This window comes from Levilactobacillus sp. FUA 3915 (genome assembly GCF_044053135.1).
In the GTDB taxonomy this organism is placed as follows: domain Bacteria; phylum Bacillota; class Bacilli; order Lactobacillales; family Lactobacillaceae; genus Levilactobacillus; species Levilactobacillus lanxiensis.
Map to the genome: position 1 here is coordinate 2,940,369 of NZ_CP168704.1, position 90,567 is coordinate 3,030,935.

Sequence of the window (90,567 nt, forward strand, 5' to 3'; positions counted from 1 at the left end):
CGAGTAGTCTCTTAACGGTCGACCTGGGTCAGCAGTACATCGACTTCTTTGCCTATCTGCGGCGGGCCCTGTTGCACGATCCTAGCAGCATTTTCTACTCCTTTGCGAACGGCTTAGGTGGCGAAATGCTGGGGACCTGGTCGTACTACCTGCTCAGTCCGCTGAACTGGCTGTTACTGCTGTGTCCCGGCGCCTCGCTCACGACTGGGGTCTTCCTCCTGACCGTGATCAAATACGGGCTGGCCGGCCTGACCTTCGGCTGGTTACTGCTCAAGACGACCAACCAATCCGGTTTTAAACTGGTGACGTTGGCCACCGCCTACGCCTTGATGGGCTGGTCGATCGCCAACCAACTCAACATCATGTGGCTAGATGCGGCGTACCTGTTGCCACTGATTTTCTACGGCCTGTATCTGTTGATGCACACCGGCAAGTGGCGCACCTACGTGGTCTGGTTAACCCTCATGCTGGTCGTGAACTACTACATGGCCTACATGATCTGTCTCTTCTTGATTTTGGCATTCGTTTGGTTTGCCGTTGACCACTTTACCAACTGGCGACACTTCTGGGGTCAAACCGTTAAGTTTGCGTTAACCTCCGCTGTGAGTGGCCTGTTGGCGGCATTCGTGTTGCTGCCAACCTGGTGGTCCCTGTCGCAAAGCAAGGCCCAGTACACGGTCACGACCTTTAAGTGGAAGTTCGAATTTTTCCCACCGAAGATGATTGCCAAGTTCTTCATGGGTGCCTTCAACTTTGACCAAATGCCAGATGGGACCGCCAACCTCTTCATCGGCGCGCTGGCCTTACTCGGAAGTATTTTCTTCTTCGCGGACAAACGTATCAAGCTGCGCAGCCGGATTACCGCCGGCATCATCACCCTCTTCTTGGCACTGTCCCTCTGTGTTCAGCCCCTCGACCTATTGTGGCACGCGGGCCAGTTCCCCGTTTGGTACCCGTACCGCTTCTCATTTGTCGTCAGTTTCTGGCTGATTTGGTTGGCCGCGCAAACGCTGACAGACGATTTCGAACCCGGCTGGTTAGCCATTGCCGTCGCCACACTGATTATCGTGGCCGGCACCGCCTACGTGGCCTTGAACCTCAAGTCCTTTAAGTTCTTACAAATGAATCAAGTGCTCCTCGGCCTGTTCTTTGCCGTCTTGGCCCTAGGCCTAACGACGCTACCCGTCAAGCACCACTGGATCTACCCGCTGGCCTTTTTCGTCATCGGGATAACCGAGGTCTCGGCCAACGCCTTCATGTCGTTAAATAACATTAGCTACGTCTCTCAAGGCGAATACGGCAACTACACCAACGAGCTCCAGCGATTGGTCAACCGCGTGCAGAAGAAAGATCAGGGCGTCTACCGTATCGGCAAGACCTTCCTGCGGACCAAGGGTGATGCCTTTCAAACGGGTTATGCCGGCGGGGGTGTCTTCTCATCCGTCCTGCCAAAAGCCACGCCGACCTTCTACGGCAACATTGGAAGTCCGGATGGCGATGGCTTCGTTGAGTACAGCAACGGGACGCTGGTCACCGATTCCCTATTGAACATGAAATACTACTTCCAGCAAAAACAATTGTCCGGCGCTTTGAGTGGGACCAGCATGTTACCGGCGTCCACCAACAAGGCCGACCTGGCGGATTACCAGGCCGTGGGTCAAGACCAATGGGCCACGACCTATCGGAATCAGTATGCCCTGCCATTGGGCTACGCCGCCAATCAACAGATTTTAACGTTGAAGAATAAGACGGCCGACCCGGCACAGTACCAGTCTAACTGGCTGGCAGCGTTGACCGGCAAAGCCACGGACCAACACCTGTACACGGCGGAAAATTTTGACCAAGTGACGTTCCAAAACATCGCCCAACAGTCGAAGATTACCGGCGCCGTTTTACAACGGAAAAACCTATTGAAGCCGGCGAAAATTACGCTGACGTTTACCCCAACCACTAACGACGCGTACTACCTGACGTTTGGCTCCACGGTCAACTCGGATAACGCGACGTTCATCCTGAATGGTAAGACGCTGGATCAGTACAAGACCTACCGAAACACCATCATGGTCAGTGCCGCCGACCACGCCAAGGGCAAGAAACAAACGTTGACGATTCAGCTGAAGAAGGGCTCATTATGGCTGGATAACTTCACGCTGTATCAACTGAATACGGCGAAGTTCCAACGCGCCGTCACGCAGCTGAAGACGCAACCCTGGCACCTAACGAAACACAGCAGTCGCTATTTCCGTGGCACCATCACGACTAAGACGGCCGGTCAGGTCCTGAACACCTCTGTGCCGTACTCCACCGGTTGGCACGCCACCGTTAGCGGCAAGCGCGTCAAGACGTACAAGACGGTCGGCATGTTCACCGCCGTTAAGCTGCCTAAGGGGCAGAGCACCGTGACACTGTCCTACTGGCCACCGTTGTTGAATGCCGGGTTGCTGGTTAGTCTGGTGACGTTGCTGGGGCTGACAGGCGGCTGGTACCTCACCCACCGTCGTCGCGGTTAAGCTAGTCTTTCGGACGCCTCCGGACTAGTGAAAATGGGCCGTGACGCTGTGGGCGCACGTCTGAAGCCTGAGAAACGGTCTTCAGACTTACTTTGAGCCGAAACCCACGTCTCAAAGATAGCAGTTGTCTAAGCGGTAAACCGCTAAGGCAACTCCCACGGCTGAGCCCATTTTCACCAGTCCTGCGGCTCACACTTGCTTAACCCCAACGGATTGCTTGATTAATTGGCTTCACACTGATTAGGTAAAGCACCTCTGACTAATCATCAGAACTAATTATCCACGCTCAAACACCTCATTTAAACGTCCATGATTCAGTCCCAGTGACTAAACCATGGACGTTTTCTATATGGCGTCGTTACAGTTGATTTTTATCCTCTTCACCACCCCTGCGACTCATAATGGCTTAGTCCAACGAGTTGCCCGATGGCTACTGCTTATGCCAAATACCCCCGACCAAGTCCTAGCGACTTAATCGGGGGTATTTTTCTGTCTATTTATCCGGCTCTCACAATTTACCCGCAAACGAAAAAATCCGCCTGACCTTAAGTTGGTCAAACGAATTTGTTAGCGACTTACTTATCAAGTTCACCATTGTCGTCGTAGATGTATACGGGGCCATCTGTCTTGGCATCGTAATCGATGGTCAAATCATAACCGACGAAGAACCATTGGTCCCCTTCAGTGATGTAATAGGTCACATCGTCCTTCTTTTCCGCAACAATTGGGTGGCGGGGATGATCGTCTGGGGTCATGCCGAGTGAAAAGCCTTCGTGAACGGGCGTCTTGCCGTAAACTTTACCAAAGAAGCGAACGCCATGGCCAGTCATCCCCATGCCTTCACGGAACCATTTGCTTGCTGCATCAGTCACATTAATTTTCATTTTGATAGACTCCTCTTTGACAGACTGTGAATCCGTTTTCATAACCATTTATACCACGCCAAGCGGGTTCTTGGCAAGTATCCTTTCACTAACTGCATTATACACAATTAAATTGTAGTCTTCAATCTAACTGCTTAAAAGTAAGCAAAAAGGCGTCCCGACCGTGGTCGAGGCACCCTTTAAATTTCAGAACTATTTGAAAAAGTCGCGAAAACTTTTTTCTTATTCGACTGCCAGAATCTGAACGGTCATGTCGCCACCTGGGGTATCGAAAGTAACTTTTTCCCCGTTCCGGTGGCCTAACAGGCCCTTAGCGATCGGTGAGTCATTGGAGATTTTCCCAGACATGGGGTCAGCTTCAGCGGCACCCACGATGGTGTATTCTTCGGGTTCTTCATCAGGTAATTCCTTGAAGGTCACCTTTTTACCCACGGTGATTTCATCCTTGTCGCTACCATCGTTGTCGATGATTTGGGCGTATTGCAGCATGCGTTCAACGGTGCTGACCCGCGTTTCTAGCATACTTTGTTCGTCCTTGGCTGACTCGTATTCAGAGTTTTCTGAAAGGTCTCCGTAAGAACGCGCAATTTTAATCCGGTCAATAACTTTCGGCCGTTGAACCATCTTTAAGTCTTCGAGTTCGGCTTGGAGTTTTTCCTTACCTTCCTCAGTCATTGGATACATTTTATCTTGTGCCACACTGGCCACCCCTTTTAGCAAATTATAGTCTTGCGGTTCACCCACAAGTTGAAGTTTATTTTGATTGATAGAAAAGGTTAGCCGTTTTTACCAGCTAACCTGTCCTATTCTATATGGTTGTATCTGGATTGTCAAAAACTTGGTCATTGCCACTCGCTTCGAGGATTGCCCGAATCTTCGTGACTAACAGGTCGATAGCGACTTGGTTCTCGCCACCTTCAGGCACAATCAGGTCGGCGTAACGCTTGGTTGGTTCAACGAATTGATGGTAAGTTGGCTTAACCGTTGCCAAGTATTGTTGGATAACTGATTCCAGTGACCGGCCCCGTTCGTTCATATCCCGTTGGATACGACGAATGATCCGAATGTCATCGTCCGTATCAACGAAGACCTTGATGTCCATCAGGTCCCGCAGCCGTTCGTCATCGAGGATTAAAATCCCTTCCAAGATGATGACGTCCCGTGGTTCCTGGTGAATCGTTTCCTTGCTCCGCGTGGACAACGTGTAGTCGTAAACGGGCTTCTCAATGGGTTCGTAGTTCAACAATTGCTTCAATTGTGAAATCAAGAGGTCGGTGTCGAAGGCTAAGGGGTGGTCGTAGTTCACGGCAGCCCGCTCTTCCATCGTCATGTCATCTTGATTGTTGTAGTACGAATCTTGTTGCAAAATCATGATTGAATGCCCAATCAATTGATTGAAAATTGCCCGACTTACGGTCGTTTTGCCACTACCGGAACCCCCGGTAACCCCAATGATAATCGGTCGTTTCTTGTTTGCCAACACTGTCGCCATCCTTTTATTTATTATCGCTTGCTAGTGAACTTGTCTTTTCTTGATGCTGTGCATAAGTCTGGGAGAAGTAAACCTTCCCCGTCTTGGTATTCGCGATGAAGTAGTAGTACCCCTTCTTCTGGTCCTTCGGGTGTAAGACTGCTTTGATCGATGACGTGCTAGGGTTTGCAAATGGCCCTGGCCCGTAACCCGTGTGAATGTACAGGTTATACGGTGACTTCACCTTCAGGTCCTTGTAAGTCAGCGTCGACTTCGTGGTCTTCAAGGCATATTGCACGGAAATGTCAGATTGTAAGGCCATCCCCGCCTTGATACGGTTGAGGAAGACCCCGGCAATCTTGTCCCGGTCGGACTGTGTGACCCCTTCGCGTTCAACCAAGGAGGCTAACGTCAAGGTTTCTTGCACCGTGCGTTTTTCCTTCTTGATGGTGGCGTAACTACCTTGCAGGTTCTGATCCGTCTTCGCAACCATTTCGGTCACCAATTGTTTCAGGGTCATCTTCTTGCCGGCTTGATAGGTTGCGGGGGCTAAATAACCCTCTAACCGGTACCGCACCTTTTTGGCCGACTTGGCGGAGCTCAGAAGTTGCGGATATTTCGCCGCTAATTCATTGAAGAACGTTGGGCTCTGCATCAAATTCATAAATTCTTTTTTGGTGAAATCCGTCTGAATCGGAATCTCAGCCGCAATCTGGTCGACCGTTTCGCCTTCACGAACTAGCACCTTCCCAGACGTACTCTGAATTGGTTCCGCCGAACCACCCTTCTGTAACTGCGTCGCAATTTGCTTCAGGGTCATGGACGGTTTCAACTGGTAATACCCAGCCTGGAAATTCGTAAACTTATTCGATTTCACGTAGTAGTTAAAGACCATACCGCTCTTAACCACTTTTTTGTCTTGCAGGATCTGCCCAATCTTATTGGACGTTGCCCCCATCGGCACGTGAACCTGAACCACATTGTTATTGCTAGTGTCCATGGGTTTCAAAGCCGTCTGGAAGTAATGATAGCCAAAGAACCCAATGACGACTGCCAAAAGCACTAGCAGACTTGCCACGCCGATCATGATACGCCGGCCAAACGACCGTTTCTTCCCCGATTCTTGTCGCGACGGGGTAGGATTTGTGCCATTATCCAACTTATTTCCTCCGTTCTATGCCATAGTCTTCTCTATTATACAGAAATTCCGGCCCAGCGGAAACCTGAAAAGCAGATTTTGAAGAAATGTAACAAAGAGTGCGGAGCGAGGCGCTTAGACTCTGAGCATTAACGTCGACTAAGTGATGACCCCGGGCTTGGGTCATTACTTAGTCGGGGTTAAGCGCAGGAGTCTGGCTCGCGGAGCACGTTTCAGAGGTCGCAAGTTTCCGAATCTAAAAGCGAAGAACCTGTCAAACGACCTAAATCAGTCTGAATCAGTGACGTTGCCCCGGGCTTGGGTCATTGCTTAGTCCGGGTTAAGCGCAGGAGTCTGGCTTGCGGAGCACGTTTCAGAGGACGTATGTTTCCGAATCTAAAAGCGAAGAACCTGTCAAATGACCTAACAATCTAACTATCTAACAATCAATTCAAACATAAAATCAAACCGACGCCCCCACTTCAACGTCCTCACAATCCACCCAAACCAGCAGCGCATCTTTTTTGGCCCCAACTAGTGTCAGCCGCAGGGCTGGGAAAGCTGGGCCGGTCGTGGGAGTGACCAGAGGCGCGCCAAGATGCCCGGCTGTGTCGATGGCCTTGGCTGGGGTCCTTTCCCAGCCTAGCCCATGGGACAACCTTTGAGACCGCCCCTCAGGCTCAAAGTTGAGGTGGAAGCCCGCCCTTTGGCTGGAACCGGCCCCACAGCAGGGCATCTTGAGCGCGCCGCCGGGAACGGACGCGACCAGGCCCGGTTTTCACCAGCCCGGAGGCACAAACAACCAGTTTGACCGCGCAAAAAAAACGCGCTAGCCATCCCGAAGGAGAGCTAGCGCGTTTCATGAAATCATTAACGAATTTCAGCGCCCAAGTCGTCTTGCAGCCGCTTCTCAACCTTTTCAAAGGCCTGAGTCACGACATCATCGACTAAGGTTTCGTGCTTGTCTTGGAACGTCAACGTGTAAGCCAAAGACTTCTTGCCCTTTGGCACCTTGACGCCATCGTAAACGTCAAACAGCTTGACGGATTGTAAGAACGCCCCGCCCCGCTTTTCGATCAATTCAACGATTTGGTCGTTGGTCACGTCGTTGTCGACCAGCATGGCCACGTCACGCGTGATGGCTGGGTAACGTGAGATCACGTCGTATTGGTTTTCCTGCTTAGGCATATCAATGATGGCCTGCAGGTTCAATTCGAAGACGTAAGTGGCCCCAATCTTGAATTTCTTGGCAATCGTTGGGTGAATCTGCCCCATGAACCCGATCCGGTGACCGTGAACTAAAATGTCCGCTGTCCGGCCTGGGTGCATTTCTGGCATGTCCGTGTTGGCCACATAAGTCACGTCACCGTTCACAGCCATATCCTTGAGGTAAGCTGCGACGATTCCCTTAACTTGGTAGAAGTCAACGGGGTGGGCAGGGGCATCCCAAGCGGTTGGCAACAGCGTCCCGGTAATGGCACCGGCGATGTGTTCCTGTTCGCTAGGACGCTCCGTCCCGTCCTCACGGTAGAAGACCCGTCCTTGTTCGTACAAGGCCACGTCCTTCACCTTCCGGGCACTGTTGTAGGCGATATCGTCCAACAGACCGGTGATGACGTTCATCCGCAACACGGCGTGGTCCACGCTCATTGGCCAAGCCAACTTGGTGACCTCACTTGGTTGCATCAGGAACATCTTAGCCTTGTCTTCCGTCGTCAACGCGTAGGAAATGGCTTGGTTCAACCCTAAGCCCTCTAAGGAGTGGCGAGTTGCCCGCATCAATTTCTGTGACGTCGTCAGTTCGCCCATGGTCATGCGACCCGTTGGTAACGTGGCTGGCAATTCGTCGTAGCCGTAGATCCGCGCGATTTCTTCCAGCAAGTCAGCTGGAATGTGAATATCGTTGCGACGAACGGGTACCGTGACCGTCAGCTTTTCACCGTCGGCAGTCACGTCACAGCCCAGCGTTTCCAAAATGTGGGTGACCTTGGCTTGATCCAAGTCGGTCCCCAACACAGCGTTCACGCGGCTCATGGTAATGTCGATTACGGCTGGTGCAGGCACGTTGTCGGCAGCAACGACCGTCCCCGTTTGGACAGTCCCACCGGCCAATTCGTCCATCATCTGAGCAGCAGCGTCTAAGGCGTCTTGCAAGCCAGTCCGGTTCACACCACGTTCGAAGCGTTGTGACGCATCCGTGTGTAAGTTATGCCGTTGCGCAGCCTTACGGATGTGGTCGTGTTCAAACACGGCGGCTTCGATGGCAACCGTGGTCGTGCCATCAGCAATGGCCGTGTCCAGGCCACCCATGACACCGGCTAAGGCGATTGGGGCCTTGTCGTCAGCAATCACAATATCGTTGACGTCTAAGTCGTGTTCGCCTTCGTCCAGGGTCGTCAGCTTTTCGCCGGCCTTAGCGTTCCGGACGTAAACGTCTTCACCCGCAAATTTATCGTAGTCAAAGGCATGTAGGGGTTGACCATATTTCAACATGATGTAGTTGGTGATATCCACCACGTTGTTGATTGGCCGGTAACCGGCGTTCCAGAGACGAATTTGCAGCCACATGGGACTTGGGGCTAATTTAACTTGCTTGACCAAGCGCATCTTGTATTGGGGAGCCAAGGACTCATCCACGTGAATGCTTAATTGGTCCGCAATCGGTTCACCGGCTTCTTTAACGGCTGGTTGATCGAACTTAACGGGCAGGTCATAGATGGCTGACAGGTCATGTAACGTCCCGTACAGGCTCAACATGTCCCCCCGGTTAGGCGTCACGTCCAAGTCGATCAGACTGTCGTTCATCCCCAAGTAATCGTAAACGTCGTCGCCAGGCTTGGCATCGGCCGGCAGCACGTAAATGCCATCCGCGTATTCCTTAGGCACAACAGCTTCGGGGAAGCCAATTTCTTGTAAGGAGCAGATCATCCCGGCAGAAGGAATGCCGCGCATCTTGGACTTTTTGATCTTAACGTTGCCGGCAATGCGTGAACCAGGCAGGGCCACGATGACCATCTGACCTTCCGCAATGTTAGGCGCGCCACACACGATTTGTAAGGGGGCGTCTTCACCGACGTCCACTTGGCAAACGTGTAAGTGATCGGAGTCCGGGTGAGCTTCAATGCTCAGGACGTGGCCGACAACGATTTTCTTTAAACCGTCGCTAGGCTTAACAACGCCGTCTACTTCAACGGACGTCCGTTCAATTTTTTCCGCCAAGTCAGCAGGCTTAACGTTTAAATCCAGGTATTCTTTAATCCAGTTGTATGAAATCTTCATGGTTGGCGGTTATCCTTTCTTCGTGAATTGGTTGAGGAAGCGAACATCATTGAGGTAGAAGTTCCGGATGTCATCCACCCCGTACTTCAACATGGCGAACCGGTCAGGACCGACCCCAAAGGCAAAGCCGCCGTAAACATCGGCATCAACGCCCGCCATCTTCAAGACGTTCGGGTGCACCATACCGGCACCTAAAACTTCGATCCAGCCCGTATTCTTGCAGACCTTGCAGCCCTTACCGCCACAGTTAAAGCAGGTAATGTCGGCTTCAACGGAAGGTTCCGTGAATGGGAAGTAGCTGGGCCGTAACCGCACATCAAATTTGTCACCAAATAATTCGTGGGCCAGAACTTGTAACGTCCCCTTTAAGTCAGCCATGGTAATGTGCTTGTCGATAACCAAGCCTTCCACCTGATGGAATTGGTGGGAGTGGGTCGGGTCATCGGTATCGCGCCGGTAAACCACCCCTGGGGAGATCATCTTCAAGGGGCCCTTGCTGAAGTCATGCGTTTCCAGCGTCCGGGCTTGCATTGGCGAGGTCTGTGTCCGCATCAAGATTTCCTTCGTGATGTAGAAAGTATCTTGCATGTCACGGGCTGGGTGATTCTTTGGCAAGTTCATCATTTCAAAGTTGTACTTGTCTTCTTCGACTTCGGGACCGCTCAGGACTTGGTAACCCATGCCCAAGAAGAGGTCTTCGATTTGGTCGATGATTTGTTGGATCACGTGGGGTTCACCCTTGGCAACCGGCGTCCCTGGTAAGGTCACGTCGATGGCTTCGTTTGCCAATTTGGCATTCAAAACCGCGTTTTCCAGTTCTTCACGCCGCTTAGCTAAAGCCGCCGTCAAGTCATCCCGGATTTCATTGGCAAATGCCCCAACCTTAGGCCGTTCTTCAGCATCTAAGTCGCGCATCCCCCGTAAAACCTCGGTGATGGGGCCTTTTTTACCCAGTAACGATACCCGGACCTGGTTCACGTCTTTCAGATCGCCAGATTTTTTAATTTCCGCGAGACCGCGTTCGTGCAGTTCGTTTAATTTATCCTTTAACGACATACGTCATCCTCCATTTTCTTTGGTCAAAGCGCCACAATTCTTGGGCAAACAAAAAAGCCCCGCCCCCATAACTAGGGACGAAGCTTCGCGGTACCACCCTGATTCAGCTAAAAGTTTAGACTCTTAGCCACACTCAGAAGTGATAACGGTCATTCACCGGAAAATCATTCATCGTGTCGCCACGAATCCCGATTACAACTCAAGAACTGAATTCACCCAGTAATTTGAAGTTTGCTTCCAATCTAGGCAAACTCTTCCTGACAAATTGCACCGGCTACTGCTTTTCTATCATCGTTTTTAATTATTACGCTATCTTAGCCTAGCGGATTTTGTCGCAACTGTCAACTATTTCTGGTCGGCTTCCGTTGGACAATACCACTTGTCAGACCACGCGTGAACCGCGGCCATAATGTCTTTGAACTCTTCGCCCTTGTCCGTCAATTCGTATTCGATCAACGCGTTGTCGGGGAACGTGCGACGAACAATCACGCCGTTAGTTTCCAATTCCTTCAAGCGTTCCACCAGAACCCGATCACTACAACGGGGAATGTTGCGGGCTAAGTCACGGAAGCGTTGCGGTCCCTCATGAAGGAGGACATCGATAATTAATCCGTTCCACTTCTTACCTAAAAAAGAAAAGGTTTGTTCAAATCGCGGGCAAAGCTCAAAGTCTACCGTTGGTTCGTCCTGCGCCTTTGATGACATCATTTGCATCCTTATCCTGCCTCCCATCCATGTTTCCCTGAAACTAGGCGTTAGGCGTTACTTTGTTCATTAAGGCTTCCACTCGCTTACGGGCTGGCCCACAGAATTCGTGAACGGCTTCGTAATCATCTACTAGGGAAACAATCGCACTTTCCCGGTATTTAGGCATAGCGAGCGTTGCGCCCCACATGTGCTTCAAGATAATATCCTTTTCCATGGGGCTCAGGTCCGTTAATTTTTCAGCGTTCCGCAAAGCCACTCGTGGATGGATAAACGCGTGCGACCCTAGATTGAACTTCGTCGTGCGCCAATCATAATAAAATAAATCATGTAACAAACCACCCCGTGCGGTGGCCCGGGTGTTTAAGCCAAGTTTCTTTGCAATCAGGTAACTGTTATACGACACTGAAATACAGTGGGACAAGCGGTCAGAGTGATGGTGTTGCGTGTAATTCGCCAGGCGTTGAACCGGCTCCTTTGCCAACAGATCAGAAACTAAAGCCAGGTACTCGGGGTCATCACGCCAAGTCAGTTTGGTCATAGAATGCTTCCTTTTCATTTAAAATTATGATTTTCAGTCTTCTTAACCCTATATCTTACTTACTTTTCACCAAATTGCAACCATCTTGCTTGGATTTCACCCGGGTTAAGCCTTTCTTTACCTTTATCCCTTGTGTCAGACCTGTAAAATTGGGTGCCTGATTTGCGTTCCCGGCGGTGGGCTCAAGGTAGTCTGCTGTGGGGAACGGCTCCAGCCTGTGGACCGGGCTTCCGCCTCGCCTTTGAGCCTGAAAAACGGTCTCAAAGGGCGTCCCGTGCTCTAAACTGAGAAACCCACTCAGTTTAGAGCACCGACACAGCTGCCTACCTTGGCCCACCTCTGGTCACTGACATTGGCCACGCCATTTTTACAGGCCTGACGATGGTGTTTGGTTTTATCAACTGATTTAGATGTATCTTTTTTAGAATGTTTAAGTGTCTCAAAACAAGGCACTGCCATTCAATTTAATAAACATTAATCAGACACAACAATAGTGCATCGAAAGAAGAACCATCCATAGTGGCTTAGAAAACTAAACCAGTCGTAAAAATACCAAGATACGAGAACGTGACCAGACACTACAATTCGTTGTACAAGGCCCGTCGACATGTCCGCCGACAATCACAGGTTGAACCCGTGTCAGCCGCAGGGCTGGGAAAACTGGGCCGGTCGTGGGAGTGACCAGAGGCGAGCCAAGGTGCCCGGCTGTGTCGATGGCCTTGGCTGGGGTCCTTTCCCAGCCTAGCCCATGGGACAACCTTTGAGACCGCTTTTCAGGCTCAAAGTTGAGGTGGAAGCCCGCTCTTCGGCTGGAACCGGCCCCACAGCAGGGCACCTTGAGCTCGCCGCCGGGAACGGACGCGACCAGGCCCAGTTTTCACCAGCCCGGAGGCGATGGCAACGACAAAGTTCAACCCCTTATTGGACCAGGCGGAACATGACGACGCCGGCTGCCACCGCCACGTTCAACGACTCTGCCTGCCCCTTAATCGGAATGTACAGGTTCCGCGTCGTCATTTGCTGAAGGTCGGGCGCCATGCCGTTCCCTTCGTTACCCATGACAATGGCCCCAGCAGTCAGCTGTGGCACGTCCCGGTAGCTCTTAGCATTCCGGTCCAGGTTCGTCCCGTAGACGGGCAGGTGCCGGCCGGTAAAGGTACTGATCCAGTCGTGCAGGTCGGCTTCGACCAGTTGAATGTGGAACTGACTTCCCTGCATGGACCGGAGCACCTTTGGCAAGAACCGGCTGGCGGTCCCTTTCCCAAAGACCACACCGGTCAGGCCAGCGGCGTCTGCTGTGCGGACCATCGTGCCAATGTTCCCAGGGTCCTGAACGTAATCCAGAAATAGCCAAACCCCCTCAGCCGTGCTGGGGTCACCCACCGTATCCTTGGGAAGTGGCACCGTCGCGAAAATCCCTTGTGGCGTACCCGTATCCCCAATCGTTTGGGCAATGCTGTCGGTCAGCTCGTAGGTGGCCACGTTGGCTGGCAGTTCCGCCGCGTGTTCGGCCAATTGGTCGGCCGTTCCCATAATGGCAGTCAGTTCATGTTTGGCCTTGATGGCTTCCTGAACCAAATGCCAACTTTCTAATAGGTAAGATTGCGTTGCTTTACGACCTTTTTTTGTGTTTAAGGCCCGCCACTGCTTGACCTTTTTGTTCTGTCCCGACGTAATTTTTTCAGTCAACTTGATTACTCCCATTCTTTGATCACCTGTTTACCGCTAATCCGTCTGACCACTCACCGTTTATGATGAGCCATCGGACCCGCGTCCGGTATGCTTTCTTTTTTCTAATTTTACCATACCACTGGGCAGGTCCGACCACGCGCGGTATGATTAAGCTAAAAAATAAAGGAGACTTTCGATGATTACCCAAGAACTCTTAGTCAGCGGTCGCGTCCAAGGCGTGGGCTTTCGTTACTCGGCCAGCAAACTTGCCCAACACCTCGGCGTGACCGGGACCGTGCAGAACCTTCCCAACGGCCAGGTGGCCATCGTGGCGAGTGCGGACGCCGACGTGTTAGCGGACTTTGGCCAGCAATTACGCACCAATCTCTCCCCCTGGATTCAGGTCAGCCAGCTCAAGATTACCGACCGTGTGCCCCAACATTTTACGACGTTTCGGATTATTATTTGAAAATGCCCGCTAAATCAAGTAAGATGTTTGATGTTAACGGCATTTTGCCGCTGGGGGCGTCCGCGCTCTACATGTTTAATTTAAAAGGGGTTCAAAACATAAAATGAAAATCTCCAAGAAAGTCTCTGTCACCACCGCTCTAGCTGCGATGGCACTAGTGCTTAGTGGGTGTGTGCAGACGAAAAACGGGAAGCCATACGGCCTCGTTTACGATTACCTAGCCATTCCTGGACAACACGTTATGAATTGGTTAGCCAACTTCTTCGGCGGCAGCTACGGTTGGGCGATTATTATCCTGACCGTGATCGTGCGAATGGTTCTGTTACCAGTCATGGTGAAGCAAATGCGCGGCGCCACGGTTCAACAGGAAAAAATCTCAATGATCCGGCCACAAATGACCGCCTTGCAAAAGCAACAAAAGGCTGCCAAGACCCCAGAAGAACAACAGGCTGCCAGCCAGGCCATGATGGCCCTCTACCGGAACAACGGTATCAGTATGACCGGTGGGATCGGTTGCTTGCCGCTGTTGATTCAAATGCCCGTCTTCGCTGCTCTGTATGCGGCCATTCGGTATTCACCAGAATTACAGAGTGCTGTCTTCTTGAACATCCCCTTGGGGAAGGCTAGCTGGATCTTAGCCTTACTGTCCTTCCTCTCCTACCTGTTGCAAGGGTATCTGTCCTTGCTGGGGATGCCGGAAGAACAGAAGAAACAGATGCGCTTCACCCTGCTGCTGTCCCCCGTCATGATCTTATTCTTCACGATGAGTTCACCAGCCGGATTAGGCCTGTACTTCTTCGTCGGTGGGTTGTTCGCCTGCCTGCAAACGCTGATCATCAACTTCTACCGGCCACGGATTCGTAAAGAAATCCAAGCCAAAATGAAGGATCGGCCAGCTCCCGTCGTTGAACCGGTCGTCGCAAAACCTGTGACCCCGGCTGCTAAACAAGCAACGGCTAAAAAGACCAGCCAAAAGAACCGGAATCGTAATGCTGGAAAACAACAACATCATTAAAAATAACGGCTAATGTGTAAAGGCGTCGACTGAATTTCTCAGCCGACGCCTTTTTCTGTGCCCTTATTTAGTTGTTATCGGCAAAATGCTTAGCTATCCCGTTTACGTGTGCTTTTTGATGCCATTTCTAAGTATTCTACCAACTTGGTCCACGACCCATGAAACGGCTCAAAAAGTGGATTTGCCTTCATTTGCTAGTAACAAAAAGCGTTATTTAAGCATCCCCGTTTAACTCATCATCAGTTCCTGGCGAATGCCACTTGGCACCGTTTCCCGGTCAACCTTCCCCCAAGATTCCACGTTTTGTCCCTTGGTGCTGATCTTCAGAAATTTGTTAGGCTTCAACTTCCACTGAGAATCAAAAGCCAATGTCCGTGACTGTCCCTGGGCATTGTAGGTCACCAAGTGGTAAGTGTACTCGTCCTCACCACCCCCACCGATAAAATGCCGAATGGGCTTAGCGTTGGTTGAAGCGTACACGTCTTCAGTCTTGACCAACGGATTCACATTATCCGCCGCCATGGCCAGTTCGGAATGCTTATTCTTGGTCAAGTTTGGCAACAGGAAGGCCCCTACACCTAAGAGTACGACGATGCTAGCAACAAGCACAAAAAACTTACTGATAAATTTCATTCTAAAATCCCCCTATATTGGTTAATTACTCAAGTAACTAACTAGTTACCATAGCATAACTGAACCAGCGAGGCCTGTCAATCATAAGTTGTTTTTTCTAGCTAATTGTATTCAGCAAAAAGGACACCCTCAGCATTTTCAACTGAAGGTGTCCCTTTAAAATCGCTTATTTTTCATCTGAAGCATCCGGTGCATCTGGCTTATCGGCCTGACTATCGTCAACCAATAACGCTGACTTGATCCCCGGAATCTCATCGTTAGCTGCTTGAACCCGTTCCTTCTTGTCGGTCAGAATCTGCGCATCCTCATCCGATAAGATTGGCAGGGAGACCCGGAAGACCGAGCCCTGACCTAGCGCACTCTCGATGGTAATCTTCCCGTGGTACGCCTCAATCAAGCGCTTGGCAATGGCTAAACCTAACCCATTGCCCCCCTTGGTCCGCGAACGGGCCTTGTCGACACGGTAGAAGCGGTTGAAGACACGGTCACGGTTCTCCTGGGAGATTCCCTCACCAAAGTCTTGAACGGCCACCTCGAGGTTCCTAGTGTCGCTCTCGTAGCTCATATGAACTTCCTTGCGCTTCTGCGAGTACTTCACGGCATTGTCCATCAGGATGATGAGGATCTGTTCCAAATGATTCCGATAGATTTGCGCTTGCACTGGCCGATGCACATCGTTATCCAAAATAAACACATAATCCGGATGAATCATCTTAAAGTTGTCAAAGACTTGTTCAACAACTTCACTGACGTCTGAAACCTCATTGGGGTAATTGACCTCAATCTGTTCGGCCCGTTGCAGATCCAACATTTCTTGGACCAGACTCTTCATCCGTTTCGTTTCCTGTAAGGATGCCTTGATGGACTCGTTCAAGACCTCCGGATCATCCTTGCCCCACCGGTCCAGCATCTCCATGTGACCCTGAATAATGGCCACGGGCGTCCGCAATTCATGGGAAACATCTTCCACGAACTGCTGCTGCTGATCCATGTAGCGCTGGGTGGTATCGAGCATGTCGTTAAACAAACTACCCAAGTCACTCAGCTCATCTTGGTGGTGTAGCTCTGGGACCCGCCGATCGGTCTGGGGATCCTCACGCATGGCATGAATGGTCTCCCGAATTTCCTCGACTGGTCGCAACAGGAAGGTCGCTAGGCTGTAGCTTAGAACGGCAGCGGCTAAGACCGCCATCATCCCCAGAACCACTTCGACCTGCAGTAGCTTGACCTGGGTGGCGCGATAGTCCCGTAAATTATCGGTGACCTGCACGTATCCCAGAATCTTGTTGCCCTGCTTCGCCCGAATGGGTGCCGAACCAACCAAATTTTTATGACCGCTGATGACCCGCGTCGCAATCCGTTCCTTATTGCTCTTCGCAAATTTAATTGGACTGTTCCGCGTGGCAAACAGTGGCTGGCCCTGATAATCATAGACCGTCACCGTTTGGCTGTCGCGGGCAAGACTCGTGATTACCGCATTGTTATAGGCACCAGCCGGCTTCTTGGCCTCAGACATCACGGTCCGTGGCCGCAACAACTGGTTGACCTGGTTACCCGTCAACGGCTGTTTCTGGTTATTCAACTTCTCAACCACAACGTTCAACGTATCTGACACGTGGGTCTTTTCCTGGCGCATCAGAACCGTCATAAAACTGTTAAAGATAAGGAAAACAATCACCGCAAAGATGACCAGTACCCCAAAGGCCGTGGTTAGCGCCCACTCCCACTTCAGGGAGAAACGAAAACCGGGCTTCTTCGGTTGGGTATCGTCATGATCGGTGGCCGTCTCCGTTAGTTCTGGCGATTTCACGAACGCATCACGTACCCTGTCCCCCGGACCGTCTGGATGTAGCTCTTCTGGCCGGCGACATCAATTTTATTTCGCAGGTAACGCACGTAAACGTCCACCACGTTGGTTTCAACTTCGGACTCGTAACCCCAAACCTTGGTTAACAGGACGTCCCGGGCCAAAACGACGTTGATGTTTTCCATTAAGGCCAACAGCAATTCGTATTCCCGCTTGGTCAGGTTGATGACCTCATCGCCACGACGCACGATGCGGTTTTCCTTTTCAATCGTCAAGTCCTTGAACTTAACGGTCGTTTGCTTGGTGTTCTTTTGCTCGCCTTCCAGGTGAATCCGCCGTAACAGCGCCCGCACCCGTGCAAGTAATTCTTCAATGGCAAATGGCTTCACGATGTAGTCGTCGGCCCCATGGTCTAACCCGGAAACTCGGTCGATCACGGAATCACGCGCCGTCATCATGATGATTGGCGTACTCTTCACTTCGCGTACCCGGCGGGCAACTTCGATCCCGTTCAATTCAGGCAGCATGAGGTCCAGCAAAATGACATCGAAGTCCTGTGACAGTGCAGCTTCTAATCCGGTCCGACCGTTAAATTGCACGTTGGTTTCGTAACCTTCATGCTTTAATTCCAATTCAACAAAGCGGGCAAGATTTTTTTCATCTTCAATAATTAAAATTCGACTCATTGCGCTCTAACTCCTCTGGCTATTTCACGGCAGCCGCTGCAATCAAACCCATACTACCAGCGGCCGTCCGATAATCATTTCAACATTTAATTTTATCATATTTTCTCATAATTGTATGCAAAAGCACGCCGCTTCTCACATTTAGTTATTTCTTTACTTTCTAAACCGGGAAAAAATCCTTCACTTGCAAACAACAACCGGTTGCATTCGATAGTTAAGTTTGCTTTTGAAAACGGTTAAGTAGTTTGCTTCACATTGTTGATTACTGTATTCTTCTATTGTAGCCTTGATTTAACGCTAATTAATTAATGTCTTGATTAAATCTTAATAATTTTTGTGCAAATTTTCACTTGCAACTCAGCACTTTTGCAGTATACTAGCTCTTGTAGATAAAAAGAAAGAGGAGTTGTTTTCATGAAAGCAGCAGTTATTCGCGATTCAGTAGACGGTTACGTTGATATTAAAGATGTTACTCTTCGTCCCATCACCCATGGGGAAGCCTTAGTTAAGATGGAATATTGTGGTCTTTGCCACACCGACTTACACGTGGCTGCCGGTGACTTCGGTAAGCAACCTGGCCGGATCATTGGGCACGAAGGTGTTGGTAAAGTTATCCAAGTTGCTGACGACGTTGAAAACTTGAAGATTGGCGACCGCGTTTCCGTTGCCTGGTTCTTCAAGGGTTGTGGCCACTGTGAATATTGCTTGACCGGCCGCGAAACACTTTGCCGTAATGTTAAGAACTCCGGGTTCACCGTTGATGGTGCCATGGCTGAAGAATGTATCGTTGATGCCAACTACGCCGTTAAGGTTCCAGAAGGCTTGGACCCCGTTGAAGCTACTTCATTAACTTGTGCCGGTGTAACCATGTACAAGGCTTTGAAGGTCGGCGAAACGAAGCCTGGCCAATGGGTTGAAGTTGTTGGTGCCGGTGGTTTAGGTAACCTGGCTATCCAATACGCCCACAACGTCTTCGGTGCCCACGTGGTCGCCGTTGATGGTAACCCTGACAAGTTGGCTGCTGCTAAGGCTAACGGTGCCGAAGTGCTGATCAACCGGCATGACGGTGATGTTGCTGAACAAATCCAAGCTAAGGTCGGCGGTGTCGATAACGCCCAAGTTACGGCCGTTAACAAGGATGCCTTCACCCAATCCGTTAACGCTTTGAAGCCAGATGGTAAGCTGGTTGCCGTTGCCTTACCACAAGGTGACATGGAATTAAACATCGCCAAGACGGTGTTAGACGGTATCTCTGTTCGTGGTTCCTTAGTTGGGACTCGTCAAGACTTAGCCGAAACATTCCAATTCGGTGCAGAAGGCAAGGTTCACCCAATCGTGAAGACTCGTCGTCTGGACGAAGTTAACGACATCATCGACGAAATGAAGAACAACCAAATCGTTGGCCGGATGGTCGTTGATTTTACTAAATAAGGGTTCAAACTTTAATACTTCCGAAAGCCGCTCCCGTGAAGAGCGGCTTTTTTGTGTTTTCAGAGAGGCTTAGATGGTCGGTCCCCACTCCGTCAACTAGGATCCCTGTCATTATCGGCAACAATTGTCTCAAATTCGAAACTAATCTGCGCCCATAATCCCCCCGGTATTAATAAATGTCTGCGTTAGCCAGTCCAGTCGCACTTACCAACACAACACAACACAACACAAGCCCGCCATCGTCATCACCCATCAGTTCCATCTCCCTGCACCAGCCGCAATCAGTGATAAGGCGGATCAACGGTCTAAACCAGTGTTAGCCACAGGGCTGGGAAAACTGGGCCGGTCGCGGGAGTGACCAGAGGCGAGCCAAGGTGCCCGGCTGTGTCAGTGGGCTAGGCTGGGGTATTTACCCAGCCTAGCCCACGGGGCAATATTTGAGACCGCACCTTAGGCTCAAAGTTGAGGCGGAAGCCCGCTTCTCAGGCTGGAACCGGCCCCATAGCAGGGCGCCTTGAGCTCACCGCCGGGAACGGACGCGACCAGGCCCAGTTTTCACCAGCCCGGAGGCACCGATTTAGTCAGTTATTCCTGATAAAGCAGGGATAGTGCCCGCAAATCCGCCGCCGACAGCGTTTCATGCTGCTGGTCCAGCGGATACATGATTGACTGACGACTCTCACTATGGGCCAATCCCAGCGCATGCCCAATCTCATGAATGGCCACAGACACGCGAATTCTAAGCTCCGGATGCGCCAGATTGAGGCCGGCCTTGGCCCGATTAACGGTGAACGCTTGCCACCCACTACGGTGTTTTACGGTCGGGCCGCCCTCACCCAATTCAACGAAATCCCCCGCCTGCTTGGACGTGTCTCGTTGATAGGTGAAAAAGGTTAAGCCATTTTGGCGTTTCCCCGGCATCCCCGGGACCAAACGCACCAGCCCCGTTCGATTAAACACCCCCACGGCTTCCTCGAAAATGGGCCGGATATTGGCCGTCACGTGTCGGTCAAAATGATAATAGTACGTGGGCGCCAGCGGATACGTCGCCGCCACCAGACTCAACGGAGTTTGCGCGTGCTTGGAACTTGGGAGTGGCCCTTCCATCTGATTGACTAACCGATCCAACCGACTGACGGACCTGATGTGGGGCGCCAAGGCCCCCGGCCACAAGATACATAACAGACTCACCAGCACCCCGACCCACAGTAGCCGCCACTTTAACATGGTTGTTGCCTCCTTTAGTTTCTATCGTTCTTAGTGTAGACAGTCCGGTGCTCGCTGACGAGTATTTTGCAAATTGGGGCGCAGAAAATAACGGCCTACCAATTAAAATTGACCAGCATCACTAAGATTAAGCGACTAATCGCTGTACTGACGGGGCTGTTAGGTATTCCAACGTTTTAGTCCTGTAATCGAGCAATTACTGGGTGTCCATGTTTACGTCCATGGACTACTTCAAAATAAAATCCAACCAACAAAAAAGTAGTCCCACCACCAAAGAATTGGTCGTGAAACTACTACATGTATAGAGCTAACTTGATACGCATACGTTTCAACAGTACGGGCTAAAGGTGTGTCGCCGCAGGGCTGGTGAAAATGGGCTCAGCCGTGGGAGTTGCCTTAGCGGTTTCCCCGCTTAGGCAACTGCTATCTTTGAGACGCGCTTCTCAGCGGCTCAAAGTAAGTCTGAAGACCGCTTCTCAGGCTTCAGACGCGCGCCCACAGCACCACGGCCCATTTCCAGCCCGGAGGCATGCCTTTAACCATTAAGCTTTCTGGTAAAGGTGCCGCAATGTCTTTAAATCGCCCGCTGACAAATGCGTCGTCCCTTGGTCGATCGGATACATGACCGAGTTGTGACTGTGACTGTGATCCAAACCGACCGCGTGACCGATCTCATGAATGGCAACCGAGAGCCGCACACTTTGCGGATATTTCAGATTCATCCCCGCCCGCGCGTGGTTGGCCGTGTAACCCTGAAAACCAGTGACTTCCTCAATTTCCGGACCCCCTTTGCCCAGTTCCAAGTACGTGCTCTGATCTTCCGGCATCTCCTTGCTGTAGGCAAAGAAGGCAATCTCGTTCTGATGCGCAGTGGCGTCCCCCGCCACCAAATTCACGATGCCCGTTTCATTATAGACGGCGACGGCCTTTTCAAAGGTCCGCACCATCTTATCCGGGACTTCATTGCCAAAGCGGTAATAATAGGTCTTGCTTAACGTTTGCGGCTTAACAATTGATTCAACGGGCGTGGCACGCTTAGACTCCTCGCGCCCCACCATGGGCAACTGAACGCCCAGCCGACTAGTGGCCTGAGCAACTGTGATCTCTGACATCGCAACAAATTTAGGAAATTTTCCCCAGACACTGACTAGCATGACGCTCCCCAAGAGTAAAACTGCTAGCAGGCCCCAAAGCTTCCGCATATTCTCGCTCCTATCCAACTGACTAGTGCCAGTCTACCGAGAAACACGAAACACCGCCACCAATCCAGACTAAGATGACCGGAATCCAAGACTTTCTTAAACTATTGACGGGGATACATTAGGTTTCTAATCTATTTTTCATTATGTAAACGGTGTTATTAAGGAATTTATAGCTCGCTGTATTAAATTTCTCTAATTTAGTTCACACCAAAAGCCCACAACAAGCCATCTTGCCGTGGGCCTTTTCACATGCTAACCATTTCTTAAAATTCTACTAAGTTATCCTGGGCGGTGACCAGCAATCCCATGATTTTGAGCTGATGCTGCTGTTTAAACGCCGCAAATGCCCGTTCACCCATGGCCACCGCCGTCGTTGCCAACGTATCGGCCGCAATCAGGCTTGGTGCCAACACGGTAGCTTGATTCAGGCTGGGGTCACCTTCCTGACACTGAATGGGCCCGCCAATCGTGCTGCCGCCTCGCATCGACGTTGCCATTGCCCCATTTTTGATGCGGTACCGCTTGATGACGTGACTCATGTCGCTCGGGGACTCGACCCCCACGTTCCAGACAAACTCGCTGCGCGTGGTCACGCCCATCTGCACGTCGCCCCCGCCGTTGATTGCGGCCGCGACCAGACTTTGGTCCTGTAGTAGCGGCCGCAAATACGTTTCAAATGCCTGAAAGAGCATCCACCCCTTCAGGAGTCCGCGCGGATCAAACGTCCCCGCGTAAAAGGGATCGAAGGCGTTGGCCGTATCCGCCTGTGCCTTGAGTGCCAGCTGGTAAACCGCCTGCAATTCCGGGCTAAACGCGGACGGCGCCAGTTCACCGCGCTGAAACTGACAAAGTTCCGAATCCGTGCGGTCGCGGGAAAAGCATAAGTTCAATCGCATAAAATATCGAGAAAGATTCGTGATCAATTGCTGAAACGTTGACTCGGACAGATAGCCAAACCGGGGCATGACCAACCGGACATCGATTGGCGCCGTTCCCGTGTCAATTTGAATGGTTAATAATTTGCTCACTTGGCCCGCCCCCCAGTCGTGTACAGTAGCGTGACGGGCACCCGATCATTGGTCACCGCCGTCGCCGATGATTTTGCTTCCCTGAGCAGCGTCACCCCATCCACCAAAACGGCCACCACCAGCAAACCAGTTAACACCCCACGTAAAAACCGTTCCATGTGTGTCACCTCACTCTTTATTTCGAGTATACCCACAAATGTCCCGCACTCGTCACGGGAACGCCGAGTAGGTTAAGTGACCGCTAAAAGCGCGCCGTTGTGCAAAAAAATAGCCCGGGACAAAATCCCAGACTACGACATTAAACTAGCTATCAGTCCAAAACCACCTGCTGAATCGTCTTCAACACGCCATCGTGTTCGTTGTCGACGGTCGTCACGTGTTGCGCCGCCGCCTGAATCGTGGCGTCGGCATTGGCCATCGCAAAGCCGCTCCCGGCAAATTGTAACAACGGCACGTCGTTCACGCCGTCGCCAAAGGCCATGATGTTGGCTGCCGTGAGCCCCTGTTGTTGCGCCAACCATTGAATCGCCGGCAACTTACCCACGTTAGCCGCCACAATATCGATGACCCCGTAGCCGCTGTCATGGGCGTGTAACCGGCCGTCAAAGTAGGTGTTGAGTCGGTCAACCAATTCGGCCGCCTGGTCTGGCGCCGTCGACACACTAATTTTCTTGATCCGATCATCCACGGTGGCCAAACTCTCAACCTGTTGCAAATTATCGTAGTAGGCTTCGGCCGCGTCAATCAGCTGTTGTGGGGCCCCGAGTTCCGTGTAGGATGCTCGTTCCCCGGTTAGAATCACGTAGATATGCCGCAAAAAGTCCTGATGCCGATCCACGCTGACAAACTGGTCAACGTCCGTTGCTGATAAACTACCATCAAAAATTTGTTGACCGTCCCGATAGATAGACGCACCATTTTCAGCGACCATGATCAGATTAGGGGCTAAACTGTCCGCAAAGAGGTCCCGCAGATGGGCGTATTCATTCCCTGAAGCCAGGACCAAGGTAATCTGCCGTGCGCGCAACGCGTCCAACACCTCGCACATCAGTGGCTGATTGTAACTCTGGTCAGCATGTAACAGCGTGCCATTCAGGTCCGTCGCGATTAATTTAATTGCCAAAATTTCACTCCTCAAAAATAACTGTGTGCAGTCATTATACGCGTCCACCCGGGTAAAACACAAAAGGAAATCCGAATCGTTTGATCCTAAACCACAGCGCGTTATTTTGACAGTCACCACGGCCGCCTGATTAGGCTACCCGACCTGCTGTTGATTTTGACTCGCTAGCAAGACCAAAGCCGCGAGAAAACTTAATCCGGAAATCGCCGTAATAATGAGCAACTGCGTCACGTAGCTCGTTGTAAAGGGGTGCAGCCCACTGGTCAGCGCCACCACGACCGAAATGCCGACCGACTGGCCAAACTGATGAACCGTGTTGACCACTCCGGAAGCGGCACCGGCAATTTCAGCATCGGTATTTGCTACCCCTTCGACCGTTAGCGGACTCAACACTAGGCCCTGACCAACCCCAAAGATCATCATCGGTAGCGCAAAGGCAATCCAATAACCCCGATTCAGCCCCAAGATGACCGTGAGCGAAACACCCAAAGTAACCAACACGACGGCAAGCACAATCAACCGTGCATTGCCTATCTTACTGGATAGCCGTGACACCTGAAGTGCCCCAAAGAATTGTGGAATCGTCACGGGCAGGAAGGCTAACCCGGTCAGTAACGGTGAAAAGCCATAGATATGTTGTAACGCTTGCGTGGTGACAAAAAAATAAGCAAACGCGGCCCCGATAAAGAAGAAGCGAGCAACGTAGGCACTGTTCCGTCGTCGGTCAGAAAATAACCGTAACGGCATAATGGGATTCTTGACTGCCCCCTCGGCATAGACGAACAGTCCCAGCGCCATCACGGCAATGACAAATGCCAACCGCTGGTGCACCGTCCCATCGATGCTGTAAACCAGGGCCGACAACCCTAACACTGATAAAAAGGTGCCGACAATGTCCAGACGAGTTGTTCGCTGGCTTTCACGGCTCTCCACAAAGAATAACGTCAGTACAAACAGCAGCACCCCCACTGGAACGTTTAAGAAGAAGCCGACTCGCCAGGAAAAGGTACTCGTGATCACGCCACCCAGCACCATCCCAAAGCTTGCGCCAATCCCCGCGGTTGTTCCATAGGCAGCAATGGCCCGCGATCGCATCTTCCCCTGATAATTATCCAGGAGTAGTGCCAACGTGGTCGGTGCCAGAATAGCTGAACCCACGCCCTGAAAAGCGCGCATGGCAATAATCATCGGACCAGTCGTCGCCAAGCCGACCATTAATGAACCAACTGAGAACAATAGCAAGCCAATTAAAAATACCCGCCTACGACCGTACACGTCACCAATCCGTCCGCCAAACAATTGAAAGCCCCCAAATGTGAGGGTGTAGGCGCTGCTGATCCACGCCAGCGTCTGTGAATCCAAGTGCAGGTCCGCCGCTATCTTCACGGTACTCGTAAATACAATTGAATTGTCTAAGAGAATCATAAAATAACTTAATAAAATAATCGGTAAAACAATGCCAAATTTTTCTTTATTCCCTGCCATAACAAGCCTCATCTTTGCTTAAAATAACCTCATCCCGATTGGTTTCTTTTGAGGTGAATGAGTCCATCATAGCGAGCACTGGCCGGCTTGAAAATTACCAGTTAGGCATGCTAGTATACTTGTCACGCATACTAGTGTGTCTCCGTCCGGTACACCGGCTCCAATCCAGCCGCAAACAGGACGAAAAAAAGCGCCTGGAAAACTTCCAGACGCGCGATTATTTTCAACTTAATCAAAGGATCAGCCATTTTCAGACACAAAAAAACTCCCAGAAGCCGCGGACTTCGTGGGAGTTTCTCTAAACTAATAAAAATTAGTTGTTTGCGTTCTTAACCGCAACGACCTGACGGCCATCGTAGAAACCGCAACTTGGGCAAACCATGTGTGACTTACGTAATTCACCACAGTTAGGGCAAGCAGTTAAATTAGGCGTGGTTAACTTGATGTGACCACGACGCATAGCTTTTTTCGTCTTAGACGTTTTCCGTGCTGGTACAGCCAAAGAAAACACCTCCTTTAAATAAATTATATCCACTAGTGAAAAAATTTTTAAGGCTTACAAAGGCGATTATTGATCATCCTGATCAGGGAAGAAATCTTTTAACTTTGCAAGACGTGGATCAACTGATTGATTTTCCTTCTCCACCTTAGCCAGGTCAGCCTCGGAAACGACTTCCCAGTCGTCACCAGTTGGCATCTGTTCACCCTGCTTTTCAGCGTCAGAAAGAATGTGCATCGGAATCTGTAAAATAATGTTATCCCCGATGGCTTTATCGAAATCGATTTCGTCATCTTTAACCACCATCACAACGTCGGTCTTCTCAAACCGTTGCGTTGCGGCGGGGTCGGAAACATAAAATTCCGTCATGTTGAAGTCAACGGGTAGGTCAACCGGTGCTAAAGACCGGCTGGATGGGACCGTTAAGTCCGCCGTAACCCGTGCATCAACGACAACGTCACCATCCACAACGGACACAATGCCCTTGGCGTGGACGGGACTTAAATCTAGGACATCATCGCTAAAGCGGTCCATCAAGTCCGCCTTCAAATCCAGCGTTTCATCGAACGCTAGCGGATCATTCCGGTGATTCTTGCGGAGCTCGGTCAACGACCATTTCATCGCAATCCCTCCAATGCAACGTGATAAATTATACCTGTCAAAAAATAAGATGTCAAGGTAATTTCCTTGATAGTCATTTAGAATCCGCTTTTTTTACCGGAATTCGGCCATAATCCTGGTCGATTCCGGTCATCAGGGTGCGGACAGCCCCCAGCCGGTCGTCCAAAGCGCCCGGCCCCTGTTGCCAATCCCGGTCAGCCCGGCTAACCAGAGGTAGTGTGACCTGCTTCTTGATCTGATGCAGATACCGCTGGCCCTGCGCCGAGTACCCCAGTACCCGCAGATATTGCGGCTGGACCGCTATTTCAGCTGGCTTAGCCTGCAATAAGATGTAGGCCGACTGGCGCTGTAAACGCGTGTAGGTGTAACGCTTGGTCTTCACCGCGTGCATAAACGCCGCAAAGCCCGGACTCGTCAATGCCGCCCGCTTCAACCGATACTCGACACCCTCAGTGATCTGGTAACACTGACGCAGGTCCGCCACATCCCCACTAACCAGCTGATAACGCAGTGCCGGCCAGAAGTCGGTCCAGCTGGTCAGCTGAGCCCGTTTGAGCAGATCCAGGGTCGTTGACGGAACAACCGGTTCCACCGCCGTCCAGTCGCCTGTCAGGGCCGCTGAGCGGATAGCTGTGGCGCTCGCGTAAGCCGCCCCGGCAGCAATGGTCGGCTCGTTGTGCTGGCTCCCACGGCGGGCCAACGGCAGGAGCGTTAACGGCCGCCCCTGTCGTTCGTTAGCCAGCGCATAGAAGAACCCCAGGATATCATTGGCCGCGTTCAGGGTAATCCCCGTTTGCTCCCGCAGATACCCTTGAAATAGTGAGGCGTAGGTTTGGTCAAAGCGTTTGAACGTCGTCGGGTCAGTCGGTAAATGCGCCATCAGACGGGCATAATCCATGTCCGGGTGCTCGGTGCCAAAGGCCAGCCAGTGACACTGTAACGCGGACAACAGGCGGACACCCCCCGCCGCAAATAAATGCGCCGGTTGTAGGGCTGTAGCGCTTGGCAGTTCCACCACCAAGTCCACACCCCCGTCTAAGGCCGCCTGCGTGCGCTGCCACTTGTCCATCAAGGCTGGTTCGCCCCGTTGGACCCAGTTGCCGCTCATTGCCGCTACGACTACGTCAGCCCCCGTCTGGGCCTTCGCCTGCGCAATCTGGTAGGCGTGCCCATTATGAAAAGGATTATATTCCGCAATGATTCCCACTGCCTGTAACGCCATTGCTAAGCCTCCCGCGTCACCTCAAAGAACCAACGCGTGGTGTCAGAGGTGGGTTCACTGTTCCCAAAGTCTGCGCTGACCCGTTTAACCGTCAACCCAGCCTTGGCCAAAGCCTGCTGGTAATCGGGTAAGTCATAGGTCCGCTCATGATGAAGCTCGGTCACCTTCCGATACTCCCCGGTCGTTTCGTTCTTGGTAAAGAAGGCCAGGTCGTGTTCGGCAGCGTGTTCTTCGTCCTCGATACCATAGCTGGTCCAGACGAAGGCCCGGGTCTCATCGACGTAATTATACATGTAGCCTGGGTAGACGTCATCCGTTTGGTGTGGGGTAATCACATCAAATAGGAATTGACCGCCCACAGCCAAGTGGTCATGCACTTGGGTAAACGCCTGTGTCACGGCGTCCAAGTCCGTTAAATAACAGAAGGAATCCGCGAAGCACGTTACCGTTTGGTACTGGCCAATCTCACTGAGATCCAGCATGTTGCCCGCCATCAAGGGCAGGCTCACGTCGGCCTCAGCAGCGTGCTTAGCCGCCAGCGCCAGCATGTCTTCACTGAGGTCCAGTCCACTGACCTGGTAGCCCTGTTGCGCCAATAGGACGCCTAATCGGCCGCTCCCACAAGCAAGGTCCAAGAGTTCCCCACTCGTTGGGGCTACCCGTTCAGCGACAAAATCCAGCCATTGGTCGTACATGGCTGGATCAAATAATTCGTCGTAAAGCTCCGCAAAGGATTGATAGATCATGCTTCAACCCATTGACCCAGATCAACTTCTGGGGCGTCTGACCAGAGCTTTTCTAAGTTGTAGTGACTCCGTTGTTCTTTTTGGAAAACGTGCACAACCACGTCGCCTAAGTCAATCAGAATCCAGTCGGCATTGTTCCGGCCTTCAACATCCTTGACGGTCACATCGTTGGCACCCATTTGATCAATGATCTCATCGGCAATGGCTTGGACCTGACGACTGGAGTTGGCTTCCATAATCAGGAAGTAATCCGCCATCAGACTCACCTTGTTCATATCTAAGGCAGTCATATCCTCTGCCCGCTTGTTTTCTGCAGCCTTAACCGCAATTTCTAAAATTTGTTTGCTTTCCATGCATTTTCTCCTCTCAAACGTTCGGATAACGTGGCACCCACGCATTGTAGGTGTCAATGGACTTGGGGTAGACCGGTTTCCCGTTTTCTACCAAGTATGCCAAGGTATGTTTTGCCTGAAAGGCCACCGCCTTAGCCAAGTTCTTATCCGCTAACTGCCGTGCCTCATCGACCCCGGGGAAATCTCTAGCCGGTTCAATGTAATCCGCCGTATAGATGATCTGCTCCAATGGTGACATATAAATGGCCCCAGTGGTATGGTGCCGCACAGCGTTTAAAATGTCTTCATCATAGATACCCAATTCATGCTTGATCAGCTCAGCACCAACCACCCCATGCCAAATCGCATTGCCGTAATCCAGCAAAATGGGATTCAGGTGGTACTGCTTGATGGCCGCAATAAAATCCTCATCGGGTCGTTGCTTGGCGTAATCGTGGACCAGACCAGCAATGCTAGCCTTTTCCACATCAACGTCGTTCATTTGGGCCAAGGCAATGGCCGTTTGTTCCACCCGCTGAACGTGTTTAAAGCGTTTTGGTTTGAGCTGTTTTTCAATTTTCGCCAGCAACTCGTCACGAGTGCCCGCGAAAAGGTGTTCCGTGTAGGTTAGTTCAGTCACGATATAATAAATGCTCCTTTATATAGAGATCGACCATGGTTGGCACCAGGTAGCGCACGGATTGTCCGCGGCGAACCTGTTCCCGCACCATCGTTGAACTAATGCCAATTTGAGGAACGTCGACCCACAGGACGGGGTACGGCGACTCGCGATTAAATCCCTGACGACAGACGCCCACAAACTGAACTAGTTTCGTCAGTTCATCGATTCGGTACCACTTCGGTAAGTAAGCGACCATGTCGCCCCCAATAATAAAGTAATACTGATTCTCCGGATGAGCTTGCGTCAGCTGGACCATGGTATCGTACGTATAGCTCCGACCACCCCGTTCAACCTCGGTCAACTCTAGGTCGAACCGTGGATTGTCCTTGATGGCCGCTTGCACCATGGCGACCCGGTCTTTCGCCGGAATCGTCAGCTTCCGATCAACGTGTGGCGGCTCAGCATCGGGCATGAATAACACTTTATCCAGCCCCAGTTGGGTCGCCACTTGGTCCGCAATCACCAGGTGTCCAAGATGGGGCGGATTAAACGTCCCCCCCAGAATCCCGATGCGCCGTTTCTTAGCCGTCGCTGCCATCTCAGTAGCGACCTGCGTACTCGTTCGTTCTAGGATTTTTACCACGACTGCCAGACCTCCCTACATGTTTTCCACGATTGGTGAAATCTTTTGGTTTTCTTCTTCAGTCGCGACCCGGTACAAGACCAGGACCCGGCCGATGGTTTGGACCACTTGAATGTCCGTATTGTCTTCGATGAAGGCCTTGGTCTCCTCAACCGACACGTCGGCACTCTGTTGTAAATTGATTTTGATCAGTTCCCGGTTTTCCAGGGCGCCGGTCAGTTGTTCCAACCAGGCCTGGGTCAAGCCGTTCTTCCCCACTGAAAAGAGTGGGCGCATAGCGTGGGCGTGAGCCCGTAAGTAGCGTTTTTGTTTCCCTCGTAGCAAATTGTCGTCCTCCATATTTTTAAATCATCGCGCGGCGAATCAAGACGCCGACGCCAGCGGGTGCCCAACCGGTCACGTTAATGCCAGCGGGTACCGTAATCCAACCGAGGCCTTCAAAGACCAAATCACTCTTCACCGTGGTCTTAAATTCATGGGCAACCAGTGGTGGGAAGTCATCTTTATTGTCAGCGTGTGGTGGGGTTAAGAGCTCACCCAATTGGCGCGCATAAAAGTCATCGGCATTCTCCAGCTTCGTGCGGTGAATGTATAAGTTGTTTTCAAAGTAAGCCGTGAACCCATTCTTAGGGCCCTTGGTGTAGTCAAACCGGGCAATTCCGCCTAAGAACAACGTTTGTTGATCATTCAGCTGGTAGTTCTTCGGTTTGATTGGCTTTTGTGGTGTCACAATCTTGAGGTCTTTACCATCCAAGAAGTGTGCCATCTGTTGGTTTTGAATGATACCGGGGGTGTCAACTAGAACGTGTTCGTCATCCAGGGGCAATTCAATCTTATCCAACGTCGTCCCAGGGAAACGAGACGTCGTAATCAAGTCTTGGACCCCGGTGTTCTGCCGAATAATTTGGTTGATCAACGTTGATTTCCCAACGTTGGTGACCCCAACCACGTACACGTCGCGGTCGCCACGGTACTTGTTGATCAGTTGCAGTAACCCATCAACGGATTGGTTGGTCTTGGCACTTAACAGCGTCACGTCGATTGGCCGTAAGCCCTCTTCGTTGGCCCGTTGCCGCAACCAGTCACGTAACTTGCTCCGCTTCAGTGAGCGGGGTAACAGGTCTTCCTTGTTGCCGACCAGTAAGACGGGGTTACTCCCGACGAACCGGTGCAGACCAGGAATCACACTACCGTTAAAGTCGAAGATATCCACAACGTAAACAATTAAAGCGTTGGCGTCTTGAATTTGCGTTAAAAGGTTTAAGAAATCATCGTCCGTCAGACCGACAGGCACGATTTCGTTGTAATGCCGTAACCGGAAACACCGTTGGCAATAGACTTCTTCCTTCTCAATCCCTTTATCTAACGCCGATTGGGGGGTGTACCCCGGCGCCGTCTTGTCCGTTGTCTGAACCACCGCGCCACAGCCAATGCAGTGCAACGGTTCACCATCGATTAATACCGGTTCAATGTGTTTTTCGTTCATTAAGATCCTCCTGCCAAGTTAATTCTGGGTAGCTGCGGTGCAAGCGCCACATCACTACCTTTTCCAATAACCGATTACCCTTCGTGATCCAGGCATCCGATTTCAAAATGGGTTTGACTAAGACACTCCGCACGCCGCTATGATGCGCCGCCCAGACGTCCGTCAACAACTGATCACCTACCATGACCACCTCATCGCGACGTAAATGCCAGCGACGAAGCGCCCGGTTCAACCCCAGGGCGAATGGTTTTAACGCCCGGTGAATGTAGGGTAAGTTAAACGGTGCCACGGCACGGTCGACCCGTGCGCGACTATTGTTCGACACCACAATGACCTGAATCCCGGCCAATTCTAGCAAATTGAGCCAGTGATGCAATTCGGGTGTCCCATCCGGATTATTCCACGCAATCAGCGTGTTATCCAGGTCAGTCAGGACCACCTTGATGCCGTTTGCCCGTAAATCCGCCGGCGTTAAATCATATATGTTCGTAACCATCCACGTGGGCTTGAATCCAGAAACCATGCGGGTGACTGCCCCCCTTCGTTCGTTTGCCAGTAATGGCATGTCTAGCTTTTTATTATACGCAATTTTCACCAATTTTACCACCATCAAGGGCTATCAATGGTAGCTAATAAAAAAGACCTCGCTTGAACAGCGAAGTCCTTTGAAATGACTGAATTAAGCAGCCAAAGCTTCTTTAGCTTGGTCAGCTAAAGCTGTGAATGCAGCAGCATCGTTCACTGCTAAATCAGCTAACATCTTACGGTTAACGTCGATGTTGGCTAACTTCAAACCGTGCATCAACTTGCTGTAGCTCAGACCGTTCATCCGGGCTGCGGCGTTGATCCGGGCAATCCAAAGCTTCCGGAAGTTACGCTTAGTGGCTTTACGGTCACGGAAGGCGTATTGACGGCCCTTCATGACTTGGTCCTTAGCTACCTTAAATAAACGGTGCTTTGAACCACGGTAACCCTTAGCTAACTTTAAAACCTTTTTGCGACGTGCGCGTGTAACAGTACCGCCTTTAACTCGTGGCATAATCTTTTCCTCCTAAATCAATTCAAACATTATGTCGACATTTCGTCGACCCGAAAAATATGTGACTAACTTACTTGATTACTTTTGCAGTAATTGACGGTAAGTGTTGATAGTCGTTTCGTTCATCATCCGGGTACCACGAAGGTTCCGGCGTTGCTTCTTGGTCTTACCGTGGAAACGGTGAGACGTGTATGCATTGGCACTCTTGATACCGCCCTTGGCAGTTACTTTGAAACGCTTAGCTGCGGCGCGGTTAGTCTTCATCTTTGGCATAATACGAAATATCCTCCTTAAATCGGTAGCTGGGCTACCCAATCAATTACTTATTCTCTGCGATGGGCGAAAGCATTAAGAACATGCTCCGACCGTCCATCTTAGGCCGTTGTTCAACCGTGGCGACATCAGAAGTTTCCTGAGCCATCCGGTTGAGCACCTCACGACCAATGTCTTTATGAGTAATAGCCCGGCCCTTAAACCGAATTGAGACCCGAACTTTTTCACCCTTAGCCAAGAACTTTTTAGCGTTCTTCAGCTTGGTGTTAAAGTCGTTGGTATCAATGGTAGGACTTAACCGTACTTCTTTGACACTGACCACTTTTTGCTTTTTACGAGCTTCGCGTTGCTTTTTTTGCAACTCGAAACGGTATTTCCCGTAGTCCATGATGCGGGCTACTGGTGGCTTAGCTTTCGGTGCAACCAAAACTAAATCGAGGTTTGCGTCTTCGGCGATCTGTAAAGCATCGTGTTTGGACTTAATACCCAATTGTTCACCATCATCGGCAATCAATCGAACTTCGCGTGCGCGAATACCCTCGTTGACAATCGTGTCGTTTGCTATGGTAATCCACCTCCAAATTAATCTCGAGAACTGCAGAAATCTCACTCACAAAAAATGCGGGAACCTTTGATCACAATCAAACGGCTCCCGCATGAAATCCAATCAAAAGATTGAACTAACGTGCATATCCAGCCCAGCAGCGTCAGCCACAGGGCGAGAAGCGGAAGCCTCTGCTTAATTTCTCAACTTAACCATCATACCAGCTACCCGGTTACCTGTCAACGGGTCTTCCCCATTTTTTCAGACAACCGGCAGAAATATCACTGAGACGGTCTAGCCATCTAATTAGCTGACTTGGCCCCGGTGCCCAGGACCTGGTCACTGTGATCCAACCGATTAATCACAAAGGTCAGCACCACAATCAGAAAACCAATCACGTAAACCCAGTGCAATCCATTATACAGGATATGCCGCAGGGCTGGCAATAACTTTTCTGGCAGTTGGCTCGCCGTCTGGGGATTGATCAACCGGTTCATCATCGCCATGCTGGTTCCGGCATAGTGCGCCAGTCCCCGTTGCATCCCCGTGTTCAAGATAATCCCAAAGACGGAGACCATCAGCGTTTGCCCAATCGTCCGCCCCAGCGTGTTAAATGAGGTCGCCACCCCCCACGTTTTCAGCGGAGACCAACCGTTGGGACGTCAGGGTCGTCGTAGTCATCGCTATCCCAAAGCCGAAACCGTTAATGGCCGTGATGATGAAGAACCAGCCAAATGACGCCTGTAAGGGCAATAAGGCCAACGCCAGGCCGGCCACTAGAATAAATGACAGGCTGAAGTACAGGATTCGCCGTGGCGTCCAGCGTGCCAGGAAGTAACTCGTCGCAAAGGCACCGACGACCCACATCAGTGAGTTGGGCGTCAACGCCAACCCAGCGACCGAAGCAGAGACGCCGTGAATTCCCTGGCCCCAGGTTGGCACATAGACGGTCAAGGCCATCAGGTAGCCGTTGATCAGCGCCGCAATCGCATTTTGGACAATGAAGGGCCGATTCTTAAAGAGTTCCAGTGAAATGATCGGGTCGACCGCGCGCTGCTCGCGACGAATGAACAGGACTAAACTGACGGCGCTCACGACCAGTCCAGCCGCGAAGAGGCCCCAGTGAATCGGCTGGCTACTGAGCACCTGAAAACTCAGCATCAACGTGAGCAGACACAGCATCAACCAGAAGCTCCCCAGGTAGTCGATACTGGCCGCGTGCTGGCGCTTGGGTTCGTGTAAATATAATTGAAATAAGATCATGGTCAACAACCCAATCGGGACGTTAATGAAGAAAATCCAGTGCCAGCTGAGCTTATCAATGATAATCCCACCCAGTAAGGGCGCCAGGACCGCCGCGATTCCCCAGGCGGAGTTGGTAATACCCAAGATTTTGGCCCGCTTTTCCAGCGAATAAATATCGGCAATAATGGTCATGGACACCGGCAGTAAGGCCCCGATTCCCTGAATGGCGCGCCAGAAAATCAGTACCGGCATCGTCTGGGACAAGCCGCTCATGGCCGAGCCCACGATAAACACGGCTAGACCGAACTGCATGACGGGTTTACGACCAATCACATCGGCCAGCTTGCCATAAATGGGGGTCACCATGGCCGTTGCCAATAAGTAAATCGAAAAGACCCAGTTCATCAGGGCCACCCCATGCAGGCTCCCCACAATGGTTGGCAGCGCCGTCGACACGATAGTCCCCTCCACCGCGCTCACGAACGTCGCCACGTAAATGGCAATTGTGACAGCGAGCACGTTGGTCTTTGACTGTGACATCTCAAACATCTTCCTTCTAAAGCACAAGTTCTTCAAGCCAGCGCTAGCAATTCACTAACCGGCTGACTTTTAACCCGCTTAGATTTTAGTCTACCACTCTAACCACTTCCTCGACAGGCCTCGCATAACCGCTGCAACACGCCAAACATAGTCTGGGGCAAGCCCCCAGGCTCTATTTGTGTACCCACTTATATGGCCGAAACGTGCGACAAAAGGCAGCCGGTTCCGCTTAAAACTGCTAACCGCCTTTTGTCCCACTCTCCAAACAAAAACGGGGCCGTCATTAGCGACGACCCCGTTCCTTCTATTCTCTGGTTGTTGACCAGAAACGTTTAAATTTAGTTTTCTTCGCGACTGTATGAAGCGATGTCGCCGAGGATTTCCTTGACGAAGGCATCACTGCTCATGGAGTTGCTGTCGTCTTCCCCGTACTTCCGGACAGAGACAGTGCCATTAGCCATTTCGTCTTCACCAACAACCAACGTGTATGGAATCTTGTGCGTTTGGGCATCCCGAATCAGGTAACCCATCTTTTCACCACGCTTGTCGACGTTGACCCGCACATCAGCAGCCTTTAATTCAGCAGCTAACTTGTCGGCGTAAGCACCATGCTTTTCTTCGGAAACAGGAATGATGGTGACTTGCTTAGGGGCTAACCAGGTTGGGAAGGCACCCTTGTAGATTTCAGTCAGGTAAGCGGTGAACCGTTCCATGGTTGAAACCAGGCCACGGTGAATCATAACTGGACGGTGTTCTTCACCATCGGCACCGACGTAGTGTAAGTCGAAGCGTTCTGGCAACATGAAGTCCAATTGGATGGTTGAGAGCGTTTCTTCGTTCCCAAGGGCCGTCTTGGTTTGGACGTCCAACTTAGGACCGTAGAAGGCAGCTTCCCCTTCGGCTTCAACGTAAGGCAAGCCAAGGTCATCCATGGCACCCTTCAACATCTTTTGGGCGTTGTTCCACATTTCATCATCGTCGAAGTACTTTTCCGTGTTCTTAGGGTCACGGTAGCTCAGACGGAACGTGTAGTCCTTGATGTCAAAGTCTTTGTAAACCTTAACCATCAAGTCCAGGATGCTCTTGAATTCATCTTGGATTTGTTCTGGGGCAACGAACGTGTGACCATCGTTCAAGGTCATTTCACGAACCCGTTGCAGACCACTCAGGGCACCGGACTTTTCGTAACGGTGCATCATCCCTAATTCAGCGATCCGTAATGGGAGTTCACGGTAAGAACGGATGTGGTGGTTGTAAATTTGAATATGGCTTGGGCAGTTCATTGGCCGTAATTCAAGTTGTTCGCCATCACCCATGTCCATTGGTGGGAACATGTCTTCACGGTAGTGGGCCCAGTGACCGGATTGCTTGTACAGATCCAGGTTGGCCAGAACTGGCGTGTAAACGTGTTGGTAACCGTTAGCAACTTCCTTGTCGATGATGTAACGTTCGATGGTCCGACGAATCGTGGCACCGTTTGGCATCCAGTATGGTAAACCGGCACCGACCTTAGGGTCAACGAAGAACAAGTCCAGTTGGTTCCCAATGACACGGTGGTCACGTTCGCGGGCTTCTTGGCGCTTGGCCAAGTCAGCATCTAAGTCAGCTTGCTTGTAGAAGGCCGTCCCGTAAATCCGTTGGAGCATTGGGTTTGAGGACTTGCCTTGCCAGTAAGCACCGGCAACGGAGAGCAACTTGAACTTCTTTACGTCGCCCGTGTTGGCTAATTGGGCACCGTCGCTGAGGACTTGGTAATCACCAATCTTCAGGAACGAAACGGCGTCGCCATCAACGGCATTGATCAATTCAGTGGTGTAAGGGTCATCCTTGGCAGTGGCTAAGGCATCGGCCTTGCTCAAAGAAATCCGTTCGATGTCTGACTTGTCGCTCACTAACTTTTCAACGATCACAGACAAAGCGTCCAGTTCATCAACGCTCACTTGTTGGTCGTCCTTGTCGGTGTCGACAAAGAACCCGTCTTCATCGGCGCTCACTTCACCCAAACGAATGGCTGGGAATTGCTTCTTCAACGCGATCCGGACTAAGGCTGCGGTCGTGTTCCGCAGAACGCTCAAGCCTTCGTCGCTATCCTTGGTGACGATTTCGATGGCACCGTCGCCTGACAATGGGGTCAAGTAGTCGACCAGTTTGCCGTTTAACTTACCGGCAACGGCCTTCTTAGCTAAGCTGATAGAAATGGATTTCGCAACGTCAGCGGGCGTCGTGCCTTCTGGGAAGTCCTTAGACTTGCCATCGGGGAATTTGATTGAAATATCTGCCATAATGATGATCTCCCTTATTGAAATTTGGGTAAATTACGCAAAAAGTCCCCAGCACCTGCAATAGGCACTGGGGACGTCAATAACGTGGTTCCACCCGATATTTTTCACGAGACTGGTCCCGTGAACTCTAATCGTCGATAACGGAACGGACCGGCCGAAAATTTCCTTTCGACAGCTTGTGGAAAGCGGTAATGTTAACGGTCGCTAAGTCGGCTTCCAAGCAAGGCCAACTCTTCCTGTGAACGATCCCATCAACACCATGTCTTTCGTCATAGCTCTTTGGTTTCAAAGACTATTAAACACTTGCCAGCGAAAGTTGTCAAGGCCCCGCCGGAAAAAAGAGTGGGACAAAGGACGGTTTGCCGGCGAGCATTAAGGCTGATAACCGAATCATCCCGGGCTTGGATGGTTTGGTCATCAGTTTTAAGCGGAACCGGCTGTCCTTTGGCGCACGTTTCAGCCAGAGAAAAATTAACCGCAAGTTAAAAAGGCAGGACCACCGCCCTACCTCAAAAAATTATTTATTGTGGTCGCCGGTTCACACCGACCATCGTGATCTCCCGGGCCAGGAAACGAATCCGTTGCATCAGCCGTTGGGCCTTCAAGGGTTCGTCATCCCCGCGCGTGGAGATGCGCAAGTGTTCCTTCTCCAACTGCTCCATCGAGAAGTTTGAGCTAAAGAACGTCGGTAACTCTTCTTGCATCCGGTATTCCAAAATCACTCCGAGAATATCATCACGGACCCAAGCAGACATCGCGTCCGCCCCGATGTCATCGATCATTAAGACCGGTGACTTCTTGAGGGCGTCTAGTTTTTCCGCGACCCCATTTTGGGCAATCGCGTTCTTCATTTCCACCGCAAAACTGGGGAAGTGAACTAACGTGGTGGAGAACCCATCCGTCGCGAGTTGATTGGCAATGGCGGCCAGCAAGTAGGTCTTGCCCACGCCAAAGCTCCCCTGCAAGTACAGGGCCTGGTGCCGTCGGTTGGGACTGGCTTCGTAAGCGTCGACAAAGTCTAACGCCGCCATCAAGGCTTCGGCCCGATCAGAATCCTGATCAAAGTTTTTAAAGTCAGCCTCACGAATACTCTTCGGCATGGCAATCGACTTCACCCGTTGCCACAATTGTTGTTGGGCTTGCTTCTCCTGGGTCGCCTTGGTTGGCACGTAGGCCACGTCAATCAGATGGTTGGACACGATGAGCTGGGGTTCATATCCCGCCGCAAAGGTCGTGCCCCCATTCGCTAACTTTTCCCGTTCGCTGACAAATTCGTAGAGTTTGGCCGCTGAACGCGTCATCACGTCTTCCGCCAGCTCCTCCTTGTGGGCCTGGTAAAAGGCCGTCACGGTTGGATCATCGTAGACTTTGGCCATCAGTTGACGGTAGTTATCGTTTAAATGCCGTTGATTCATCAGATGTTGCATGGTTTTACTTAAATCTTCCATCAGTTAATCCTCCTTCCCATCCGCGGTGCGTTCCTGAAGCCGCGCAATGCGCTCTTGTAATTTCTGTTGTTGGGCCGGTGACAGCTTGGCCTGCGTCGTTTGTGACTGGGCCTCAGCCGGTTTCTTTGCCCAGTCCGGTAGTGTCTCCTTGACCGTAGGCTGACGGTTACGCGACCGTCGCGGCTTGCTGGCCGTCTGCTGGTGCTCGCGAATTTCCTTAATGGCCGCCTGGGGCGTTTGAATTTTCTTCATACTCCAGTCATTGGCAATCGAATCCATGAGGGCCTTAGACAGCGTTGGCTTGTCCGAATCCACCAGCATGTGGTAGATCAGCACGTTTAACACCGACTGTGGAAACAGCTGACGACTGACCTGGTCGCGGATGATGCGCTGCTCACCGTCCGTGATGTAGCCGCCGCGCTTTTGCTTGATTGCCTGTAAAAAAACTGCGGGCACCGTGGTATTCGCCACCTTGATCAACGCCTGTTCGGCGGAACTCAGGTGCTGATCCGTCGGTGCCTGGGCCAATGTCGCGGCAGAGGGCGTCTGTTCGCTAGCCGCCGGTTGGGCGCGGTGTTGTTGGCCAAAACTCTGAGCAATCACCCGTTTGAACTGTTCGGGGTCAAATTGATTCGTTGCCAAATCCGTTGCTTCACCCACGTACCGGGCCATGGTGACCTCATCCAGGCCGTACGTCGCGTGCTCCGTCAATAATAGCTGACGTTGGCTCCGTAATGCCCGGGTGTCAATGAATGAGTGCTCTAAAATGTCGCCTAATAATTTAAAATCAAAGTCCTCATGGTTGGTCCCTTGCAACGCTGGTGCGCCGGCGTCAACCGGCAACTCATCGCGCGTCGCCGTGATGGCGGCTGGGAGTTGCTTGAGCTCTTGCCCATCCACGTGAAAGACGTCCAGAAAGTTCTTGGTAATATCCACTTCATCCGCAGAATCAGTGGTCTGCGGCGTGTTGTGGGTAACCAGGGACCGATAAACCTCTTCCCCGACCACGCCCAACAGCTGAACGCTCAACAGATCATCGCGAAAGAAGTCTGCCGGCTGAAGTGGGGCCCGCAGCTCATAAATGAAGCTGGTCAACTCATTGGCCGTCTTCACCTTAGTCGTCAGTAACCCCGCAGCCTCCAGGCGTAACCGGGCCTCATAGAAATGGGCCAGGTCCATCCCCAGCAGTCCCAGCAGGGTGGCGTGACGCTTGTACGTCGCCCGTTCGGGGAGCCAAAAAAGGGCCGAGTAAAGCCCCGCGGCACTCGGTCCAATGATTGGCTGATAAAGCTGGGTCAACGTCTGCCAACTTTGATCCGTCAAGCGGTCCGCTAGCCGCACCAGGAATCCCGTTCGCGGTTTTAATTGATGCCAGGAATCCTCCATGCGTTATTTCCCCTCACTTTGCCCCTGGTCCCCTGAATCTGGGTCAGAGTCCTGTTGGGCCTTTTGCTTATCCTTATCGAGCATGTCCTTCAACTCGTTGAAGAACACCCCGGTATCCTTGAATTGCCGGTAAACGCTGGCAAAGCGGATATAAGCGATTTCATCCACATCTACGAGCCGGTTCATCACGTATTCCCCAATTAATTGACTGGAAATTTCGTTGACGCCCAGCGCGCGAATTTTATTTTCAACTTCATCCACGATATTGGTCATGACGTCCATCCCCACTGGTCGTTTCTCAGCGGAGCGGATGATGCCTCGTAGAATTTTCTCCCGGTTAAATTCCTCCCGGGTCCCGTTTTTCTTAATTACCAACAGTGGCGTCACTTCGACGCGCTCAAACGTCGTGAACCGAAAACCACAGTTCTCGCACTCACGACGCCGGCGAATCACGCGGCCGTCGTCGGTGGGCCGACTGTCGACGACCCGCGATCCATTATGATGACAGTGTGGACACTGCATTATTGGTCACCTCGTTTTAAATGGTTACTCTTGCCAAATTTATTGGCGTCAAGCCATTTTACCACTTGTTGGCGCGTTTGGGCAATCGTGCCCCCGTTGTCAATAACCACCGTGGCCTGCGCAATCTTCCGGTCGATGGGCCATTGCCGGTCCATCCGGGCCTGGGCATCGGCCGTCGATAACCCATCACGGGCCATTAGTCGTTGCCGCTGGGTCGTGGCATCGGTCGCCACGACCATCACGTGATCGACCAAGTGAATCAGGTAACCGACCTCAAAGAACGTGGGCGCATCAATGAGAACCACGGGCACCCGCTGCGCCTGATAGCCCGCCAATTGTCGCTGAATCTCGTCCTGAATCAAGGGTGTCGTGATGGCCTCGAGACGTGCCAATTCTTCCGGATGAGTAAACACCAACTGGCCCAGCTTTTTCCGGTCCAGTCCGTCTGCGGTCAGGTAGTCTGCCCCAAAGGTCGTGCCAATCTGCTTGAGACCGGCCGACCCCGGTGCGACCACCTGGCGGGCGATGATATCGGCGTCGATGACGGGCAGCTCGGCAGCTCGTAACCAGGCACTCACGGTTGATTTGCCGGTCGCAATGCCCCCGGTCAGTCCCCAGACTTCAGTCATCGGTCAACGCCTCCAATGCTTCCAAAGGCACGGGCTGACAGTGCGGGCAGTAGTGCGTGCCGCGCTGAGCAACCTTGATCTTTACGATTTCCGTGCCGCACCGCTCACAGGGTTCCCCCTCACGCCCGTAGACGTGCAGGTGATTTTGAAATTGCCCCGCCTCGCCAAAGGCCGTCGAGAAGGAGTGTACGGTCGTCCCGTGTCCCTTGATGGCCTGCGCGAGCTCGTCAATAATGTTGCGGCGCAGCGTGGCAAGCTGGTCGGCACTCAGCTCATCGGCTGGTGTCAACGGATTGATTTTTGACAGCCACAAGACCTCATCCACGTAAATGTTGCCCAGACCCGCAATTTTAGACTGGTCCAACAGGAAGGGTTTGACCACCTTGTGAGACTTGCCAAAAATCCGTTGCATATAGGCCAGGGTCAACGTGTCGTCCGTGGGTTCCGGTCCCAGTTTACCCAAGGAGGGCAAGGCCGCCGCCTCGTCTCCAGTTGGGACTAACCGCATCCGACCAAACTTACGGGTGTCGTTGTACCGCAGCTCCCGGCCATCCGTCAGATAGAAGATAACGTGGGTGTGCTTGATCACGGGACTCCCCTTTGGCTGGACATCGTATTTTCCTTCCATCCGCAGGTGTGACACCATAGTCAAGTCGCCACTGAACCGAAACAACAGGTACTTGCCCCGCCGGTCGATGCGTTCAATTTTTCTGCCAATCAATTCCGCCGTAAAGACTTCCGCGTCGGGGGTGACCATCTTGCGGTAGAACACGTCGACATGGTCGATGGTTGCGCCCGCCACCAGGCTGGTCAGCCCGCGCCGAACCGTTTCAACTTCAGGTAATTCTGGCATAACCGTCTCTCCTTTTGCCGCTACTTGGCGTTGTACCAAGTCGGTCCGAAATGACTTTCCACCTTCAACGGAATCTCGAGGTCAACGGCGGAATCCATGACACTTGGCACCAGTTTTTCTAACGTTTCGATCTCATCGGCTGGGGCCTCAAAAATCAATTCATCGTGCACTTGTAAGAGCATCGTGGCTTGTAAGTCCTTGACCGCGTCTTCCATCCGAATCATGGCAATCTTAATGATATCCGCTGCGCTCCCTTGGATTGGCGTGTTCATCGCCGTCCGTTCAGCGAATGACCGTTGGTTAAAGTTGCGGGAGTTAATGTCTGGCAAGTACCGCCGACGATGGGCAATCGTTTCCACGAAGCCCTGTTCCTTAGCCTGCTGAACCATGCGATCCATGTAAGCCTTAACGCCAGGGTATTCTTCAAAGTAGGTGTCAATAAAGTTCTTGGCTTGCTTCCGGGTGATACCAATGTTTTGGGACAACCCAAAGTCACTGATCCCGTAAACGATTCCGAAGTTGACCGCCTTGGCCTGCCGCCGAATATTTGGCGTGACCTCTTCGTCGGGCCCCATCTTAAAGATCCGCCGGGCGGTCGCCGCGTGAATGTCTTCACCTTCACGGAAGGCTTCCTGCATGTTGGCGTCATGACTCATGTGTGCCAAGACCCGCAGTTCAATTTGTGAGTAGTCAGACGAGAAAATCTGCCAGCCCGGATGACGCGGAACAAAGGCCTTCCGAATCGCGCGACCCTCTTCGTTTCGCACCGGAATGTTTTGTAAGTTCGGGTCCACGGAGGACAGCCGCCCGGTCTGCGTCAGCGTCTGCAGGTAACGGGTGTGGACCTTGTGGTCGTCGGGATGAATCACCTTGAGCAGGCCCTCAACGTAGGTGGACTGAATCTTAGAGATCTTGCGGTATTTCAAAATATTCTCCGCAATTGGCGCTTCTGCGGCGAGCTTTTCCAGGACCCCGACCGCCGTCGAGTATCCCGTCTTGGTCTTTTTAATCGGCGGCAAGCCCATCTTTTCAAACAGAATGTGGCCCAGTTGCTTAGGCGAGCCAATGTTAAACTCTTCACCGGCCTCGTTGTAAATGGTCTGTTCAATCTCAGCGAGTTGTTCGGTAAACTTGCTACCCATGGCTTCCAGTTCACTGGCTTCGACCGTGATCCCAGCAATTTCCATCCGGGCCAGGACAAAGGCCATTGGCAATTCAATCTCGCGATAAAGTTGCGTCTGTTCGTTGGTATCCAAGTCCTTGATAAGTTCGGGACGGAGGTTCTCGATAGCCCGTACCTTACGTGCCAGATGTGAGAAGAAGTCCACGTCATCGGCCGGAATAGCTTCCTTGGCGCCCTTGCCGTAGACATCCTCATCCGTCGCCACCTGGTGATAGCCGTGTTCCATGGCCACGCGCCCCAGGTCGTTGCTGTTGTCATAGGTATTCAACAGGTACGAGGCAATCAGGAGGTCACAATCGACCCCGGCCAGCGTAATGTTCAACCGGTTCAAGGCCACGTAGGTCCGTTTGGCGTCAAAGACCTGCTTAGCCACGTCCGCAGATTCCAGCAAGCCCTTGAGTGGGGCCTGTTGCAGGAGGCTCACGTCACGGCTCACGTACCAGTGGTCCTCATGACCAATCACAAAGCCCGCCATTTCAGCCAAATGGTAGTTGTCACCCAGCATTTCCAGGTAAAATTCACAGCCATTGGCAAAGGTTGGCAAGGACTCGAGGTTATCAGCCTTCAACACCGTGAAATCGATGTCCTTCAGACCGGGGGTCGCCGTTGGAGTTTCCCCATCGATCTGCATCTTGCTCAGGAATTGGTTAAAGTTCATCCGTTGATAGAATTCGACCAATTTTTCTTGGTCATCGCCTTCATAAACCAGGTTTTCTACTTGCTTTTTAACAGGGGCATCCCGCAGAATCGTCGCCAATTTCTTAGATAATAGGGCTTCTTCGTGGTCGGCCACCAAGTGTTCCTTTAACTTTTTCGCGGTGATCTCGTCAATATGGTCATAGAGATTCTCAATGCTACCGTACTTGCCAATCAGGTCAACGGCACGCTTAGGCCCCACCCCGGTCACGCCAGGATAGTTGTCGGAGTTGTCCCCTTGTAGCCCTTTGATATCAATGATCTGTTCGGGCGTCACGCCCATTTTTTCTTTGACATAGGCGGGGGTGTAGTGCTCAATGTCACTAACCCCTTTTCTAGAAATGGAGACCGTGGTGTGGGCATCGGCCAACTGGGTCAAATCGCGGTCCCCAGTGACGATGGTCGTGGTGAACCCGTTGTCCTCGGCCTGCTTAGCCAGGGTGCCGATGATGTCATCGGCTTCATAGTCGGGCAGCTCGTAAGTCTGAATGCCCCGGGCAGCCAGCAATTCCTTCACATAGGGAAATTGTTCGGAAAGTTCCGGTGCCGTCTTGGCCCGGCCACCCTTGTAGTCGTCATACATTTTGGTCCGAAATGTCTTCTTGCCGGCATCAAACGCCACTAACGCGTGGGTCGGTTTGACCGTGTCCAGCATGGTTTCCAACATCGTATTGAACCCGTAAATGGCGTTGGTGTGCAGGCCTTCGCTGTTGGTGAACTTGCCTAAAGCCGTGTACAACGCGAAGAAGGCCTTAAACGTGACACTGTTACCATCAATTAATAATAATCGTTTTTCCGCCATGTTACGCTCCTTTCGAGCAACGGTCAGCCGCGCTCGAGTATTCTGTGTCTATTTTACCAAACATTAGAGCAAACCCGAAACGAAATCTAGCGAAACTGGTTAGCCGGAGGCGATTACTTTTGGTCAAACTGAATTCTAAATCAGGTAATCGACTATCCATCTCTGAACTAACAATTAACCTAGTATCGAGGTGGGACCTGTCTCTCAGGTTGAAACCATTCCCAAAAGAAATTGCATAATTCCACCTTGAAGCAACCACGAAGAGAGTGAAAATACGTGCGCCATGTCAGTGACCAGAGGCGGGCCAAGCTGGCCACCGGACGACCTGAGAGACTGGTGATCTTCCAGGCTTTCAGGCGAGACGGAAGACCGCTTCTCAGGCTAGAGTCGTTCCCCATAGAAAATTGCATAATTCCACCTCAAAACCACCGCGAAGAGAATGAAAATGCGTGCACCATGTCAGTGACCAGAGGTGGATCAAGGTGCCCGGCTGTGTCGATGGACTTGGCTGGAGTCGTTTTCCAGCCTAGTCCATGGGACAACCTTTGAGACCGCCCCTCAGGCTCAAAGTTGAGGTGGAAGCCCGCCCTTCGGCTGGAACCGGCCCCACAGCAGGGCACCTTGAATCCGCCGCCGGGAACGAAAACGAAGCCACCCCATTTTCACGGCAAAAGAAAAAGCACTGGCTGATTTTCGCCAGTGCTCCCGTCAGTAACCTTAGTCGTTGTTCCCACCAAAGATACCGAAGATTTGTAAGAGTTGTAAGAATAAGTTAACGAAGTCCAAGTACAGTTGTAAGGCCCCGTTGACGGCCAGCCCAGTCGTAGAGACTTGGTCACCGTATTGCAGGTACATCTTTTGCATCCGTTGCGTATCCCAAGCGGTTAAGACCGCGAAGATAATCACGGCAACGAACGAGAAGATTAAGGAAGCCAGTGGCAAACGCAAGAACATGTTCACAACCATCGCCACGATCAACCCAATCAAAGCGCCGGTTGCCTGTGTCCCAATCTTGGTTAAATCGCGCTTGGTGAAGGTTCCGATACCCGCCATGGTAATGAAGATAGCGGCACTAGAAACGAAGGCGGCGGTCATGGTTGCCGGCGTATAGACTAGTGCGTACAAGGAAATCACACCGCCCGTAACGACCGCGTAAACGAACAACCCAACTAAGGCAACAGTTGGCCGTTTCATGGACTGCCCACTAATTACGAATGGCAAGATAAACCAGACAATTAGCGGAATCCAAAGACTTCCACCACGCAGATTACTGAGTTGTGAAGCCATGGGGGTCATCATGAATGCCGTCACAGCAGAGACCAACACGGCCGCACCCATCCAGCCAAACATTTTAGTCATGAAGCTGTTGAGGCCGACCTCAGTGTTTACCGTCGTCCGGGGTTGCTGATCATAGTTGTTCATTGAAACGCTCCTTCTTTTTTCAAATCAATTCCCGGCTTAGTCAACCACCATTGGCCGACTAGTTGCGGGTTATTAGAATACATTTTACCAAATCTAATAGTAAACACAAGTAATGTGTTCAGATTTTAAAGGATACACGCCAATGACTAACCACTACTTACTCGATGACTGACCGGCACCACCCTCGTTGTCAGCCTCACCACTCGCCCAAACCTTGTTGGCGTAGACCGCGTTGAAGAGCAAGGCGATTTGTAAGGCCACCTGTGACAGGTTGGCGCCCAGTGTCCCGACATTGGTGGCGCCCGTCATGATCTGGAAGGTTAAGATTCCCCAGTAAGCGACGTTAACCACGTTGACCACGATCCACAACGACCAGTTTTCCTTGAACTTTAAGATGTAAAGCAGCTGTGCAATCAAACTGACCACGAAGTTCACGGAATCAAAGTAAGGCAATTGTCCGTGTAATAAGGACAGCACCAACCACCCGGCTGCCCAGGCTGCAAAGGCCGCCGCAAAGATCCAGTTCCGGGTCGATTTCTTAAATGACCGCGTGGCCTCATCATGGCCCCACATATACCAGCCGATGGGTTGCGAAATAACATAAATAATATCCATTGCAAACGACCCATACGCGTGACTGATCCAAGCGACGTAAGTCATGGCGACACATTGAATGAAGCCAAAAATAAATGAAATCTTGCGGCCCTTCATCCCGTAGACCAGGCACAAGACGCCCCCAACCCCAGAAATCATCCCGATAATGCTATCTGGAACAATCGCGTAGACCACGACTTGTAACAAAAGCAAAATCGACACATAAATCATTTCAAACTTTTTCCAGTTGGTAAATAACTGGTTGTACCACCAATTGTGCTGCGTTGCTGTATTCACTTGCATTCTCTCCCCAAAATAAATTGGACTCCCCTGAGCCCTTAAGTTATTAGAATACAGGTTCTCAGCCGAAGTGCAACTCATATCTAACTAATGGATTAAGTCCGTTCATCGCCTGTCCCATCAGTGTTTCGGCAACCCACTCATTTCGCTTAGAATTCGTTTACAGTTTTCAATCGCCATAATTTTTCCAATAAAAAAGACGCCAGTCAGCGACATTCCGCCAACCAGCGTCCCATAAATTTAGTTGTTTTTAAGTGATAAATGGCTCAGTAATTCTTCGTAAGACCGTTCGTACTTTTGCACGTCCCCGGCACCCATGAAGACCACAACGGCGTCATGGAAGTCCAGTAATGGCGACATGTTGTCGACAGTTAAGATTTCGCCGCCCTTAACGATCTTGGCAGCTAAATCCTTACTGGAGACCGCGCCGGCAGTTTCCCGGGCAGAACTGAAGATGTTGGTCAAGAAGACCTTGTCGGCCAAGTTAAGACTCTTAGCGAAATCATCCATCAAGGCAATCGTCCGGCTAAACGTATGTGGCTGGAAGACCGCAATGATTTCCTTGTCCGGATACTTTTGCCGAGCAGCATCCAACGTGGCTTTGATTTCAGATGGATGGTGCGCGTAGTCATCAATGATGGTCATGTCAGCTAACTTACGTTCCGTGAACCGACGCTTAACACCCTTGAAGTCGGCCAATTCATGCTTGATTTCATCCATGTTGACCTTTTCAAAGTAGGACACGGCAATGACGGCCAGACTGTTCAGCACGTTGTGTTCGCCGTACAGGTGGATTTCAAAGTTGCCTAAGAATTCATCGCCATGGTAAACGTCAAAGTTCGAACCGGTCGTTGAACGCTTGATGTTCTTGGCTTGGAAATCATCGCGGTCGCTAGTCCCGTAGTAGTAGACTGGCACGTCCGTCTTTAATTTCCGCAGCTCAGGGTCATCGCCCCAGGCAAAGATGCCCTTCTTGACCTGGTTAGCCCAGGTTTCAAAGGCGCTGTAAACATCATCGATACCCGTGTAATAGTCGGGGTGATCGAAGTCAATGTTCGTCATGATGGCGTAGTCTGGCTTAGTTGCCAGGAAGTGACGCCGGTATTCATCGGCTTCGTAAACGAAGAAGCGGGCGTTAGGCGTCCCCTTCCCAGTCCCATCACCAATTAAGAAAGAGGTTGGGGCCACACCGCTTAACACGTGTGACAACAGACCAGTCGTACTGGTCTTCCCATGGGCACCGGCAACACCAATGCTGGTATAGCCTTCGATTAAGTGACCTAAGAATTCATGGTACCGGTAGACGGGTAAGCCCATCTCCCGGGCCTTTTTAATTTCAGGATGATCATCCGTGAAGGAGTTACCGGCAATAATTGTCAGCCCTTCGTGAATGTTAGCTTCATCAAACGCCATGACGTCGATGCCAGCCTGTTCCAGCCCGCGTTGCGTAAACGTGTACTGGGTAATATCTGACCCTTGAACCTTAAAGCCCTTATCGTGCAAAATCAGAGCGAGGGCACTCATCCCTGATCCTTTAATCCCAACAAAGTGGTAAACCGTTGCGTTATCCATCAAATGATCCTCTTTTCTACTCTTTCGGTAAGGCTCCGATACCCCTCACCGGCCGAGTGACTCTCTATTCATTTTAGCATATCCCCCCACCCCTTAAAAGAAGTCGGCGGAGAAAGACGGTGAGGCCTGTTCAAGCTAAGATGAAAATGGTGCACCCTGGTCGTGTGGTTCCGGCAAGTCCTTACCCAAGTCTTCTGGTGTCAGGTAAACTTCACGCGGCTTGGAGCCGTGTTGCGGTGAAACGTAGTGGTGTTGCTCGAGGTCGTCAATCAAATTGGCAGCCCGGTTGTAGCCAATGGAGAAGACCCGTTGGAGCTTAGACGTTGAAACCGATTTTTCTTGCGCAATATATTCAAGCACTTTCGGCAACAATTCGTCTTGGTTCTCCTCGGCCGTTTCGCGTTGGAGCAAGCCCTTGGGTTCAAAGGCGTAGTGTGGTTGACCCTGAGTCCGCACGAAATCAGTGACCCCGTCGACTTCGGATTCCACGAAGGCTCCTTGTAGCCGCATCGGTTGACTGGCCCCGTTGCCCAGGTACAGCATGTCCCCACGACCCAGCAGGTTTTCGGCACCGGCCGTGTCCAAGATGGTCCGTGAGTCGATTTGACTGGAAACCATGAACGCAATCCGCGTTGGAATGTTGTTCTTGATGGTCCCCGTGACAATATCCACACTTGGCCGTTGGGTGGCGACCAGCAAATGAATCCCGGCAGCCCGGGCTTTTTGGGTAATCCGCACGATGTAATCTTGGACTTCACTGGCGGCCATCATCATCAGGTCGGCCAATTCATCAATAATAATCACAATGTACGGCATCTTCAGGCTCGGTTCGTCGTTGGCATCGGCGCGGTCGTTAAACTGCTCGATGTTGCGGACCCCCGCTGCGGCCAGTTTCTCGTACCGTTCGTCCATTTCCGTGACGACCCACTTGAGGGCTGCCGCAGCGGCCTTGGGGTCGGAAATAACTGGCGATAACAGGTGTGGCAACGCGTCGTACGGCGCCATTTCCACGGCCTTCGGGTCAATCAATAAGAGCTTGACCTGGGCTGGCGTGGCCTTGTACAGGATAGACAGCAGCAGGGAGTTGATGAACACACTCTTCCCGGAGCCAGTCGCCCCGGCAATCAAGCCATGTGGCATCTTCCGCAGGTCGGTCACTTGTGGTTTCCCAAAGAGGTCGACCCCGAGGGCCACCGTCAATGGTGACTCACTATTCTTAAAAGCAGCTGAATTTAAAATTTCTGATAACATGACTGGGCGTGACTTCACGTTTGGAATTTCGATACCGACCGTGGTCTTCCCGGGGATTGGCGCTTCGATTCGAATATCCTTAGCGGCCAAGGCCAATTTTAAATCATCGTTTAAGTTCGTAATCTTGTTAACCTTGACGCCCAGTGCCAGACTAATCTGGAACTGCGTCACGGTAGGCCCAACCGTCCAGTCGGTCACGTGGGCATCCACATGAAAGGCACTCAACGTGGCGTCCAGGACCTCGGCTTGGTGTTCGATCCACTCATCCAAGGCTTCTTCATCGGGTACCACCGGCTTTGGCAAGAGTGAGAGATCTGGGAAATGGTAGCCGCGTTCTGGCGTGGCTTCTTCTGCCGGTGCAGGCGTGGCTGCGGGCCGGTCAAAGAGAGCCAGGTTGCGTTGGTCATTTCCCTCCTCTTGCATGATGTCGCCTAGGGAGTGGCCCAACCCGCGCGTTGGCTTGGCCTTAGCCTTAATGACTGGCTTAGCTGGCTGTGGCGTGGCGTTAGCGGTCGATTCAGGTTCAACCGGGGCCGAATTGTCGTCATCCCCAGTAGCCGTTTCTGGTTCCGCAGCCGTCTGATTTGACTCTGGCGTGGCTGCCGCTGCTGATTCTGGTGCCTCGGCCCGCCGCAAAAGTTCCGTCACTTCGGTTGGCTGTGCCGTGGTTGAGGCTTCTGAGGCCATTGACGTTGGCTCTGCAGGCGTTTCAGGCACAGCAGTCTCTTCGGCTGTTGTAGCTGTCTCATCCTCGTCAGCTGGCGTCTCAACAGGCTCAGTTGCTTTGGCAACGTCCTTGACGCTATCAGCTGGGTCCGCCGATGCCGCACTGGTACCGGTTTCGCTGTCACTGACAACGGCATCAGTCGCCTCCCCTACCGGCATGGGCTCATTGTCCACGGGTAAATAGGCCTGGCTAGTGGCCGTATCAGCTGGCTGTTCCGGATAGAAAATCTCAGTTGGTGCGGGTTCCACGACCTCCGTTGGTTCAGTGGTCGTCGAATTGTTCGCCTCCATTGCCACATCCGCCGTCTCGGCTTCACCGGTCACTTGATCAGTTGTGGGCACAGTCTCAGTTGGTGCGGCAGCCACTGTCGTTGTTTCCGCAGCATCAACGGTTTCGGTTTCATTATTATTGTTATCAGCAACTGACTCTGACGCTGCCTCAGATGAGTCTAGCGTGTCAGTCTCTGGGTCGTTTGTCGTTACTTGTGACTCATCCGTTACCGGCGCTTCATCCACGTCTGACGACTCAGTGCTGGTTACTTCATCTGATGTCTCGCTAGTAAGAGGCGTCGATTCATCAACGGCCGTTTCTGCTACAGCCACGGTGGTATCGTCAGTTGGTGTTGTTTCGTCTACAGTAGCAGCGATTAAATCAGCTGGTTCAGTGCTCAGTGCAGCGGCACTGTTAGCGGCCGTTTCTGCTTGAACGACCGGTGTGGTGGCTGGTTGTTGCACGACCACGTCTGCTGTCGAGCGAACCGTAACGGCCTGGGAACTCGCGGTTGCCGCGCTATCCGGCGTGAAGATGACCGTTGGGGCCGCCTGACTCGCAGGGGTGTCCGTCGCCGGTGCATTGAGAGCGGCTTCATCCGCCGCCGTCCCGTATAACAGGAAACTAGCATCATCCTTGCGAAAACTAGCGATTAGCCGCTGATAGCGTTTGCGCAAAACGGCCGGTTGCCAAACCCGCGACCGTTGCTTGGGAATCTGTGTCACCGCAAAGGGCCGGTAGTTTGCGCTAGCCGCCGCGGCTGCCTCTTCCGGCGTTGGGGCACTGGCCGTCGGCGCCGGTGTTGGCTTGGTCGTCGTTGGTCGGTTGGGTTGTTTAGTTTGATGTAACACGGCCTGGGCAGCACTCTGCGCGGCCGTTTCCCGTTTTTCCTCGCGCTGTTGGCGAAGACGTAACCGGTCATTGCGTTCTTTACGGAGCCGCACCTGTCGTTCAGACCGTTCATCCGTGGTATCATCCATTTGTTCAGGGGTCGGTTCTACCGGAAATTTTCGATAAAATGCCGGTCCATCATAGTGCTCCATGTGTTTCTTCCTCCTTGACGAGCGGACCCGTCGAAATTAATGACTCCTGGGAGGAGACGCCGCCAACCTAGCGGCCACTTAACTCATTCCCTGAATCTCTCTTTTAGTTTCATAAAATCCATAATTGTTAGTCTCCCCTATTGTACACAAAAAAGCAGGTCACCGACAAGGGTTCACCTGCTTTGTAATAATCTTCTTAATCTTTAAAGATGGTTTGGCCCCGTTCGAAGTCAAAAGGTTCCCCAACAACGTAATCATCGGGCAAAATCAAGGCCCCTGGTTTTTGTGGGGCATTGGCCAAGCCTAATTCGCGACCGGAACAAATCATCCCGTTGCTGGCCACGCCCCGCAGCTCGCCCGGCCAAATGATCAGACCGTTGGGCATCATGGCGCCGACCTTGGCAACGACGACCTTGATGTCCGCCTGCATGTTCGGTGAGCCACTCACGATTTGAAGTGATTCATCGTTGTCAACGACCGTTTCCGTGACCAGCAAGTGGTCGGAATCGGGGTGTGGCGTGGCCGTCTTAACGTAACCCACGATGAAGCGTGAGCTGGTTTCGGCAACCAGTTCACCGGCAAAGCCAGCGGCTTCCAGAGCGGTGTTTAAAGCCGCAACGTCTTCGGCGGACAGGTCGATTTGACCATTGCCACTGATTTCGGGTAAGATGCTCGAAATCTCTAAGAAGTTGTAGCCTAACGTTTTTTCAGTTGCGGCGTCGTAGATCCGAGCAATGTTGTCCCGCACCGTGTGGGCCTGAGTCTCAACATCCTGCGCAACAACAACAATTAAAGTATCCCCTAATTCTTGGGGATTGTAACTAGCAATTAACATGTTTGAATCCTTTCCAACGGGTTTTAGTTGGCGTTGGTCGTCAAAGAATTAATAAATTCTTCTACCTCTGCTTTTGTTTTACGATCTTTGTTCACGAGCCGGCCAATTTCTTTGCCATCTTCGTAAGCGATGAAGCTAGGAATGCCAAAGACGTTGAGTTCGATCGCCAAATCAATGTTTTCATCACGGTCGACCGCGACGAATTTGTAGTCAGAATATTCGGCTTCGATTTCTGGCATGGCTGGCTTGCTGAACGCGCAGTCGGGGCACCAAGTAGCGGAGAAGAATAACATCGTCTTGCCGTCCTTCACAACGTCTTGCAATTCAGCCGCAGTCATCTTGGGTAATTGTTCCATGAATAAGCACTCCTTTTAGGTTAGTTTTGAAAGTTAACAAGAACCATTATAGCATGACTGGCAAAATATACACGGGTTTTGTTTGACCGTAGCCGTTTGGGACGACAAATCTAACCGGGCACCCGCCCTATGCAGCCAACGCCATGAACCCGGCAAGCGCCCAGACTGGGTGCTCAGCGTGACCGCTAATCGGGTAAAGACGTGGTAAATTCTCCCCAGATTTTTCCACTCCTGGAGCTAAAACCAAGCGGCTTCACAAGCAACCTGTAAGCGCCACCCGAATTTTTCGATAATTTCTGCCTTTTTACGGGAACTTCCACGCAATCATTGCTATACTAGGGGCAGAAGCGATGGAGTATTGCGTGTCTGGTGACAATGGCTGTGAAGCCTAATTATTCTCAACGGAAACCTGTCAACTGACAATCCCAATCGCTACCCAAAATGTATCATAAGCAAAGTCAGTATTGGCCGACAGAATAGTGAAAATTGGCCTTAAGACAACCGGTGATTAGTGACCAGAGGCGGAGCAAGGTGACCAGCTGTGTCGATGTTCTTAGGCGAGTGCTCTTCTCACCTTAGAACATGGGACGACCTTTGAGACCCGAACTTAGGGCTCAAAGGCGAGGTGGAAGACCGCTTCTCAGGCTGGAACCGTTCCCCACAGCAGGGCACCTTGCTCCGCCGCCGGGAACGAACAAACCACCGTGTCCCGGCCTATTTTCACCATTCCGGAGGCAGTTGACCATCTGACTTGCCCATAATTTTAATGATGTAGGAGGCGGTAGTATGACTGCTAAAAACGGACAATTGTATCAACTAAGTCTCACCGGTGTACTCGGCGGTTTAATGGGCGTTTTCGTCACGCGTTTATTCGGCGCTAACCGGCTCAATCCAGATGACATTCTGGAACAGGTCAAACGCCAATTCCGGCAAGAATCCCCCATCGAGGGCGCTTGGATTGAAAAGCACGCGGTTCCCTTTCAAAAATTCGCGGTAAAGTCCCGCGTTTACTATGGCGGCATCAACCGCTATGAAGACGACCAGCTGGTTCAGTACCAGTTCGTGGCCGATGCCGAAACCGGGAGTGTCTTAGACATTCACCGGCTGTAATCTTAACCTGAATAAATCTTGGCGTTGACTATTTTCTTTAGCTAACGCTTTTTTACTACTCAAATTAAAAAAGACGAAAACCATTTCTCGGCTTTCGTCCTTTTCATTTGTCTAAAACTTAATCAGTTGGTAAGGTCTTCAAACTCTTGGCTTGGTTGTGAATATCGGTCCGCACAATCAGCACGTCACAGATAGCGTTGGCAACCACGTAACTTGCCGTGGATCCCATCAACATCCGTTCGACCACGTTGACCCCGGTCGCACCGAGCATGATCAAGTCGGCCTGATATTCCTTAGGCAAGGTCTTGGCCAAATCAACCTTGGCGTGCCCATAGAACACGGAGGTCACGACCTCTTTTACGCCAGCTTCTTGGGCCTTGCGCCGATATTTATCAACGGTGGCCTCCAGATCCTGACGGGCTTCGTCCATCACTTGTTGATCGACGTACCCGAAACCAACCTGGGTGTCGCTTCCCAAGCCCACGTAATCTCCGCCACTCATAATCGTGACGATGATCAGTTCAGCTTGGTTCCGCACGGCAACGGCAATCGCTTTATCAATCGCCCGCCGTGCCTGCCGGGAACCGTCGACCCCCACTAAAATACGCTTGTATTCTGCGGCCATTTCTCTCACTCCTTCGCCAGATTCGGTGGCTTACTTGGTCAGCTCGTAAATGGCCTGACCGTAAATGGCCATCGCCTTTAACAGGTCGGCCTTGGGTTGAAATTCATCGGCTTGATGCATCGTGTCAGCCGTGCCGGGGAATAAGGCCCCGAAGGCTACACCACGCTTCATCAGCCGGCCATACGTGCCCCCACCCACAACTTCTGGTTGGGCATCCATGTCGCCGGTCTGTTGCCGGTAAACGTCCATCAACGTGGCCACGATTGGGTCACTTGGATCAACGTAATGTGGCACCATTTCGCGACCTTGCTTGAGTTCAACGTTCATGTCAGCGGTTGCTTTCGCTAAACCAGCCTGAATGTCCGCTGCACCGGTACCAGTTGGGTAACGGAAGTTGGTGTTGATCAAGGCTGCCTGGTTGGCGGTAAAGGTTTGAACCCCGACGTTCATGGTCAAGTCACCCATGACCTTGTCCGTGTAGGCGATGCCTAACTTGTTGGCCCGTGAATCGTCATGCAACTGGTTGGCTAGCAGGTCTAAGAAATCGGCTGCGTCGGCACCAAAATTCAAGCCGTTCAGGAAGGTTGCCAGGTAAGTCCCGGCGTTGATACCGTTCTTAGGTTCCATCCCGTGAGCGGCCTTCCCAATCACGTGGAAATGCACGCCATCGGCTTCAACAGAAGCTTCACCGGTAACGGGCGCGTCAGCCAGGAAACTGTTAAAGTCAGCCACAACCTGGTCACCATTGGCAACTTGGGCAATGGCTTCGGCATCCCGGGGCACCATGTTTTCCCGTAGCCCAGCATCGAATTCTTGTAGGGCATCCGCGTCGCCATTGGTCCCAGCAAAGGTCGTGGTGAAGGTGACGTTCCCCTTTTCACCATTGATCAGAGGGAATTCAGCGTCGGGTGAGAAGCCCAGCGTTGGGGCTGGTTCGAGGTCGAGGTAGTGGTTCATCCCCGTCCAGTCACTTTCTTCGTCGGTCCCAATGATGAAACGAATCTTCATCTTAGGTAAGATGCCTTGGTCCTTCAACATCTTCAAGCCGTAGTAAGCAGCCAGTGAAGGCCCCTTGTCGTCAGACGTTCCCCGACCGTACAGGTTACCGTCTTTTTCCGTCAGTGTGAAGGCATCCGTGTGCCAACCCTTACCAGCGGGCATCACGTCGGCATGGCCAAGGATGGCTAAGGTGTCATCCCCTTCACCAAATTCGACGTAACCGACTAAATTGTCTAAATTTTTCGTTTTAAATCCGTCGCGTTGTGCTAAGCCTAAAAATGCAATCAAAGCTTTAGCCGGACCGGGACCCAGTGGGTACTCATCGGTGGCCTGTGAATCATCACGAGCACTATCGATGCCGACCAACGTTGTTAGGTCTGCCAGGTAGTCCTCTTGGTACTGTTCAGATAGCTTTTGCCAATCAATTGCCATGATTGGACCTCCTTCATTTTATTGGGACTTAACGTCCGGATCACTGATGCGGGTCATTTAAAATAACGCTGTCAATTTGCGTGGTCCAATCAGCCGAAAAACTGCTGCTCATTGCCGCAACGCCCACTCAGTGACCTACCGTCAATTTTAGCATACCGCCCCGCAATTGTAAGCCAATTTCACGGTGTAAATTTTCAATTCAGTCGGTTAAGTCGTTGTGTCCCGTTCCGGTTGATTTGACACGTGCGCCTGTGACCGGCCGTGCTATACTGAATTGGTGAACGAGGAGGCCCACTCATGGAAACTTTAACCGAAAAAATCTTAACCGATACGATTTGTCAGCGACCGGCTGACAGCTACAAAGGCACCTATGGCCGCATCACCCTGATTGGCGGCAACCGCAACTTTGGCGGTGCCATCCTAATGGCGAGCGCCGCAGCCGTGTACGCCGGCGCGGGACTGGTCACGACCATCACCGACGCCAGCAATCAAGGTAGTCTGCACGCGCGATTACCCGAGGCCATGTTCGCGGACATCACGGACTTTGCCCAAACGCAATCGCTGATCAAGGGGACCGACGTGGTCGTCATTGGCCCCGGTCTTGGGACGGATAACCAGGCCCAAGCCGTCTTGGCCAACGTCTTTAGTGCCGTGACGTCCAAACAGACGCTGGTGATCGACGGGTCGGCCATCACACTGGTTGCCCAGGATCATCTGTCGTTGCCACAAGCCCATTTGATTTTCACGCCACACCAGATGGAATGGCAACGACTCAGTGGCATCGCCATCGCGGACCAAACGGCAACTGCCAACCGGGCAGCCGTGGATCAGTTACACGCCACGGTGGTGGTCAAATCGCACCGGACTGAAATCTACACGGCGGACCAGACCTATGTCAATCCACTGGGCACGCCTGCCCAAGCTACCGGTGGGATGGGCGACACCCTCGCGGGGATGATTGGCGGCTTCGTGGCTCAGTTCCATCCCACGGACCCCGCCGTCTGCGCCGCGGTCTACAGCCACAGTGCCATCGCCGAAGAGCTGGCACAGACGCAGTACGTGGTGTTGCCTAGCCAGATTGCGGCGGCCCTCCCCACGTTTATGAAACGGCATGAAGCTAAGTAAACGGTGTGCTTGGCTGTTCGTTCCCGGCGGCGGGCTCAAAGCGCCCTGCTGTGGGGCCGGTTCCAGACTGAGGAGCGGTCTTCCACCTCAACTTTGCGCCTGAAGTACGGTCGCAAAGGTTGTCCCATGTTCTAGGCTGAGAAAACCACTCAGCCAAGAACATCGACACAGCTGGGCACTTTGGCCCGCCTCTGGTCACTGACTTAGTGTTTCTTATTTTCAACTGTTTAACAATCGACGTTGTTCTACACTTAACCGTTATTCCAGTCAAGAATTTTCATTATGTCATTCAGACCGGCTAAAAAAATAAACACTTTATGCACATCAAACTTATCACATATAGAAAAGGACTGATCAGCCTTCCCCCAGGGAATTGCTAATCAGTCCTATTTTTATGATTCTTAAGTCTAATTCTGTGTCGTTACCTTTTCCAACGAACTCACCGCATCAATTTCCGTGGCGAAGAGTCCGCGGTACGTGCCGACTGGTAAATCTACTGGCAACGCTAAGGGACCGACTGCCGTGCGACTGACCGGGCCGTTCACGCCTGGCAAGGCTGACAACGCCGCAATCCCTGCCGGTACATCGCTGGTTACCAACGTCAGCGTCACACTCTGGTGGACCTGGTCCACGCTTGAGGTGACCTGTTTGAACGCCGCATTCGTCGTCAGCGTGGGCACCGTTGTCCCGCTCAGACTGACCTGCAACGTGCTGTCCCAGTTCTGGGCCGTCACGTCGGCTAAGAAGTGCTCATCGTCACTGGCCACGACCAACCCCACCGCTTCCTTGGGCAAATCCGCCAAGGCTTTGAGTGTCCGTTGCTGGTCTAACGCGTTGAGCAGGCTGCCCAAGCTGCGTTGACTGGTCGGCTCCAGGTTTAAAACGAACCCCACCGGTTTATTAAACACCAGATACTGGGGTTGCCGGCCCGTGACCGCTAGTCCATCGACGCGGACTTGGTCGGTCGCAACCACGTTTTCACGGGGCGAGTCCACTACCAAATCGTTGACGGTGACCCGGCCCTGCCGAAGCAACCGGAAAATCTGCCTCGGGGTGCCCTGACGATGTTCCGTTAAGTAACGTTCAATGTTCATCGCACTTTGCCTCCTCTAACGAATGTGCAAGCGCCGCCGGAGCCCAGCAATTCGTGGGCCCAAGATGGAATCCGCTAACCGGGTTCGTAAAACGACGTACACGTAGAAATAACCGGCCACGATGACCGCGACCATGACAATCAAGAAGTTGACGACCCGGCCTTGACTGCCGCTGAACGCGCCAATCCAAGCCACAAGACGGGCTAACCCGTAGGTGCCAATCGAGGTCAACAAAATCCCATTCGTCTTCTTGGCAATGTGGGCAAAGTTAATCCCAAATTGCACATCGAGCGAATGAATAATCAGGTAACAGGTCACGGTAAAGCCAATCCCGGTCGCAATCAGTGGTCCAAAGGCGCCAAAGAAGTAAACCAGCGGCCACTGGACAATAAACTTCACGACGGTCCCGACTAAGAAGTACCGGACCGCGCGTTTATTTTGCGAAATCCCCTGCATCAGTGCGGAAACCACCGTGTACAGGCCCAGCAAAATCGACAGATATGACGAGAATGCCAGGATGGAGGCGGCCAACGCGGCGTGTGACCGGCCATAGAAGACCAGGTTCAGGGGACTGGCAATGGCGGCCATCCCCAACGCGCTAGGAATCATGACGAATTCAAACATCAAAAACGCGTTCGATAATTGCGCAGAAATTTCAGCCTTATTTCCCCGCGTGTAAGACTCGGACAGTAACGGCACAACCGTCACGGCCAAGGCCGACGCGAGTGAAATGGTAATCATAATTAATTTATTGGCGTTAACCCCGAACAACGCGAATAAGTCGTTCAGGTGGGCATCCGTGTAGGTGCCGGCCATGTGCATGATGGGTGCAAAGGTGTACTGGTCAATCAATTGGAAGATGGTAATACCGGCCCCTAAGACAATAAAGGGCACGGCTTGCGCAATGATTTCCTTATATAATTGATTGGCGGGAACCACTAACTCGTTGTTACTGTTGGCAACCAAGTCGCGGAAGTAATGCCGCCGACGCCAGTAGTAGACCCCCAGAATCAGCAGGCCACCTAAGGCCCCGATGGCTGCCGCAAAGGTAGATTGCGACACGGCCGTGACCCAGTTCCCATTTAAGACCCGCATGATAATGAAGGCCGTGATCAGCATGTAGGCGACTCGAACCAGCTGTTCCACGAATTGGGAAATCGCTGACGGCGCCATTTGCTGGAAGCCTTGGAAATACCCCCGCGTCAGGCTCATCGTGGGGATGATCAGGATGGCCCAGGCCAGTGAATGCAGGACCGGCACCAGGTGCGCATCGCCCCCGGTAAAGAGTGGCGCCCCAAAGTACATCAGCAGCGCGATGGAAATCCCGGTAACAATGGCAATTTCCAGTCCCCGTTTATACAGTCGGACACTAATCCCGTATTCATTTAGGGCATTGTAGTGGGCCACCTGCTTGGCAATCGCCGAAGGCACCCCGGCAATCGCCGCAATCAGGAAGAAGCTGTAGATATTATAACCCTTCCCATAGAGCGCGTTACCCTGTAGATAAAATGCACCGAACCAGATGTTCCAGGGAATAATGTACACGGCGCCGAGGATCCGCGAAAAAATACTCCCCGCCGTCATCCACGCCGACCCGGCAACCATTTGGTCTTGCGCACTTCCTTGGTTTCCAGTTTGATTTGACCTTGCCGCCATTTGACACCCTACTTTCAATTTCTAAAATTCATCGTTTGTCCCGACCCGAAAATGGCCGAGCTAATCAAACAAACATTATACCATAGGATTTCCCTAGTAAATATCAGGTTTCGGTAAAGATTTCGTGATAATCGGTAGTTTCTCAGCATCTTGCTTACCGGATGCCACTAACAGTGGTATGCTTGAATTAGTCGAGAAACAGTAATTATTCAAGGAGGAATGCCAACATGACGCAGGCAACAGCTGGTTCCAGCGCAGCACCGAAGATGCAGATGTCACCAGAACGAGCAAAACAGGTCGTAACGATGACCAAGAGTATTCGGGCCCACTTCCCAGAGTTAGCATCGATTCCAGATGCCCAGTTAATTTATTCCACGTGGCGCAGCTTTAAGCGTATTGATCAGACGAATGATAGTGATTATCAAACAATGGCCAACGTCTTCTTCCACGAATTCGATCGGCATTTATTAAACTATCAACTCTCTAAGAGCGGCCAAGAAGCCGTTGTCAGTCATCGGTTCTTTGCTATTTTAACTGAAATTCTTTAGTCTTTGTTTCTCCCCTGTTAGCCAGTTGGCCGACAGGGTTTATTTTTTACGCTGGTGAAAATGGGGGCTCTGATTTGCCGTTCCCGGCGGCGGGCTCAAAGTGCCCTGCTGTGGGGCCGGTTCCAGCCTGAGGGGCGGGCTTCCACCTCAACTTTGAGCCGAAGTACGGTCTCAAAGGTTGCCCCATGGGCTAAGCTGAGAAAAATCGCTCAGCTAAGGCCATCGACACAGCTGGTCACTTTGGCCCGCCTCTGGTCACTGACATCGACCACGCATTTTCACTAGCATGCACGTCTAAACTCGTCATCGGCCGACCAGGTTGTTCACTAGTAGTCCACTGCCAAGCAGTGCGTACGGCCTCCTCCGGCCTTGAATCTGAGCAAAAAAATCGCAACACTGAAAGCGCCTTATCGCCTGCTAAGTCAGTCTTTCAGAGGATTATCCGTTTCTAAATGCGGTATACTTATCCTGTGAATGACTTAGTGTGACGACTTTTTTATTACATTGAGAATGAGTGATAAGTGAGGCGATTTATTTGCGTTATTTAGCATTGTTAGGCAGTCACGAGCGGCAAGGCATCACCGCTGGCTATTTACAGGCTGTTTTAGATACCCTGCCCGCTTCGGCTGAGGTAGAGACCGTGTTTCTTCGGGACTATGACATTTACCCGGACACCAAGGAACAGGCCTGCCCGGCATTGGATGAAATTGAGGCCAAGATGGCAGCCAGTGACTTCTGGATTGTCTGCGCACCAACCTATTGGGGCGGCATGTCTGGCGTGATGAAGCAGTTCTTCGACTGCATGCGGTTCCGTTTGGTGAAAATGAATTCCGTGGCCGACACGCTGCCCGGCAAATATAAGGATAAACATTACTTAAGCATGACCACCTGTTTCATCAGCTCCACGGAGAACTTTTTCACCGGCATCACCGACCAAACTTTCGTCACGATTGACCGCATCTTAACCGGAGCTGGTCTGATCAAGGTCGGCGAGTTCGTCGGCACCGGAACCTGGGGGACCCACGCGCCCCGACCAGAAAAAATTGCCGAATGCCAGCGCTGGGGCAAGAAAATCGCTGACCGGCCACGAAAGGATGATAACACGTTGAAACGCTACATACTTTTATTCTTTATGATTGCCATCATGGCGCTGATCACCATGGGCCTGCAAGCCTGGTGGTTCGGGGTCTTTGCGGCTGGCAAATTCTGGCTGACGTACGCAACTTTTGTGGTGATCTTTTATGTGCTGCTGGCTAGCATCCTGCACTTTTTCACCTTCGTCCGTCACCGCCGGCGTTAAGTCTTTGACTTCGCCTTACCGGGCCGGTCAAATGGACCGGAACGCGGTGGGCAGGACGGCTAGAGCCAAAGGACGGTCTCTAGCCTCGCTTTGAACCGCCAAAATCAGCGTTTCAAAGTCGCCATTTCTAGAACGGTAAATCACCGTCCTAGAAATCCCACGGCTGAGTCCATTTGACCGGCCCTCACGGCTGACACAGACTGAGCCCCGGCTTTTCCCCGTTTTAGGGGTAACATCTACACCATTTAGACAACTTTCAGACGGTATTGTTAGGTAGGCAACCCACGGGTTAAACCAATGTCAGCCGCAGAACTGGTGAAAATGAGGCAATCCGGTAGATGTTAGTGACCAGAGGCGGGCCAAAGTGACCAGCTGTGTCGATGGCCTTGGCTGAGGTATTTTCTCAGCTTAGCCCATGGGGCAACCTTTGAGACCGTACTTCGGCTCAAAGTCGAGGTGGAAGCCCGCCCCACAGGCTGGAACCGACCCCACAGCAGGGCGCTTTGAGCCCGCCGCCGGGAACGGACAGCACCGCGTTCCGACGCAATTTTCACCAGCCCCGAGGCAACAGTTTTAAACCATAATTGCATACACTAAAGGGTGATGACTGGGCCGGTTGGCTGTCATCACCCTTTTTGCTAGTCCTCATAATGCGCCTGAATCGTCGCACTGGCCACCAACTTACCGACGACTGTCAACGACTTAATGGCCCGAAACAAGTTATCTTCCTGCCGAATCTGCGTCAGGTCCAGTCGCCCGACGATGAACAGCTGACTGGCACCCTTCCGCCGCAGACGGTCGTTGATGTCTTGATCGGTGTACGTGTAGTTGCCGACCAGCGTTTCTAACGAGCGGCCATGAAACGTTTCCGCGTTGACCGTTTGAATGATGGCCCGGTTGGCCAGTAGTTCCTGCTTGATGGCCCGCTGGATGAATTCCGTGCGTGAGTGCACGATTCCCTGGTCGATCAACAAATCAATTTGTGCCAGTTCCGTGGCCGACAATGTCATAAACACTCTCTTTGAATCTTGCATCATCGCTGTGCCTCCCCCCCAATTTTTAGGCATCCGTTTTCAAATAAGCATCCTCCAGCGTCTCGGCGTCAGTCTCGGCCATCAACTCGGCCGGGCTGCCACTAAACGCGATGCACTGGCCCGCCAAGACCAAGACGTGGACGTTTTCCGTTGGTAGATTGCGGAACTGGTGGGTCGTCATGATGACGGTCTTGCCCCGGGCGACCAGCTGTTTAATCTGGTCGATAACCGCGACGGCCACCTTCACGTCCAGTCCGCTTTCCGGCTCGTCGAACAGATACAGGTCGCGTTCCAGCTGACAAACCCCCGCCAACAAGACCAACTGCCGCTGACCGCCCGACAAATCTTTCAGTCGCGTTTGCGCAATCACCTGCAGATTTTCAGGTAACTGGTCGACTTGAAAATTCTCTGCGGGTCGATCCAGGTCCGCCATCATTTTAATCGTCTCAAAAACCGTGGCGGTCCCAGTGAACGGCGCGCCCTGCATGTGATAAGCAATCCGCTGCATGGTCGGGAAGCCGGTGAATGGTAAGTGGCGTTGCTCGCTGACTCCGGCAATAAAATCGAGGAGCGTCGTCTTGCCCACGCCGTTCACGCCTAAGAGAATATTGAGCTTGCCCGGTTCAAACGTTGCCGTTAAATGGTCAAATAGTTGGCGACCATCGGGTAACTGGTACGAAAAATTGTCAATTTGCATGGTGCGCCTCCTAATAGCGACTGGTGTATGATTGTAGCTTCATGTGCCGGACGGGGTAGAAGCCCACGGCCAGGTAGAACAGGGCGACGACACCCAACACGCCCAGCATCAGCCCGGTCGCCGGTCCCATTAGATTGAACAGCATCCCGTACGCCACAATCATGTAATTGCAGGGATTCAGGGCCGTCAAAACGATGCCCAACGCCGAATCCGGATTAAACGGCAGATTGATCAGAAGCATCCCCAGGAAAATGTACCCCATCATCATGAGTGACACCACGTTGAGCTTGATTGGCAGCATTAAGATAAAGTTCGTGAAGCCGGCCACGATTGGGATCAACAGGAAATTCATCAAGAAACCGCCCACCATCAAGGGTACCAGACTCAGTGAGGCTGGGTTTAACAGCACCACGATGATGTCAAACACCACGATTTCAATCTGAATAAACACAATTTGGACTACCAGATTGCTATAGAAAATCAACCGTTTGTCGCCGGCGATAATCGTAAACATTTTTAAAAAGTTACTCTCCCGCATCCCAATCAGCCCAAACTGAAAACCGTTCAGTACGCCAACCAGAACGATGTATGCCCAATAACTCAGTAATTGGTATGCCACGTTGTGTAAGCCAAATGGATGCCCACCAGAACTAACGGTCGCAATCACAAAATAAATCGTGGGCGCAACCAACGTGTAAAAGAGAATCGCTTTTTCATTCCAAGTTTGTCGCAATTCAAAGCGACTAAGAATCTTCAACCTTCGCCACATTCTGAATCCCTCCCTATTGTCCCCACAGTCAAACAGAAGATCTGCAGTGGTGCCCCTCATTATCCACATCAAATCCGCCATGCCAAACAAAAAGTGCCAGCCACCTTTGATTAGGAAAGTGACTGACACTTAAGTTTTCAAATAAACTGGGATTAACCTAGTTATACTGGGCACTTTTAAAAACGCTAAAACTGATACAACGCTCACCTAGTCATTTCAACGCACAGTCCTAGCCGAAGGCGGCCAGGGACAGAACCCCTGTGTCGGTATTCTTAGGCCGGCGATTTTTCCGGTCTTAGAATACGGGACGTGTTGCAAGACGCGTTCTGTGCGGCTTGGAACCGAGACCGAAGACCGCTCTGTGGCTTCGGTCGGTCCCCATAGGGGTGGCGTCCCTGACCGCCGAGGCGGCAAGGACAGATGTTGAAATTAGTTGGCGACGATGTTGACGAGCTTGCCTGGGACGACGATAACCTTCCGAACCGTCTTGCCATCCGTATGGGTCTTAACCGTCTCATCAGCCAAAGCTTGGGCTTCGATATCGTCCTTAGCAGCGTCCTTGGCCACCTTCAAGTGGGCCCGGACCTTACCATTGACCTGAACGACCAATTCAACCACGTCTTCAACCAATTGCTTGGCGTCGTACGTTGGCCACTTGGCGTAGGAAATCGTGTCGTCGTGACCCATCAAGGCCCAAAGTTCTTCAGCAATGTGAGGAACGATTGGGGAAATCATCTTGACGAAACCTTCCATGTAGATCAATGGCAGGCTGTCGGCCTTGTAGGCTTCGTTGACGAAGACCATCAATTGTGAAATGGCCACGTTGAAGCGCATGGCTTCGAGGTCTTCACTCACCGTCTTAACGGTTTGGTTGTAGATCTTATCCAACGTACCATCGTTGATCATCGTGACCCGGTCGCGCAGATGGTTGTTGTCATCGATCAACAGACGCCAAACACGGTCGAGCCAACGTTTGGAACCGTTGATACCTTCCGTACTCCATGGCTTGGAAGCTTCTAATGGCCCCATGAACATTTCGTACAAACGCAGGGTGTCGGCCCCAACCTTGTCAACGATTTCGTCGGGGTTGATAACGTTCCCCTTAGACTTGGACATCTTTTCGTGGTTGGTCCCGAGAATCATCCCTTGGTTAACCAGCTTCTGGAAAGGTTCCTTGGTTGGTACAACACCGAGGTCGTACAGGAACTTGTGCCAGAACCGCGCGTACAGCAAATGCAGTACGGCATGTTCGGCTCCACCAATGTAGAGGTCGACTGGCATCCAGTATTTCAGCTTTTCAGGGTCGGCAATGGCCTCGTCGTTGTGTGGATCGATGTAACGCAAGAAGTACCATGAACTCCCAGCCCATTGTGGCATGGTGTTAGTTTCACGTTTACCCTTACGCCCATTCTCATCCACGACATTGACCCAGTCGTCCAGGTTAGCCAGTGGACTTTCACCTGTCCCAGAAGGTTCGAGTTGCTTAGCTGCTGGCAGCTTCAATGGTAATTCGTCTTCGGGAACCAACGTGGTCTCACCATCTTCCCAATGAATGACAGGAATTGGTTCACCCCAGTAACGTTGACGGGAGAAAATCCAGTCCCGCAAGCGGAAGTTGACCTTCTTGTGACCAGCCTTGTGTTCCTCAAGCCAGTCGATGGCCGCAGCAATGGCGTCCTTCTTGTTCAACCCATTCAGGAAGTCGGAGTTGATGTGCTTGCCATCGCCCGTGTAGGCAGCGGCTTGTACGTCGGTATCGTCATCCCCAGCAATCACTTGCACGATTGGCAGGTTGAATTTCTGAGCAAATTCGTTGTCCCGGTCGTCATGCGCAGGCACGGCCATGATGGCCCCAGTCCCGTAGGAAGACAACACGTAATCCCCAATCCAGATTGGCAATTTCTCGCCGCTCATTGGGTTGATGCCGTAAGCCCCGGTGAAGACCCCGGTCTTGTCCTTATTCAAATCAGTCCGTTCCAAGTCAGACTTGCTGTCAATGGCTTGTTGGTAAGCCTTGACTTCGGCGGCGTGTTCCGGTGTCGTGATTTTTTCAACCAGGGCATGTTCTGGCGCTAAGACCATGTAGGTTGCGCCAAACAACGTGTCAGGACGCGTCGTGTAGACTTCGACCTTGGTGTCCTCTTGCCCAGCAACTGGGAAGAAGACGCTGGCCCCTTCGGAACGGCCGATCCAGTTACGTTGCATTTCCTTGATGCTGTCCGGCCAATCCAGGTCGTCCAAGTCATCCAGCAAACGATCAGCGTAAGCCGTGATCTTCAGAACCCATTGCCGCATTGGGACGCGGTAAACGGGATAGCCACCCCGTTCCGTCTTCCCATCGACAACTTCTTCGTTGGCCACAACCGTGCCACCCATGAAATCAGGCGCCCAGTTGACCATGATCTTGTCTTCGTAAGCCAGACCCTTTTTGTACATTTGTTCAAAGATCCACTGCGTCCACTTGTAGAAGGATTCGTCAGTCGTGTTGACTTCGCGGCTCCAGTCATAAGAGAACCCAAGTGAGCGGATTTGGCGTTTGAAATTCTTGATGTTGTGCGCGGTGAAGTCCTTCGGGTTGTGCCCCGTCTTCAAGGCGTATTGTTCAGCGGGTAAACCGAAAGCGTCCCAGCCCATGGGGTGCAAGACGTTGAAGCCTTGCATCCGCTTCAAGCGGGCCATGATGTCGGTTGCCGTGTAACCTTCGGGATGACCCACGTGGAGTCCTTGACCTGAAGGGTATGGGAACATATCCATCACGTAATACTTCGGTTTGCTTTGATTGTCAGAGGTCTTGAATGTTTCATTGACCCGCCAGTAATGTTGCCATTTGCGTTCAATTATTTGGTGTTCGTATGCCAAATTGTTCGCTCCCTTTCTCAATTTCAACGTTGAGCCACAAAAAAAGCCCCCCAGAAGCCCAAAATTCAGCTTCTGTAGGGCGTGTCAGCGCGGTACCACCTACATTTCCCCGGTCTTGTACCGAGGCTCATTAACGGCTGATAACGTCGCCAAACGCCCACTTTGCAGCGGAGAAGACTCCGAGACAAGTTCGTCGACCGGGTAACGGATTCACAGCGACCATCCGCTTGCTGAATACCCTGTCAAACTACTACTTCTCATCAACGTCTTTGCTTAATCAGATTGTTTTCATCTTAGCAAACCCCTTCGCGAAAAGCAAGGGCAACCCCGCCATTTCCGCGAATAATTCCATTTGAAATAGCGGGAACTGCCGACTCCGGCTTCCAGAGATTCCGCCTGCTGTGGGGGACACCTCCAGCCTGAGAAACGGGCTTCCGGTTCGCCTTGAAACCTCGTTAAGAACCACGAGTTTCCAAGGTCGCCCCATGGTCTAGGCTGGGAAAGAACCCCAGCCAACACCATCGACACAGCTGGCTCCATCTCTGGCTTCCTGCGTCTACATCCGCTATTTCAACGCGTAATTAATCTTGATTGCCAGTTTTCTTGTACTTTGCGTTAATGCCTCCGAGCCGGTGAAAATGGGCCGTGACGCTGTGGGCGACCGGTGGAAGCCATAATGCGGTCTTCCACCTTACTTTGAGCCGCTGCCACGTCTCAAAGACAGCAATTACCTAAGCGGCTAAGATCGCCGCTAAGGTAATTCCCACGGCTGAGTCCATTTTCACCGGTCCTGCGGCGTACACTAGTTTAGGGCGTCAGAACCCCGTTCTCCTGACTTCAAGGTTAATGGTTTCTTTTCGTTACTTGTCAACTTTAACCACCGATTCCTTTGCTCCTCTGTCCTTCATCCCCAGTATATTTGAATCCCAGCCTATATTAATTTTTCAATAGGCAATCAACTCAGTCGCTTATTCGTGACCCCCCTGTGCTATACTGAAATTATTATTAAAAGGACTGACCACGCCTTCACATCAGCCTTGGTCAGCTCTTCAAGTCATGATTCTATTTCACAGGAGGTCTCCTTTTTTGACGACCATTTCACAAACCCGCTGGCGCTTCACCTGGGCCGCGGGAATTCTCTTCCTTATTGACCTTTTCGGCGTCGTCTTCCAGCAGTCGTGGCTCAAGGCGTTTGACCAGCTGATTATTGGTTGGATTCGACAACCCTTGCCCACTGGCTTGACGCACGCCATTATCTGGATCACCCACTCCGGCAATCCCAAGCCCGTGACCTGGGTCACACTACTGCTGATTGCCGCACTGGTTATTCTTCGGCGATACCGGGGTGCTCTATTTTTGGCCTTTAACGTGCTGGTCTGGGCGGGTATCGGTAACAGCGTGATCAAACACCTGGTCCAACGGCCGCGGCCCACGGTTGACCGTCTCGTAAGTGCTAGCTCTTACAGCTTTCCCAGCGGTCATTCCATTACGGCCATGCTCCTGTGGGGGTCGCTGATTATTTTACTGGGCTGGTCGTTGCGCCAACATAAAAACACGCGCTGGGTGGTGACGCTCCTACTGAGTATCTGGATTGCCATCATTGGCCTGACGCGAATCTACGTGGGCGTGCACTACCCGACCGACGTGATTGGCGGCTGGTCGCTCGGCTTTGTCCTCCTGACTTTGACCCAGTGGTTCTTAACCCGTTATGGAGATGCGTTATAAATGAATTTACCAAGTGCCTTAACTTATAGTCATACACTTTTAACTGAAATCGTTGGTCCCGGCATGACCGTGGTTGACGCCACCGTTGGTCAGGGCCACGACACCCTATTTCTCGCCAACCTGGTCGGTAAGACTGGCCGCGTCATCGGCTTTGACATTCAACAGGCCGCTCTCGACGCGACCCAGCAACAATTAACCTTGACTGGCCTCGGCGCTCAGGTCGAGCTCCACGCCACCGGCCACGAACACGTCGGTGAGTTTCTAGACCCCGACGAACCCGTTACGGCGGCCGTGTTTAACCTGGGCTACCTGCCCGGTGGTGACAAATCCGTCATCACCCGACCAGAAACCACGTTGGCCGCGGTGAAAACGTTGCTGCCCCATCTACCTCGCGGCGGACGCATCATCCTGGTCGTCTACGCCGGTCATCCCGGTGGCCCAACAGAGCGCCAGGCCGTGGTGGACTTCTGCCAGGCACTGCCGCAAAAGACGTATCAGGTCCTGCAATATGGCTTTATCAATCAAATTCATACGCCGCCGTTCCTGCTCGCGATTGAACGGCGGTAAGCAAAAGCGTTAGCCACCATCCCCACCGGGGACCGTTGGCTAACGTTTTTTCGTTGCACTAGTTATTTTTCGGTGTGAAATCGCTTGGTCAGTTTATCCTGACTGGCCTGCAACAACTGCTGCGGGTCGACGTCGTACTGACTGGCGACCATCAACACCTGATCCAAGACGTCCGCCAGCTCTTCTTGTAGGTTCGCTTCCCAAACGGCCGACGACTTGTGCGCCTCGCCGGGATGGTCGCGCCCAATCTCAATGGCCCGAACCGCCCGCGCCAGTTCACCGACCTCTTCCGTCAAGAAATTCAGATGGATGAAGGGCGAGTAATCATACCAATTCCGTTGCTTGTAAAAGTCCACTAACCACCGTTGATGTTCATCAATATCCATGTGACGACCTCCCTATCTGCCGTGAAAATTTGTCGTTCCTCTAACAATACCATAGTGCTTGCTCCCGGCAACCCACCACGTCTTACAAATTTAGTTATACCAAGCGGTTGGCGGCTTCACGTAAAAACGAGCCTGAGATTTCCCCAGACTCGTTGTTATTTTATATAGCCGAAACGTGCGCCAAAAAGGCAGCCGGTTCCGCTTAAAACTGCTAGCCAAACAATCCAAGACCAGGATTATTCGGTTAGCAGCCTTCATGCTCGCCGACTAACCGCCCTTTGTCCCACGCTTATTTTTTCTGCAACGACTTCCGTTTCGGACTGACCCAGGTCCCCGAGCCAAAGCCTAGAATCGTTTTCAAGGCAGGGATGAACGTCATCACGACCGTAATCGGGTTGACCATCCAGTAAAACAGCATGTACAGCGGCGCAAACAGGATGTACTTGAGCTTAATACCGTGGTGATCCAGCAGCAGTGCCGCCAGCAGCTGCATGAAGCCGGCGAAGATTTCAAAGGTCACGAAGATAAATGAAATCACGATGCCATGGAGGACCCGCTCGTAGTTACCGGTAAACAGGAACATCGCCATGGTTGCCAGAAATGACAGCGAGGTCAGCGTGAAGAAAAACGACCACAAAATGGAGAGCGTGGAGTCCACGAACATGGAAATCTGGTAGCGGTGTTGAATCGGATGGCAAACAAATTTCTTAATATTAGTCAGCCAGACCTCGGTGCCCCCCTGTGCCCAGCGTTTCCGCTGTTTGTAGAGGTCCCGAATCGTTTCCGGCACGTTCATGTGGAAGATCACGTTCGGGGCAAACCGCGGTACGGCGCCAATCATCTGATGGTCCCAAGCGATACTGATATCTTCCGTGGCCCGGTTCTGCCGAAAGCCCCCGACGTCGATCAGAAAGTCCTTCTTATACAGGGTATTGGCCCCACTGTAGGCGTACATCGAGTCGTTGATGGCCGTCTGACTGCGCTTGATGACCCCCACGATACTGGTGAATTCCACCGTTTGCGATTTGCCCAACAGGCTGGAGCGGTTCTGCACGTCCATGTTGGCGGTCACGGCGGAGGTGTTCATATCCCGGTCGCGCATAAAAAAGTTCATGTACTTCATCAATGCATCGGGTTCGGGAATCGTATCGGCATCGTTGCTTAGAATGTACTCGCCCTTGGCAAAGTACATGCCGATGTTAAATGCGTGGGCCTTCCCTTTATTTTTTAAAATCTCAACGGTCCGCAGCCGCGGGTATTTTTCCTGCAGGCGGGCAATGATGGCTCCGGTATCGTCGCTGGAGCCATCGTTCATCACCAGCACCTCAAAATTATCATAGTTCAGCTGGTCAAACAGGTACGTGATGGTTTCTTCAATCATGACCTCTTCATTATGCGCCGGAATCATGATGGTGATCATGGGTTGCTGATCCACCGGAATATTTTCCCAGTCGTAGTCGCGCTTGTTGGTCTTAAAAAAACGATACGACAGCGCGCCCGCAAACCAGAAGAACGACCCCACTACCGGGTACAGGCAGAGAATCAACAGAAAGATGTTCAGCAGGGTCTGCCCCAGCGTCGCTTTTAAAATGCTATCAATAAAGACGTTAAACATGGGACCTCCTAGTCATCCAGATCATTTAAATCGTGTTTCTCGTACAGGTCGTGAATCTGATCCGTATCAAGGTTTTGCTCGGGCTTGACCTGGTAGGTCCGAACGTTGTGCCGAAATTCTTCGTCGCCAAACCGCTCGTCCATGAATTTTTCCAGGGCCGTCTCCCGCTTCTTTTGATTGATGGGGTTAAACGTCGGCCACTGTTCCACGACCCGGTCACGTTTACGATTCTGAATGATCGTCATCCCCACGGCAAACAGCCAGACCATCACGAAGGCAAACAACAGGATGATCCCAATAAACTTGATTTCAAAAATCCCCTCGTTGTACGACCACAGGTGGGGAATCTTCGGATCGTACGCCGCCCAAAAGGACGTGACCGTAATCACCACGGGCACAATGACGCAGATCCAGCCAAAGATGGCGACCAGCGTCTGCCAAATTTTCAGGCCCCAGTGGCCTTTTTCAAAATAAGCGTCGGTATACAATTGTTGCTTCACCTTGGCGCTATCACGCTCACTTGTTGCTGATTTTTTGGTCATCCATTGCCTCCTGTGGGTTAGCCGGGCGCCCAAAGCGATACCCCTGCCGGACCCGAATTTTTAACTGTTCCGCAAGTTGCTCGTCCGCTTCGTCCTCCACACCCATCAAGATCAACTGGATGTGATTTTCTTGGGACAACCGGTTCCAATATTGTAAATTCAAGTCCAGCCACACGGAAGGATCTTCCTTCCTGAAGCTCCGCATGGAACACTTAAGCGAATCGACCTGGGGCAAGAGCCACTTGACGTTCTTCAAATTTTCCAGGCTGGACCCGACGTTATCCACGTCAAAGCGCATACCATACGCCCGGCCATCCCGAATGCGTTTGAGAAATAACCGCCGATTCAAACGTCCCTCTTGCCCGTTAGCCGTATACTCGACCGCCAAATTCATCGGCGTGATTTTTGAAATCGCCCAGCGCACAAAGTAATGGAAGTCTGGACTTAAAATTTGATCGTATTCCAGGTTGATGGACAAGGTGATGTCTTCGCGGGGCAACGCCTTGAAGGTATCCTCTAGTAAAAAGATGACCCGCTGTAAGGGTAATGAGTCCAGCTTTTGTGGCAACGACCAAGACCCATCGTCATTATGTTGCCGCAGCAAGCACTCATAACCGGTCGTTTGACCACGAAAGTCGACCTGCTTTTGAATGAAGTACCGCAACTCAATTTCTTTATTCTCCAAATAGTTGTTCGAATTTTTCCGCGAATACCAAAAATAGATTGCCACCGTAATCACTAAGACCACGGCCGCAACCAAGGTAATCCACAATAAAACCGACTCTAATTGGGCTAACGACATGCTTTTTGTCCTCACTTTTTGAACCATTCTTAGGCCGTTACGCTTCTGCGCAACGGCCGCTGATAGTCACTTCTCGCTTGAATCTGGTTACCCGTCTAACTGGTCTCACGGCCAGCAAACGCGCATTATCCAGAGACAGCATCATCACTAATTGTATATTTTGTGGGGCCGAATTCAAATTCTTTGCCGGGATCTGTAACATCCTGTTAATAATGGATAGCAATAATGGATTATTGACTAATGGATACGAAAAAGCCACCGCCACAATCGCTTTCGCGTGTGGTGGTGGCTGCTCGTTGGTCTCGCAGTACCAAGGGTTAACCCGTTTTACCCAAGTGCTTGGGATTAACCAGTAAACTGTTTTTTCTGTTAGATATTCTGTCTGTGATTTTAGTCGATAGGCTGTTCAATTAAATGGCTATTTGGTCAAATGCCGTGACACCGGCTTCTTGTATGCAGCATAATCGAAGTCACATGATCAATTGCTACCTACAATCGACAAATTTTGACCGTTATTTTACTTCGTTGCCGACACAACCGGGTGAACCAGGTCATCGGCAACCAGTCGTTCCGCAATTTGAACCGTGTTCCAGGCGGCCCCCTTTAACAGGTTGTCGGACACGACCCACAGGTTAAAGGCCCCCGGATTTTCCAGGTCGGGCCGAATCCGCCCAACGTAGGTGTCACGTGTTCCGGTAGCATTGACCGGTTGCGGGTAGACTTGATGAGCGGGGTCATCCTGCAAAACGGCGCCCGGTGCGTCCGCGATGGCCTGCCGTAATTGGTCGACCGTGGCGGTAGGGTCGCCGGTGTCGATCCAGATGGATTCCCCATGACTGATGGGCACGGGAACCCGGACACAGGTGGCCGTGACCTTGATATCACTGGCATCCATGTCCCCCAGCATGATCTTCTTCGTTTCGTGAATCATCTTCCACTCTTCATGGGAGTAAAGGTTATCCTCCAGCACATCAATCTGCGGCAACAGATTAAAGGCCAGTGGATAATGCTTCTGGTCGCCCTTCGTCGGGAAAATGTCCGCTTGCATCTGCTTACCGTCCAGAAAATCCTGGGCCTCGGTGTATAGCTCGTTCAAGGCCGACTGCCCCGCGCCGGATGCGGCCTGGTAGGTAGACACGATGATCTGCTTCAACCCAATCGCCTGGCGAATCGGTTCCAGGGCCACCATCATCTGAATCGTCGAGCAATTCGGGTTGGCAATGATGCCCTGGTGTTGATACAACGCCGATTCATTGACTTCCGGCACGACTAACGGAATCTCCGGAACCATCCGAAAGGCACTGGTGTTATCCACGCAGACTGCCCCGCGCTTCACGGCTTCTGGCAGGAATTTCTTAGAGACACTGCCACCGGCCGAGGCCAAGACCAGGTCGACCCCATCAAACGTAGCGGACGTGGCTTCTTCAACCGTGACGTCCTGCTGTCTGAATTGCAAGACCTTCCCCGCCGACCGCGAAGACGCCAGTAATTTAACGGCCTTCACCGGAATCGTAGACTGCTCTAACTGTTGAATCAAGCGGGTCCCCACGGCGCCCGTGGCCCCTAAAATCGCAACGACAAATCCTTCACTCATACCGTTCATCCCTTAATTTTTAATTCAGTTTGCATCTTTTCCGTAAATACCGCCAACCGCGCCATGGCTTCTTTCAAATCCGCCATCGATGACGCGTAGGACAGGCGCACGTAACCTTCGCCACCAGCGCCAAACGCACTGCCGGGGGTCACGCCCACCTTGGCTTCTTCGGCCAGTTTCGTCGCAAATTCAACGGAACTCAGCCCAAAGCTAGCCGGAATCTTCGCAAACGCGTAAAACGCGCCGGCCGGCAACGCCGTTTCGTATCCCAAAGCATTTAATTTGGGCACGATGTAGTCACGTCGTTGTTGGTACACTTGCCGCATGTCCTGCGCATCATCGACGCCGTTGGTCAACGCCTCCAGCGCCGCATATTGGGCTGGATTCGACGGACTGGTGACCGCAAAGCCATGGAGCTTGCTGGCGTTCACCACAAAGTCCTTGGGGCCGACGAAGTAGCCGATTCGATAGCCGGTCATTGCATGGGACTTGGATAGCCCATTGATCAGAATCGTTTGTTCCGGCAACAATTCGGCCATCGAGGTGTGCGGCTGACCATAGGTTAATTCCGCATAAATTTCATCGGTTAAGACGTACATGGCATTTTGCTTGATGACGTCCGCTAACTCCTGGAGCTGCTCGCGGCTGTACTCGAACCCGGTTGGGTTGCCAGGAAAGTTCAGGACCAACGCCTTCACGTTGCCGGCGCCTTCCCGGTCGAGAACGGCCTGTAAGTGTTTACCGGTCAACCGGAACCCATCGGCCGTGGTATCCACCTGAACGGGAATTCCACCAAAAATCTCAATGACCGGCCAATACAAGGCAAAGGTCGGGGTGGCCACCAGGATTTTGTCTCCGGGGTTGATCAGACTACCCAGTGCCGCGAAGATGGCCTCGGTCGCCCCCACGGTCACTACGATTTCAGATGCCGCATCGTAGCTGACATGAAACCGTTGTTGCAGGTAGTCACTGATGGCCGTCCGCAGTTCCATGATGCCGCGCTGATCAGAATAATGGGACTTATTCTCCTGAATGCTCTGAATGGCAGCTGCCTTCACGTGTTCGGGCACGTTGAAGTCGGGTTCCCCCAACGTCAGCTTAATAATCCCCGGAATCTGCGCAAATTTCTGTGCAAAGAACCGAATCTGAGAAACGCCCATGGGCGCAAGTGTTTGGTTAACGATTGTTTTTAGTTTCGAATCCAGTAGCGGCAAATTGGTCACCTCTCCTAACCTTTATGTTTTCTGTTTATTATTGTTTTTGTCTGTCCGTTCCCGGCGGCGGGCTCAAGGCTGACTGCTGTGGGGAACGCTTCCAGCCTGGGAATCGGTCTTCCAGCTCGCCTTGAAACCTCGCTGAAGTTCGCGAGGTTCCAAGGTCGTCCCATGCTCTAGGTTGGGACAGAACCCCAACCAAGACCATCGACACAGCTGGGCATCTTGGCCCGCCTCTGGTCACTCACATCTGTGCGTGCCAAACATACTGGTGTAGTCGTTCAATCCCTTGTGGTGGTTGTGATTGACGGGTTAAAGTTGTTGATTTTACTACATTTATTTCTAAAGATCATGGACGCATCGCGGGGACACTATCTGACGACAACCCCAAGTACAATTGACGTAGTACCAGCCCAAAACCCACGTCATGGCCACCGGAAAATCTGCTTTAAACCAGTATCAGCCGCAGGGCTGGTGAAAATGGGCTCAGCCGTGGGAGTTGTCTTAGCGGTTTACCGCTTAGACAACTGCTATCTTTGAGACTCGCTTCTCAGAGGCTCAAAGTAAGTCTGGAGACCGCTCTTCGGCTCCAGACGTGCGCCCACAGCGCCACGGCCCATTTTCACCAGCCCGGAGGCGCTGCCAAGCACCCAAGCTTAAAGGATATTTTCCAGGCCGATGACCAGGTTCTGGCGGTGCATGACGGCGTCGATAGCGATGCGCACGCCTTTCATAAACGACGCCCGGTCCGTCGTACTCTGCTTCAGCGTCAAGGTTTCACCCGCCCCGCCGAAGATAACCTCCTCGTCGGCGATAAAGCCTGGCAACCGCACGGCGTGAATCTTAATGCCGTGGTAATCGCCACCGCGGGCGCCCAGGGGGTCCTGTTCCTGCGGATTATTCGATTCATCATGACCCTGTTGGTCATAGATTAGTTTGGCCGTGTTCAGCGCGGTCCCGGACGGTGCGTCCAACTTATCTGCATGGTGGTATTCCATGATTTCAGCGTGGTCGAAGTAGGCCGCGGCTTCCTTAGCAAATTTCATCATCAGAACGGCGGAGACTCCGAAGTTGGCGGCGATGATACCCCCTAGTCCCTTGGCATCGGCTGCCCGCTGGAGCGCTACCTGCTGGTCCTCGGCCATGCCGCTGGTCCCAATCACCGGTCGAATGCCGTGGTCAATGGCAAATTGGGCATTGGCGTAGACCCCACTAGGGAGGCTGAAGTCAATCCAAATATCGGCCGCTGGCAACTGGGCGCGGTCGTTCGCGACCACCACCGTTGGGTCTAACCGATACGTCCCTGGCGTCAGGTCGGTCACGTGGGGATTGTACACGCCCACTAGATTTAAATCGTCCGCCTGATCAATCATGGCGAGGGCCTTTTGTCCCATCGAGCCGTTAAATCCGGCAACAATTACTGAAATCACGCTTGGGCCTCCTTGGTGCCGAGAGCCGCATAGAGCGCCGCCTTTTCCTCAGCGTTGAGTGGCAGGATCGGCAAACGACACGTGCCGACCTCGTAGCCCTGGTCGTTTAGCACGGCCTTGACCGGTGACGGTGACGGGTACATGAACAGCGCCGCCATCTTAGGCGTTAGTTGCCGTTGTAAGGCCCCGGCGGCTTGGACGTTGCCGGCTGCCAGGTCGTCTAGCATCTCACGAATCTGGTCGCCATAAACGTGAGACGCCACGGAGATTACCCCGTTGCCCCCGACTGCCGTGGCAAACAGGGCCTGGGCATCCTCGCCACTAAAGACCAGGAAGTCTGCTGGCGTGTGTTCCACGATGTACTCGAAATCAGCCATCGTGTTGCACTGCTTGACGCCGCCAATGTTGGGATACTGGGCCAAGTCGACAACGGTTTCCTTGGTCATCAAGACCCCCGTCCGGCCCGGAATGTTGTAGATCATTACGGGCAGTGGCGAAGCGTCGGCCACCGTTTGAAAATGCGCCCGCATCCCCCGTTGGTTTGGCTTGTTGTAGTACGGCACGACCACCAGGGCCATGTCGATGCCGGGCACCTGGCCCAGCTTCTGGACAAAGTCGACGGTCTCCTGCGTGTTGTTACTGCCGGCACCAGCGATAACGGGCACCCGGCCACCAACAATCTTGCCAAAGCGCGTATAGAGTTCTAATTTTTCCGCTTCGCTCAGCGTGGGCGTTTCCCCGGTGGTCCCGCCAATGACGAAGCCCTTGGTCCCGGTCGCCAGCAAGTGATTGGTCAACTTTTCCAAGGCAGCATAGTTAATAGCGCTACCATCGGCGGTAAACGGCGTAATGATCGCCGTGAGTAAATCAGCATTTTCAAACATTCTCAATCTCTCCTTTAATGAGCCATTCTGTCAGTTAAGAAGCCCCGCATGGCGGTCACGCCCTTGATGATGGCGCCCTCGTGCGGCTGAAAATTTGCGGCATGAAGTGCGCCCGGACTGTCGACCCCCAGCCAAAACATGGTGCCGGGAATCTGGTTCAGCAAGTAGCCAAAGTCCTCGCCGGTCATGGCTGGCGGGGTCTCCTGGAAGTCCACATCGGCGGCCCGTTGCATGTACTGGATAAAGTGGGCCGTTAATTGCGGGTCGTTTTCCACGGGGGAGTAGCCCCCCTGATTAAACGTCACGTCAATCTGCGCGTTATAGGTCTGCGCAACGCCGGCGGCAATCTCACTCACGCGCTGCCGAATAAACAGGATCATGTCCTGGGTCAGCCCACGAATCGTGCCTTCCAGCCGGGCCTCCCCAGCAATCACGTTGCGAATCGACCCCGCCGTCATTTTGCCAAAGGTCACCACACCACACGCGGTGGGATCAATGTTGCGGGCAACGATTGTCTGAATCTGGGTAATGAAGCTGGCCGCAATCACAACCGCGTCGTTAGCCCGGTGGGGAAAGGCCGCGTGGCCGCTGGTACCATGAATCGTCACGTTGACCTCACTGGTCCCGGCAAACAGCGTGCCGAGGCGACAGCCAATCGTGCCGGTGGGCAGGTCGGAGTTGTCATGCAAGCCGTAAAATTCATCGATGTGCCACGCCCCAGTGAACAGCCCCAGGTCGTACGCCTGTTTTCCCCCACTCTCGCTCTCTTCGGCGGGTTGGAAGAAGAAAATCAGGTTATCCTGCGGTTGGTTCTCGGCAAAGTAGCTGAGAAGGCCCAGCGCCACGGTCATGTGAATATCGTGACCGCAGGCGTGCATGACCCCCGGATGGGTCGAATGGAACGGGCAACTGGCCGTTTCGTCGACGGGCAAGGCATCGATGTCGGCCCGGTAACCAATGGTGCGTTGCGGCTGTCGTCCCGCGACCTTGACGAGTAAGGCCGTCGGGAGTTCGCTGGGTTCGCGCACCGTTAACCAGGTCGCTGGTAGCTGATCGACCACGGCTTTCAAATAGGCGTGGGTGGCCGTCTCGTGAAGCGCCAGCTCCGGAATCTGGTGGAGGTGGCGGCGAATCTGAATGAGTTCTGCTTCCGTTAGCATGGTCTACAACTCCCTCAAGGTTTCTTCGATGTGGGTCTTATCGGTCGTCTGTTGGTCTTTGATTTTGATCACGCGAGCCGGCACACCCGCGACGACGGCATTCGGCGCCACGTCCTTCGTGACCACGGCTCCGGCCCCGACGACAGCATTGTCACCGACCTGCACGCCTTCTAACACGACCGCGTTGGCGCCGACCGTGACGTTGTTGCCGATACGGACTGGCGTGGCGGACGCGGGCTCCACAACGCCGGCAAGCACGGCATTCGCCCCGATGTGCGCGTTGGTGCCGACTGTGGCGCGGCCCCCGAGCACGGCGCCCATGTCGATCATGGTGCCGGCGCCGATTTCTGCGCCGATATTGATGACGGCTCCCATCATGATGACCGCGTGATCCCCAATCGTGACCTGATCACGGATGATGGCCCCTGGCTCGATACGGGCGTTGGTCGTTGCCGTGTCCAGCAGCGGCACAGCCGAGTTGCGGGCGGTCACCTCAAGGTGGTACGTCTCTTCCGACCGGCCCGCCAAGAGTGGCGCCACGTCGCGGTAATCTCCAATTAACAGGGTAAACTCGGGCGCAGCGAAGCGTTGTACGTTGGCTGGAACCTTATCAGCGGGAATATTTTCTTGCACGTAAGCTTTCACGGGCGTTACCTTTTCGGCGGTGCCAATGTACCTGATAATTTCTTCCGCAGTCATCTTTTTCATCAATTTTCCTCCTATATAATAAGCACCCGTTGCCGGCCAATTTGATGCTGGCCGATTCAGCTATGCGTCTCATTTTCTAAATTCATCGGTTTATAAATAGCTCTCATCCAACCGTGTCAGATCCGCAAAGGTCTCGCGGCGAACCACGACCTTAGCCTGGCCATTTTCAACGAAGACGACCGCGGGCCGCGGGTTGCGGTTGTAGTTGGACGCCATCGAGTAACCGTAAGCACCGGTGTCCAGCATGGCAATCAAATCGCCGGGTTCCGTGCGGGGCAGCTTGGCTTGGTCGACGAGAATGTCGCCGGACTCACAGTATTTTCCGGCCAGATGGACGGTTTCCTGTTGTGGGGCGTTGAGCTTGTTAGCCACCACCGCCTCGTATTGTGCCTGGTACAAAGCTGGTCGAATGTTATCGCCCATCCCCCCATCGACACTCAGGTAGGAGGTCAGGTTGGGAATATCCTTGCGCGACCCGACCGTGTAGAGGTTGTAGCCGGCGGGACCCACGATGGACCGACCCGGTTCGATCCAAATCTCGGGGAGGTCTAAGTTCGCTTCCGCTGCACTGGCCTTCAGGGTGGCGGCGATGTGTTGAATGAACACATCCGGGCCAATGGCTTCGTCGGCCGCCGTGTACGTAATGCCAAAGCCACCGCCGAGGTTCAAGATTTGCGGCACGAAGTCGAAATCATCGCGCCACTCGGCGGCAATGCTGACCAACTTTTGGACCAGCATTTCAAAGCCGGCGACTCCAAAGATCTGCGAGCCGATGTGGGCGTGAATCCCGATCAGGTGCATCTGTGGCACCGCCAGGACTTCCTGCAGGGCCCGGGTGGCTTGTCCGGAGGCAACGTCGAAGCCAAATTTGCTATCGACCTGACCGGTTTGCGTGTAGCGGTGGGTGTGGGCGGAAATGCCCGGTGTCAGCCGCAACATCACGTTGACGCTAGCCCCTTTGACGGCGAGGACTTCCTTGAGCAACTGAATCTCGTGGAAATTGTCCAGGATGATGACGCCAACGCCGTGGTCCACGGCCATGGTCAGTTCGGCCACCGATTTGTTATTGCCGTGGAAGCTGAAACGCTCGGCCGGGAACCCGGCTTGTAACGCGGTATACAGCTCGCCGCCGGATACGACGTCGGCGTGCAGGCCCTCTTCCTTAATGACCTGATACATGGCCACGGTTGCGAAGGCCTTGCTGGCATAACTAATTTGATAACGAAGCCCGCTCTGGTCAAAGCTTTCACGGAAGTCCTGAATCTGTTGGCGAATGTTGCCGACATCGTAAACCACTAATGGCGTGCCGAAGTCTCGTGCGAGTTGCGTGGCATCCACCCCACCTAACAACAGATGTCCTTGTTCATTGGCTTGTAAATCACGACTAATCATCTCTCAACCACCCTTTCGTTACGGGACAAAAAAAGGATCTCTTTGCTTACAAACAAAGAGATCCCAGAAATTTGCATTCTGCATCGTATTCGTCGTAAGCGCCCCGTAGCAGACATTTTTGCTACGACAGTCCGGGTTTTATTCAAACCACGTCCCAGCTAATCAGCCACTGAATTGACTGACGCTTCGGCAACCGCCCCTTTCCACAAGCTCCTAGTCCATTCAGGGACTCCCTTGCGTACTGATGTTGGTTGCAACCTCTTATTTGATGTTGGTATTAGATTAAAGCAATTCTCATAATTCGTCAAGGCTTCTGACGCAAATTCACAATGTTTTCTAACTTTACAAACTGGATTCAGAAAGTTTCGCTTGATTTAATCCGGAAAACTGCTAAAGTTGCCATTAAAAATAAATGTGAGTTTCAAACTAACTTTGAGGTGATTTTTGTGAAAGTCGTTAAGTTTGGTGGTAGTTCACTGGCCACCGGCGAACAATTTGATAAGGTCGTTAACATTATTCGAGCGGACCCGGAGCGTCAGGTCATCGTGACCTCGGCCCCCGGCAAACGGGCTAAAACGGACGTCAAAGTGACCTCGGCCCCCGGCAAACGGGCTAAAACGGACGTCAAAGTGACCGATCTGTTGATCCAATACGCCCAGCAGGTCCTGGCGCAACAGGACTTTTCAGCCACGGTCGCCCAGATTACGAATCGCTACCAGGACATCAGTGATCACTTTGCGTTACCGGCCGCAACGCTCCAGACCATCACCCACAAGCTTGGCGCTTTAGCCACAACAGATTTTAAGGACGACGACCACCTGATGGCGGCTTTCAAAGCCCACGGCGAATTGCTCAACGCCATTTTGCTGGCGGCCGTATTAAACGAACAGGGCATCCCCGCGAAATTTTTAGACCCGCGTGACGCCGGTTTCTTGGTCGATGGTGAGCCCAATAACGCGGATGTCTTGGACGAAACTTATCTTAATTTGAGTCATCTTTCACTAAGTGGGGCCCGCATCGTGTTCCCTGGCTTCTTCGGCTACAGCCCGAGTGGGGACATCTACACCTTCACCCGTGGCGGGTCCGACATCACGGGCGCCATTTTAAGCCGCGGCTTCAAGGCCGACCTCTACGAAAACTTTACGGACGTCGACGCCATCTACACCGTCGATAACCACATCGTGCCGCACCCCGCCGTCATCTCCAAGATGTCCTACCGGGAAATGCGGGAACTCTCCTACGCCGGCTTCTCCGTCTTCCAAGACGAAGCCATTATCCCGGCCGTTCAGGGCCAGGTCCCGGTCAACGTCAAAAACACCAACAACCCCACGGCGCCGGGCACGCTGATTGTGCCGGAACAATTTCTCTTCAATCCAGCCAATCCAATTACCGGGATTGCCTGTTCCGACCGGTTCTCTGCGCTGTATCTCCACCGTTACCTGTTGAACAAGGAGGTTGGCTTCACCCTGAAGCTACTCGAAATTTTCCAACGATATGGGATCTCCTATGAACACATGCCATCCGGAATCGATGACCTCACAATTATTTTTGACCAGAGTAAATTGGATTCAGCGACCATCAAGGCCCTTTGTCATGACATTCGTGAAACGTTAAAACCCGATTACTTGGAGTGGATCGACGATTACGCCATCATCATGGTCGTCGGCGAGGGAATCGCCCATACCGTTGACACCATGGGTAAGGTGATTGATTCCTTGACCCAGCACGGCATCGCCATTCAAATGATCAACCAAGGCGCCTCACGCATCTCCATCATGATTGGCACCCAGCGCAAGGACGCGGCCGCCGCGGTCCGGCACATCTATGACACCTTTTTCGTAAAAAGTGAGGTATAAATCAATGACAACTTTAATCAAGGCCCACGGGTCCGAAAATCAATTCTTCTTGCTCGACCAAACCACCCTTGCCACGCCCCTAACCGATGCGGAGCTGACGCAACTGGCGATTCGCCTCTGTTCCCCCGTCACCGGCATCGACAACGGCGCGGACGGGCTCTTGGTCATCAACGACGTCCCCGACACGGACTGTGCCGGCCAGATGCGCGTCATCAACGCCGACGGTAGCGAAGCCAAGATGTGTGGCAACGGCCTGCGAACCGTGAGCCGCTACTTAGCGGAAAAGACGGGTCAAACGGACTTCAAGGTCGCCACCCTGGAAGCCAATTTGCCAGTCCATCAGGCGCCCAGTCTAGCTAAAAACGTCCCGGCTTTTAGCGTTCAAATCGCGCCAATCTCCTTGGCTGCCGCCGACCTACCGTTCCACTATCAGGACTTAAGTACCATGGTCGATGTCGCCGTGCCAGAGTTCATTCCCGGCCAAACCTTCACGGCCATTGCCGTCCCGAACCCGCACCTGATTAGTTTCGTGGATCACATCGACGCCGCGCAACTCGGCAAGCTGGGTGAACGCCTGAATGCGAAGAACCCTTATTTCCCAGAGGGCGTCAACGTGAGCTTCGCTGAGATTCGGGGCACCAACACGCTCTTCGTCCAAACGTATGAACGTGGCGTCGGCTTCACGAACGCCTGTGGCACGGGCATGTCCGCCACCAGTTTGGCATTCGCCCAACTGCACCCCGACCAATTTGACGCGCAGCAGGACATCACCGTCTTCAATCCCGGCGGCTTGGTCAAGACGCACATCACGCTGGCACAGTCGGCAGCAGCCAGCCAGATTCAGCTGATTGGTAACGCCAACTTCACGGCCACCCTCACCATCGCTGAAGCTGACCTCCATCAGGCCAACTTGCAAAACGTCACGCTTACGACCACGGGCGAAGAAGCCGCCTACCAGGAATTTGTGGCGGCGGTTACGGCTTAACTTAAATTTTTTTAGACAAAAACACCCAACCTTACAATCTGGAGGTTGGGTGTTTTTCTGCAAATAAAAAGACGAAACACCGTTAACCAGTGTCTCGCCTAATTTTAATCAGTTAAAAAGTGAAAACGGGTGAGCTCCAAGGCAGAGTTGTCCATGATCAATTGACCGTGTTCCGCCAAGACATCAGGGGCAACCTTGGTCCGATCCGCGTACTCGTACGCCACGGCCAATTCGTCCTTGATGGACTCTGGTGAGGTCTCATTCGTGAAGAAGACCAGTTCCAAATAGAAGTCACCACTGTACCGGTAAAGGTTCGTGGCCGCATTTTCTAAATGCAACACCCGTGCCAAGCTAATCATATCTTCAAAGGAATGTAGCTTAACCACGCGGGTCGCCGTTGGTTGACCCTTGTCGCTTAAGTAATCCTCAATATCATTGGAGTCATTGGCAGTCGCAGACTTAAACCCAGAGAAGAAATCCTTCTGGTCGTCCGTCGCTGACAGGTGTTCTTTAATTTGATCCGATACTTGATCGGGGTGAGCACTATCGACACTCGCGTCGCCTTGATTATCATCAATGGTCGCGTCATCTTCGTCCACATTCTTACTGATAAACAACTCCAGACCATTACGGTTCGGTAGTACCTGGAAGGTTACCGCTTCGTTGTCTTGAAATTGGTGATCAACGTCGACCTCTTCCAAAATGCTGTAAAAGAAGCCTTCGATTTGCTTATGATTGCCGAGCAGATCCAGCACAGTGATTCCGCGTTCGCTGAGATCATCATTGCCGATAACTACCCGAATCGTGTTCTCATTGATTCGTTCCGATTCCATGAATAACACCCCTTTCTCGTGGGTTTGGGTATTGTCCTTGATTCTAATTCTAGTCATTTTTGCCGGCTTGTAAAGTCATCATACCAAAAAACCGGACTGCAAGTAACATTTTCTCACAAATCCGGTCAGATGCAACTAATTAAGCTTCATTTATGCCATTTACTAGTCGTTGGGCCCGCTCGAGCTCAAGTGCGCGCACTTGTCTTGGCAGAAACCGGCGAATTTCTTCTTCGTTGAAACCAACCTGCAGACGTTTCTCATCGACCATGATTGGCCGCCGCAGAATGCCGGGATGGGTTTGAATCAATTGGTAGAGCTCACGTAGGGGTAAATCGTCGAGATCGACGGTCAATTCCTGGTAAACCCGCGAGCGCTTGGACACAATTTCTTCGGTCCCATCTTCGGTCAACCGCAAGATTGATTTAATCTGCGCAATCGTCAAGGGCTCGGAGAAGATATTCTGTTCGCGGTACGCGATACCGTGTTCTTCAAACCAAAGACGGGCTTTGCGGCAAGAGGTACAACTGGGTGAGGTGTAGAGCGTAACTGTCATAATCTTTTCCTCCTTAACGGTCTATAAAAGTTTTAATAGCTTCATTATACAGACTTTTACAGAAAAGGAAAGACCTTTTTGAAAATAACTTTATTAACAATTTTATACCATTCGTCTACTAATCGACTAATAGATGTTCTAATGCCACAGTTGTGATGATTAATCAGTTGAGGACCATTTATTTTTATCGAATAAAAATCATTAGATATTATAAATAGAACCAGCCGAGACCACGCTAACTTTGGTGGTATTCCCCGCTGCGGTCTGTGCTTCGGCTGCCAGTTGCTGAAGGTCCCCCGTCTGTGGTAGATGGGTCAGCAAGAGCCGTTTAACTGCCGCCTGCCGTGCCAAATCTCCCGCTTGCGTCGACGTCAGGTGCCAGGCCGTTCCCTGATGGTCGGCGAAGAAATTCGTATCGGCCAGTAAGACATCTACGCCGGTTGCCCACTCAGCTAACCCATCAAAGGCTGCCGTATCAGACGTGAAGGCCAACGTTGCCCCCGTAGCCGTCTCCGTGATGCGGGGAGCGTATGCCGGTACTGGATGATGCGTTGGTAAGAAATCAATCGTAAACGGCCCCAAATGCAGCGTGTCCGCCGGGTTATAGGCTTGACCAACCGTGGCATTGGGCCAGGTGAGACTGCCAAAGTTCAACGGATCCGCCGTGTGCCCATAAATTGGCAAGACAGGTTCGGCCCGCGGCCCCTGTTTCAACTGCCAGAGGTACTGTAACACACCCACATCAGCCGTATGGTCATGATGGTAATGGGTCAATAACACGGCGTTCAGCTGTAAGGGGTCCAAGACTTTTTCCAAGGCAATCAATGCCCCGCTCCCGCAATCTAATAGCAAATTAAAGTCGCCGCTGGTCAGTAAATAACTGCTAGTGCCCACGCCGTTGTGGGGATACCCACCGTAACACCCTAAAACTGTTAATTTCATCCAATCATCCTCTCATGCGAATTACCACGTTGCGTCAACGCTTCTTAGCTCTAGTTTAGCGCGCTGACCGCAGAGTGTAAACGTTTCGCTTTTGTTCAGAAGAACCTTATAATAAAGGTAACAAACCAGTCAGGAGGGATGAGCATGCTTCATCAATTATCAGCAACTTTTGGGAGTCGGGATATGTTAGATGGTATCATTGCGCAAAATCCAGACCGTCAGTTGGTTTTAATGGCTGATTCCGGTGGCGACGAGGGCTTACAGTTAGTCGACGTCTCCGGCCAGCCTAGTGTGTTTAAGAGCAATCTGGACTATCAGGTTCAGCTCCATCAAGGGAGTCAGCAGTGGCAAGGGTTCTTTAATTTCAACTACTTCACCCTGGACCCGGACGCTGCTAAGGTTTTCAACGCCAAGGCCAACCGCTTTGCTGGCAATGGTCTACCTAGTGGCATGACGGCGTTTTACGTGTTGACGAAACAGAAGAGTGCCAACGAATACGTCCTATTGACCATGTGGGACGACAGCCAGGCCTATTCTCTCTGGCGCCATTCACCGGCCTTCGCGCCATTTGACGTGTACAGCACCAGCGCGAACCATTTCCATGCTGCCTCATATCAACAAGTGAAGGCAGAAAAGGATTAGCATTAGCCATTATCAGAAATTAACCACCTAACGCACCGTGGGCCAATTAACGTGGCCTGACGGTGCGTTATTTTTGCGTTACAATGGGAGTATCCTGTTTAGGAAAGACGGCGATCATGTGACCCTCTCAGTATCTAACGCGGCGACGGACAAGATTTCGCCGTTGCTCCCCCTCACCACCGAACAAGCCCAACTGGTCGAGCGGGTGTTCACCTTCACCACAACACACGTAACCGGCAACGGCCCGGCTATTTTCACCATCTACGGCGATGCCGGTACGGGAAAAAGTGTCGTCTTGGCGCACCTCTTCGCAGCCATTCAAACAGCTGCTCGGACCGATGCCACGAGTCCACTGGCCGACACTGAAAACTACTTCCTAGTGAATCATCCGGAAATCCTCAAAGTTTACCGAGAAATTGCCGGACACCAACCGCACCTGTTCAAAAAAGACTTCCAGCGGCCAACGACCCTAATCAATCAGATTAATCAGGGGAAGAAGCACGCGGACGTCCTAGTCATCGACGAGGCCCACCTCCTGCTCTCACAAGCGGACCACTATAACAATTTTTACGGCGACAATCAGTTAACCGCCCTAATGGCAACCGCCAAGGTCATCATTTTAGTCTTTGATGAAACCCAGGTCTTACGATTAAAGAGTTTCTGGACGGAACACCGCCTAGAACACCTGCTGGCCCCATTCGCCCATGAGACGACACGTCTAACGCATCAATTTCGTATGCAGGCAAACGACGCACTGATTTCATGGATCAACGACTTCACCCACCAACAGTTGCGTCCCTTACCTGCCTCTGCCGGTCAACATTACGATTTACGTACCTTTACGGACGCAGAACAGATGCGTCAAACCATTGTCCAGCGAAACCAGGCAGTCGGGCTCTCACGCATTGTCTCGACGTCTGGCTACCCGTCGACCCTGGATGGCGGCAAGCATTATATTACGGAGGGTAAGTTCCACCTCCCCTGGGACCAATACAACTATACCAGTACGCCCTGGGCGGAGCTGCCGCAGACTATCGATGAAGTGGGTTCCATCTATACCTGTCAGGGATTTGATTTGAACTACGTGGGCGTGATTCTCGGCCCCCCAGTTAAACTGGACAACCACCATCACCTGATCATTGACCTAAATCAGTATACGGACGTGGAGGCCTTCAAACGCCGCACAGATTTGACGGACCCCCATGAACTCGCGCTAATCAAGCAGCAGCTAGTCCTTAACTCAATCAACGTCTTAATGAAGCGTGGCGTACAAGGCCTCTACATCTACGCCCATGACCCACGCCTACGGGATTATCTCGCTAACGCCTAATACGAACAAAGGGACTCACCAGCATGTAAGTCAAATGCCTACAGCGCTAGTGAGTCCCTTTTCAGTTAATGCTTCAAATAGATCTCTAGATATCAAAAAAGCCTTCCCAACAAGGAAGACTTTAACTGACGGTCCGTACGAGACTCGAACTCGTGATCTCCTCCGTGACAGGGAGGCGTCCTAACCAACTAGACCAACGAACCAACAATTGCGGGAGCAGGGTTTGAACCTGCGACCTTCGGGTTATGAGCCCGACGAGCTACCAGACTGCTCCATCCCGCGATAATATTAAATTGTGACAATGACCCGTACGGGATTCGAACCCATGTTACCGCCGTGAAAGGGCGGTGTCTTAAACCACTTGACCAACGGGTCATAACTAAACGGAGAAGGAGAGATTCGAACTCTCGCGCCGCTTCCGCGACCTATACCCTTAGCAGGGGCACCTCTTCAGCCACTTGAGTACTTCTCCATAATGGGCCTAAATGGACTCGAACCATCGACCTCACGCTTATCAGGCGTGCGCTCTAAACCAGCTGAGCTATAGGCCCATATAAAGCGGGTAACGAGAATCGAACTCGCGACAACAGCTTGGAAGGCTGTGGTTTTACCACTAAACTATACCCGCAATATGATGAGATATAATCAATGGCGCGGGACGGAATCGAACCGCCGACACATGGAGCTTCAATCCATTGCTCTACCAACTGAGCTACCGAGCCATTAAACCATTTAGAAATTATGGATACCGTATTCGGGCGACCAAATACGGTAACGGTCCGTACGAGACTCGAACTCGTGATCTCCTCCGTGACAGGGAGGCGTCCTAACCAACTAGACCAACGAACCAACAATTGCGGGAGCAGGGTTTGAACCTGCGACCTTCGGGTTATGAGCCCGACGAGCTACCAGACTGCTCCATCCCGCGATAATATTAAGGTAAAAGGAGGATGAGAGATTCGAACTCTCGCGTGATTTTACTCACCTGACGGTTTTCAAGACCGTTCCCTTCAGCCAGACTTGGGTAATCCTCCATAATGAAACACCATACAAGTGCCCTCTGGTGATGGACCTTGTAGGACTCGAACCTACGACCGAACGGTTATGAGCCGTTTGCTCTAACCAACTGAGCTAAAGGTCCAGTTCAAGTCTTAATCGCGGCGGGGGGGATCGAACCCTCGACCTCTCGGGTATGAACCGAACGCTCTAGCCAGCTGAGCTACACCGCGAAGTGTTAAATAAAATATATTTATTTAATCGGGAAGACAGGATTCGAACCTGCGACCCCCTGGTCCCAAACCAGGTGCTCTACCAAGCTGAGCTACTTCCCGTTAAAATGCACCCAGTAGGAGTCGAACCTACAACCTTCTGATTCGTAGTCAGACACTCTATCCAGTTGCGCTATGGGTGCAAAATATCTAATTGTGATGCTTAATACCTTTCGGTATTAAGCGGAAGACGGGATTCGAACCCGCGACCCCCACCATGGCAAGGTGATGTTCTACCACTGAACTACTTCCGCAAAATTAATGCCGACTAGAAGATTCGAACTTCCGACCCCCTGTTTACAAGACAGGTGCTCTACCAACTGAGCTAAGTCGGCATAGTCAGTATCATTGTGTATCTAATTTACTCACCGCCCGAAGGCGAATGAGCCGTGACAGGCTCGAACTGTCGACCCTCTGATTAAAAGTCAGATGCTCTACCAACTGAGCTAACGGCTCATATATGGAGGATACAGGGCTCGAACCTGTGACCCTCTGCTTGTAAGGCAGACGCTCTCCCAACTGAGCTAATCCTCCAAATTCGCGTAGC

The 90,567-nt window shown here is 52.2% G+C and carries 80 protein-coding genes, 18 tRNA genes, 1 pseudogene, 1 riboswitch and 1 other annotated feature (1 of these 101 cut by a window edge); of the genes and pseudogenes, 14 read left to right on the forward strand and 85 right to left on the reverse strand.

All coding sequences use genetic code 11. From position 1 onward, the window contains the following. Positions 1–2,510, forward strand: partial view of a YfhO family protein gene (locus tag ACEPST_RS13635; protein ID WP_395390443.1) — the 3' portion only. 133 nt of this gene lie to the left of the window's left edge; only the last 2,510 of its 2,643 coding nucleotides appear in the window; its start codon lies beyond the left edge, outside the window; it ends in the stop codon at positions 2,508–2,510. A 575-nt stretch (positions 2,511–3,085) separates the two neighbouring features. On the opposite strand, the gene ACEPST_RS13640 is transcribed toward ACEPST_RS13635, so the two are convergent. The 9 genes from ACEPST_RS13640 to ACEPST_RS13680 form a co-directional block, all read right to left on the reverse strand. Then, a complete protein-coding gene (locus tag ACEPST_RS13640) occupies positions 3,086–3,394 on the reverse strand; it encodes a HesB/YadR/YfhF family protein (RefSeq protein WP_204120834.1) in 309 nt (102 codons plus the stop codon). 222 nt (positions 3,395–3,616) lie between these two features. Then, entirely contained in the window at positions 3,617–4,093 is a 477-nt protein-coding gene (gene greA / locus ACEPST_RS13645; RefSeq protein WP_203645252.1) for a transcription elongation factor GreA, read from the reverse strand. Positions 4,094–4,202: 109 nt separating this feature from the next. Beyond that, the gene (gene udk / locus ACEPST_RS13650) at positions 4,203–4,886 is read right to left on the reverse strand and encodes a uridine kinase (protein ID WP_373300822.1); all 684 of its coding nucleotides are present in this window, start codon (positions 4,884–4,886) and stop codon (positions 4,203–4,205) included. A gap of 4 nt (positions 4,887–4,890) precedes the next feature. Next, on the reverse strand, positions 4,891–6,024 hold the full coding sequence (mltG, locus tag ACEPST_RS13655) for an endolytic transglycosylase MltG (protein ID WP_236000745.1): 1,134 nt from the start codon (positions 6,022–6,024) through the stop codon (positions 4,891–4,893). An 849-nt stretch (positions 6,025–6,873) separates the two neighbouring features. Next, entirely contained in the window at positions 6,874–9,282 is a 2,409-nt protein-coding gene (pheT, locus tag ACEPST_RS13660; protein ID WP_204120835.1) for a phenylalanine--tRNA ligase subunit beta, read from the reverse strand. Between the two features lie 9 nt (positions 9,283–9,291). Then, positions 9,292–10,338 (reverse strand): phenylalanine--tRNA ligase subunit alpha, encoded by a 1,047-nt coding sequence (gene pheS / locus ACEPST_RS13665; protein WP_203638767.1) that lies wholly within the window; start codon positions 10,336–10,338, stop codon positions 9,292–9,294. Between the two features lie 345 nt (positions 10,339–10,683). Beyond that, the gene (locus ACEPST_RS13670) at positions 10,684–11,052 is read right to left on the reverse strand and encodes a winged helix-turn-helix transcriptional regulator (RefSeq protein ID WP_203645256.1); all 369 of its coding nucleotides are present in this window, start codon (positions 11,050–11,052) and stop codon (positions 10,684–10,686) included. A 34-nt stretch (positions 11,053–11,086) separates the two neighbouring features. Next, the gene (locus ACEPST_RS13675) at positions 11,087–11,584 is read right to left on the reverse strand and encodes an HD domain-containing protein (protein ID WP_203645258.1); all 498 of its coding nucleotides are present in this window, start codon (positions 11,582–11,584) and stop codon (positions 11,087–11,089) included. A gap of 918 nt (positions 11,585–12,502) precedes the next feature. Beyond that, the gene (locus ACEPST_RS13680; RefSeq protein WP_204120836.1) at positions 12,503–13,273 is read right to left on the reverse strand and encodes a TrmH family RNA methyltransferase; all 771 of its coding nucleotides are present in this window, start codon (positions 13,271–13,273) and stop codon (positions 12,503–12,505) included. A gap of 178 nt (positions 13,274–13,451) precedes the next feature. On the opposite strand from ACEPST_RS13680, the gene ACEPST_RS13685 reads away from it, so the two are divergent. Together ACEPST_RS13685 and yidC are read left to right on the forward strand one after the other, a co-directional pair. Beyond that, on the forward strand, positions 13,452–13,724 hold the full coding sequence (locus tag ACEPST_RS13685; RefSeq protein WP_204120837.1) for an acylphosphatase: 273 nt from the start codon (positions 13,452–13,454) through the stop codon (positions 13,722–13,724). Between the two features lie 103 nt (positions 13,725–13,827). Beyond that, positions 13,828–14,739: a membrane protein insertase YidC gene (gene yidC, locus ACEPST_RS13690; protein WP_204120838.1), complete on the forward strand. Its 912-nt coding sequence runs from the start codon at positions 13,828–13,830 to the stop codon at positions 14,737–14,739. Positions 14,740–14,967: 228 nt separating this feature from the next. Here the strand turns inward: yidC and ACEPST_RS13695 are convergent, their stop codons facing one another. From ACEPST_RS13695 to ACEPST_RS13705, 3 genes are all read right to left on the reverse strand, one after another. Continuing rightward, positions 14,968–15,372: a YxeA family protein gene (locus tag ACEPST_RS13695; protein WP_204120839.1), complete on the reverse strand. Its 405-nt coding sequence runs from the start codon at positions 15,370–15,372 to the stop codon at positions 14,968–14,970. Between the two features lie 166 nt (positions 15,373–15,538). Next, entirely contained in the window at positions 15,539–17,182 is a 1,644-nt protein-coding gene (locus ACEPST_RS13700; RefSeq protein WP_204120840.1) for a HAMP domain-containing sensor histidine kinase, read from the reverse strand. Further along, complete coding sequence (locus ACEPST_RS13705) at positions 17,179–17,865, reverse strand: response regulator transcription factor (RefSeq protein WP_020090053.1); 687 nt, start codon at positions 17,863–17,865, stop codon at positions 17,179–17,181. Before ACEPST_RS13705 ends, ACEPST_RS13700 begins: the two co-directional genes overlap by 4 nt. A gap of 414 nt (positions 17,866–18,279) precedes the next feature. Here ACEPST_RS13705 and adhP point away from each other — a divergent pair, with 414 nt between their 5' ends. Continuing rightward, on the forward strand, positions 18,280–19,296 hold the full coding sequence (gene adhP, locus ACEPST_RS13710) for an alcohol dehydrogenase AdhP (protein WP_203638775.1): 1,017 nt from the start codon (positions 18,280–18,282) through the stop codon (positions 19,294–19,296). Between the two features lie 585 nt (positions 19,297–19,881). Here the strand turns inward: adhP and ACEPST_RS13715 are convergent. The 33 genes and pseudogenes from ACEPST_RS13715 to ACEPST_RS13875 all read right to left on the reverse strand — a co-directional run bounded on the left by ACEPST_RS13715 (position 19,882) and on the right by ACEPST_RS13875 (position 53,344). Next, positions 19,882–20,523, reverse strand: a complete 642-nt coding sequence (locus ACEPST_RS13715; RefSeq protein ID WP_204120841.1) for a matrixin family metalloprotease — start codon at positions 20,521–20,523, stop codon at positions 19,882–19,884. Between the two features lie 542 nt (positions 20,524–21,065). Then, positions 21,066–21,725: a matrixin family metalloprotease gene (locus ACEPST_RS13720; RefSeq protein ID WP_203645282.1), complete on the reverse strand. Its 660-nt coding sequence runs from the start codon at positions 21,723–21,725 to the stop codon at positions 21,066–21,068. A gap of 263 nt (positions 21,726–21,988) precedes the next feature. After that, a complete protein-coding gene (locus tag ACEPST_RS13725; RefSeq protein ID WP_204120842.1) occupies positions 21,989–22,753 on the reverse strand; it encodes an FAD:protein FMN transferase in 765 nt (254 codons plus the stop codon). Next, entirely contained in the window at positions 22,750–22,911 is a 162-nt protein-coding gene (locus tag ACEPST_RS13730; RefSeq protein ID WP_203645286.1) for a hypothetical protein, read from the reverse strand. Before ACEPST_RS13730 ends, ACEPST_RS13725 begins: the two co-directional genes overlap by 4 nt. Before the next feature lie 152 nt (positions 22,912–23,063). Beyond that, positions 23,064–23,876, reverse strand: coding sequence for a Cof-type HAD-IIB family hydrolase (locus tag ACEPST_RS13735; protein WP_395390444.1), 813 nt, complete (start codon positions 23,874–23,876; stop codon positions 23,064–23,066). 135 nt (positions 23,877–24,011) lie between these two features. Then, the gene (locus ACEPST_RS13740; protein WP_204120844.1) at positions 24,012–25,361 is read right to left on the reverse strand and encodes an MFS transporter; all 1,350 of its coding nucleotides are present in this window, start codon (positions 25,359–25,361) and stop codon (positions 24,012–24,014) included. A gap of 313 nt (positions 25,362–25,674) precedes the next feature. Beyond that, on the reverse strand, positions 25,675–25,863 hold the full coding sequence (gene rpmF, locus ACEPST_RS13745) for a 50S ribosomal protein L32 (RefSeq protein ID WP_057735399.1): 189 nt from the start codon (positions 25,861–25,863) through the stop codon (positions 25,675–25,677). Positions 25,864–25,929: 66 nt separating this feature from the next. Further along, positions 25,930–26,481 (reverse strand): DUF177 domain-containing protein, encoded by a 552-nt coding sequence (locus tag ACEPST_RS13750; protein ID WP_204120845.1) that lies wholly within the window; start codon positions 26,479–26,481, stop codon positions 25,930–25,932. A 73-nt stretch (positions 26,482–26,554) separates the two neighbouring features. After that, positions 26,555–27,703, reverse strand: coding sequence for a nucleotidyltransferase (locus ACEPST_RS13755; protein WP_395390445.1), 1,149 nt, complete (start codon positions 27,701–27,703; stop codon positions 26,555–26,557). Between the two features lie 2 nt (positions 27,704–27,705). Next, a complete protein-coding gene (locus tag ACEPST_RS13760; protein WP_203645296.1) occupies positions 27,706–28,449 on the reverse strand; it encodes a class I SAM-dependent DNA methyltransferase in 744 nt (247 codons plus the stop codon). Then, a complete protein-coding gene (gene rsfS / locus ACEPST_RS13765; RefSeq protein ID WP_125765835.1) occupies positions 28,446–28,802 on the reverse strand; it encodes a ribosome silencing factor in 357 nt (118 codons plus the stop codon). Before rsfS ends, ACEPST_RS13760 begins: the two co-directional genes overlap by 4 nt. A gap of 13 nt (positions 28,803–28,815) precedes the next feature. Next, positions 28,816–29,424: a bis(5'-nucleosyl)-tetraphosphatase (symmetrical) YqeK gene (gene yqeK, locus ACEPST_RS13770; RefSeq protein ID WP_204120885.1), complete on the reverse strand. Its 609-nt coding sequence runs from the start codon at positions 29,422–29,424 to the stop codon at positions 28,816–28,818. Beyond that, on the reverse strand, positions 29,414–30,046 hold the full coding sequence (locus tag ACEPST_RS13775; protein ID WP_125765833.1) for a nicotinate-nucleotide adenylyltransferase: 633 nt from the start codon (positions 30,044–30,046) through the stop codon (positions 29,414–29,416). Before ACEPST_RS13775 ends, yqeK begins: the two co-directional genes overlap by 11 nt. A 15-nt stretch (positions 30,047–30,061) precedes the next feature. Beyond that, a complete protein-coding gene (locus tag ACEPST_RS13780; protein ID WP_125765832.1) occupies positions 30,062–30,385 on the reverse strand; it encodes a YhbY family RNA-binding protein in 324 nt (107 codons plus the stop codon). Between the two features lie 4 nt (positions 30,386–30,389). Then, entirely contained in the window at positions 30,390–31,532 is a 1,143-nt protein-coding gene (gene yqeH / locus ACEPST_RS13785; RefSeq protein WP_125765831.1) for a ribosome biogenesis GTPase YqeH, read from the reverse strand. Continuing rightward, positions 31,513–32,055, reverse strand: coding sequence for a YqeG family HAD IIIA-type phosphatase (locus ACEPST_RS13790; protein WP_203645441.1), 543 nt, complete (start codon positions 32,053–32,055; stop codon positions 31,513–31,515). Before ACEPST_RS13790 ends, yqeH begins: the two co-directional genes overlap by 20 nt. Before the next feature lie 156 nt (positions 32,056–32,211). Beyond that, positions 32,212–32,571 carry a 50S ribosomal protein L20 gene (gene rplT / locus ACEPST_RS13795; RefSeq protein WP_204120847.1) on the reverse strand — a complete coding sequence of 120 codons (360 nt, stop codon included), beginning with the start codon at positions 32,569–32,571 and terminating at the stop codon, positions 32,212–32,214. Positions 32,572–32,649: 78 nt separating this feature from the next. After that, positions 32,650–32,844 (reverse strand): 50S ribosomal protein L35, encoded by a 195-nt coding sequence (gene rpmI / locus ACEPST_RS13800; RefSeq protein ID WP_020090102.1) that lies wholly within the window; start codon positions 32,842–32,844, stop codon positions 32,650–32,652. 46 nt (positions 32,845–32,890) lie between these two features. Continuing rightward, a complete protein-coding gene (gene infC / locus ACEPST_RS13805) occupies positions 32,891–33,394 on the reverse strand; it encodes a translation initiation factor IF-3 (RefSeq protein WP_125765844.1) in 504 nt (167 codons plus the stop codon). A 57-nt stretch (positions 33,395–33,451) separates the two neighbouring features. Continuing rightward, positions 33,452–33,591: a sequence feature (ribosomal protein L20 leader region), on the reverse strand. 99 nt (positions 33,592–33,690) lie between these two features. Continuing rightward, positions 33,691–35,173 (reverse strand): annotated as a pseudogene (locus tag ACEPST_RS13810) (MDR family MFS transporter). A 338-nt stretch (positions 35,174–35,511) separates the two neighbouring features. Further along, entirely contained in the window at positions 35,512–37,455 is a 1,944-nt protein-coding gene (gene thrS / locus ACEPST_RS13815; protein WP_203645304.1) for a threonine--tRNA ligase, read from the reverse strand. A gap of 521 nt (positions 37,456–37,976) precedes the next feature. Next, positions 37,977–38,903, reverse strand: coding sequence for a primosomal protein DnaI (dnaI, locus tag ACEPST_RS13820; RefSeq protein ID WP_204120848.1), 927 nt, complete (start codon positions 38,901–38,903; stop codon positions 37,977–37,979). 3 nt (positions 38,904–38,906) lie between these two features. Continuing rightward, complete coding sequence (locus ACEPST_RS13825) at positions 38,907–40,289, reverse strand: replication initiation and membrane attachment family protein (protein ID WP_204120849.1); 1,383 nt, start codon at positions 40,287–40,289, stop codon at positions 38,907–38,909. Positions 40,290–40,292: 3 nt separating this feature from the next. Next, a complete protein-coding gene (nrdR, locus tag ACEPST_RS13830; RefSeq protein ID WP_203638799.1) occupies positions 40,293–40,811 on the reverse strand; it encodes a transcriptional regulator NrdR in 519 nt (172 codons plus the stop codon). Further along, positions 40,811–41,440, reverse strand: a complete 630-nt coding sequence (gene coaE, locus ACEPST_RS13835) for a dephospho-CoA kinase (RefSeq protein WP_204120850.1) — start codon at positions 41,438–41,440, stop codon at positions 40,811–40,813. The genes nrdR and coaE overlap by 1 nt, the downstream gene beginning before the upstream one ends. Next, the gene (mutM, locus tag ACEPST_RS13840) at positions 41,433–42,293 is read right to left on the reverse strand and encodes a bifunctional DNA-formamidopyrimidine glycosylase/DNA-(apurinic or apyrimidinic site) lyase (protein WP_204120851.1); all 861 of its coding nucleotides are present in this window, start codon (positions 42,291–42,293) and stop codon (positions 41,433–41,435) included. Before mutM ends, coaE begins: the two co-directional genes overlap by 8 nt. Before the next feature lie 20 nt (positions 42,294–42,313). Beyond that, a complete protein-coding gene (polA, locus tag ACEPST_RS13845) occupies positions 42,314–44,974 on the reverse strand; it encodes a DNA polymerase I (RefSeq protein ID WP_395390446.1) in 2,661 nt (886 codons plus the stop codon). 717 nt (positions 44,975–45,691) lie between these two features. After that, positions 45,692–46,396, reverse strand: a complete 705-nt coding sequence (locus tag ACEPST_RS13850; RefSeq protein WP_203645328.1) for a Bax inhibitor-1 family protein — start codon at positions 46,394–46,396, stop codon at positions 45,692–45,694. A gap of 153 nt (positions 46,397–46,549) precedes the next feature. Then, positions 46,550–47,221 (reverse strand): nicotinamide riboside transporter PnuC, encoded by a 672-nt coding sequence (gene pnuC, locus ACEPST_RS13855; protein ID WP_239064490.1) that lies wholly within the window; start codon positions 47,219–47,221, stop codon positions 46,550–46,552. Between the two features lie 309 nt (positions 47,222–47,530). After that, positions 47,531–48,862, reverse strand: coding sequence for a UDP-N-acetylmuramate--L-alanine ligase (murC, locus tag ACEPST_RS13860; protein WP_203638807.1), 1,332 nt, complete (start codon positions 48,860–48,862; stop codon positions 47,531–47,533). Between the two features lie 135 nt (positions 48,863–48,997). Beyond that, positions 48,998–52,153: a DNA translocase FtsK gene (locus tag ACEPST_RS13865; protein ID WP_204120854.1), complete on the reverse strand. Its 3,156-nt coding sequence runs from the start codon at positions 52,151–52,153 to the stop codon at positions 48,998–49,000. Between the two features lie 196 nt (positions 52,154–52,349). After that, a complete protein-coding gene (gene ytpR, locus ACEPST_RS13870) occupies positions 52,350–52,988 on the reverse strand; it encodes a YtpR family tRNA-binding protein (protein ID WP_204120855.1) in 639 nt (212 codons plus the stop codon). A gap of 23 nt (positions 52,989–53,011) precedes the next feature. Next, the gene (locus ACEPST_RS13875) at positions 53,012–53,344 is read right to left on the reverse strand and encodes a thioredoxin family protein (RefSeq protein WP_395390447.1); all 333 of its coding nucleotides are present in this window, start codon (positions 53,342–53,344) and stop codon (positions 53,012–53,014) included. A 786-nt stretch (positions 53,345–54,130) separates the two neighbouring features. Between ACEPST_RS13875 and ACEPST_RS13880 the strand changes: the two genes are divergently transcribed. Further along, positions 54,131–54,454, forward strand: coding sequence for a PepSY domain-containing protein (locus ACEPST_RS13880; protein WP_203645342.1), 324 nt, complete (start codon positions 54,131–54,133; stop codon positions 54,452–54,454). Between the two features lie 118 nt (positions 54,455–54,572). Here ACEPST_RS13880 and ACEPST_RS13885 read toward each other — a convergent pair whose 3' ends face one another. Together ACEPST_RS13885 and pepV are read right to left on the reverse strand one after the other, a co-directional pair. Continuing rightward, entirely contained in the window at positions 54,573–55,079 is a 507-nt protein-coding gene (locus tag ACEPST_RS13885; protein WP_203645344.1) for a universal stress protein, read from the reverse strand. Between the two features lie 30 nt (positions 55,080–55,109). Then, positions 55,110–56,510: a dipeptidase PepV gene (pepV, locus tag ACEPST_RS13890; protein WP_204120856.1), complete on the reverse strand. Its 1,401-nt coding sequence runs from the start codon at positions 56,508–56,510 to the stop codon at positions 55,110–55,112. A 297-nt stretch (positions 56,511–56,807) separates the two neighbouring features. On the opposite strand from pepV, the gene ACEPST_RS13895 reads away from it, so the two are divergent. Beyond that, positions 56,808–57,635, forward strand: coding sequence for an NAD(P)H-hydrate dehydratase (locus ACEPST_RS13895; RefSeq protein WP_204120857.1), 828 nt, complete (start codon positions 56,808–56,810; stop codon positions 57,633–57,635). A gap of 407 nt (positions 57,636–58,042) precedes the next feature. Here the strand turns inward: ACEPST_RS13895 and ACEPST_RS13900 are convergent, their stop codons facing one another. After that, positions 58,043–58,729: a 16S rRNA pseudouridylate synthase gene (locus ACEPST_RS13900; protein WP_395390448.1), complete on the reverse strand. Its 687-nt coding sequence runs from the start codon at positions 58,727–58,729 to the stop codon at positions 58,043–58,045. 15 nt (positions 58,730–58,744) lie between these two features. After that, positions 58,745–60,385, reverse strand: a complete 1,641-nt coding sequence (locus ACEPST_RS13905; protein WP_204120859.1) for a putative polysaccharide biosynthesis protein — start codon at positions 60,383–60,385, stop codon at positions 58,745–58,747. Between the two features lie 227 nt (positions 60,386–60,612). Here ACEPST_RS13905 and ACEPST_RS13910 point away from each other — a divergent pair, with 227 nt between their 5' ends. Beyond that, positions 60,613–60,933, forward strand: coding sequence for a hypothetical protein (locus ACEPST_RS13910; protein WP_125765809.1), 321 nt, complete (start codon positions 60,613–60,615; stop codon positions 60,931–60,933). Between the two features lie 535 nt (positions 60,934–61,468). Continuing rightward, the gene (locus ACEPST_RS13915) at positions 61,469–62,233 is read left to right on the forward strand and encodes a flavodoxin family protein (RefSeq protein WP_203645361.1); all 765 of its coding nucleotides are present in this window, start codon (positions 61,469–61,471) and stop codon (positions 62,231–62,233) included. Between the two features lie 638 nt (positions 62,234–62,871). Here ACEPST_RS13915 and ACEPST_RS13920 read toward each other — a convergent pair. The 4 genes from ACEPST_RS13920 to leuS all read right to left on the reverse strand — a co-directional run bounded on the left by ACEPST_RS13920 (position 62,872) and on the right by leuS (position 67,592). Beyond that, the gene (locus tag ACEPST_RS13920; protein WP_204120860.1) at positions 62,872–63,270 is read right to left on the reverse strand and encodes a hypothetical protein; all 399 of its coding nucleotides are present in this window, start codon (positions 63,268–63,270) and stop codon (positions 62,872–62,874) included. 22 nt (positions 63,271–63,292) lie between these two features. After that, complete coding sequence (locus ACEPST_RS13925) at positions 63,293–63,964, reverse strand: ATP-binding cassette domain-containing protein (protein ID WP_204120861.1); 672 nt, start codon at positions 63,962–63,964, stop codon at positions 63,293–63,295. Positions 63,965–63,974: 10 nt separating this feature from the next. Next, positions 63,975–64,733 carry a hypothetical protein gene (locus tag ACEPST_RS13930; protein WP_204120862.1) on the reverse strand — a complete coding sequence of 253 codons (759 nt, stop codon included), beginning with the start codon at positions 64,731–64,733 and terminating at the stop codon, positions 63,975–63,977. Positions 64,734–65,162: 429 nt separating this feature from the next. Beyond that, positions 65,163–67,592, reverse strand: coding sequence for a leucine--tRNA ligase (gene leuS, locus ACEPST_RS13935; protein WP_203645375.1), 2,430 nt, complete (start codon positions 67,590–67,592; stop codon positions 65,163–65,165). A 1,086-nt stretch (positions 67,593–68,678) separates the two neighbouring features. Here leuS and ACEPST_RS13940 point away from each other — a divergent pair. Both ACEPST_RS13940 and ACEPST_RS13945 read left to right on the forward strand, forming a co-directional pair. Continuing rightward, the gene (locus ACEPST_RS13940; protein ID WP_204120863.1) at positions 68,679–69,317 is read left to right on the forward strand and encodes a phosphatase PAP2 family protein; all 639 of its coding nucleotides are present in this window, start codon (positions 68,679–68,681) and stop codon (positions 69,315–69,317) included. Beyond that, positions 69,318–69,884, forward strand: a complete 567-nt coding sequence (locus ACEPST_RS13945; RefSeq protein WP_204120864.1) for a class I SAM-dependent methyltransferase — start codon at positions 69,318–69,320, stop codon at positions 69,882–69,884. Between the two features lie 62 nt (positions 69,885–69,946). On the opposite strand, the gene ACEPST_RS13950 is transcribed toward ACEPST_RS13945, so the two are convergent. From ACEPST_RS13950 to lysA, 11 genes are all read right to left on the reverse strand, one after another. Continuing rightward, positions 69,947–70,270: a MazG nucleotide pyrophosphohydrolase domain-containing protein gene (locus ACEPST_RS13950; RefSeq protein ID WP_204120865.1), complete on the reverse strand. Its 324-nt coding sequence runs from the start codon at positions 70,268–70,270 to the stop codon at positions 69,947–69,949. A 289-nt stretch (positions 70,271–70,559) separates the two neighbouring features. Next, positions 70,560–71,885, reverse strand: coding sequence for a glycosyltransferase family 2 protein (locus tag ACEPST_RS13955; protein WP_204120866.1), 1,326 nt, complete (start codon positions 71,883–71,885; stop codon positions 70,560–70,562). 8 nt (positions 71,886–71,893) lie between these two features. Beyond that, positions 71,894–72,427 (reverse strand): hypothetical protein, encoded by a 534-nt coding sequence (locus ACEPST_RS13960; RefSeq protein ID WP_203645390.1) that lies wholly within the window; start codon positions 72,425–72,427, stop codon positions 71,894–71,896. Beyond that, a complete protein-coding gene (locus ACEPST_RS13965; RefSeq protein WP_204120867.1) occupies positions 72,402–73,229 on the reverse strand; it encodes an EAL domain-containing protein in 828 nt (275 codons plus the stop codon). Before ACEPST_RS13965 ends, ACEPST_RS13960 begins: the two co-directional genes overlap by 26 nt. Positions 73,230–73,746: 517 nt before the next feature. Beyond that, on the reverse strand, positions 73,747–74,823 hold the full coding sequence (locus ACEPST_RS13970) for an aspartate-semialdehyde dehydrogenase (RefSeq protein ID WP_204120868.1): 1,077 nt from the start codon (positions 74,821–74,823) through the stop codon (positions 73,747–73,749). Positions 74,824–74,828: 5 nt separating this feature from the next. After that, positions 74,829–76,037, reverse strand: a complete 1,209-nt coding sequence (locus ACEPST_RS13975) for an aminotransferase class I/II-fold pyridoxal phosphate-dependent enzyme (protein ID WP_204120869.1) — start codon at positions 76,035–76,037, stop codon at positions 74,829–74,831. A gap of 656 nt (positions 76,038–76,693) precedes the next feature. Beyond that, a complete protein-coding gene (dapB, locus tag ACEPST_RS13980) occupies positions 76,694–77,467 on the reverse strand; it encodes a 4-hydroxy-tetrahydrodipicolinate reductase (protein ID WP_203645408.1) in 774 nt (257 codons plus the stop codon). After that, positions 77,464–78,351, reverse strand: a complete 888-nt coding sequence (dapA, locus tag ACEPST_RS13985) for a 4-hydroxy-tetrahydrodipicolinate synthase (protein WP_204120871.1) — start codon at positions 78,349–78,351, stop codon at positions 77,464–77,466. The genes dapB and dapA overlap by 4 nt, the downstream gene beginning before the upstream one ends. Before the next feature lie 14 nt (positions 78,352–78,365). Beyond that, a complete protein-coding gene (locus ACEPST_RS13990; protein WP_204120872.1) occupies positions 78,366–79,511 on the reverse strand; it encodes an N-acetyldiaminopimelate deacetylase in 1,146 nt (381 codons plus the stop codon). Positions 79,512–79,514: 3 nt separating this feature from the next. Next, positions 79,515–80,219: a 2,3,4,5-tetrahydropyridine-2,6-dicarboxylate N-acetyltransferase gene (dapD, locus tag ACEPST_RS13995; protein WP_204120873.1), complete on the reverse strand. Its 705-nt coding sequence runs from the start codon at positions 80,217–80,219 to the stop codon at positions 79,515–79,517. A gap of 90 nt (positions 80,220–80,309) precedes the next feature. Further along, positions 80,310–81,611 carry a diaminopimelate decarboxylase gene (gene lysA / locus ACEPST_RS14000; RefSeq protein ID WP_395390449.1) on the reverse strand — a complete coding sequence of 434 codons (1,302 nt, stop codon included), beginning with the start codon at positions 81,609–81,611 and terminating at the stop codon, positions 80,310–80,312. Positions 81,612–81,699: 88 nt separating this feature from the next. Further along, positions 81,700–81,882: riboswitch (Lysine riboswitch) on the reverse strand. Positions 81,883–82,057: 175 nt separating this feature from the next. Between lysA and ACEPST_RS14005 the strand changes: the two genes are divergently transcribed. Together ACEPST_RS14005 and dapF are read left to right on the forward strand one after the other, a co-directional pair. Continuing rightward, on the forward strand, positions 82,058–83,467 hold the full coding sequence (locus tag ACEPST_RS14005; RefSeq protein WP_395390450.1) for an aspartate kinase: 1,410 nt from the start codon (positions 82,058–82,060) through the stop codon (positions 83,465–83,467). 4 nt (positions 83,468–83,471) lie between these two features. Further along, positions 83,472–84,452: a diaminopimelate epimerase gene (gene dapF / locus ACEPST_RS14010; RefSeq protein ID WP_395390451.1), complete on the forward strand. Its 981-nt coding sequence runs from the start codon at positions 83,472–83,474 to the stop codon at positions 84,450–84,452. 104 nt (positions 84,453–84,556) lie between these two features. Here the strand turns inward: dapF and ACEPST_RS14015 are convergent, their stop codons facing one another. From ACEPST_RS14015 to ACEPST_RS14025, 3 genes are all read right to left on the reverse strand, one after another. After that, positions 84,557–85,285, reverse strand: a complete 729-nt coding sequence (locus ACEPST_RS14015) for an adaptor protein MecA (RefSeq protein WP_203645443.1) — start codon at positions 85,283–85,285, stop codon at positions 84,557–84,559. Positions 85,286–85,424: 139 nt separating this feature from the next. Then, positions 85,425–85,838, reverse strand: coding sequence for a transcriptional regulator SpxA (gene spxA / locus ACEPST_RS14020; protein WP_203645427.1), 414 nt, complete (start codon positions 85,836–85,838; stop codon positions 85,425–85,427). Between the two features lie 201 nt (positions 85,839–86,039). After that, the gene (locus ACEPST_RS14025; RefSeq protein ID WP_204120877.1) at positions 86,040–86,780 is read right to left on the reverse strand and encodes an MBL fold metallo-hydrolase; all 741 of its coding nucleotides are present in this window, start codon (positions 86,778–86,780) and stop codon (positions 86,040–86,042) included. A gap of 144 nt (positions 86,781–86,924) precedes the next feature. On the opposite strand from ACEPST_RS14025, the gene ACEPST_RS14030 reads away from it, so the two are divergent. After that, entirely contained in the window at positions 86,925–87,422 is a 498-nt protein-coding gene (locus tag ACEPST_RS14030) for an antibiotic biosynthesis monooxygenase (RefSeq protein WP_204120878.1), read from the forward strand. A 118-nt stretch (positions 87,423–87,540) separates the two neighbouring features. Then, the gene (locus ACEPST_RS14035) at positions 87,541–88,752 is read left to right on the forward strand and encodes a DUF2075 domain-containing protein (protein ID WP_204120879.1); all 1,212 of its coding nucleotides are present in this window, start codon (positions 87,541–87,543) and stop codon (positions 88,750–88,752) included. A 129-nt stretch (positions 88,753–88,881) separates the two neighbouring features. On the opposite strand, the gene ACEPST_RS14040 is transcribed toward ACEPST_RS14035, so the two are convergent. The 18 genes from ACEPST_RS14040 to ACEPST_RS14125 form a co-directional block, all read right to left on the reverse strand. Further along, a tRNA-Asp gene (locus tag ACEPST_RS14040) sits at positions 88,882–88,955 on the reverse strand. Positions 88,956–88,960: 5 nt separating this feature from the next. Next, a tRNA-Met gene (locus ACEPST_RS14045) sits at positions 88,961–89,034 on the reverse strand. 20 nt (positions 89,035–89,054) lie between these two features. After that, positions 89,055–89,127: transfer RNA gene (locus ACEPST_RS14050), tRNA-Glu, on the reverse strand. 9 nt (positions 89,128–89,136) lie between these two features. Continuing rightward, positions 89,137–89,224 (reverse strand) — tRNA-Ser (locus ACEPST_RS14055). Between the two features lie 4 nt (positions 89,225–89,228). After that, positions 89,229–89,303, reverse strand: a tRNA-Ile gene (locus tag ACEPST_RS14060). Positions 89,304–89,309: 6 nt separating this feature from the next. Continuing rightward, positions 89,310–89,380 (reverse strand) — tRNA-Gly (locus ACEPST_RS14065). Between the two features lie 21 nt (positions 89,381–89,401). Beyond that, a tRNA-Phe gene (locus ACEPST_RS14070) sits at positions 89,402–89,474 on the reverse strand. 53 nt (positions 89,475–89,527) lie between these two features. After that, positions 89,528–89,601 (reverse strand) — tRNA-Asp (locus ACEPST_RS14075). Positions 89,602–89,606: 5 nt separating this feature from the next. Then, positions 89,607–89,680: transfer RNA gene (locus tag ACEPST_RS14080), tRNA-Met, on the reverse strand. A 16-nt stretch (positions 89,681–89,696) separates the two neighbouring features. Next, positions 89,697–89,786: transfer RNA gene (locus ACEPST_RS14085), tRNA-Ser, on the reverse strand. Between the two features lie 33 nt (positions 89,787–89,819). Beyond that, positions 89,820–89,893 (reverse strand) — tRNA-Ile (locus tag ACEPST_RS14090). Between the two features lie 14 nt (positions 89,894–89,907). Next, positions 89,908–89,981: transfer RNA gene (locus ACEPST_RS14095), tRNA-Met, on the reverse strand. A gap of 28 nt (positions 89,982–90,009) precedes the next feature. After that, positions 90,010–90,083 (reverse strand) — tRNA-Pro (locus tag ACEPST_RS14100). Positions 90,084–90,089: 6 nt separating this feature from the next. Then, positions 90,090–90,163 (reverse strand) — tRNA-Arg (locus ACEPST_RS14105). A 39-nt stretch (positions 90,164–90,202) separates the two neighbouring features. Continuing rightward, a tRNA-Gly gene (locus ACEPST_RS14110) sits at positions 90,203–90,274 on the reverse strand. 8 nt (positions 90,275–90,282) lie between these two features. Beyond that, positions 90,283–90,355, reverse strand: a tRNA-Thr gene (locus tag ACEPST_RS14115). Between the two features lie 48 nt (positions 90,356–90,403). Next, positions 90,404–90,476, reverse strand: a tRNA-Lys gene (locus ACEPST_RS14120). Positions 90,477–90,481: 5 nt separating this feature from the next. Beyond that, positions 90,482–90,554: transfer RNA gene (locus tag ACEPST_RS14125), tRNA-Val, on the reverse strand. Positions 90,555–90,567: the final 13 nt, after the last annotated feature.

Excerpts from the sequence above, each read along its gene's own strand:
- ACEPST_RS13640 (WP_204120834.1), bottom strand. The coding sequence starts at position 3,394 with ATGAAAATTAATGTGACTGATGCAGCAAGCAAATGGTTCCGTGAAGGC.
- udk (WP_373300822.1), bottom strand. The coding sequence starts at position 4,886 with ATGGCGACAGTGTTGGCAAACAAGAAACGACCGATTATCATTGGGGTT.
- pheT (WP_204120835.1), bottom strand. The coding sequence starts at position 9,282 with ATGAAGATTTCATACAACTGGATTAAAGAATACCTGGATTTAAACGTT.
- pheS (WP_203638767.1), bottom strand. The coding sequence starts at position 10,338 with ATGTCGTTAAAGGATAAATTAAACGAACTGCACGAACGCGGTCTCGCG.
- ACEPST_RS13670 (WP_203645256.1), bottom strand. The coding sequence starts at position 11,052 with ATGCAAATGATGTCATCAAAGGCGCAGGACGAACCAACGGTAGACTTT.
- ACEPST_RS13675 (WP_203645258.1), bottom strand. The coding sequence starts at position 11,584 with ATGACCAAACTGACTTGGCGTGATGACCCCGAGTACCTGGCTTTAGTT.
- ACEPST_RS13685 (WP_204120837.1), top strand. The coding sequence starts at position 13,452 with ATGATTACCCAAGAACTCTTAGTCAGCGGTCGCGTCCAAGGCGTGGGC.
- yidC (WP_204120838.1), top strand. The coding sequence starts at position 13,828 with ATGAAAATCTCCAAGAAAGTCTCTGTCACCACCGCTCTAGCTGCGATG.
- ACEPST_RS13695 (WP_204120839.1), bottom strand. The coding sequence starts at position 15,372 with ATGAAATTTATCAGTAAGTTTTTTGTGCTTGTTGCTAGCATCGTCGTA.
- ACEPST_RS13705 (WP_020090053.1), bottom strand. The coding sequence starts at position 17,865 with ATGAGTCGAATTTTAATTATTGAAGATGAAAAAAATCTTGCCCGCTTT.
- adhP (WP_203638775.1), top strand. The coding sequence starts at position 18,280 with ATGAAAGCAGCAGTTATTCGCGATTCAGTAGACGGTTACGTTGATATT.
- ACEPST_RS13715 (WP_204120841.1), bottom strand. The coding sequence starts at position 20,523 with ATGTTAAAGTGGCGGCTACTGTGGGTCGGGGTGCTGGTGAGTCTGTTA.
- ACEPST_RS13720 (WP_203645282.1), bottom strand. The coding sequence starts at position 21,725 with ATGCGGAAGCTTTGGGGCCTGCTAGCAGTTTTACTCTTGGGGAGCGTC.
- ACEPST_RS13730 (WP_203645286.1), bottom strand. The coding sequence starts at position 22,911 with ATGGAACGGTTTTTACGTGGGGTGTTAACTGGTTTGCTGGTGGTGGCC.
- ACEPST_RS13740 (WP_204120844.1), bottom strand. The coding sequence starts at position 25,361 with ATGGCAGGGAATAAAGAAAAATTTGGCATTGTTTTACCGATTATTTTA.
- ACEPST_RS13750 (WP_204120845.1), bottom strand. The coding sequence starts at position 26,481 with ATGAAATGGTCGTTGACCGAGCTCCGCAAGAATCACCGGAATGATCCG.
- ACEPST_RS13755 (WP_395390445.1), bottom strand. The coding sequence starts at position 27,703 with ATGGCGTTACAGGCAGTGGGAATCATTGCGGAATATAATCCTTTTCAT.
- ACEPST_RS13760 (WP_203645296.1), bottom strand. The coding sequence starts at position 28,449 with ATGATCTATCAATCCTTTGCGGAGCTTTACGACGAATTATTTGATCCA.
- rsfS (WP_125765835.1), bottom strand. The coding sequence starts at position 28,802 with ATGGAAAGCAAACAAATTTTAGAAATTGCGGTTAAGGCTGCAGAAAAC.
- ACEPST_RS13780 (WP_125765832.1), bottom strand. The coding sequence starts at position 30,385 with ATGGAGGACGACAATTTGCTACGAGGGAAACAAAAACGCTACTTACGG.
- yqeH (WP_125765831.1), bottom strand. The coding sequence starts at position 31,532 with ATGAACGAAAAACACATTGAACCGGTATTAATCGATGGTGAACCGTTG.
- ACEPST_RS13790 (WP_203645441.1), bottom strand. The coding sequence starts at position 32,055 with ATGGTTTCTGGATTCAAGCCCACGTGGATGGTTACGAACATATATGAT.
- rplT (WP_204120847.1), bottom strand. The coding sequence starts at position 32,571 with ATGCCACGAGTTAAAGGCGGTACTGTTACACGCGCACGTCGCAAAAAG.
- rpmI (WP_020090102.1), bottom strand. The coding sequence starts at position 32,844 with ATGCCAAAGATGAAGACTAACCGCGCCGCAGCTAAGCGTTTCAAAGTA.
- thrS (WP_203645304.1), bottom strand. The coding sequence starts at position 37,455 with ATGGCAGATATTTCAATCAAATTCCCCGATGGCAAGTCTAAGGACTTC.
- dnaI (WP_204120848.1), bottom strand. The coding sequence starts at position 38,903 with ATGGAAGATTTAAGTAAAACCATGCAACATCTGATGAATCAACGGCAT.
- ACEPST_RS13825 (WP_204120849.1), bottom strand. The coding sequence starts at position 40,289 with ATGGAGGATTCCTGGCATCAATTAAAACCGCGAACGGGATTCCTGGTG.
- nrdR (WP_203638799.1), bottom strand. The coding sequence starts at position 40,811 with ATGCAGTGTCCACACTGTCATCATAATGGATCGCGGGTCGTCGACAGT.
- coaE (WP_204120850.1), bottom strand. The coding sequence starts at position 41,440 with ATGACTGAAGTCTGGGGACTGACCGGGGGCATTGCGACCGGCAAATCA.
- mutM (WP_204120851.1), bottom strand. The coding sequence starts at position 42,293 with ATGCCAGAATTACCTGAAGTTGAAACGGTTCGGCGCGGGCTGACCAGC.
- polA (WP_395390446.1), bottom strand. The coding sequence starts at position 44,974 with ATGGCGGAAAAACGATTATTATTAATTGATGGTAACAGTGTCACGTTT.
- ACEPST_RS13850 (WP_203645328.1), bottom strand. The coding sequence starts at position 46,396 with ATGAACAACTATGATCAGCAACCCCGGACGACGGTAAACACTGAGGTC.
- pnuC (WP_239064490.1), bottom strand. The coding sequence starts at position 47,221 with ATGATTTATGTGTCGATTTTGCTTTTGTTACAAGTCGTGGTCTACGCG.
- murC (WP_203638807.1), bottom strand. The coding sequence starts at position 48,862 with ATGGATAACGCAACGGTTTACCACTTTGTTGGGATTAAAGGATCAGGG.
- ACEPST_RS13865 (WP_204120854.1), bottom strand. The coding sequence starts at position 52,153 with ATGGAGCACTATGATGGACCGGCATTTTATCGAAAATTTCCGGTAGAA.
- ytpR (WP_204120855.1), bottom strand. The coding sequence starts at position 52,988 with ATGTTAATTGCTAGTTACAATCCCCAAGAATTAGGGGATACTTTAATT.
- ACEPST_RS13875 (WP_395390447.1), bottom strand. The coding sequence starts at position 53,344 with ATGGAACAATTACCCAAGATGACTGCGGCTGAATTGCAAGACGTTGTG.
- ACEPST_RS13880 (WP_203645342.1), top strand. The coding sequence starts at position 54,131 with ATGACTGCTAAAAACGGACAATTGTATCAACTAAGTCTCACCGGTGTA.
- ACEPST_RS13885 (WP_203645344.1), bottom strand. The coding sequence starts at position 55,079 with ATGGCCGCAGAATACAAGCGTATTTTAGTGGGGGTCGACGGTTCCCGG.
- pepV (WP_204120856.1), bottom strand. The coding sequence starts at position 56,510 with ATGGCAATTGATTGGCAAAAGCTATCTGAACAGTACCAAGAGGACTAC.
- ACEPST_RS13895 (WP_204120857.1), top strand. The coding sequence starts at position 56,808 with ATGGAAACTTTAACCGAAAAAATCTTAACCGATACGATTTGTCAGCGA.
- ACEPST_RS13900 (WP_395390448.1), bottom strand. The coding sequence starts at position 58,729 with ATGAACATTGAACGTTACTTAACGGAACATCGTCAGGGCACCCCGAGG.
- ACEPST_RS13905 (WP_204120859.1), bottom strand. The coding sequence starts at position 60,385 with ATGGCGGCAAGGTCAAATCAAACTGGAAACCAAGGAAGTGCGCAAGAC.
- ACEPST_RS13910 (WP_125765809.1), top strand. The coding sequence starts at position 60,613 with ATGACGCAGGCAACAGCTGGTTCCAGCGCAGCACCGAAGATGCAGATG.
- ACEPST_RS13920 (WP_204120860.1), bottom strand. The coding sequence starts at position 63,270 with ATGATGCAAGATTCAAAGAGAGTGTTTATGACATTGTCGGCCACGGAA.
- ACEPST_RS13925 (WP_204120861.1), bottom strand. The coding sequence starts at position 63,964 with ATGCAAATTGACAATTTTTCGTACCAGTTACCCGATGGTCGCCAACTA.
- ACEPST_RS13930 (WP_204120862.1), bottom strand. The coding sequence starts at position 64,733 with ATGTGGCGAAGGTTGAAGATTCTTAGTCGCTTTGAATTGCGACAAACT.
- ACEPST_RS13945 (WP_204120864.1), top strand. The coding sequence starts at position 69,318 with ATGAATTTACCAAGTGCCTTAACTTATAGTCATACACTTTTAACTGAA.
- ACEPST_RS13950 (WP_204120865.1), bottom strand. The coding sequence starts at position 70,270 with ATGGATATTGATGAACATCAACGGTGGTTAGTGGACTTTTACAAGCAA.
- ACEPST_RS13955 (WP_204120866.1), bottom strand. The coding sequence starts at position 71,885 with ATGTTTAACGTCTTTATTGATAGCATTTTAAAAGCGACGCTGGGGCAG.
- ACEPST_RS13960 (WP_203645390.1), bottom strand. The coding sequence starts at position 72,427 with ATGACCAAAAAATCAGCAACAAGTGAGCGTGATAGCGCCAAGGTGAAG.
- ACEPST_RS13965 (WP_204120867.1), bottom strand. The coding sequence starts at position 73,229 with ATGTCGTTAGCCCAATTAGAGTCGGTTTTATTGTGGATTACCTTGGTT.
- ACEPST_RS13970 (WP_204120868.1), bottom strand. The coding sequence starts at position 74,823 with ATGAGTGAAGGATTTGTCGTTGCGATTTTAGGGGCCACGGGCGCCGTG.
- dapA (WP_204120871.1), bottom strand. The coding sequence starts at position 78,351 with ATGTTTGAAAATGCTGATTTACTCACGGCGATCATTACGCCGTTTACC.
- ACEPST_RS13990 (WP_204120872.1), bottom strand. The coding sequence starts at position 79,511 with ATGCTAACGGAAGCAGAACTCATTCAGATTCGCCGCCACCTCCACCAG.
- dapD (WP_204120873.1), bottom strand. The coding sequence starts at position 80,219 with ATGAAAAAGATGACTGCGGAAGAAATTATCAGGTACATTGGCACCGCC.
- lysA (WP_395390449.1), bottom strand. The coding sequence starts at position 81,611 with ATGATTAGTCGTGATTTACAAGCCAATGAACAAGGACATCTGTTGTTA.
- dapF (WP_395390451.1), top strand. The coding sequence starts at position 83,472 with ATGACAACTTTAATCAAGGCCCACGGGTCCGAAAATCAATTCTTCTTG.
- ACEPST_RS14015 (WP_203645443.1), bottom strand. The coding sequence starts at position 85,285 with ATGGAATCGGAACGAATCAATGAGAACACGATTCGGGTAGTTATCGGC.
- spxA (WP_203645427.1), bottom strand. The coding sequence starts at position 85,838 with ATGACAGTTACGCTCTACACCTCACCCAGTTGTACCTCTTGCCGCAAA.
- ACEPST_RS14025 (WP_204120877.1), bottom strand. The coding sequence starts at position 86,780 with ATGAAATTAACAGTTTTAGGGTGTTACGGTGGGTATCCCCACAACGGC.
- ACEPST_RS14030 (WP_204120878.1), top strand. The coding sequence starts at position 86,925 with ATGCTTCATCAATTATCAGCAACTTTTGGGAGTCGGGATATGTTAGAT.